96 protein-coding genes and 1 pseudogene (1 of these 97 cut by a window edge) are annotated in these 115343 nt (G+C 60.6%); 22 read left to right on the forward strand and 75 right to left on the reverse strand.

Annotation, left to right across the window (positions count from 1 at the left end; translation table 11 throughout):
- Both AC07UB_RS14750 and AC07UB_RS14755 read right to left on the reverse strand, forming a co-directional pair.
- Positions 1-867 carry the 5' portion of a flagellin N-terminal helical domain-containing protein gene (locus AC07UB_RS14750; protein ID WP_492790220.1) on the reverse strand. It extends 699 nt beyond the left edge of the window, so the window shows 867 of its 1566 coding nt (coding positions 1-867); it begins with the start codon at positions 865-867; its stop codon lies beyond the left edge, outside the window.
- A gap of 272 nt (positions 868-1139) precedes the next feature.
- Positions 1140-2693 carry a flagellin N-terminal helical domain-containing protein gene (locus AC07UB_RS14755; RefSeq protein ID WP_492790221.1) on the reverse strand — a complete coding sequence of 518 codons (1554 nt, stop codon included), beginning with the start codon at positions 2691-2693 and terminating at the stop codon, positions 1140-1142.
- Positions 2694-3002: 309 nt separating this feature from the next.
- Here AC07UB_RS14755 and flbT point away from each other — a divergent pair, with 309 nt between their 5' ends.
- On the forward strand, positions 3003-3437 hold the full coding sequence (flbT, locus tag AC07UB_RS14760; RefSeq protein ID WP_492790222.1) for a flagellar biosynthesis repressor FlbT: 435 nt from the start codon (positions 3003-3005) through the stop codon (positions 3435-3437).
- A gap of 78 nt (positions 3438-3515) precedes the next feature.
- On the opposite strand, the gene AC07UB_RS14765 is transcribed toward flbT, so the two are convergent.
- The 5 genes from AC07UB_RS14765 to AC07UB_RS14785 form a co-directional block, all read right to left on the reverse strand.
- A complete protein-coding gene (locus tag AC07UB_RS14765; protein WP_492790223.1) occupies positions 3516-5027 on the reverse strand; it encodes a flagellar biosynthesis protein FlgL in 1512 nt (503 codons plus the stop codon).
- A 7-nt stretch (positions 5028-5034) separates the two neighbouring features.
- Positions 5035-6930 (reverse strand): flagellar hook-associated protein FlgK, encoded by a 1896-nt coding sequence (gene flgK / locus AC07UB_RS14770; protein ID WP_492790224.1) that lies wholly within the window; start codon positions 6928-6930, stop codon positions 5035-5037.
- A 61-nt stretch (positions 6931-6991) separates the two neighbouring features.
- Positions 6992-8812: a flagellar hook protein FlgE gene (locus AC07UB_RS14775; protein ID WP_492790225.1), complete on the reverse strand. Its 1821-nt coding sequence runs from the start codon at positions 8810-8812 to the stop codon at positions 6992-6994.
- A gap of 184 nt (positions 8813-8996) precedes the next feature.
- The gene (gene msrB / locus AC07UB_RS14780) at positions 8997-9515 is read right to left on the reverse strand and encodes a peptide-methionine (R)-S-oxide reductase MsrB (protein ID WP_492790226.1); all 519 of its coding nucleotides are present in this window, start codon (positions 9513-9515) and stop codon (positions 8997-8999) included.
- Between the two features lie 181 nt (positions 9516-9696).
- Positions 9697-11118 carry an NAD(P)/FAD-dependent oxidoreductase gene (locus AC07UB_RS14785; protein ID WP_494655100.1) on the reverse strand — a complete coding sequence of 474 codons (1422 nt, stop codon included), beginning with the start codon at positions 11116-11118 and terminating at the stop codon, positions 9697-9699.
- Positions 11119-11252: 134 nt separating this feature from the next.
- Here AC07UB_RS14785 and AC07UB_RS14790 point away from each other — a divergent pair, with 134 nt between their 5' ends.
- Together AC07UB_RS14790 and AC07UB_RS14795 are read left to right on the forward strand one after the other, a co-directional pair.
- The gene (locus AC07UB_RS14790) at positions 11253-11783 is read left to right on the forward strand and encodes a SixA phosphatase family protein (RefSeq protein ID WP_494655098.1); all 531 of its coding nucleotides are present in this window, start codon (positions 11253-11255) and stop codon (positions 11781-11783) included.
- Positions 11784-11926: 143 nt separating this feature from the next.
- Entirely contained in the window at positions 11927-12352 is a 426-nt protein-coding gene (locus tag AC07UB_RS14795; protein WP_492790229.1) for a universal stress protein, read from the forward strand.
- Positions 12353-12516: 164 nt separating this feature from the next.
- Here the strand turns inward: AC07UB_RS14795 and AC07UB_RS14800 are convergent.
- A pseudogene (locus tag AC07UB_RS14800) lies at positions 12517-12777 on the reverse strand (IS5/IS1182 family transposase); the annotation flags it as partial.
- A gap of 363 nt (positions 12778-13140) precedes the next feature.
- Between AC07UB_RS14800 and AC07UB_RS14805 the strand changes: the two are divergent.
- A complete protein-coding gene (locus tag AC07UB_RS14805; protein WP_494655096.1) occupies positions 13141-16155 on the forward strand; it encodes an autotransporter family protein in 3015 nt (1004 codons plus the stop codon).
- A gap of 75 nt (positions 16156-16230) precedes the next feature.
- Here the strand turns inward: AC07UB_RS14805 and AC07UB_RS14810 are convergent, their stop codons facing one another.
- Positions 16231-16869, reverse strand: coding sequence for a hypothetical protein (locus tag AC07UB_RS14810; RefSeq protein WP_494655094.1), 639 nt, complete (start codon positions 16867-16869; stop codon positions 16231-16233).
- Between the two features lie 123 nt (positions 16870-16992).
- Between AC07UB_RS14810 and AC07UB_RS14815 the strand changes: the two genes are divergently transcribed.
- Complete coding sequence (locus AC07UB_RS14815; RefSeq protein WP_494655092.1) at positions 16993-17427, forward strand: hypothetical protein; 435 nt, start codon at positions 16993-16995, stop codon at positions 17425-17427.
- Positions 17428-17526: 99 nt separating this feature from the next.
- Here the strand turns inward: AC07UB_RS14815 and AC07UB_RS14820 are convergent, their stop codons facing one another.
- Complete coding sequence (locus AC07UB_RS14820) at positions 17527-18033, reverse strand: YciE/YciF ferroxidase family protein (protein ID WP_494655090.1); 507 nt, start codon at positions 18031-18033, stop codon at positions 17527-17529.
- 396 nt (positions 18034-18429) lie between these two features.
- Between AC07UB_RS14820 and AC07UB_RS14825 the strand changes: the two genes are divergently transcribed.
- Positions 18430-19491 carry a lysylphosphatidylglycerol synthase transmembrane domain-containing protein gene (locus AC07UB_RS14825; protein WP_494655089.1) on the forward strand — a complete coding sequence of 354 codons (1062 nt, stop codon included), beginning with the start codon at positions 18430-18432 and terminating at the stop codon, positions 19489-19491.
- A gap of 50 nt (positions 19492-19541) precedes the next feature.
- Positions 19542-21563 carry an SGNH/GDSL hydrolase family protein gene (locus AC07UB_RS14830; protein ID WP_494655087.1) on the forward strand — a complete coding sequence of 674 codons (2022 nt, stop codon included), beginning with the start codon at positions 19542-19544 and terminating at the stop codon, positions 21561-21563.
- Between the two features lie 57 nt (positions 21564-21620).
- Here the strand turns inward: AC07UB_RS14830 and AC07UB_RS14835 are convergent, their stop codons facing one another.
- Positions 21621-22649: an NAD(P)/FAD-dependent oxidoreductase gene (locus AC07UB_RS14835; RefSeq protein ID WP_494655085.1), complete on the reverse strand. Its 1029-nt coding sequence runs from the start codon at positions 22647-22649 to the stop codon at positions 21621-21623.
- 187 nt (positions 22650-22836) lie between these two features.
- Here AC07UB_RS14835 and AC07UB_RS14840 point away from each other — a divergent pair, with 187 nt between their 5' ends.
- From AC07UB_RS14840 to AC07UB_RS14855, 4 genes are all read left to right on the forward strand, one after another.
- Positions 22837-23280 carry an acyl-CoA thioesterase gene (locus tag AC07UB_RS14840; RefSeq protein WP_492790237.1) on the forward strand — a complete coding sequence of 148 codons (444 nt, stop codon included), beginning with the start codon at positions 22837-22839 and terminating at the stop codon, positions 23278-23280.
- A 135-nt stretch (positions 23281-23415) separates the two neighbouring features.
- The gene (locus tag AC07UB_RS14845) at positions 23416-24378 is read left to right on the forward strand and encodes a helix-turn-helix transcriptional regulator (RefSeq protein WP_494655082.1); all 963 of its coding nucleotides are present in this window, start codon (positions 23416-23418) and stop codon (positions 24376-24378) included.
- A gap of 136 nt (positions 24379-24514) precedes the next feature.
- Positions 24515-26554 carry an autotransporter domain-containing protein gene (locus tag AC07UB_RS14850; RefSeq protein WP_494655081.1) on the forward strand — a complete coding sequence of 680 codons (2040 nt, stop codon included), beginning with the start codon at positions 24515-24517 and terminating at the stop codon, positions 26552-26554.
- A 440-nt stretch (positions 26555-26994) separates the two neighbouring features.
- Positions 26995-28974: an autotransporter domain-containing protein gene (locus tag AC07UB_RS14855; protein WP_494655079.1), complete on the forward strand. Its 1980-nt coding sequence runs from the start codon at positions 26995-26997 to the stop codon at positions 28972-28974.
- Between the two features lie 403 nt (positions 28975-29377).
- Here AC07UB_RS14855 and AC07UB_RS14860 read toward each other — a convergent pair whose 3' ends face one another.
- Together AC07UB_RS14860 and AC07UB_RS14865 are read right to left on the reverse strand one after the other, a co-directional pair.
- Positions 29378-29698: a 2Fe-2S iron-sulfur cluster-binding protein gene (locus AC07UB_RS14860; protein ID WP_492790240.1), complete on the reverse strand. Its 321-nt coding sequence runs from the start codon at positions 29696-29698 to the stop codon at positions 29378-29380.
- Positions 29699-29801: 103 nt separating this feature from the next.
- Positions 29802-30149 (reverse strand): Hpt domain-containing protein, encoded by a 348-nt coding sequence (locus AC07UB_RS14865; protein WP_494655078.1) that lies wholly within the window; start codon positions 30147-30149, stop codon positions 29802-29804.
- Positions 30150-30579: 430 nt separating this feature from the next.
- On the opposite strand from AC07UB_RS14865, the gene AC07UB_RS14870 reads away from it, so the two are divergent.
- Positions 30580-35541, forward strand: coding sequence for an apolipoprotein A-IV repeat region-like domain-containing protein (locus AC07UB_RS14870; protein WP_494655077.1), 4962 nt, complete (start codon positions 30580-30582; stop codon positions 35539-35541).
- A 698-nt stretch (positions 35542-36239) separates the two neighbouring features.
- On the opposite strand, the gene AC07UB_RS14875 is transcribed toward AC07UB_RS14870, so the two are convergent.
- The 3 genes from AC07UB_RS14875 to AC07UB_RS14885 are packed head-to-tail and all read right to left on the reverse strand — an operon-like array spanning position 36240 to position 39016.
- Positions 36240-37052, reverse strand: coding sequence for an MlaD family protein (locus tag AC07UB_RS14875; protein ID WP_492790243.1), 813 nt, complete (start codon positions 37050-37052; stop codon positions 36240-36242).
- Between the two features lie 49 nt (positions 37053-37101).
- A complete protein-coding gene (locus AC07UB_RS14880) occupies positions 37102-37872 on the reverse strand; it encodes an ABC transporter ATP-binding protein (RefSeq protein ID WP_492790244.1) in 771 nt (256 codons plus the stop codon).
- A 10-nt stretch (positions 37873-37882) separates the two neighbouring features.
- Positions 37883-39016 (reverse strand): ABC transporter permease, encoded by a 1134-nt coding sequence (locus AC07UB_RS14885; protein ID WP_492790245.1) that lies wholly within the window; start codon positions 39014-39016, stop codon positions 37883-37885.
- A gap of 122 nt (positions 39017-39138) precedes the next feature.
- On the opposite strand from AC07UB_RS14885, the gene dgcA reads away from it, so the two are divergent.
- Entirely contained in the window at positions 39139-40146 is a 1008-nt protein-coding gene (gene dgcA / locus AC07UB_RS14890) for an N-acetyl-D-Glu racemase DgcA (protein ID WP_494654750.1), read from the forward strand.
- On the opposite strand, the gene AC07UB_RS14895 is transcribed toward dgcA, so the two are convergent.
- Positions 40143-41225 carry an MFS transporter gene (locus AC07UB_RS14895; RefSeq protein WP_494654749.1) on the reverse strand — a complete coding sequence of 361 codons (1083 nt, stop codon included), beginning with the start codon at positions 41223-41225 and terminating at the stop codon, positions 40143-40145. The genes dgcA and AC07UB_RS14895 overlap by 4 nt on opposite strands.
- A gap of 209 nt (positions 41226-41434) precedes the next feature.
- On the opposite strand from AC07UB_RS14895, the gene AC07UB_RS14900 reads away from it, so the two are divergent.
- Positions 41435-42478 (forward strand): hypothetical protein, encoded by a 1044-nt coding sequence (locus AC07UB_RS14900; RefSeq protein WP_494654747.1) that lies wholly within the window; start codon positions 41435-41437, stop codon positions 42476-42478.
- A 48-nt stretch (positions 42479-42526) separates the two neighbouring features.
- Here the strand turns inward: AC07UB_RS14900 and AC07UB_RS14905 are convergent, their stop codons facing one another.
- From AC07UB_RS14905 to thiD, 5 genes are all read right to left on the reverse strand, one after another.
- Positions 42527-43507 (reverse strand): threonine ammonia-lyase, encoded by a 981-nt coding sequence (locus AC07UB_RS14905; RefSeq protein WP_492790249.1) that lies wholly within the window; start codon positions 43505-43507, stop codon positions 42527-42529.
- A 63-nt stretch (positions 43508-43570) separates the two neighbouring features.
- Positions 43571-44644: a glycosyltransferase family 4 protein gene (locus AC07UB_RS14910; RefSeq protein ID WP_492792659.1), complete on the reverse strand. Its 1074-nt coding sequence runs from the start codon at positions 44642-44644 to the stop codon at positions 43571-43573.
- Entirely contained in the window at positions 44644-45441 is a 798-nt protein-coding gene (locus AC07UB_RS14915) for a UDP-2,3-diacylglucosamine diphosphatase (RefSeq protein ID WP_492790250.1), read from the reverse strand. Before AC07UB_RS14915 ends, AC07UB_RS14910 begins: the two co-directional genes overlap by 1 nt.
- A gap of 57 nt (positions 45442-45498) precedes the next feature.
- Positions 45499-46158 (reverse strand): class I SAM-dependent methyltransferase, encoded by a 660-nt coding sequence (locus AC07UB_RS14920; protein WP_492790251.1) that lies wholly within the window; start codon positions 46156-46158, stop codon positions 45499-45501.
- 115 nt (positions 46159-46273) lie between these two features.
- On the reverse strand, positions 46274-47074 hold the full coding sequence (gene thiD / locus AC07UB_RS14925; RefSeq protein WP_492790252.1) for a bifunctional hydroxymethylpyrimidine kinase/phosphomethylpyrimidine kinase: 801 nt from the start codon (positions 47072-47074) through the stop codon (positions 46274-46276).
- 158 nt (positions 47075-47232) lie between these two features.
- Here thiD and AC07UB_RS14930 point away from each other — a divergent pair, with 158 nt between their 5' ends.
- Positions 47233-47475 carry an Lrp/AsnC ligand binding domain-containing protein gene (locus tag AC07UB_RS14930; RefSeq protein WP_492790253.1) on the forward strand — a complete coding sequence of 81 codons (243 nt, stop codon included), beginning with the start codon at positions 47233-47235 and terminating at the stop codon, positions 47473-47475.
- A gap of 356 nt (positions 47476-47831) precedes the next feature.
- Here AC07UB_RS14930 and AC07UB_RS14935 read toward each other — a convergent pair whose 3' ends face one another.
- The 3 genes from AC07UB_RS14935 to AC07UB_RS14945 all read right to left on the reverse strand — a co-directional run bounded on the left by AC07UB_RS14935 (position 47832) and on the right by AC07UB_RS14945 (position 51889).
- Positions 47832-49616: an adenylate/guanylate cyclase domain-containing protein gene (locus AC07UB_RS14935; protein WP_492792660.1), complete on the reverse strand. Its 1785-nt coding sequence runs from the start codon at positions 49614-49616 to the stop codon at positions 47832-47834.
- 222 nt (positions 49617-49838) lie between these two features.
- Complete coding sequence (locus AC07UB_RS14940; RefSeq protein WP_492790254.1) at positions 49839-50816, reverse strand: DMT family transporter; 978 nt, start codon at positions 50814-50816, stop codon at positions 49839-49841.
- A 155-nt stretch (positions 50817-50971) separates the two neighbouring features.
- Positions 50972-51889, reverse strand: a complete 918-nt coding sequence (locus AC07UB_RS14945) for a c-type cytochrome (RefSeq protein WP_494654744.1) — start codon at positions 51887-51889, stop codon at positions 50972-50974.
- 88 nt (positions 51890-51977) lie between these two features.
- Here AC07UB_RS14945 and AC07UB_RS14950 point away from each other — a divergent pair, with 88 nt between their 5' ends.
- Entirely contained in the window at positions 51978-52397 is a 420-nt protein-coding gene (locus AC07UB_RS14950; protein WP_492790256.1) for a CHRD domain-containing protein, read from the forward strand.
- A gap of 79 nt (positions 52398-52476) precedes the next feature.
- Here the strand turns inward: AC07UB_RS14950 and AC07UB_RS14955 are convergent, their stop codons facing one another.
- The 5 genes from AC07UB_RS14955 to AC07UB_RS14975 form a co-directional block, all read right to left on the reverse strand.
- Complete coding sequence (locus AC07UB_RS14955; RefSeq protein WP_494654742.1) at positions 52477-52926, reverse strand: c-type cytochrome; 450 nt, start codon at positions 52924-52926, stop codon at positions 52477-52479.
- A 114-nt stretch (positions 52927-53040) separates the two neighbouring features.
- Positions 53041-55344: a xanthine dehydrogenase family protein molybdopterin-binding subunit gene (locus AC07UB_RS14960; protein ID WP_494654740.1), complete on the reverse strand. Its 2304-nt coding sequence runs from the start codon at positions 55342-55344 to the stop codon at positions 53041-53043.
- A gap of 73 nt (positions 55345-55417) precedes the next feature.
- The gene (gene murJ / locus AC07UB_RS14965) at positions 55418-56944 is read right to left on the reverse strand and encodes a murein biosynthesis integral membrane protein MurJ (protein ID WP_494654738.1); all 1527 of its coding nucleotides are present in this window, start codon (positions 56942-56944) and stop codon (positions 55418-55420) included.
- Between the two features lie 46 nt (positions 56945-56990).
- Positions 56991-58136, reverse strand: a complete 1146-nt coding sequence (locus AC07UB_RS14970; protein WP_492790260.1) for a DegT/DnrJ/EryC1/StrS family aminotransferase — start codon at positions 58134-58136, stop codon at positions 56991-56993.
- A 43-nt stretch (positions 58137-58179) separates the two neighbouring features.
- Positions 58180-59193 (reverse strand): Gfo/Idh/MocA family oxidoreductase, encoded by a 1014-nt coding sequence (locus AC07UB_RS14975; RefSeq protein ID WP_492790261.1) that lies wholly within the window; start codon positions 59191-59193, stop codon positions 58180-58182.
- Positions 59194-59706: 513 nt separating this feature from the next.
- On the opposite strand from AC07UB_RS14975, the gene AC07UB_RS14980 reads away from it, so the two are divergent.
- Complete coding sequence (locus tag AC07UB_RS14980; RefSeq protein ID WP_494654735.1) at positions 59707-60528, forward strand: YqaJ viral recombinase family protein; 822 nt, start codon at positions 59707-59709, stop codon at positions 60526-60528.
- On the forward strand, positions 60512-61642 hold the full coding sequence (locus AC07UB_RS14985; protein WP_494654734.1) for an ERF family protein: 1131 nt from the start codon (positions 60512-60514) through the stop codon (positions 61640-61642). Before AC07UB_RS14980 ends, AC07UB_RS14985 begins: the two co-directional genes overlap by 17 nt.
- 42 nt (positions 61643-61684) lie before the next feature.
- On the opposite strand, the gene AC07UB_RS14990 is transcribed toward AC07UB_RS14985, so the two are convergent.
- The 3 genes from AC07UB_RS14990 to AC07UB_RS15000 are packed head-to-tail and all read right to left on the reverse strand — an operon-like array spanning position 61685 to position 65421.
- Positions 61685-63097 (reverse strand): mannose-1-phosphate guanylyltransferase/mannose-6-phosphate isomerase, encoded by a 1413-nt coding sequence (locus tag AC07UB_RS14990; protein ID WP_494654732.1) that lies wholly within the window; start codon positions 63095-63097, stop codon positions 61685-61687.
- A 22-nt stretch (positions 63098-63119) separates the two neighbouring features.
- A complete protein-coding gene (locus AC07UB_RS14995; protein ID WP_494654730.1) occupies positions 63120-64118 on the reverse strand; it encodes an NAD-dependent epimerase in 999 nt (332 codons plus the stop codon).
- 19 nt (positions 64119-64137) lie between these two features.
- Positions 64138-65421: a nucleotide sugar dehydrogenase gene (locus AC07UB_RS15000; RefSeq protein WP_494654729.1), complete on the reverse strand. Its 1284-nt coding sequence runs from the start codon at positions 65419-65421 to the stop codon at positions 64138-64140.
- Positions 65422-65635: 214 nt separating this feature from the next.
- Between AC07UB_RS15000 and AC07UB_RS15005 the strand changes: the two genes are divergently transcribed.
- Positions 65636-66607 carry a lysylphosphatidylglycerol synthase transmembrane domain-containing protein gene (locus tag AC07UB_RS15005; RefSeq protein WP_492790265.1) on the forward strand — a complete coding sequence of 324 codons (972 nt, stop codon included), beginning with the start codon at positions 65636-65638 and terminating at the stop codon, positions 66605-66607.
- Here AC07UB_RS15005 and AC07UB_RS15010 read toward each other — a convergent pair.
- Positions 66604-68268 (reverse strand): hypothetical protein, encoded by a 1665-nt coding sequence (locus AC07UB_RS15010; protein ID WP_494654727.1) that lies wholly within the window; start codon positions 68266-68268, stop codon positions 66604-66606. The genes AC07UB_RS15005 and AC07UB_RS15010 overlap by 4 nt on opposite strands.
- Before the next feature lie 106 nt (positions 68269-68374).
- Between AC07UB_RS15010 and AC07UB_RS15015 the strand changes: the two genes are divergently transcribed.
- Entirely contained in the window at positions 68375-69217 is an 843-nt protein-coding gene (locus AC07UB_RS15015; protein WP_494654725.1) for an FkbM family methyltransferase, read from the forward strand.
- Between the two features lie 6 nt (positions 69218-69223).
- Here AC07UB_RS15015 and AC07UB_RS15020 read toward each other — a convergent pair whose 3' ends face one another.
- Positions 69224-70660 (reverse strand): glycosyltransferase, encoded by a 1437-nt coding sequence (locus AC07UB_RS15020; protein ID WP_494654723.1) that lies wholly within the window; start codon positions 70658-70660, stop codon positions 69224-69226.
- Between the two features lie 261 nt (positions 70661-70921).
- Here AC07UB_RS15020 and asnB point away from each other — a divergent pair, with 261 nt between their 5' ends.
- Positions 70922-72853: an asparagine synthase (glutamine-hydrolyzing) gene (gene asnB, locus AC07UB_RS15025; protein WP_494654721.1), complete on the forward strand. Its 1932-nt coding sequence runs from the start codon at positions 70922-70924 to the stop codon at positions 72851-72853.
- 13 nt (positions 72854-72866) lie between these two features.
- On the opposite strand, the gene AC07UB_RS15030 is transcribed toward asnB, so the two are convergent.
- From AC07UB_RS15030 to AC07UB_RS15205, 36 genes are all read right to left on the reverse strand, one after another.
- Entirely contained in the window at positions 72867-74048 is a 1182-nt protein-coding gene (locus tag AC07UB_RS15030; RefSeq protein WP_494654719.1) for a glycosyltransferase, read from the reverse strand.
- A gap of 3 nt (positions 74049-74051) precedes the next feature.
- A complete protein-coding gene (locus AC07UB_RS15035; RefSeq protein WP_494654717.1) occupies positions 74052-74468 on the reverse strand; it encodes a hypothetical protein in 417 nt (138 codons plus the stop codon).
- A 98-nt stretch (positions 74469-74566) separates the two neighbouring features.
- Positions 74567-75676, reverse strand: coding sequence for a glycosyltransferase family 4 protein (locus AC07UB_RS15040; RefSeq protein ID WP_494654715.1), 1110 nt, complete (start codon positions 75674-75676; stop codon positions 74567-74569).
- Between the two features lie 29 nt (positions 75677-75705).
- A complete protein-coding gene (gene neuC, locus AC07UB_RS15045; RefSeq protein WP_494654714.1) occupies positions 75706-76929 on the reverse strand; it encodes a UDP-N-acetylglucosamine 2-epimerase in 1224 nt (407 codons plus the stop codon).
- Entirely contained in the window at positions 76926-77774 is an 849-nt protein-coding gene (locus AC07UB_RS15050; protein WP_494654713.1) for an NAD-dependent epimerase/dehydratase family protein, read from the reverse strand. Before AC07UB_RS15050 ends, neuC (AC07UB_RS15045) begins: the two co-directional genes overlap by 4 nt.
- A complete protein-coding gene (locus AC07UB_RS15055) occupies positions 77771-78808 on the reverse strand; it encodes an N-acetylneuraminate synthase family protein (protein WP_494654711.1) in 1038 nt (345 codons plus the stop codon). Before AC07UB_RS15055 ends, AC07UB_RS15050 begins: the two co-directional genes overlap by 4 nt.
- A complete protein-coding gene (locus AC07UB_RS15060; RefSeq protein WP_494654709.1) occupies positions 78801-80561 on the reverse strand; it encodes a glycosyltransferase family protein in 1761 nt (586 codons plus the stop codon). The genes AC07UB_RS15055 and AC07UB_RS15060 overlap by 8 nt, the downstream gene beginning before the upstream one ends.
- 83 nt (positions 80562-80644) lie before the next feature.
- On the reverse strand, positions 80645-82378 hold the full coding sequence (locus tag AC07UB_RS15065; RefSeq protein ID WP_494654707.1) for an ABC transporter ATP-binding protein: 1734 nt from the start codon (positions 82376-82378) through the stop codon (positions 80645-80647).
- A 94-nt stretch (positions 82379-82472) separates the two neighbouring features.
- Positions 82473-83240 carry a class I SAM-dependent methyltransferase gene (locus tag AC07UB_RS15070; RefSeq protein WP_494654705.1) on the reverse strand — a complete coding sequence of 256 codons (768 nt, stop codon included), beginning with the start codon at positions 83238-83240 and terminating at the stop codon, positions 82473-82475.
- 2 nt (positions 83241-83242) lie between these two features.
- Positions 83243-84049 (reverse strand): SDR family oxidoreductase, encoded by an 807-nt coding sequence (locus AC07UB_RS15075; protein WP_494654703.1) that lies wholly within the window; start codon positions 84047-84049, stop codon positions 83243-83245.
- The gene (locus tag AC07UB_RS15080) at positions 84046-84756 is read right to left on the reverse strand and encodes an acylneuraminate cytidylyltransferase family protein (RefSeq protein WP_494654701.1); all 711 of its coding nucleotides are present in this window, start codon (positions 84754-84756) and stop codon (positions 84046-84048) included. Before AC07UB_RS15080 ends, AC07UB_RS15075 begins: the two co-directional genes overlap by 4 nt.
- Positions 84753-85691 (reverse strand): Gfo/Idh/MocA family protein, encoded by a 939-nt coding sequence (locus AC07UB_RS15085; protein ID WP_494654699.1) that lies wholly within the window; start codon positions 85689-85691, stop codon positions 84753-84755. Before AC07UB_RS15085 ends, AC07UB_RS15080 begins: the two co-directional genes overlap by 4 nt.
- An 8-nt stretch (positions 85692-85699) precedes the next feature.
- Positions 85700-86746 (reverse strand): nucleotidyltransferase family protein, encoded by a 1047-nt coding sequence (locus AC07UB_RS15090; RefSeq protein ID WP_494654697.1) that lies wholly within the window; start codon positions 86744-86746, stop codon positions 85700-85702.
- The gene (locus tag AC07UB_RS15095; RefSeq protein WP_494654695.1) at positions 86739-87353 is read right to left on the reverse strand and encodes a NeuD/PglB/VioB family sugar acetyltransferase; all 615 of its coding nucleotides are present in this window, start codon (positions 87351-87353) and stop codon (positions 86739-86741) included. The genes AC07UB_RS15090 and AC07UB_RS15095 overlap by 8 nt, the downstream gene beginning before the upstream one ends.
- On the reverse strand, positions 87319-88380 hold the full coding sequence (gene neuB, locus AC07UB_RS15100; RefSeq protein ID WP_494654693.1) for an N-acetylneuraminate synthase: 1062 nt from the start codon (positions 88378-88380) through the stop codon (positions 87319-87321). Before neuB ends, AC07UB_RS15095 begins: the two co-directional genes overlap by 35 nt.
- Before the next feature lie 23 nt (positions 88381-88403).
- A complete protein-coding gene (neuC, locus tag AC07UB_RS15105) occupies positions 88404-89603 on the reverse strand; it encodes a UDP-N-acetylglucosamine 2-epimerase (protein ID WP_494654691.1) in 1200 nt (399 codons plus the stop codon).
- A complete protein-coding gene (locus AC07UB_RS15110; RefSeq protein WP_494654689.1) occupies positions 89600-90778 on the reverse strand; it encodes a LegC family aminotransferase in 1179 nt (392 codons plus the stop codon). Before AC07UB_RS15110 ends, neuC (AC07UB_RS15105) begins: the two co-directional genes overlap by 4 nt.
- A gap of 27 nt (positions 90779-90805) precedes the next feature.
- On the reverse strand, positions 90806-91834 hold the full coding sequence (locus AC07UB_RS15115; protein WP_494654688.1) for an NAD-dependent 4,6-dehydratase LegB: 1029 nt from the start codon (positions 91832-91834) through the stop codon (positions 90806-90808).
- 9 nt (positions 91835-91843) lie between these two features.
- Positions 91844-92977, reverse strand: coding sequence for a TIGR00180 family glycosyltransferase (locus AC07UB_RS15120; RefSeq protein WP_494654686.1), 1134 nt, complete (start codon positions 92975-92977; stop codon positions 91844-91846).
- A gap of 10 nt (positions 92978-92987) precedes the next feature.
- Positions 92988-94145, reverse strand: coding sequence for a DegT/DnrJ/EryC1/StrS family aminotransferase (locus AC07UB_RS15125; protein ID WP_494654684.1), 1158 nt, complete (start codon positions 94143-94145; stop codon positions 92988-92990).
- Entirely contained in the window at positions 94109-95326 is a 1218-nt protein-coding gene (locus tag AC07UB_RS15130) for a methyltransferase domain-containing protein (protein ID WP_494654682.1), read from the reverse strand. Before AC07UB_RS15130 ends, AC07UB_RS15125 begins: the two co-directional genes overlap by 37 nt.
- A 41-nt stretch (positions 95327-95367) precedes the next feature.
- Positions 95368-95925, reverse strand: a complete 558-nt coding sequence (gene rfbC / locus AC07UB_RS15135) for a dTDP-4-dehydrorhamnose 3,5-epimerase (RefSeq protein ID WP_494654681.1) — start codon at positions 95923-95925, stop codon at positions 95368-95370.
- On the reverse strand, positions 95925-96815 hold the full coding sequence (gene rfbA, locus AC07UB_RS15140) for a glucose-1-phosphate thymidylyltransferase RfbA (protein WP_494654679.1): 891 nt from the start codon (positions 96813-96815) through the stop codon (positions 95925-95927). Before rfbA ends, rfbC begins: the two co-directional genes overlap by 1 nt.
- Entirely contained in the window at positions 96812-97906 is a 1095-nt protein-coding gene (gene rfbB / locus AC07UB_RS15145; RefSeq protein ID WP_494654677.1) for a dTDP-glucose 4,6-dehydratase, read from the reverse strand. The genes rfbA and rfbB overlap by 4 nt, the downstream gene beginning before the upstream one ends.
- Entirely contained in the window at positions 97903-98856 is a 954-nt protein-coding gene (locus AC07UB_RS15150; protein WP_494654676.1) for an NAD-dependent epimerase/dehydratase family protein, read from the reverse strand. Before AC07UB_RS15150 ends, rfbB begins: the two co-directional genes overlap by 4 nt.
- A 15-nt stretch (positions 98857-98871) precedes the next feature.
- Entirely contained in the window at positions 98872-99297 is a 426-nt protein-coding gene (locus AC07UB_RS15155; protein WP_494654675.1) for a sugar 3,4-ketoisomerase, read from the reverse strand.
- Between the two features lies 1 nt (position 99298).
- On the reverse strand, positions 99299-100285 hold the full coding sequence (locus AC07UB_RS15160; RefSeq protein WP_494654674.1) for an NAD-dependent epimerase/dehydratase family protein: 987 nt from the start codon (positions 100283-100285) through the stop codon (positions 99299-99301).
- Positions 100285-101184, reverse strand: coding sequence for a putative sugar O-methyltransferase (locus AC07UB_RS15165; protein ID WP_494654673.1), 900 nt, complete (start codon positions 101182-101184; stop codon positions 100285-100287). Before AC07UB_RS15165 ends, AC07UB_RS15160 begins: the two co-directional genes overlap by 1 nt.
- 166 nt (positions 101185-101350) lie before the next feature.
- The gene (locus tag AC07UB_RS15170; protein WP_494654671.1) at positions 101351-102082 is read right to left on the reverse strand and encodes a cephalosporin hydroxylase family protein; all 732 of its coding nucleotides are present in this window, start codon (positions 102080-102082) and stop codon (positions 101351-101353) included.
- 32 nt (positions 102083-102114) lie between these two features.
- The gene (locus AC07UB_RS15175) at positions 102115-103071 is read right to left on the reverse strand and encodes a Gfo/Idh/MocA family protein (RefSeq protein ID WP_494654669.1); all 957 of its coding nucleotides are present in this window, start codon (positions 103069-103071) and stop codon (positions 102115-102117) included.
- Positions 103072-103082: 11 nt separating this feature from the next.
- Positions 103083-104042 (reverse strand): Gfo/Idh/MocA family oxidoreductase, encoded by a 960-nt coding sequence (locus AC07UB_RS15180; RefSeq protein ID WP_494654667.1) that lies wholly within the window; start codon positions 104040-104042, stop codon positions 103083-103085.
- Positions 104043-104050: 8 nt separating this feature from the next.
- Entirely contained in the window at positions 104051-105616 is a 1566-nt protein-coding gene (locus AC07UB_RS15185) for a hypothetical protein (protein WP_494654665.1), read from the reverse strand.
- Between the two features lie 64 nt (positions 105617-105680).
- Positions 105681-106373, reverse strand: a complete 693-nt coding sequence (locus tag AC07UB_RS15190) for an acylneuraminate cytidylyltransferase family protein (protein WP_494654663.1) — start codon at positions 106371-106373, stop codon at positions 105681-105683.
- Position 106374: 1 nt separating this feature from the next.
- Entirely contained in the window at positions 106375-107250 is an 876-nt protein-coding gene (locus AC07UB_RS15195; RefSeq protein WP_494654661.1) for an SDR family oxidoreductase, read from the reverse strand.
- A gap of 15 nt (positions 107251-107265) precedes the next feature.
- Positions 107266-108252 (reverse strand): UDP-N-acetylglucosamine 4,6-dehydratase (inverting), encoded by a 987-nt coding sequence (gene pseB / locus AC07UB_RS15200; RefSeq protein WP_494654659.1) that lies wholly within the window; start codon positions 108250-108252, stop codon positions 107266-107268.
- A 39-nt stretch (positions 108253-108291) separates the two neighbouring features.
- The gene (locus AC07UB_RS15205) at positions 108292-109182 is read right to left on the reverse strand and encodes a glycosyltransferase family 2 protein (RefSeq protein WP_494654657.1); all 891 of its coding nucleotides are present in this window, start codon (positions 109180-109182) and stop codon (positions 108292-108294) included.
- Between the two features lie 95 nt (positions 109183-109277).
- Between AC07UB_RS15205 and AC07UB_RS15210 the strand changes: the two genes are divergently transcribed.
- Entirely contained in the window at positions 109278-110078 is an 801-nt protein-coding gene (locus AC07UB_RS15210) for a class I SAM-dependent methyltransferase (protein ID WP_494654655.1), read from the forward strand.
- Between the two features lie 86 nt (positions 110079-110164).
- Here the strand turns inward: AC07UB_RS15210 and nusG are convergent, their stop codons facing one another.
- The 4 genes from nusG to AC07UB_RS15230 all read right to left on the reverse strand — a co-directional run bounded on the left by nusG (position 110165) and on the right by AC07UB_RS15230 (position 115276).
- Complete coding sequence (gene nusG, locus AC07UB_RS15215) at positions 110165-110680, reverse strand: transcription termination/antitermination protein NusG (RefSeq protein ID WP_494654653.1); 516 nt, start codon at positions 110678-110680, stop codon at positions 110165-110167.
- Positions 110677-111321 (reverse strand): winged helix-turn-helix transcriptional regulator, encoded by a 645-nt coding sequence (locus tag AC07UB_RS15220; protein WP_494654651.1) that lies wholly within the window; start codon positions 111319-111321, stop codon positions 110677-110679. The genes nusG and AC07UB_RS15220 overlap by 4 nt, the downstream gene beginning before the upstream one ends.
- A gap of 228 nt (positions 111322-111549) precedes the next feature.
- A complete protein-coding gene (locus AC07UB_RS15225; RefSeq protein WP_494654649.1) occupies positions 111550-113517 on the reverse strand; it encodes an acyltransferase family protein in 1968 nt (655 codons plus the stop codon).
- A 256-nt stretch (positions 113518-113773) separates the two neighbouring features.
- Complete coding sequence (locus AC07UB_RS15230) at positions 113774-115276, reverse strand: porin (RefSeq protein ID WP_494654647.1); 1503 nt, start codon at positions 115274-115276, stop codon at positions 113774-113776.
- Positions 115277-115343: the final 67 nt, after the last annotated feature.

Genomic DNA, 115343 nt, shown 5'->3' on the forward strand with positions numbered 1-115343 from the left:
GTTGATGGTCGAGACCTGCCCGACGCCAGTACCGAAGACAATGTTGGTTGCCGGACCGCCTGTGGTCGAGGTGATGGTCAGCGTCTTGCCGGAGAATGTGGAAGTCGGCGGCGTGGTGCCGGTGGTGAGGCCGAGCTTGGACAGGACGCTGCTGGTGCCGCCAAACGCGATGCTGTTGCCCAAATCGGCGGCGGCATTGCTGACTGTGAGCTGGTTGCCAGCGGAGATGCTCGACGTGCCGCCGGTGATGCTGTTGATTGCGCTGAGAACGGTCGCGACGGTGTTGCCCGTGCTGGCGAGGCTGATCGACACGTTGCCGGTGACTGGATCGGTTGTGGACGCCGGGTCGGCCGGCAAGCCGGTCACGAACGAAATCGTCTTGCCGTTTACGGTGAACGTGTTGCCGTTGGCGAAGCCCGCCGCAGCCAGGGTGGAAGCAGCCGTCAGGCCGGCGACAACGGTGCCCGTCACGGTAGCCGCAGTGTCGGGCAATCCGAGCAGGTTGGAGCCGGACGCGCCCGCATTCGGGCCGGTCGTCAGGCTCGACTTGGTGTAGCCGACGTTGGTCTGGAGCGCCTGGTTGGCGATCGACTTGGCGCTGTCGATCAGCTTCTGCAGCGAGGTGATGCCGGTGTTCGCAGCCTGCAGGACCTGCACACCGTTACCGATACCGTCGAGAAGGTTGTTGATGTCGCTGGCGCGGGCATCGAGCCCGGCGGCCGTGAAGAAGTTGGTCGGATTGTCGAGGGCCGAATTGACCTTCTTGCCGGTGGCAAGGCGATTCTGCGTGGTGGCCAGCAAGTCCGCGGTCGATTGCAGCGACAGCAGATTCTGGCGAACTGACGCCGTGAGAACAATATCGGACATGTGAGTACCTTCCTTACATAGACAAAATGCCGGCCACCGAATCGGCGAGCTGCAATCTGAGAGCGGCGTCTTGCCCGTTTTTATAGGAGGTACGGTTTAAATTATGGTTAAGGCCGACTTAAATTGTTCCCTTAACAAAGAGTTAATCACCCGGCGGCGAGCTTGCGATGGCGGCCGCGCAGCCTTGCATAGCGGTGCATCTCCCGAAAATCAGCACATAAAAAACGGCGGGGTTTCCCCCGCCGTTCTGATCGTCTGTGGCGTTTGCGAGATCAGCGCAGGAGCTGAAGCACGCTCTGCTGCGACTGGTTGGCCAGCGCGAGCGCGGAGACCGCGATCGACTGACGGGTCGCCAGCGCCTGGCTGTTCGCCGCTTCCTCGTTGGTGTCGGCGAGCGTCAGGTTGGACGAGCCGGTCTGCAGCACGTTGATCAGGCTCTTCGAGAAGTCCTGACGGATCTGCACGACCGACAGGTTCGAACCGAGAGCCGAAGCCTGCGAGCGCAGCGTGGTGCTGGCGTCGTTGAGCGACGACAGAACCTTGTTGGTCGCAGCGTTGTCGACGAAGTCCGTGCCGGCGGTCAGCGTGGCCAGACCGAGGCCAGCCGGGTTGAAGTTGACGCCAGTGATGTTGAGCGTCGACTTGCCGGTTTCGTTGAACACCAGCTTGAGCTGGTCACCGTTGAGCAGGTTAACGCCGTTGAACGACGCGTCCTGAGCAGTGGTGCGGATCTGGTCGATGACGTTGTTGTACTGATTGACCAGGCTGGCGCGAGTGGCCTGCGAGTTCGGATCAATAACGGCCTGAGACGCTGTCGCACCGGCAAATGCAGCCGCCGTGCCACCGATCGTTCCGATGTTCGCAGAAGCGGCATCGTTGGAGGTGGTGATGGAGATCTTGCCAGTGGTGTCGATCGACGCCTGCAGGTTGTTGGACAACAGAGCTGCATTGAGTTCGTTCAGGGTCGAAACCTGACCAGCACCCGTACCGAAGGTGATGTTGGTCGCGGTGCCGCCACCCGTCGAAGCAATGGTCAGCGTCTTGCCGGTCACTGTCGAGGTCGGCGCCGTCGAGCCGGCCGTCAGACCGACCTTGGCCAGCGCACTGCCGCCAAGTGTGATGCTGCCCGAGGTGTTGCCAGCCGTAATCGTCAGCTGGTTGGTGGCGATCGACGCAGCAGCGCTACCGCCGCCGAGAGCCGCCTTGATCGCATTGGTCAGGTCCGTCGTGGTCGCAGCAACCGTCGCAGTCGTGTTCAGGTTGATGGTGCCATCCGGATCGGTGGTGCTGGCAGCAGTACCCACGCCGGCAGCCGTGACCTTGATCGTGGTGCCGTTGACGATGATGGTGTCGCCAGCAACGAAGCTGCCGCCCGTCGCGCCGGTGAGAGCCGCAGCAGACGCGAGGGTACCAGTTGCAGTACCGGTGCGCGTCGCAGCTGTATCAGGCGATCCGAGCAGGTTGGCAGCGGTTGCGCCGGTCGTCGCGAGCGAAGTGACGTTCGACTTGGTGTAACCGACAGGGGTCTGCAGCGCCTGATTGGCGATCGACTTCGCGGTATCGACCAGCTTCTGCAGCGAGGTGATGCCGGTGTTGGCGGCCTGGATGACCTGCACGCCGTTGCCGATGCCGTCGAGAAGATTGTTGATGTCGCTGGCGCGGGCATCGAGGCCGGCGGCAGTGAAGAAGTTGGTCGGATTGTCGAGAGCCGAGTTAACCTTCTTGCCGGTGGCAAGGCGGGTCTGGGTGGTGGAGAGGAGGTCGGCGGTCGACTGCAGCGAGAGCAGGTTCTGGCGAACCGAGGATGAGAGGACGATGGAAGACATGATACGCAACCTTTCTGGTGTGAACGCAAACGCAACGTGTACAAGCGTGCCGCTGGTAGCTTCGACCAGCGAGCCGAGGCACCTTGAATTCAACAATCTAAAAAGGTGTGAAGCGAATCCGCGCAACTGTCGGGATCGGCGCGTGGCGCGTGCTGCACGGAAATTGACGATTGTGCTGATTTAACGGGCTTATTCCGCAAACACCGCCATCGCGCATCGGCTTTCCTGTTTACCCCGCGTTAACCATGATGGGAAAGGATCACGGCAACTGCCGGTCAGAGTGAAACCGGCCCGCACGGGAGACATGTCATGGCTTTGAAAGTCGAACTCAAGCCGCACGAGAAGATCATCGTCGGATCGTGCGTGATCACGAATACCGACCAGCGGGCGAAGCTGCTCATCGAAGGCGACCGTCTTCCGGTGCTGCGCGAGAAAGACATCCTGACGCCCGACACGGCCGATACGCCCTCGAAGCTGATCTATCTGGCGGTCCAGCTGATGTACATTTCGCACGATCCGCAGGAGCACCACGCAGTGTACTTCGACCTGATGCGGGATGTGCTGAGCGCGATGCCGAGCGCCGCAGACCCGATTCAGGAGATCAATAACCACATCTTAAACGGCGACTATTATAGAGCGCTGAAGGAATCCAAGAAGCTGATCGCTTACGAGCACCAGCTCCTCGAACTCGCGAGGAACCAGGCCGCCGGAGCGGGCGAAGCCAGTCTTTCCAGCGCCGCTTAACGCCACACGCAGACGAATGGACGAACGGGCTTCCAGAAAGGAAGCCCTTTTCGTTTCGGGCTGGGAGCGTAAGGCGGCCTACAGGAATTTCAGCAGGCTCATCTGGTAGAGCGAGGCCGTCGTCTGATACGAGGCCTGAAGGCTGGTCTGCAGCGCGAGAATCTTCGTCGCGACTTCATCGTCCGAAATACCCTGAATCGAATCCAGCATCGACTGGGCGATCGATCCGGTCTGGGTCTGGCGATCTTTTGCAATCTTGATCGCAGACTGCGCCCCGGCGAAATCGGCCTGGATGTCCTGAATCGATTGCGTGCCTGGATGCACGGCGAGGTTATCGACCATCCGCGAGTTCAGCGCCGTCAATTGCCCGTTCGCGTTCGGGTTGCTCGCATTGGTCGATACCGCGGCATAGACCGCGATGTTCTTCAGCTGCGTAACGAACGCACTTTCATTGGCGCGCGCGCCATACTGCACGCTGATCGATTGATCGATGCCGGCGACCGCCGTTCCGCGCGCGGGATCGGTCCCGCTCTCGCCGATGTACCAGGAAACCGTATTGGCCGGCGTGCCGTTCACAAGCTGAGTGGCGGTGTTGAACGGAGGACCATCGACACGCAGCGGCGGCGACGAACTGAAGAAATTGTCGGACGCCGTGATAGCCGAGGCGGCGACCAGAGCCGTATTCGCGAGGGTGCCTACCGCAATATTGAGCGCCGCATTGAGACTGGCCGCCGTCGCCGTCGAATCCACGCCGATGGGAAAGCTTCCCGCCGGTGTCGGCGTTGTGGTCGAGGCGGTCAGCTCGATCGTCTCGGACGTGCCGTCCGGAAGGCTGAACGTGAACCTGAACTTGTCGCCATCGCTCGGATTTGTGAGGCCCAGATCCACGGACATTTCCGAAGGCGCGCCCGGAGGCGCTGCCGGAGGCGCCGGTCCCGTCACGGTTGCGCCGGCGGCTGTGGACGTAATCGCGCTTAGCTTCAAGCCGAACGGAGATCCGGCCACGTCTTCGCCGATCGTCACCGATGTCGGTGTCGGCGACGTGATCACCGTGCGGCCGAGACCGGTGGTGCCGTCCGCCTGACCACGTTCGTCGATCAGTTGATTCAATCCAGCCTGGGTGCCGCTGCCGTTCAGAATGACATCAGCCGGTTGTGTCGCCGGCGAGTCGGTGGCGCGGCCGGAAAACATGTAGCGTCCGCCGACCTCCGTATTCAGGAGCGCGATGACCTGCGTGAATGACGCCATCGCGGTTTTCTGTCCGGCGGTCTTTCCGTTGCTGTCGAGCGTCAGCGTCGCGCCTGCGGCTGCGGCCTTGACCTGGCTGCCGGCATCGCTGATTCCCTGCAACGACAAATTCGCGACATTGATACGCGTGTTGAGGACAGTCCCGGTGTCCTTGTAGCCGGCGATCGATGAAATCTGCGCGCGCAGTCCCGTCGCCGTGCCCGAGTCGACTCCAAGGCCGGCATAGGTCGTCGATTTCTTTCCCGACGCAAGCTGCTCCGTCAGCGCGTCGAGCTGGCTCTTGATGCCGAGAATCGACGAGCCGAGATACGAAGTCCTGCCGCTAACGCCATCGATTGCCATCAGACCCTCACAATACCTGCAACAATGACTGGAACATCGAATTCACCGTGGACATTACGCGAGCATTGGCCGAGTAGGCGTTTTGCAGCGCCAGCAGGTTCGCCATCTCCTCGTCGATGTCGACGCCTGACGTCGAGTCCATTTTATTCTGCAGCGTGTTGAGCACCACGTCCTGACCAGCGGACAACTGCTGTGCCGAACTTGCGGCGTTGGCCTGCAAGTTGGTGAACTGCTGGGTGAAGCCGAGCAGCGTCCCCTTATATGGCGTAGCGCTCGAGCCGACGCCGGTTGATGCCGAATAGCTGTAGGTGCTGGATGTCAGCTGCGTCAGGATGAAATCCGAACGCGTTGTGTCACCGGCCGGTGTCGCTGGACTCGTGCTGTAGACGATCAGGCGCGACGAATCCGCCAGCAGCCCCGTATTGACGGTGATCCGTCCCGCCAGTCCGGTTTGCTGGGAACCGTTCGCAGTAATCGCTCCCGTGTAAGCGGTTCCGCCGTCCGTGAATAATGCGATCTGCGGTCCGCCGCCGGTCAGCGACGTCGCCGTCGTCGTCACCGATGCGGCGTTGACGTCAGAGAGACCACCTGCGCCGTCATCCACAACGCGCAGCGTTGAGCCGGCGGGATTCGAGAACTGGATATTGGCTCCGCCCAGCGCGGCATTGAGTTGCGATACGACCGACGACATGCCGCCGGAGAAATTGACCCCGATCACTTTGTCGTTCGGATCGATCGTTGCCGTATCTTTCAGCGGCAAAGCACTCGGATCATCGACGCGGATGATCGAAACGTTATGCTGAACGCCGGTGATGCTGTCGGTATACGTCAGATGGACGACGTTGCCGGCCTGCATACCCGAAAGATCGAGATCGAATCCGGCCGGCGTACCGGGCGGCGGAACGGGCGTGGCGGGCGGGTATGCCGTGCCGCCTGTTGTCTTGTCGGACAGCGCGCTCGCCATCGCGGCCGCAAGCTGATCGACCTGATCCTGCGCCTGCACCAAGGTCTTGTCGCGCAGTTCGAGATAAGCCGCGATCGATCCGGAACGGATTGCTCCGCTTGCAACCAGATCGATGCTTCCGCCATTCGGATAGGAAATGGAGATCGTGCCGAGCGCGCTCTTCGACGGATCGGCATTCCACTGCGCCTGCGGGGTGACCAGGCCTTGCGTATTGAAAGACAGTTGCGCGGCATCGGAACCGCCGACGAGTTGCACACCCGAGGTCGTGTAAACGGAAACCTGATTGCCGTCGCCTTTGACGACGCGCACATCCATCAATCCCGACAACTGCGTGATGAATTGATCGCGCTGATCCATCAATGCAGCTGTCGCTGCATCCTGATTGGAATAGCCCTGCAATTGCCGGTTGATCTTCGCGATCTGGGTCAGCGCGGCGTTGGCCGTCGATACGGAGTTGGTCAATCCCGTTTCAGCGCTGTTGCGCAGAGCCTGAATACCTTGCGAGGTGGTGTTCAGCTGCTGCGCGAGCGCCTGCGCGGCATTCAGCACACCTGTTCGCGCCGATTGCGAATCCGGGCTTGTTGAAAGCGCCTGAAGCGCGGTCGTGAGCGAATTGAAAGCGGACTCGATCGTCGCGGACGAAGCCGGATCGCCGTAGACGCCCTGCAAATTGCTCAGGAAGTTCGCGCGCGTCCGCGTATAAGACGCGCCGGACGTTTCCGTCCGCAGCTGGCTCTGAATGTAATCGTCGAGAACGCGATTGACGCCGATGGTTTCGACACCGGCGCCGTTTCCGACCGCGGTCTGCACCTGATTGGTCGTCTTGCGGACGTAACCCGGCGTTTCCGCATTCGCCACGTTTGACGAAACCAGCGACAACGCCGCTTGGTTTGCCCGCAAGCCGGACATCGCGGTTGAAAGAGCTTGGCTCAGACCCATGACATACTGTCCATCTCAGATCGCATCACGCGACCACGCGTTCGCGATTATCGCAGCACACTTACCGAAGCACGTTCAGCAAATCCTGCGCCATCTGGTTCGCCGTCGTGATGACCTTGGTGTTTGCCGAGTAGGCCTGCTGCGTGACGATCAGCTTCGTGAACTCGTCCGCGATATCGCTGTTCGATCCCTCGAGCGCCGAACCCGTGATCGTGCCGCCCTTTCCATAAATCGCTCCACCGGACTGGTCGGTCTCCTCAAACGCGCCGCCGTCGAGGCGCTTCAGGAAGTTTGCGCCGTTGAAGGTTGCCAGCGTGATCTGCGCGAGATCGATGTTGCGGCCGTTGGAGTAATTGCCGACCACGCGGCCGTTGTCGCCGATCGAAACCGTCTGCAACGAGCCCGCCGGGAAACCGTCCTGGTGAATGTCGTTGACCTGGGCGTTGCCGTTGGCATCCGCGAACGAGGTCAGGCCGCTGACGCCGAAGTTCACGGTAACGTTGTTCAGCGTGATGCCGCTGATAGTCGGGGTGGTGAGCGTAACGGAGGCCACCGGCGGCGTGAGCTGACCGCTTGCGCTGAAGGTGAAATCGGTGCCGACGTTCAGCCATGCCGTCGCGGCGCCGGTCGCATTCGGATCCGTCTGATAAAACAGATTCCACTTGTCGGTATGGCCAGGGCCGAGCGTCGATGAATCCATCTTCGCCCAACGGAACTGAATGCTCACCGGCGAGCCGGAGATGTCGTAGCCGGTTGTCGCACCACCCGCGATCGATTCCGAAACGAATGTCGCAGCGTCGGAGCCGATCACGGTCCCGACACCCGCTGTGCCGCCGCCCAGCCGGTTCACGGTGACCGTCCCGGAGAAACCGAGCGCGGCAAACGCCGTTGCATTGCTTGAGGTGAGAACAAGATTGTTCGCCAGACCCGTATGCAACTGAACCGAGCCGTTGTTGACAGTCGAGGACAGCGCCGAGTTGCCGTTCAAGGCGTCGATTTTGTCGAGGAGATGGTCGATCGTGCTGCCGATCGGAATATGGGTCGCGTCATCCTGGTTCGGCGGAACGCTGGATGCATCGGTGAATATGATCGGCGTTCCGTTCACCGTGATCGTGTCGCCAGCGGCAAAGCCGGCTGATAGCGCGTTGACGTTGACGCCACCGGCCAGAGTGGTCGCACCATTGATCTTGGTTGGCGTGGTCAGAGCGCTGTTCATCGACGCGCCGCTTCCGACGTTGTCGAGATAAGGCAGCGGCGGCGTGCCGACTGTGCTCGGATTGACCGTAAAGTCGCCGACGTTGAGCAACTCCGAACCCGGAACGGACTTGTCGCTCTTCGTGGTCAGCGGATACGACGCCAGGTTGGCGCGATAGGTCACGGTGGTGGTCGGCTGAGCCGGAAGGAAGTCACTGCCGAATTTCAGAACCTGAGGGTTGCTGCCGGTGACGTTGCCCGTCGTGGGGTCGATCGGAATGCCTTCGAGATAGTAACCGGCGCCGTTGACGAGATAACCATTCTTGTCGAGCGTGAAGTCGCCGCGGCGCGTGTAGTTATTGACGCCGTTGAAGACCGGGCTGTTGTCGGTGAAGCTGCCGGGCTTCTGCACCACGAAGAAGCCGTCGCCGCTGATCGCCATGTAGGTCGAAACGGCGGCCTTCTGAACGTCGCCCTGCACCGTGTTGGTTTCGCGCGATGCGGTCGCGACGCTGCCGGCGAGCTGGTTGTTGGTGCCGGTCTCGGGAATCAAATCGAGGAAGCTCGTATCGATGCGTTTGAACGCCGTCGTCTGCGAGTTCGCGATGTTGCCGGAGATATTTTCCAGCGCATAGGACTGAGCACGAAGACCCGCGACGGATGTGGTGAGTGCGCCAAAGAGACCCATTACATTATCTCCAACTTCGATCCGGGCGGCCTATCCGGTGCCCATAGTCATGGCCGCATTCGAAGAAAGAGGTCGCAAGCAACGTGCCAACAAAATTAATGAAGCAAAATCAATCGCTTAAATAAAATGCCCCGGCCGATTGACCGGGGCACAATTGCCTAGCGGGCAAGAATTGCCGCTCAACTCAGGTTGTGGAGCCGTCCGCCGGTTTGAACGACAGCGCGAGGCCGTTCATGCAGTAGCGCAGCCCTGTGGGTTTCGGGCCGTCGTCGAAAACATGGCCCAGATGGCCACCGCAGCGCCTGCACAGCGTCTCGGTCCGCACCATCATCATGGTGCGATCGGATTTCTCGAGGATGGCGTTGGGCAACGCCTGATAGAAACTCGGCCAGCCGGTGCCGCTCTCGAATTTCGTGTCGGACGAGAACAGCGGCAGGTCGCAGCCGCCGCAGGCGAAGGTTCCCTTGCGCTTCTCATTGTTCAGTGGACTGGAGTACGGCCGTTCGGTGCCGGCCTCGCGCAGCACATTATACTGAGCCGGCGAGAGCTGCTTCTTCCATTCCTCCGGCGTCTTTTCGATCTCGAATTTCCCCGCTCCGGCCTTTTCGGCCGCATTGGCAGCACCGCCGAGCCCAAGCCAGCGGAATGCCGAGAACGCGGCAAGACTCATGGCGGATCCAAGCAAAAGTCGGCGGTCGATCATGGTCAATGCTCCCTGCAAATCAGAAAATGGGCTGTCCATCACGATCTACGATCCATTTCGCGAAAAGTTACAGGAACATCCCGGCGGCCGGCTCACTTTCCCGCGAGGCTGACCGCCACGGCCATGCCGGCCGTGCATGTTCCAATAACCCCGCCGCCCGACAGTTATTCGCCGATGTTATTTAGTGAGTGCCCGCCGGACCACCGCGATCCTCGTTTCGTGGCGTCGCGGAGGAGCCCTGCCGTCCGGCGGTCCTCGCTTGTGCCCTCGCCGCTGTCATCCGTGTTTCACGCGCGCTCTCGCGCGCCTGTTCGCGGCCGCGCGCACGTTCGCGGTAGCGCGACAGCGCGCCCGCCGCCGCCGAATGCCCACGCGACCACGCTCCGACCACCTGCCCTGCGACACGTCCGGCCGAACCGCCGGCCCACACCAGTTCGAACGGCGAGAACAGCCGCCAGCGGTCGTCGCCGTGGACGATGCCTCGCGCCACAATCTGACCGCCCATGGCCGTGGTGTTCAATCCCTGACGGCCAAAGCCGCTCAGCACCCAGAGTCCGGGTTGCAGTTCGCCGATCTGCGGCATCCCGTGCACCGTCTGCCCGAACATACCGCTCCAGGCGTCGGCGATCTTGACCGCTCCGAGTTGTGGGAAGATCGCCGCGATCCGTTTCTGGATGCGTACCGCGTAGCGCCGCGGATCGCCCTGCCATGTCGTCTCCGGGCTTGACCACAGCAGCCGGTCACCATCGACCACACGGAAATGATCGATGTCATGGGTATCGCTCACCGAACCCTTGAAGGTGATCGCGCTTGCCAGCCGCTCGCCGAGCGGCTCCGTCAACGCCGCGTATCGCCATGTCGGCAGCAGCGTTGCCGTGAGGCGCGGCCCGGGCGCGCCGAGATGCGCATTGCCCGCCATCACGATATGAGAGCAGCGCAATTTCGCGGACGGCGTCACCACGCGCTTGCGGATACCGCCGGGATCGATGCTGACCACCGGCGTGTCCTCGAAGATTCGCACACCGGCGCTTTCCGCAAGCGCGGCGAGGCCGTGGATGTATGTCTTCCCGTCGATCTGAAACGCCTTGGGGAAGTGGATCGCATGGAAATAGCGATCCGTCTTCAACGCTTCGCGCACGCGATCGATCTGCCAGCCCTCGATATCGGCGCCGAAATCTTCTCCGAGCGTCTGCAAGCGGCTGATGAGTTCTTCGCCGGCATCGACCTTGGAAACTTCGAGCGCGCCTTCGGTCAAAGTCATGCCGGGCATGGCGCCGCCGGTCACAGCGCTTCGGACATAGTCGGCGCCTTCCTGCGCCAGCGACCAAAGGTCACGCGCATTGTCGAAGCCGACGCGATCAATCAAATCCGAAACGGCGACACCGTAACCGGGCATGACGGCGCCGAGATTGTGGCCGGATGCATTCCAGCCGACATTGCGGCCTTCAAGAAGCGCGACGGTTGCGCCCATCCTGGCTGCTTCACGCGCGGCGGTCAGGCCGGCGAGCCCTCCCCCGATCACGCAAACGTCCACATCGAGATCGAACGTCAGCCGCGGACGGACAGGCATATCCGCCGAAGAATTTGCCGAAGACTCGTTCATGCGCTGTTCCGCAAACCGTCTCTTTTAATGACCATATTTTTGGGGTGTAACAGTGCTCGTGGCTGTAACATTGCCCGCGTGAACTTGTACACTATTTCGGCTCGTGCCCTAATCCCACCGAACGAGATCGCGACATGCGCCGTCTGATCCTGCTGCGTCACGCCAAAACCGAACGGGACGCCCCGTCGGGAAAGGATCAGGACCGCCGCCTCGACGAACGCGGCAGGCAGGATGGCGCCGAGATCAGCGGATGGCTGGCGCTTTATGATTATCTCCCCGATCTCGCGCTCGTGTCGACGGCGACAAGAACTCAGGAAACCTGGCAACTGCTTCATGCCGCCATGCCGTCGGTGCGGGCAAAGCATTTGCCTGCGTTGTACGGCGCCGATCCGTCGGAGCTTCTGAAAATGATTCACGGGACGGCAGCCGATCTGAAGTGCCTGCTGATCCTCGCGCACAATCCCGGCCTGCACGAACTGGCGCTCGGCCTGATTTCCGGCGGCGATGCGGCCGGCCGGCGTTCACTCGCCGCCAATCTGCCGACGTCGGGCGTCGCCGTGATCGATTTCGCGACCGACGATTGGGGTGACGTGAGCTTCCGCCGCGGGCGGCTCGAACGTTTCGCCAGCCCGAAACTCCTCAGGGAATGGTCCGACAGCGACTAAAGGGCACGATCCCGAGAAAGTCATGCCCAAACCGGAAAAATAAACGGCGCCGACCAGCGCCGTCGTTTGCCGCAAAGCGGCTTGCATCTTGCTGCCAACGAATTCATCGTCAGCGGATCAATGGCTTCCGAGCGGAGAGACCGATGTTTCAGTCCATCCTCGTGCCCATCGACCTTGCCGACACCGATCTTGCAAGGCCGGCCATCGAAACCGCGGCATCCTTGTCGAAATCGTCCGGCGGTGTCGTTCGGCTGGTCAACGTGATGCCGATCACGCCGGTGATGCTGGCGGAGTATGTTCCGCCCGATTTCGAACTCCAGCAGCGCCAGTCGTCGGAGGAAGCGCTGGCTATCGTGGCGCGCGAATCCGGAATCGAAAGCAGGCGCATCTCGGTCACCGTCCGGCAAGGCGGCATCTATCACGAAGTGCTGGAGGAAGCCGCCGACATCGGCGCAGACCTGATCGTCATGACGTCGCACCGGCCCTCGATGCAAAGCTACTTTCTCGGCTCCAATGCCGGTCATGTCGTGCGCTATGCAAAATGTTCGGTGCTGGTGGTGCGGCATTAATGGCTGCGTCAAGAGCGATGATCGCGGTCACAACCGTCTTCCGTTCGACACTCTCTTTGGCTAGTGTTGCGTGCCGCCGGGAGGTGATCCCCATCATCGGGCGGCTGAGGTTTGGCCGGGCCGGCCAACGAAGCCCGGCCGAGCTGACCTTCACAAGCCTTCACTTAGGGCGTGGACTCATTGGCGCGTAGCCAAATCCGGATTGATGCGAGCTTGGTGAACGCCAGATAGTTGGCTGCGAGTTTGTCGTACCGGGTCGCGACACGCCGACATTGCTTGATCTTGTTGAAGAACCGCTCGATCAAGTTTCGCGCACGATACAGATACGGCCTGAAGCAGATCGCATCTTTGCGATTTCGTTTTGGTGAAATGTTCGCCCATGCTCGTTGCTGGCGGGTAAACTCCATGATCCAGTCCGCGTCGAACTTCGCGCGTCAGTGGTACTCCAGTCATCCGCGAAGTGAGGCCGAAAAAATGACTCGCGTGGCAATGTCAAATCGTCTCGCCTCCTGTGATATTTAGGGCGCAGTCCTTCCGAATACGAAGCGTCGGCTTAGTCGATAAACGACATTGCCGAGACTCTGTCTGGCCCCGCCGTTAGATCATTCAACTGAATACCGCTTAACTGGTCCAAGCCGGACCGGCGCCGCAAAGGCACATGGAATTTTCAAACGTCGCTATTTGGGCGGCGGGAGTTTGGTTTGTATTATTTTTGTAGCGTCTCAAGCCTCGCGGGAAATCGTCGGAGCCGGTTGTGTGGTCAATCGCGTGCGTAACGAAATCCGCGCATGAGGCTCGATCGTCTGGCGGCTGTTCTGCTGCGTGAAACTTGCTTGTCGACGCTAGGCTCACGCGAGCCGCTGGCCGCGCTGGTGACTGCGGGGATACTTTTCCTCGCCTTGCCGGCATATGCCGCAACCATAAACGTCGGAACTGCACAGCAACTTTCTGACGCTATCAGCAGCGCCCAGAACGGCGACGTCATCAAGCTTACAGGGAATATCACCCTCGATAGGGCTTTGCCGCTCGTGCAGGCCGACGTGACGTTCAATGGCGGCAACTTTACGCTTTCCGGTAACAGCCAGTATCGCGGTCTGTTCGTTCAGTCAGGCACTGTCGCAATCAGCGACCTCGTGATCGTCAATGTCATTGCCCAGGGCGGCAAGGGTGGTGATGGGGTAACGGCCTCTGGCAGTGGTGGTGGCGGCGGAGGCGGTGCCGGATTGGGGGGAGCGCTGTTTGTCGCCAGCGGTGCCAATGTCACGGTGAGCAACGTCAGTCTCCAGGGTAACTCCGCGCGCGGCGGCAACGGTGGCGGTAGTCCGCGAAATGATGGTGTTCTGGTCACTATAGTTGCTGGCGGTGGCGGAGGCATGTTCGGCGACGGAGGGAACGCCCATGGCATGTCGAATGGTGCTGGGGGTGCCGGCGGCGGCGGCGGCGGTCGGGCCGGCGATCCGGGTGCTAGTCCAGCTGGCTTTGGCGGAGGCGGCGGCGGCTCTGTCGTTGAATCTGCTGGAAGCGGCGGCTTTGGCGGCGGCGGCGGTGGCGCTGGCGCACTTTTGAAGCATGGACGGGGCAATGCCGCGCCCGGTGGCTTCGGCGGCGGTGCAGGCTCCCGAGAGGATTACAACATCGGTGGCTCCGGTGGGGGCGGCGCCGGTATGGGCGGTGCAATCTTCGTTCAGGAGGGCGGCACACTGGTTCTGGCCGGCGCGTTCAGCATCTCCGGAAGCTCCGTTGAGGGCGGCATGGGCGCTAATAATGGCCAAGCTTTCGGAAATGGCATTTTTCTGCAGGGAAACGGCTCATTCTCCGTCAACCCAGGTGGCGGACAAACGCAAGTGATCAGCGACGCGATTGCCGACCAGACCGGAGTGTCGGGCGGCGGCGGCAGCTGGTCGCTGGTCAAGAACGGCTCCGGCACCACCATCCTCACTGGCGCCAATGCGTATTCCGGCGGCACTTTCGTTAATGCGGGCGTCCTGCAAGGCAACGCCTCAGGTCTCCAGGGCAACATCGCCAACAATGCCTCGGTGATTTTCGACCAGACCGGCTATGGCGTCTATGCCGGCGTCATGTCAGGTACCGGCACTCTGACCAAGACCGGCACAGGCAAGCTGTCGATCAGCGGCACCCAGACCTATACCGGGGCAACCACCGTCGATGCCGGCAATCTGAATGTGAATGGCTCGCTCGCAAGTTCGTCGGTGGTCGACGTCAATACCGGCAGCACGCTGTCCGGCAACGGCACGTTCGGCAACGTCAATAACAATGGCGGCAAGGTGTCGCCGGGCAATTCGATCGGCACCATCGTAATCAACGGCAACCTCAATATGGGGGCCGGCTCGGAATATCATGTCGAGATCAATGGCACGAAGAGCGACCTCATTCAGGTCTCCGGGACTGCGAACATTCTGAGTTCGACTTTCAGCATCGGGCACGACACCGATACGACATCTCCGCCGGTGCTGCCGGGCAAGACCTATACGATCCTCACCACCGTTGGGGGGCTCACAGGAACGTCGCCGAGCGTGGGACTTGCCGACTTCCCGTTCCTGAACTTTGCTCTCAGCAATGACGGCTTCAACGCTTACCTGACCACGTCGCGCGGCGCAGGCGCATTCGCCGAACTGGCGACGACGCGCAACGAAAAGATGGTCGCCAATGTGCTGGATGCGGCGGGCGCAGCCAATCCGCTGTGGCAGCAGATCGTCGGCGCCAGCGAAGCGCAGGCGCGCGCGGCGTTCAGCAGTCTTGCCTCCGCGTCGTTCCACGCCAACGTAACCGGCGCGCTGTCAGGGCAGTCGCAGCATTTGCGCGACGCGGTGACCGATCGCTTGCGACAGGACTTTGCCTACGGCACATCGCTGGCGCCGGCGAGCAACGCGCTGGCCTATGCGCCGGATGCGTCCGCCGCCCGCAACGCCTATGCCGCCGATCGCAACGCGCCATTCACCAAGGCGCCGCCGGTCGCCGCGCTAACGCCTGCACAGGTCTATGCCGTATGGGCGCAGGCGCTCGGCAGCTGGGCCTCGCTGAAGGGTGACGGCAACGCGGCGAAAACGGATCATTCGCTCGGCGGTTTGCTGTCCGGCCTCGACGTCACTTTCAATGGCCAGTGGCGCGTCGGCGTGGCCGGCGGCTACAGCCAGTCGACCTTCAGGTCGCCGGATATCGCGGCGTCCGGCTCAAGCCACAACTACCATATCGCGCTCTATGCCGGCGGGCAGCTCGGCGCCTGGGGCTTGCGCGGCGGCGCGAGCTTCTCGTCGAGCGATATCACGACGTCGCGGCAGGGCGGCGTGGTCAGCCTGCGCGGCCCGCAGAACGGCGGCTATTCGGCGGAGACGACCCAGGTGTTCGGCGAGGTCGGCTACAACACGAGGTTCGGCGTTGTTGCGCTCGAGCCGTTCGCCAAAATCGCTTATGTGCTCGTTGACAGCGGGATCAACGAAACCGGCACAGCGGCGGTGGCAGGGTCATCAAAGCTCGACACCACCTACACCACGCTGGGGCTGCGCGGCGCGACGGCGCTGACGAGCACGCTGACGGCGCGCGGTATGCTGGGCTGGCGGCATGCGCTCGGCGACGTGACCCCGGTTGCAACACTCGCGTTCCAATCCGGCGGAGCAGCCTTCACCTTGGCGGGCTCCCCTATCGCCCGCAACGCGCTGGTGGCGGAAGCTGGTGTCGATGTTGCCGTCGCAGCCAACGCCACGCTTGGCGTGTCCTGGACCGGTCAATATGCCGACCAGAGCCATGACAATGCCGTCAAAGGCAATTTCCGCTGGAGTTTCTAAGTTCTGCAAATGTCGGTTCGTGGCACATCGCGTCATTTCGCTGTGCTGCGGATTTGGTCGTTATCACTTCCTCCATCAGGGCAGAACATCTTCAGGCAGGGCGTCCAGCGTGTAGCCGCGCGGCTTGTTACGTCGCATGAACCCGCCGATCTGCCAGCCGAACAGCGCCGCGAAGCCGACCAGAAAAAGCGCGCCGGCGAATTCACCCGTGAACAGTGCGCGGATCAGCAGCCCCAAAATGGCGACGCCGACCAATCCCACCAGTACAAGCCCCGCCAGATAGATGTTCGGATTGATGCCGACGACCAGCACGGCCTTGCTTTTGATCTCCGCGAGGCGGCGATGCAATTCCACGATGAACGCGCGATAGCCGTTATCCTGCGGCGACATCAGTGCAACTGTGTGCCAAGTGGTCGAGTACAATGTGACGCGCTCGCCGCGCGTATCCTCGATGTCGGCCCGAAACCGACGCGACTGCATCGACACCGGACGGTACGAGAGGCGAATGGCCGCGATCTTGTCGAGCGGCCACACGCCCTTCTTTCCCCGTGACTGCCACGACAATCCATCGCCGGTGAGATCGAACTGCGAGGCGGAACCCACGAGTGACGGCTTGAAAACATATTGCATGCCGTCGCTGGCCGTTTCCGATCCGGCAGCCTTGCCGCCAGTTGCCTTGGAGCGCAGGCCGGCGTTGAACATTTGCGAGAGCATGGCGATCCTTGGTGATCCTTGGGCGACACCGACGGTCCGGGGCTGTCTGGTTCTGTCTTGCGCGCCAGCCAGCCTCCATTCTACAAGTCATAGCAGCCCGCCGCGCCCGGACGAAACAGCCTGATGGCCAAGCCAGCCTATTTCTCGCAACCGATCATTCTCGCCGGATCGATTCTGTTCGGCGTGCTGCTTGCGCTCGGCATCCACATCATCATCCAGCGCTTCAATCTGAATGTCGGCGATTTGTGGCGACCGGACGTGCCTGAATTGATCCCCGCGCGGGCGGCGGTGGCATGGTGGCTGATCGCAGGGGTGGCGTTCCTGGCGGGCTTCATCACCGCGTCGCTGATGAACAGCGCGGTCTCAGGCCAGCTTCCGCTGCGGCTGCGGCAATTCCTGATCGCGGTCGGCGTCATCATGCTCGCAGCCGCCGGTCAGGCGGCCGCGGCGCCAAGCCCGATTCCGACCCTGTCCGGCGTACTCGCGGGGCTCGCGGCGCTCGGCCTTGGAGCGCTGATGGCATTCTGCGGCGCGAAGTTTGCGCTGCGCCGTGCCTGACGGCAGCCGTACCTACCTCATGAGAAAAGCCGCGCGGCGTTGCACCGGCGCGGCTTTTTGCCTCATTCAAGGCGCGACGAACGAACGGACAACCACGCGCTAACTTGCGGCCTTCAGGTTGATCCCGCCTTCGGCCAATTGCGTCAGCTTCTGGTCGGTCGCCTTTTCCTCATCGAGCGTTTTTTGCAGCATGGAGGCGCAATCATTGCGGCCGAGCCGCTTCGCCCACGTCACCAGCGTGCCGTAGCGCGTGATCTCGTAATGCTCCACGGCTTGCGCCGCGTTGATCAGCGCGGCATCGAGCACCTGCTTGTCCTCGACTTCGCCCATCACTTCGTCGGCTTCCTTGATGATGCCGTCGATCGCCGGACAAGTCACCGCCTTCGGCTCGACGCCGTGCATCTGAAACACCTGCTCGAGACGAGTCACGTGGTCCTTGGTCTGTTCGAGATGCCCGAGAAAGCCTTGCTTTAGCTGATTGTCATTGGCTTTTTCCGCCATTTTCGGAATCGCTTTCACCAATTGCTTCTCGGCATAGTAGATGTCCCGAAGCTGGTGAACGAACAGATCGTCCATGGTCTTGATGTCTTTTGTGAACAGTCCCATCGCTTGATCCTTTTTTTATTGCCGAATTTCGGCAACGCGATGACCCACCGCGAAACGTGCGGCCGATCGTGCGCTTCCGTGCCTGATTTGCGTGGGTGTAACGGCGAAGGCTGAACGATGTTCCTGAAAAAGAAACGAGTGGAATGGAACGCGTCTGCCCTTTGAACGATGGCTTCATACCCCATATCAGAGGGCGACACTGACGCACGCCGCCGGGGCCAATATGAAGCCTGGATGACGCCTGCCGGTGTCGATTTCCGCTTCATGGCGGACATTCGCGCTGCACAACGGCCTATTTTCCAAGCCCGGGATTTCGCGTATGACTACCGCCGCAGCCGCTTGCTCACTGTCGCCTCAATCGGCTTTTATAGGTTTCGCGCCCTGCCGGGAGGACGAATGCAACAGGTGTTGAGCACGCTAGGGCGTGTCTTCAGAGACAAAATCGGCTGGAAACGGCTGGGGATCGCGGCGAGCATTCTGATCGTCTCTATCGCGGTCATGCATCTGTTTCGCACCCTGAAGGGCGTGGATACGGCCATCGTTTTGTCGGCGCTCGCCGAAAAATCGCAGGGCCAGATCGCGATGGCCGCGCTGTGCGTGCTTTGCGCCTTCTTCACGCTGACCTTCTACGATCTGTTCGCATTGCGAACCATCGGCAAGACGCATGTGCCCTACCGCATTGCCGCGCTGTCGAGCTTCACCAGCTACACCATCGGCCACAACATCGGCGCCACGGTTTTCACCGGCGGCGCGATCCGTTTCCGGATCTATTCCGACTGGGGGCTATCCGCGATCGACGTCGCGAAAATCTGCTTCATCTCCGGCCTGACGTTCTGGCTCGGCAACACGTTCGTCCTCGGCATCGGAATGATCTGGCATCCCGCCGCAGCGTCCTCGATCGATCTGCTGCCGGAAAGCATCAACCAGCTGATCGGCGTAGGACTACTTGCGGGTATCGCGGCCTATCTCACATGGATCGCGACCGGCCATGGCCGCCGCCAGCTCGGCAAGGACGGCTGGAAGGTCTACCTGCCGTCCGCGCCGCTCACCGCGCTACAGATCCTGATCGGCGTGATCGATCTCGGTTTTTGCGCGCTGGCGATGTACCTGCTGGCGCCGTCGAGTCCCGACCTCGATTTCGTCACCCTGTCGGTGGTCTTTATTCTCGCAACGCTGCTCGGATTTGCGAGCCACGCGCCGGGCAGTCTCGGCGTGTTCGATGCGGCCATGCTGATCGGGCTGCCGATGCTCGGCAAGGAACAGTTGCTGGCCTCCCTGCTGGTGTTCCGCATCCTCTACTTCCTGATCCCCTTCGCCATGTCGATCACGATCATGGGCATCCGGGAATTGTGGCTCAGCGTGATTCAGCCGTGGCAGCAAGGCCGGAAACTCCGGCCCGCAACCGCCGTGGCAAAGTCGCAGCCCCAGCAGGTGAAGCCAAAGCAGGCGGCCGAGTAATCCACTCACCCCACATTTTGGCCTCATCCGTCGGCTTCAAATCAAACAGCATGATCCAGTCGCGCGCCATCCGCCTGTCGCTCAGAGCTTGCCTCTTGATCGGGGCGCTTTGCGGTGTGACGGCAAGTCCCGTCGCCGCGCAAACACCGCCGGTCGCCGAGCCATCCGCGGCACCGCCATCGGTCGCGCCGCCGCCGGTCGTGCAATCAACGGCGATGCAGATTTCATGGGAAGTCCGCAACCGCTTCCGCCTCTTCCGTGAAGAGCGCGATTTCAATCTCCATGCCGCCTCGCTCCGAGGCCAAAGCATTCTTGCAGCCGAGCAGGCGCTGGCGGTCCAGAGTGACGGACGCGGCTGGGCGCGCAATGCGGTCGGACGGCTCTGCATCGATGCGGCGGGTCGCGTCAGCGAGCCCTGCACGCGGGACAACGTCAAGGAAAGCTATCTCACCCCGGTCGATCATCCCGTCGTCGTGCGTCTGACCGGCGAAGTGCCGGTGGGCGCGACATGCGCGTGGACCTTCGCCGACGGCGATCCGCCGCGCCAGTCGACGCTCGACTGCGCCGAGCCGATCAATCTGCGTGTGCGCTATGGCCGCGCCACGCCGGTCACCGTCGATGTCTCCAGCGGATCCGATGCGGTGCAGCGCGTCACCACCGAAATCGCAGTGCGCGACATCTTCATCGCAGGCCTCGGCGATTCCATCGCATCGGGCGAAGGCAATCCGGACAAGGCCGTGGCGCTGTCCGACGAAGGCTTCTGCTTCCGGTCCTATCTCGGCGGTCCGGCCGGCATGTATTTCCGTCCCGGCCGCGCCGGGTTCAAGGGCGCGCGCGCCTGCGATACGTCCGACGGCACCAGCCTGCAGAACTGGCAGCGCGCCGGCGCCCAGTGGTTCAATCCGGCCTGTCACCGTTCGCTCTACAGCTACCAGACCCGCATGGCGATCGCGCTGGCGGTCCAGAATCCGCAGATCGCGGTGACGTATCTGCCGCTGGCCTGCACCGGCGCCACCATCGCGGAAGGCCTGTTCGGATCGCAGCGCGCCCGCGAATGCGTGGTCGGCCGCAACAGCGTGAACTGTCAGGGCACCGTCAACGCGCAGATCTCGGAATTGCGCGAAGCGCTGACTGCGGCCACGCAACGCCAGCCGGGCCGGCAACTCGACCTCGTGCTGCTGTCGATCGGCGCCAACGATGTCGACTTCTCGGGTCTGGTCGCGGACGTCATCGTCGAACGGCAGACCGAGCGCGCGCTGTCGCGGCGCTCAGGCGTCCTCACCTCCGTCGACGAGGCGCGAGGCATTTTACAGACCGATCTGCCGCGCGGGTTCAGCAAGCTGCGTCAGGCGCTGAAGCCGCTTGTCGGCGGCGACCTGTCGCGCGTGGTGTACGTTTCCTATGCCAACCCGTCGCTGCTGAACGGCGCGCCCTGCCCCGGCGGACGCGCGGGCTTCGACATTCATCCGGCCTTCAACGCCGATCCGCAGCGGCTCGCCGACGTGACGGAGTTCGTGCAGAGCGAGTTTCTGCCCGCGCTGAAGAAACTCGCGCTGTGCACCGGCGGCGTGTTGTGCAGCGACCGCAACCGCGACCGCATGACGTTTGTCGATCAGCATCAGGCGGCGTTCGCCAATCACGGCTTCTGCGCGCGTGCGGAAACCGATCCGCCGTTCGACCGCGAATGCTTTGCCGCCAACGGCGAAAGCTTCGTCGCCGATATTACGACAGCGCCGAACAATCCCCTGGTCTGCGGTGCGGCGGCGAGCGACTTCCGCGCTTACGCGCCCCGCGCGCGCTGGATCCGCGACGCCAATGACAGTTACTTCACGGCGATGACCTATCCGCAGGCGCAAAAAGCGCCGACCAACCAGCCCGGCGACATTCACGACGCGACATGGGGCGTGCTGTCCGCGGTCTATGGCGGCGCGATCCATCCGACCGCGGAAGGCCACGCGGCCATGGCGGATGCCGCACTTCCGGCCGCGGCATCGGTGCTCGGCCTCGGCGGCCCGGAAGCGGTGGTCACAAGCGAGCCGATCGCGCCGGTGACACAGCCCGGTCAACAATAAACCGCCATTCCGGGATGCGCGCCTTCGCGCGAACCCGGAATGATAAATCTATACCGCTCAGTTCACCCCGAGCTTCTTCTGCAGGCTCGACGATGACGTTGTGTACTGGAACACCAGCCGCTTCTCCGGATAAACGTAGCGATGCGCCTTCTGCGCCATCAGCGCGCCTTCGTGGAAGCCCGAGAGAATGAGCTTCAGCTTGCCGGGATAGGTGTTGATATCGCCGATGGCGAAGATGCCCGGCACGTTGGTTTCGAACGCTTCGGTATCGACCGGCACCAGATTGTTCTCGAGCTTGACGCCCCAGTTCGCCACCGGACCGAGTTTCATCGTCAGTCCGAAGAACGGCAGAATAGTATCGCACTCAACTTTCGAGATTTCGTTATCGTTGCCCTTGACCTGAGCAGCGGACAGCTTGCCGTCCGCGCCTTCGAGTCCGGTGACCTGACCGATCTTCAGATCCATTTTTCCCGATGCAACAAGCGCGCGCATCTGGTCGACGCTGTGAGGTGCTGCGCGAAAATCGTCGCGACGATGCAGCAAGGTCACGCGCCGGGCGAGCGGTTGCAGGTTGAGAACCCAGTCGAGCGCCGAGTCGCCACCGCCGACGATCAGCAAGTTCTTGTCGCGGAACTGCTCCATCTTGCGCACGGCGTAAAACACCGAGGTGCCTTCGTAGGCCTCGATGCCCGGCACCGGCGGCCGCTTCGGCTGGAACGATCCGCCGCCCGCCGAGATCACCACGACCTTGGTCTCGAACACCTGGCCGGCGTCAGTGGTGACGCGAAACAGCGGATCGCCGATCTTCTCGATGGTCTCGACCATCTCGTTGAGATGGAAGGTCGGATTGAACGGCTTGATCTGCTCCATCAGCGCGTCGGTGAGGCCCTGCCCCGTGACCATCGGAATCGCCGGAATGTCGTAGATCGGCTTCTCCGGATAAAGCTCGGCACATTGGCCGCCCAGCTTGTCGAGAATGTCGACCAGATGCACTTTCATATCGAGCAGGCCCAGTTCGAACACAGCGAACAGGCCACAGGGGCCAGCGCCGATAATCAGGACGTCGGTTTTGATCGTGTCGGTCATGCGCGTTCCGGCTTTGATGGGTGGGGATCAGCGAACGGGGACAGAAAAGTGCGGCTTTTGTCTAGCCAAGACAGCCGTTTGGGGGAAGCGCTATTCGGGGGTCGGGCCCGCCGTCCCAGCGCCTGCCGGTCCCTTGTGAGGCAGCAACATTTCCCGCTATGCAGGCCTTGAACCGGAGACCGAACACGTGAACGCGCCGATCCGCCAAAATCCCAGCTTCAGCCTGGCTGACTATCCGTTTCGCCTGACCGACAACGTCCGCTACGGCGACCTCGATCCGAACAAGCACGTCAACAACGCCGTGTACGCGACCTATTTCGAAACCAGCCGCGTCACCCTGCTGCGCAGCGGCGACCGCGGCCTGATGCCGAAGGGCCTGAGCTGGATGCTGGTGCATCTGGCGATCGACTTCCGCGCCGAGATGCACTGGCCCGGCAGCTTCGAGCTCGGCATCGGCGTCTCGAAGCTGGGCCGGACCTCTGCGAGATTCGCTCAGGTGGTCTTTGCCGGGGATGTCTGCACGGCATCGGCCGAAGCCGTCACGGTGCTGGTCGATGCGGCCACACGCAAGCCGACGCCGCTGACGCCCGACATCATTGCGCGGTTTCAGCCGTGGATGTTGCAAGGCTAGTCGCGGTCCCCGCGCGATTGGTGTTGCCGTCGCAAAAGTCTGGCTCTAAGTCTCTTGTGGTGTCCTGCACGCCCATCGTGCGGACGTGCAAACCAGCACAAACGCGTATTGCAACCAACCCGGCAGCCCGCCGTCATGCTCAGCTTTTCCACCGACGATCTTCGTCCGCAGGACCGGTTCGACTATTGGTGCGAGGTGCGCGCCCGCAATCTGTTCGGCGTGACGATATCGCTGGAGCGGGACGACCGGCTGAATTTCCGGGGCCGCTTTTCGGCCATGAACGTCGGCGGCGCGACCCTGAGCGAGATGCACGCCTCGCCCTACATGGTATCGCGCACCGAGGCCGACATCTCCCAGGCATCGAGCGACAGCCTCTGCATCTATCAGCAGATCGGCGGCGCAAGCCGGTTCCACACCGAAAGCGGCGGCGAGTTCATGGTGACAGCCGGCCGTCTGGCCATCAGCCACTCGGATCTGCCCTATCTGACAACGCCGACCACACCGCACGGATTTGATCTCCGCGTTCTCAAGATTCCTCTGACCGGGCGCGCCATACTGACGTCGCGGGCGCGCGGTCTTCCGCCGTCGCTTCCGCGCAACGATCCGCGTCTGGAGCGGGTCATTTCGGCCGCATTCAATGCCCTTGCCCGGGATGCCGCGACAGACCCCGGCACCGATCGCCATCACGCCATCGAGCATCTTGCCCAACTGGCATTGCTCGCGCGCGAGCGCGTATCGTCGGGCTCGCAGGAAAGCCGGAGCGCGCTCCGTTTCGGCCTGCTGCAAGCCGTGCGCGACATGTTCCGGCGCGATATGCATCGTTTCGATTTGTCGCCCGCGTCGGTCGCGAACGAATTCGCGATTTCCACGCGGCAAGTGCACCTTCTGTTCGAGCCGACCGGCACCAGCTTTTCACGAACCTTGCTGGCGATGCGGCTCACAGAAGCGAGGCGCTTGCTGCAAGCAATGCCGGCACAGCCGGTTGCGGACATTGCCTATGCGTGCGGCTTCGACAGTATTGCGACATTCTACCGGGTTTTTCGCAGCACCTACGGCATGACGCCGGGCGACGTCCGGGCAGTTTCTCCGAACGCGTAAACCTCGCGATACGCGCGCCCCGGACCGAAACATTTCTGAAGAGATTCTGATTTTTGCACCCGCACGGGCGCGTTTGCGCAGAGTGAGAAGACGGCTGGTTTCCCGCCTGATAACCCTGATTTTTGGGGACAATCGGATGACCGGGACTGGACTACCGACGCGCGGGCTGCGGCGCGCGGCGCTCTTCGCGAGCGCGACGCTCGCTGCGACGCCAATGGCGCAGGCCGCCGACGGGTTTGATGTGTTGTTCCCGCCGCCGGGCTTCACGTCGCCGCTGATCGTCATCAGCGGCAACGGCAAGGTCACCGTCAGGGACAATCGCGTCGGATTCGATCCGGCGCTGCCGCTTTTGGAGACGAACGGAGCCGCGATTACACTGCCGGGCCTTGGAGATCAGGCAACACCCTCCGCGGTGAACATTGACGGCTCCGCGATTGTCGGGACGGCGGTCGCAGCGAGCCAGCATGCCGTCATGTGGACCGCGGGTGGCACCGTCATCACCGATCTCCACAGCGGAGCCGCATTTGCGCCTGGCGGGTCGCTGGATGGCTACACCCTCAGCTTCGGGCGTGGCGTGAGCAGCGATGGATCAGTTGCAGTCGGCTTTGCAATCGGAACTGGGGTTCAGGCTTTCCGCTGGACACAGGCGACCGGTATGGTGGGACTGGGCTTCCTGGCGGGCTACGACGGCAGCAACGCATACGGCGTTTCGGGTGACGGGCAGACGGTCGTCGGAACCGTCATGTCGACGGCGGCTGCGAGCAGCCAAGCTGCGTATTGGACACAAGGCGGCGGTTGGGTCGGTCTCGGCACGTTCGCGGGTGGCACGCAAAGCACAGCCAATGCCATCAGCCGCGACGGCTCCACGATCGTTGGGTTCAGCAACGATAGCTCGGTTACCCGTAGCGTTTTCCGCTGGACCCATAGCGGGGGCATGGAGAACCTCGGCAGCATCGCGGGCGGCAACTATTCCACGCCCAATGCCGTGAATGCCGACGGTTCGGTGATCGTGGGTGAAGCCAATACCACCACGAACGGTATGAACGTCGCGATGCGCTGGACCCGTACCGGCGGCATGCAGGCACTCAGCAGCTTGCTGGGCGCCAGTGGCATCCAGACCGGCGGCATGACCTTGCGGGCCGCGACTGGCGTTTCCGACAATGGAAAAATCATCGTCGGCTACGGGTATGATGCGTCCAACACAAACCAGTATTTTATCGCCCGCTGCGAATCGGCCCTCTGCCAGGGACTGGTGACTGTGGACGACGTTATGCGATCATTTGCCGGACAGTCCGCCGTCGGCCAGACGGCAAACGCTGCAATCGGCGGTACGCTCGGCACAATGCAGGAATACGCCACACAGGCGATGCGATCGCAGGGCAGCCGCAGCACGCCCTACTCCGTCTTCAGTTATGGTGCCTATGACAGCGACCCGATTGCATCGGGCACGCTCGGCCTCACCGCCGATCTGCCGTTCGGTCTCGTCGCCGGATTTTCCGCTTCGGCAAATTATGTGAAGACCGACATGATCTACAACGGCAACGCCAAGATGTCCGGCGGCGCAGTCGGCGCGTTCGTCGCGCGCGTGCCGGATAGTGGTTTTCAATGGCTTGTCGGCGGCAGCTTGATCAACCTCAAGGGCGACATCACCCGTGGCTATCTCAACGGCATCACGCCTACAACATCGAGCGGATCAACGTCGGGCAACGGCTACGGCGCGACGGCACGCATCGGCTGGGGTTTCGCGGTGATGCCGCAGGTGACCGTGACGCCGTTCGCCTCCTACACATTCGCCGAGACGCGATTTCACGGCTATTCCGAAACCAGCGGCGTTTTCGCGGCGAACTTCGACGATTTCATCTCGACCTCGCACACGTCGCGTGTCGGCGGTGACGCGCGTTACACCTTCACGCCGAACGGTTGGGTGTGGGGCACGTTCGCGTGGGGGTATCGCCTCGACGGCGGCAAGGGCGCGAATATCACCGGAGCGCTGGTCGATGCATTTGCCTTGACCGCGCCAGGTCTCTCGTTCGCGAAGGACTGGGCCGAGGTCGGCGGCGGCGTGCGTCTGCCCGCGTGGACTGGCGGTGCTGTCACCGCGTCTGTCATGGCATCGATCGCACCGGACCAGACGACGACCTATGTCTCGCGTGTCGGCATCAGCCAGGTGTTTTGAACAGGTCCGTGAGCGATCGGGGTACGCGCCGCCCCACAGACCTCAAAAATTTCTGAAGAGATTCTGATCTTCTTGCTTCGAGGCGGATATTGCGCGCGATGAGACGACAGCCCGTTCCCCATTTGATAGCCGTGATCATTGGGGGACCATTAATGGCTGGGACTGGACTTTTAACGCGCGCACGATTGCGCGCCGGGCATCGCATCGGCACTGGATTGAGCCGAGGTCGGCGGCGGCGTTCGTCTGCCGGTGTGGAACAATGGCGCGATCACAGCCTCGATGACAACGTCGCTCGTCCCGCAACAGCAGACGACCTACGTCTCGCGGCTTGGTGTTACGCAGGCATTCTAGGTGGCAGAAATGCTGTGTCTTCGGGAGATACAGAATCTGTCTCCGTGTGCAATGAGCGTTTTTCGCACGGAATGCGGTGTACGGCGCGGTTGGCGTCAACAGCGCTGGTTGCGGTGCTTGCCTCGCTAACCGCATCCGCAGCCGCAGAGCCCGATGCGTTTACGGGCCTCGGCACGCTCGGCGGCAACCACAGCTATGCGAACGGTATGTCCGCCGACGGCGCGATCGTGGTGGGGTCCGCCGACACAGGCGGCGCCGAGCAGCATGCGTTCCGCTGGAGCGGCGGCACGATGACCGATCTCGGCACGCTCGGCGGGACCCACAGCGTCGCCAAGGCTGTGTCCGCCGACGGCGCGGTCGTGGTGGGGTCCGCCTACACGGCCGGCAACGCCGCACAGCATGCGTTCCGCTGGAGCGGCGGCACGATGACCGATCTCGGCACGCTCGGCGGGACCAACAGCGCCGCCAGGGCCGTGTCCGCTGACGGCGCGGTCGTGGTGGGGTCCGCCGCCACGGCCGGCGACGCCGCGCAGCGTGCGTTCCGCTGGAGCGGAGGCACGATGACCGACCTCGGCACGCTCGGCGGGACCTACAGCGCCGCCAGGGCCGTATCCGCCGACGGCGCGGTCGTGGTGGGGTCCGCCGCCATGGCCGGCGACGCCGAACAGCATGCGTTCCGCTGGAGCGGCGGCACGATGACCGACCTCGGCACGCTCGGCGGCTGGTACAGCTATGCGAATGGCGTATCCGCCGACGGCGCGGTCGTGGTGGGAAGCGCCCTGCGCGGCGATGGCGCGCAGCATGCGTTCCGCTGGAGCGGAGGCACGATGACCGACCTCGGCACGCTCGGCGGGACCCACAGCACCGCCAATGCCGTATCCGCCGACGGCTCCGTCGCGGTTGGATCCTCGTACTTGCCCGGGAATACCGTCCAGGCGCCCTTCCGCTGGAAGGCGAGCACCGGCATGCAATCCATCCCGGCTTTGCTGATGGCGTCCGGCGTCAACCTGACCGGTTGGCAGCTCTCCGATGCAACCGGCGTTTCCGCGGACGGTACGGTCATCGTCGGCGACGGGACCAATCCGTCGGGCTTTAATGAAGCGTGGCTCGCGCGTTTCTCCGCCCAGTTCGGCAACGGCGTCATCACGCCCGGCGTGGTCGCGCGATCCTTCGCCGGCCAATCGGCGCTGGGCCAGACCGCCAATGCGGCGCTCGGCGGCACACTCGGCACGATGAACGAATACGCGACGCAGGCGCAGCAGACGCAAGGCAACCGCAGCACGCCGTTCTCGGTGTTCGGCTATGCCGCCTATGATTCCGATCCGGTCGCCTCGGGCACGCTCGGCATGACCATGGATCTGTCGCGTGACATTGTCGTCGGTGCGACCATCGGCGCGAACTATCTCAAGACCGACATGGTGTTCAACGGTTCTTCCAGGATGTCCGGCGGCAGCGCCGGCGCATTCATCGCGCGGGTGCCGGATGCGGGGCTGCAATGGCTGACCGGCATCGGCGGCACGACGATGAAGGGCGACGTGACGCGCGGCTATCTCAACGGCAGCGGCCCCGCGTCGTCGACCGGCAACACCAGCGCGCGCGGTGTCGGCGCCACGGCGCGGCTCGGCTGGACCTTCAACGATCGCGTGACGAAGACGCAACTGACGCCGTTCGTGTCCTACACGGTCGCGACCACCAGCTTCGACGGCTACACCGAAACCGGCGGCCCTTTCCCGGCGCGGTTCGAGGGCTTCACATCGACCGCGCAGACATCGCGCGTCGGCGCCGACGCGCGCTACACCTTCAAGCCGGGCACATGGGTGTGGGGCACGGCGGCCTGGGCGCATCGCCTCGACGGCGGCAAGAACCCCGATATCTCCGGCACTCTCATCGGATTGTTCGCGATGACCGCGCCCGGCGTTGCCTCGGCACCGGACTGGGCCGAGGTCGGCGGCGGCGTTCGCCTGCCGGTGTGGAACAACGGCGCGATCACCGCATCGGTCACAGCGTCGCTCACGCCGAACCAGACGACGACCTATGTCTCGCGCCTCGGCATTAGCCAGGTGTTTTGAACGCATCGACAGCGCGACGCGGTCGCCGCGCGACGCCCGACATTACCGCGCGGTTTCAGCCGTGGCCGCTGGCCACGTTCAACCGCCGGGGTACGAGAAACAGCATCATCGGCTTCTCCATCGACGACCCTCGCCCGCAGGACCTGAAAAATTCTGAAGGGATTCTGATTTTTTGCATCCGGATCGGATATTTGCGCGCAACGAGAAGACGGCCTTTCATCGATCTGCCACACATACCGCGATGTCCCGGCGGCGCATGGTGTGCCCAAGAATCAAAAAACCCCGCGAACAGGCGGGGCTTTGCGTCGGCTTTCATCACGTAAGAATTTGTCGCGTTCGTATTTTCCCGCGCTTCTATTTCATCACGTAATAATTTCTCAGCGGCGGCGGATCACGCAGGCGCTTAAGCTTGCCGCTCCGGCGTCGAGAGCGTGAGACCTTCGAGGTCGTCGGTCACCTTGATCTGGCACGACAGCCGGGAATTCGGCCGCACGTCGTAACCGAAATCGAGCATGTCCTCTTCCATAGGCGTCGGCGAGCCGACCTTCTCGCGCCAGGCTTCATCGACATAGACATGGCAGGTCGCGCACGCACATGCGCCGCCGCACTCCGCCTCAATGCCGGGAATGGCATTGCGAATCGCGCCTTCCATCACCGTCGCACCCGCCTCGACGTCGACGGTGCGGGTTGTTCCTGAGTGATCGGTGAAGTTGATCTTGACCATGATTGTCGTGCTGCCCGAAGTGTTCAGATGGACCAGTCCTATAACGGGTCAATCCGGGAGATACCAGCACTGCCGGGGATAAAGCGGGCCGGAAAAAAGCCTGTCAGGACCGGTTCAACATCCGGTCGATCGTGGCGCTGGCTTCATCGACGGCGCGTTTCAGCAATGCAACCGCGCCTGTGACGTCGCCGCTGTTCTTCATGGCGGCTTCAAGCGCGAAAGCGGCGTCGGCGACACGAAACGCGCCGATGGCCCGCGCGGAGCCCTTCAATGTGTGCGCCAGCGCCGCGGCGTCAGCCGGGATTGCTGCGAGGCGGTTGATGAGATCGCGGCTCTGGGCCGCGAACAGGGCGAGAACTTCGATTTCGAGGGCGGCTTCGCCGAGCGTCATGCGGCCGAGATGCTGCATATCGATGGCGGAGTCTTCTGGAATGAGCGGGGGCGACGGCATCCAGTTCAAGTGCTCCATAAAGGGGTGCATGGCATTCCAGACTGCTGACGGCGCCGGATCGATTCCGGCCGGAAAACACCCTCAAGCAATCACACCAATGGTTAACGGAATGTATGCGGTTCCCGCCGCGATTTAGCCATTTTTTTGCCGTGCCGCCGCCGCGAAGTACCGAAGTGCTTTCTAAAACCGCTGATTTCTTAAAGTGTTAACCGTGCACAAATTAACGATGATTAAAAATCTATTAACCGGTCCCATTTCATTCGACCGGCCGAGCCAATAGGATGTTTCCGGAAGTGCGGGACAACCGGCGGGAATTCGGCGACTTCAACTTCGTGTCGATCGAAAATATTGGGGCGACATCCGGGGCGCGCAGCCAGCCGTCAGCTTGGCTAATTCCGGATGCGTAAAAAAGTAAAGGCGTATGGGACACATGGCGAAAAATCCAAAGGTCAAGGACCCCACAGAAGACGCTCTTTCGGCGATCCAGGAAGCTCTGAACATCGGCGATCTGCCTGCGTCCGACAGTGGCCGGGATAATCGCAATGAACCGTCGCTGCGCGGGGCCAGCCGCGGAGACGATCTCCGGCAGCCCGCTGACGACATCGACATGACGAATTTCGGCCGCCCGCCGGCCAACGACGACCGCGAGACCATCGGCGCCATCCTGCAGACCATTCAGAAGGGCCGTCCGCGCCGCAACGCCTACACCATCGCGACACTCTTCGCCGGCCTGTGGATCGCAGGCGTCGGCTTTCTGGCATTCGCCTTCATGCCGGCCCTCGAAGCCGTCATCGGTCAGGGCAGCGCCGGTATTCTCGCACTGATCGGCCTTCTGGCCGTCATCGTCGCCCCCCTCGTCCTGTTCTATGCGCTCGCGAGCATCGCCTGGCGCAGCCAGGAAATGAGCATGATCGCGCAGTCCATGGCGCAGATGGCCGTCCGCTTCTCCGAACCCGAGCACGTCGCCAACGGCGCGATTGTCACCGTGGGTCAGGCGATCCGCCGTGAAGTCGCGGCGATGGGCGACGGCGTCGAACGCGCCATTGCCCGCGCCGGCGAACTCGAGGCGCTCGTCGCCAACGAAGTGTCGTCGCTCGAACGTGCCTATAGCGACAACGAAGTGCGCATCCGCGCCCTGCTCCAGGACATCGCCGTTCAGCGCGACAACCTCGTCGGTCAGGCCGAACAGGTCCGCAACGCCATTTCCGGCGTCCAGATCGATCTGCGTCAGGACATCGCCCTGATCAGCGACGCGATTGCATCGCGCGTCGACGAAGTCGCCAGCAGCATCACCGGCGCGCTCGAAGAGCGCAGCGAGCACATCACGCGGGCGCTCTCCAGCGCCGGCGACAACATGATCATCGCGCTCGGCGAGCGCGGCGGCGACCTGCTCGACCGCCTCGAGGAAGCGAGCACCCAGACCGCCGCCAGCGTGCTCGACGCCAGCGAGAAGCTGACCGCCAGCCTCAATTTCAAGACCGGCCACGTCCACGAGGAATTCGCGGACCTCGCCGACCGCGTCCACGACGCGCTCAACGACCGCCTCGACAAGATGACGGGCAATTTCGCCGAACGCTCGACGACCATCGTCGACGGCATCGCGGCCCGCTCCGAGGAAATCGTCTCGAGCGTGGTCGAACGCACCGAAAAGATCTTCGAGTCCATGAAGAACTCGAGCGAATCGATGCTTCTGGAACTCGACGTCCGCGGCGCGGACCTGACCGACAAGATCGACGAGGCCGGCAACCGGCTGGCGGACCGCGTTCTGTCCAGCGGCGACAAGGCCGGCGAGGCCCTCGACGTCACCATCAACACGCTGGTCTCCAAGATCGTCAGCCAGACCGAGACCGCACATGAGACGCTGAGCAACCAGATCGGCCTGTTCGACAGCATCGTCAAGGAACAGGGAACCGAGCTGGCCGAGAAGTTCGCGCGCGACAGCGGCACACTCGGCGCGCTGATCACCCGTCACATCGCAGAATTCGATCGGACCGTGAAGACCTATGGCGGCGAGATCGTCGAACGCATGGGCCAGCACACCCAGGGCCTTACGGACAATCTCAAGACCTATGTCGACAGCTTCGACGGCCGCGTGACCTCGCATGGCGACCAGTTGCACGCCAAGCTCGACCAGAGCCTCTCCGGCTTCAAGACCGCCATCGAAACGCGTGTCGAGGACCTCGACACGTCGCTTCTCGGCAAGATCAACTCGCTGGACGGCACCATCATCGCCCGCATGAAGGCGATCGAGGAATCGTTCGACGCACGCGCCGCCTCGTTCAGCGACGCGGTCAGCGGCCGGGCCGCCTCCTTCACCTCGGTGATCGACGCACGCACCGGCTCCTTCATGGAGGCCATCGACGGCCGCGCCGTATCGTTCACCGAAGTCATCGGCACGCACACCGATAACCTCAAGAACGCCATCGACAAGGGCGCCTCGGCGATCGCCGAACTGGTCGCCGAACAAACCACCGCGTTCACCGAGGCCGTCGCCAATCAGACCGCCTCGTTCACCGACACCATCGACGGCCGCACCACCGCTTTCACCGACACGATCGACAGCCGCACCACGGCGTTCGCCGATCTGGTCGATGCACGCACGGCGGCGGTGACCGAACGGATCAACACCGGGGCGGAAGCTTTCGCCACCGTGGTCGATGCCCGCACCGCAGCCATCGCGGACGCCTTCGACAGCCGTACCGCGACGTTCGCGGACATCGTCGATACCCGCACCGCAGCCGTCGTGCAGACGTTCGACAGCCGCGCCGCGGCCTTCGCCTCGATCGTCGAAAGCCGCACGGCCTCGATCGCCGACAGCATGGAGGCCCGCGGTGCGCAGGTGCTGAGCGCCATGACGACCGGCGTCGATGACATGGCGAATGCCGTGACCGCGCGCGTCAAGGACATCCAGAACAACCTGGAGTTCAACGTCTCCTCCCTCGCCTCCGACATCAGCGCGCGGGTCTCGCAGTTCGAGAACCTGCTCGATACCCGTGTCGAGGCCGCCGCCAACCGCGTCACCATCAGCGGCCAGCACGCCGCCGAGGCGATCGGCTCCCGCGCGGACGAAATGTCGAACGCGATCAAGTCGCGCGTCGAAGAGGCCGAGCGTATGCTCACCGGCCTGATGGCCGACACCACCGCGACGGTTCAGGGCAGCGCCCGCACCGCCCAGCAGTCGCTGCTCGCGCTCTCCGGCGAAGTCAGCTCGCAGCTCAAGAACGTGTCCAGCGAGGTCAGCGTCGAGTTGAAGGGCGTTTCCAGCGAAGTGGGATCGCAGCTTCGCGGCATCACCGGCGAAGTCGGCAGCCAGCTCCGGGATATTTCCGGCGAAGTGGGCACGCAGCTCCGCGGCGTCTCCAGCGACGTCGGCACCAACCTCAAGGCGATGTCCGGCGAAGTCGAACGCAGCATCCAGATGGCCGCGCGCGAAGCCGAAAGCACGATCACCGTCGCGTCCACCAATGCAACGACGCAGGTGAAGTCGGCATCCGCCGAAATCGAACGCACCATCGCGGTGTCGACCGACCGCTTCGGCTCGACCCTCACCGGCAAGGTGGAGGCGATCACCGACGGCGTTCGCGAACAGACCGAACAGTTGTCGCAGCTCGTCGACAGCCGCCGCGGTTCGCTGGTGGAAGCGCTCGGCAGCAAGGCCGCCGAAATCTCCCTCACCATCGGCAGCGCCGCGGATTCCGCGCTGAAGTCGATCGAAAATCACGGCGGCGCATTCACCGTCGCGATGATGAACAACTCCTCCGATCTGGCGCGCCAGATCAACACGGCGAGCGAAATCGCCATCGGCGCTGTCAGCAAGTCGCTCAAGGACATCGACCAGACCTCCCGCGCGGCGATCGACCAGTCGCGTCAGGTCGCGACCTCGACCATCAGCGAGTTGCAGGAAACCAGCAAGATCCTCCGCACCGACACGCTCGCCCTGTTCGAGCGGCTGCGCGAAGGCAACATCCTGCTCCAGGAAGTCCTCACCGGCGCTCACGACAACCTCAACTCGCTCGAGCGGACGCTCGTCACGCGGGTTGCGGAATTCGTCTCGACGATGAACGACGTCACCTCGCGCAACGGCGAGTCCACGGGCGCGCTCGAACAGCAGCTCGGGCTGTTCACGTCCAAGACCTCCGGCGCGCTGGAAAACCTCAACGCCCTCTCGGCGCAATTCGAGAACCACGGCCGCGCGCTGGCGGAAGCCGCCGCCATGGTGGAGAAGAGCAACGACCGCGCCAGCGACTCCATTACGGACCGCAGCGCCATGCTCGAATCGCTGGTCTCGACCATCGATCTGCGGACGCACGATCTCGACGAGCGGCTCTCGCGCTTCACGTCGCTGCTCGACGACTCCCTCGCCGCGGCCGAAACGCGGGCGCGCGACATCGCGCAGATCGTGGCGCAGACCGCCGGCTCAAGCTCGGCCGAGGTCAGCCGCCAGTTCGAAGCCGTCCGCGCGGCGGTCGAGGACGAGCGCCGCCAGACCTCCGAGGCGATGTCCGAACTGTACGACCAGGGCACACGCGAAGCTGACAGCATGTTCCGTCAGGCGGCCGACAAGTTCGCCACCATCGTGCACGGCATGAAGCAGATGGCGTCGGAGCTGCACAGCGAACTCGACGCCACCCGCGCCGAGCTGCGCCGCGGCGTCCTCGAAGTGCCACAGGAAGCGGCCGAGAGCACGGCACAGATGCGCAAGGTCATTGTCGACCAGATCGAAGCACTGGCCGAGTTGAACCGGATCGTCGCCCGCCACGGCAAGGGCCTCGATGTCGCCGCCCCCAATCGCGTCAGCTATCGCGAGGAAGAGATGGCCACAGCCGGCGGCCGCGCCGAGACCGTATCGCGCCCCGCGCCGCGTCAGCGCGACGTCGCAAGCGCTTCCAGCCTGCCGCCTCCGGATCTCGGAGCGCCTGCTGCTCCGCCGCGCCGCACCGAAGCGCCGTCGGTCAGCCCCGCAAGCGCGGACCGTGACGGATGGCTGTCCGACCTGCTGAACCGTTCCGACTCGGAGGAAGGCCCGCGCGGCCGTGGCGCTTCGCGTCAGGCCGGCAACCCGCTCGAGGCGCTGTCGCTCGACATCGCCCGGCTGCTCGACCGCGACCTCGCGGCCGAGATGTGGGATCGCTATCAGCGCGGCGAGCGCAAGGCGTTCTCCAAGCGGCTCTACACGCCGGCTGGCCAGAAAGCGTTCGACGAAGTGTCGCGGAAGTATCGCGCCGACCGCAGCTTCAAGCAGACGGTGGACCGTTACATCAACGAGTTCGAGCGGCTGCTTGACGAAGTCTCGCGCGACGAGCGTGGACCGGCAGCGCTGCGCAACCATCTCGTCTCGGAAACCGGGCTGGTCTACACCCTGCTCGCTCACGCCGCGGGACGGCTGGGATAAGCGCAGGCTTGATCCAAATCAGATACGAAAAGCGGAGGCGCGAGCCTCCGCTTTTTTGTTTGTGCGCTGGATGAAGCGGAGTGATTTCCCACCCGTCATTCCGGGATGCGCCTCTTGGCGCAGGCCCGGAATCCACGGCTGCGGTCCTCGCAGAAATATTTCGTGATGGGGACACAAATCCCCGCGCTCCGGACCTCTCTTATGTTCAGCACGTCCTGTTCGTGAGGGGCGCTTCTCGAGGGCGCTTTGAAGCGGAGCAGGATGCGGCGCCTGCACGTGTGTTTCGCAAACACACGCTCGGGAGGCTGGGGTCACCGTCCGGGCCAACTACGTGGCTCTGCCGTTCGCGGCTGGACGCGGACAGGATGAAGGCGGAGAAATCCCGCCGGATAAAGGACGCACCGCGTCCGTCCTGTCCCGGAAGTACGGTCCTCTCGCCCAAAATCGCCGCAGTGGAGCGCCGTGAGGCGATGCGCTTCCGGAGACACGCCGCTTCGCACGCGGTGCCGGAAGCGAAACAAACACAAGATGCGCTTTACGGCGCTCCATGCCCCTCGCTGTTTGAGGGGAGATTAGCGGACACAACTCGCGCGTGACGCGAGAACGAACGCGCGCGCGTGGAATGACCGTGGCTGTTTGAAAATTGAATCTGGAGGTCCGCTCTTTCACCTCGCCCCGTTTACGGGGAGAGGTTGAGCTTACCGCTGCCGCGCGCGGGCGTCGGCGGGATTAGGCGCCGGTGCTGCATCCTTCTGCCCTGCGCCGAACAGCACGCGGGTCGGGTTGCGGTCGAAGTTGTTCACCGCGCGGCTGATGTCCGCGAGCGTGCGGCGGCCGTCGATGATCAGGCCGGCGGAGCGCTTGTCGAGGTTCTCGGCCAGCTCGCGGAAGGACTTCGCAGCCCCCTGCAACTCGCCCTTCTCGCCCATCAGCCCATCAACACCGGCCATGATGCTGTCGATGCGCGTGGAGTTGGCAGCGAGACTCTTGGAGAACACCTCGATGTTGGCCATGCTGCTCTTCAGCGCTTCCTGGTTGTCGAGAACGAGCTTGTTGACGTTCTGCAGCACGCCACGAACCGCTTCGCCGATATCCTGAATGGCGTTGGGATCGGCGGTCAGCGTCGGAACGCCGTCCTCTGCCGTCGGCACGTCGCCCGCTTCGAGCGAACCGCCCTTGAGCGAGATCGACGACACGCCGGTGAGGCCGGCGAACTCAAGACCGACCAGCGAGTCCTTGCGGATCGGCGCGGACTTGTCGACGGCGGTGATGACGACGACGCGCTTCGGATCGTCGAGCTTGATCGAGGTGACTTCGCCGATCTTGATACCGTTGAAGTTGACGTTGCCGCCGGTGCGCAGGCCGGACGCAGCCCCCTCGAACACGATGCGAAGCGGAATGCGCTGCGCGGCCGCCCCGAGGTTCTGAAACCAGAACACAAAGCCAAAGGCCGCGGCTACCACCGCCAGCGTGAACGTCCCGATCAGGACGTAATTTGCCTTTGTTTCCATAAACTTAACTCCAAATACCTACGCAATAGAACACAAGACTGAACGCAGACTAGGCGACAACGGCACGGGCGCGCTTGCCATGAAAATAGGCCCGCAGCCATGGATGCTGCGAGGCCAGCATGTCGTCCATCGTGCCTACCAAGAGAACCTTGCGATCCCCCAACACTGCGATGCGATTGCAGGCCGTTTTAAGGCTGTCGAGATCATGGGTTACCATAAAAACGGTCAGCCCTAAAGTACGCTGCAACGTCATCACCAGCTGGTCGAAGTCGCCGGCGCTGATGGGATCGAGGCCGGACGTCGGCTCGTCGAGAAACACGATTTCGGGGTCGAGCGCGAGGGCCCGCGCCAGCGCGACGCGCTTGATCATGCCGCCCGACAGTTCGGACGGAAAACGGTCGGCGACCTCCGGCTTGAGGCCCACCATGGCGAGCTTGGCGATGGCGATTTCGTCGAGCAGCCGCTCCGACACGTTCATGAACTCGCGCACCGGGAACTGGATGTTCTGCCGCACGTTCAGCGACGAGAACAGCGCGCCGTGCTGGAACAAGACGCCCCAGCGGCGCTCGACCGCGCGGCGCTGGTCCTCGCTCGCTTCGCCCATATTGACGCCGAACACCTCGATGTTGCCGCTGAGCTTCGGCATCAGGCCGATGATGGTGCGGGTCAGCACCGACTTGCCCGCGCCCGATGCGCCGACGAAGCCGAGGATTTCTCCGCGTTTCACGTCGAGATCGAGATGGTTGAGGATCAGGTTGTCGCCGAAACCGACCGTGAGGTCGCGCACCCGGATGATCGCATCGTCGGAATAGGCCGCCATCGTCCTCGCCTCAAATATTGATCGTCGCGAAGAAGATCGCGAACAGACCGTCCATGACGATGACGAAGAAGATCGATTTCACCACCGACGCCGTGGTGTGCTGGCCGAGCGACTCCGCGCTGCCTTTCACGGCCGCACCTTCCACACAGGCGACCACGCCGATCACCAGCGCCATGAAGGGCGCCTTGACCATGCCGACCGTGAAATGATTGATCGAAATCGCTTCCTTCAGCCGCGCCAGAAACGCATCGGGCTGCACGCCGCCGTAACCCCACGCGACAAGCCCGCCGCCATAAAGCGCGGCCATGGCGCCGAGAAACGCGAGAATGGGCATGGCGATGATAAGCGCCACGATCCGCGGCAGGATCAGCACCTCGGTCGGATCGAACCCCATGGTCCGCAACGCGTCGACTTCCTCGCGCATCCGCATCGAACCGAGTTCGGCGGTGTAGGCGCTGCCCGAACGGCCCGCGACCATGATCGCCACCAGCAGCACGCCGAGTTCGCGCAGCACCAGCACGCCGAGCATGTCGACCACGAACACGTCCGCGCCGAACTTGCGGAAATGGAAAATGCCCTGCTGGGCGATGATGCAGCCGATCAGGAAGGTGATGAGCACCACGATCGGAACGGCGCGCCAGCACACCTGCTCCAGATGATGGACCATGGAGGTGAAACGGAAACTGGTCGGATGGCGCACGACGCGGAACATCGCATTGAGGATCGCGCCCATCATGCCGATCAGGCCGACCAGCGTACCGCCGACCTCGACGACGCTGCGGCCGACGCCTTCGAGCATCCCGGTCAGGGATTGCCGGTGCCGCTGATGGACGACCCCGGCCTTCACCTGCCGGACTTCATTGACGAGGCTCGCGTAGTTCTCGGACAGGCCGGCGACCCGGGGCTCGACGCCGCCTTGGGTCAGGCTGCGGCGCAGCCGTTCGATCAGCCAGGCCCCGAACGTGTCGAGGCTGGAGACCTGCGAGACGTCGATCACGATATTGGCGGAGCCGCCGTTTCGCTTCTCGGTGTCCTCAACGATCTTTTCAAGATCGGGCGCGTGATGGACCGTCCATTGGCCAGCCGCACGCAGCGCGACGCCCGCGCCGACGGTAACCTGCTCCAATGTCGGATTGCCGTTCAAGCCCAGCTCCTGCGGTTGATCAAACAACCTACCACGATGCCAACAATCTGTACGGGGATGCTGCTAAGAGCCATAATTGCCGCGCCCGGGCAAGCCCGCCCTCACGAAAATCGATTTCACAAATGACGCCATCGCTCAACCTTGCCGCCCGGATCGAGCGCTGGCCGATCGCCGGCAGCTTCACCATCAGCCGGGGCGCGAAAACAGAAGCCGTGGTCATTGTGGCCGAGGTAAGTCGCCAAGGCCTTAATGGTGAGGTCATTCTCGGGCGCGGCGAATGCGTTCCCTATGCCCGTTATGGCGAGACGCCTGAAACCACGCTGGCAGCGGTCCTGGCCATGCAGGAGGCGCTTCGCGGCGGGCTGGACCGGCAGCAGGCGCTCCAGCAGCGGATGCAACCGGGAGCCGCCCGCAACGCGCTGGACTGCGCGCTCTGGGACCTGGAGGCCAAGGTAGCGAATAAGCGGATCTGGGACCTGCTAGGACAGCCCGCGCCGCGGCCGCTGACCACGGCCTACACCGTCTCGCTGGGAACGCCGCAGGCCATGGCCGAAGCGACTGCGAAGGCCGCCCATCGGCCGCTGCTCAAGGTCAAGCTTGGAGGCGACGGTGACGAAGCCCGGATCGCAGCGGTCCGGAAGGCGGCCCCCGATGCGGAACTGATCGTGGACGCCAACGAGGCGTGGACCAACGGCAACCTGGAACGGCATCTGGCGGCCTGCGCATCGGCCGGGGTGACCATGGTCGAACAGCCCCTGCCTGCCGGACAGGACGCGGTGCTGGCCCGTATCAAGCGGCCCGTCGCCGTCTGCGCCGATGAGAGCGTGCATGACCGCGCCTCGCTCGACGGATTGCGCGAGCGCTACGACGCCATCAACATCAAGCTCGACAAGACAGGCGGGCTCACGGAAGCGCTGGCGATGGCCGAGGCGGCACGGGCGCTGGGATTTGACCTGATGGTCGGCTGCATGGTGGCCACATCGCTGGCCATGGCCCCGGCCATGATGATCGCGCAGGGTGCGCGGGTGGTTGACCTTGATGGCCCGCTATTGCTGGCCCAGGACCGCGACAACGGCCTGCGCTACGACGGCAGCACGGTGCATCCGCCCGCCGCCGGCCTTTGGGGTTAGTCCGTCAAGGTGTGGTGCGCATCAAGCCGCCGGCGCGCTATCGCCATCACGATACCGCCCGCGAGCGCCATCGCCGCCATCGCGTAGTAGACGCCCTCGCCGACCCGCGCATAAATCAGACCGGACAGCATCATGGTCAGGCTGGTCACGGCCCCCTGCAACGCCACCATGTAGCCCTGCGCGCTGGCGAGCATGTGATGCGACACGCTGCGGACCATCAAGGCGACGGTGCCGACCTGCGTGATCCCGAAGGTCAGGCCGTGCGTCAATTGCACCGCCACGAGAACCTCGAACGGCGGATCCTGCGCGGTGATCACCCAGCGCAACACACCGCTCACCGCGCCGATCATCACAAGAACGGCGGGCGACAATGTAAAACGCGGCGAGATCGCGAACACCACGATCTCCGCGATCACGCCGAGCGACCAGAGTGCGGCAATGGTGAAGCCGCCGAAACCGGCGTTTTGCCAGGTGATGGAGGAAAAAGCGTAATAGGCGGCGTGGCTGCCCTGGATCAGCGCCGACGCTCCGATGATGGCGAGGAACGGCGGCTTCCGGAGCAGCGCGCTCGCCCGTCCTTGCGGCGGCGAGCCGGTCGCAGGTGCGTCCAGCGGGACGATGCCGAGACCGACGAACGCGCTGATGGCCGCGACAGCCACGATGATCCAGATCAGGTGCTGCGGGTCGATCACCTGCAACAACAGCCCCGCCAGCAGCGCGAACACCACGAAAGACGCAGAGCCCCACAACCGCATCCGCCCATAGTCGAGAGCATGGCGCGCTACGCCTTTCAGCGCGTAGCCGTCGGTCAGCGGACTGAGCGGGGTCCACAGGCACGCGATCAGCGCATAGACAACCAGGATCGTCAGCGGATCGCGAAGCTGTCCCAGCACGGCAAATCCCGTGGCGGTCGCGAACGCCAGCGCGATCATCGTTCCGCGCATGATCTGGCGACGTTCGGCTGATGCCGTCACGAACGGTAATATCGTGAAACGGGAGAGCGACGGCGCTGCGGTGATGATTCCGATCCAGGAGACATCGATGCCGATGGTCTTCAGCCAGACCGGGAAAAACGGCATATGCACCCCGATGATGCCGAAGGTCGAAGCGTAAAACAGACTGATGCGGCGAGCAAATCGGTCAGCGACGGATTGCCCGGTCGGGTGCTTTTGTGATTCGCTGGCAGACACGGGAATTGCGATTCGCTGCGGTTCGTGTTGATCGTATCTAGCGCGTGTTCGGCGCTTATGGACACCGCTTTCCGCTTTGGGTTTCCAGTCAGGTTCTTATGGCCAACGAAGCCTTCGCCTTGTCACCTATTTCGGCCCGCGCCGCTTCACCCAGCGACGCGGACTTCGAAGCTATCCGCGAGGCGTTTCTGGAAACCGCGCGTGGCCGCTGGTTTCTGGACGAATACACGAAGCGCAACCGCAACGCCGATACGGCGATGGTGCTGGAAGCCGTCGCGCGCATCGAACAGTCGCTTGCCGCCCAGAAGGAAGAGGCGGGCCCGCTAGTTTCAAACGACCCGGCTCCCAATGAAGTGCCTTCCAGCGAACTGCCGGAGGCGATGGCGGCCGTAAAACTTATCGTGGCCGCGGCGCGCGAAAGCGCCGCAATGGCAATGGCCGGCCCGATCCTTGAGGAAGCCCTCGCTCCGTCGCGCAAATGCGCGCGCGTAATCCGCGAGATCGCATGGGGACTGCGCGAATCCGGCGCGGACGGCCGCATCTGTTCCCTGCTGGAGTCGCAGGTCGATGCGATCAACGCCGCCTGCGACAATGTCGTGGCAAGCGGTCTTCGCGATGAGATTCTGCAAGCCTTCGATCAGGCGGCGCAGCAGATTGACGGCATCGGCCCGGCAGCATCGCTGCTGGATGAGCCTGTTGCGGCGGTCCATTCCGTCGATTTCGGCCACGCGCCGGCTGAGCCGCCCGAAGACGCTCCGGACATCGCGATCCAAGACATCGCCATCGATGACAGTTTGTTTGAGCTGGCGGCAGCCGCTCCGGAGGCTGCAGCGCCGGACACGATGGCCGAGGCCGCTCCGCCGGTTGACGTAAGCCCGGCGGTGGAAACGGTCCCGGCTTCCGTTGAGATGGACGTTACGCCAGAGCCCCGCAGGACGGTGCATCTGGAGATCGTCCCCGACGCAAGGGTCGAGCCCGTTGCAGCAATCGTGCCGCAGCCTGTCGCCTCGGCGGTGTTGTCGACGCTGGGTGAAAGCCTGATCGCAAACGGCATCATCGCGAAACCTGCGTCGTCGCGCAGCGATCCGCTGGCCCCGATCCGGCGTATGAGCCAGGCCGAGAAAATCGCGTTTTTCAGCTAAAGGCGAAATGGCGGCGAACTTCGCCGCAAAGGGCGAAACTGTGACGCCTTACTGAATCAGCCTCGCGAACAAATCCGCATCGACATTGCCGCCGGACAGCACGATGGCGACGATCTTGCCCTTGGCGTCGATATACCCTGCGAGAAGCGCGGCAAGCGCAACCGCTCCGCCCGGCTCGACCACCAGCTTCAGTTCTCGAAACGCGAACGCCACCGCCTTCGCCACCTCATCGTCGGTAACCGTGACGCCCTTCACGCCGAGCTTCTGGTTGACGGCGAATGTGATCTCACCGGGGATCGAGGCCATCAGCGCGTCGCAGATGGTGCGGCCGACAGCCCGATGCGGTTCGCGGTGGCCCGCGCTGAACGACCGGGCGTGATCGTCGAAGCCATGAGGCTCGACGGTGACCAGCCCGACACCGGGAAACTTCGCTTTTGTCGCGAGCGCGATACCGGCCATCAAGCCGCCGCCGGATGCGGGCGCGGACACGACGTCGGGTGCGATGCCCAGGGCCGCAAGATCCTCCGCGATCTCGCGGCCGACCGTGCCCTGCCCCGCGATGACCCATGGATCGTCATAGGGCGGAACCACCGTCGCACCGCGCTTGCTTGCGAGATCGCGCGCGATGGCATCGCGATCCTCCCTGTCGCGATCGTAGGGAACGACCTCCGCGCCATAGCCTTTGGTCCGCTCGATCTTGGAGACCGGCGCGTCCGACGGCATCACGATCGCCGCCGGCATGTTCAGCAGTTGCGCGGCCGCCGCCACGCCCTGCGCGTGGTTGCCTGACGAGAACGCCACGACCCCCGCTTTTCGCGCGGCTTCCGGGATGGAGGATAATTTGTTGTAGGCGCCGCGAAACTTGAAAGAACCTGTTCGCTGCAACACTTCAGGCTTGAGAAACACCCGACCGCCCACAAGCGCATCGAGCGCGGGCGACGTCACAAGGCGGGTTCTGACGGCGACGGGCGCAAGCACCCGCGCGGCGGAATCGATATCGGCGATGGTGGGAAGGACAAGTTCGGTCATGGCGCATGTATAGCGCGCCGATTCATCCGGGCAAGATCGCCAGCGAGAAACGGCTATGCGCGATCAGACGTTCGGAATGGATTCCGACGTCAACCGGAGCCTGCGGGCCAGCCGACGACGCCAGCGGCGCTTGACCTGCGGGGGCCGTTCGCGCGTCACGTTGTCGATAAAGGTCTGAGCGCATGCGCCCCAGCTTCGGGCGACCGCGAACTCGCGGCAGGTCTCGCGGCAGATATCCAGCGCCGCCAGACATGCCGCGCGCAAATCGTTGTTCAGGACACCGACCGGCGCATCGCCGATCACATCGAGCGGGCCGGAGACAGGCAGCGCCGCGACAGGCACGCCGCTGGCGAGCGCCTCAAGTAGGACAAGGCCGAAGGTGTCGGTCTTGCTCGGGAACACAAAGACGTCGGCGGCGGCATAAGTCTCCGCCAGCTTCTCGCCCTGCATGGTGCCAAGAAACACGGCGTCGGGGAATTTGCGTTCCAGCTCGACGCGGGCTGGGCCGTCGCCGACCACGATCTTGGTGCCGGGCAAATCCAGTTCCAGAAACGCTTCGAGGTTTTTTTCGACCGCGACGCGGCCCACCGACAGAAAAATCGGACGAGGCAACCCGAGATCGAACTCGCGCGGCCGGAACGTCGTCGCGTCGACGCCGCGCGACCACAACACGACATTACGGAATCCGCGCCCGCGCAACTCGTCCGCAAGCGCTGGCGTCGCCGCCATCACCGCGTCGCTGGTGCTGTGGAAATAGCGCAACGCCGCCCAGACCCAGCTTTCGGGAATCGGGAAACGCGCGGAAATGTATTCGGGAAAGCGGGTATGGAAGCTCGTGGTGAACGGCACCTTGTTCTTCTGGCAATACCGCCGCACCAGAATCCCGATCGGGCCTTCGGTCGCGATGTGAACGTAATCGGGCTGCGCTTCCTCGATCATCCGCGCGATCTTGCCCGGCCGGGGCAACGCCACATGCAGATCGGCGTAGCTCGGCAAGGAGACCGTGCGAAACGATTGCGGCGTCAGGAATTCGACATCGACGCCCATCGACGTGGCGGCCTCAGCCATCTTGGTGAGGGTCCGCACCACGCCGTTGACTTGCGGATGCCAGGCGTCCGTTGCGATGAGAATGCGCATCAGGCGGCCTGCGCCGTCACGCGCGGAACGGACTGCGTCCGGCGCAACGGGTCGGTCCATGTCAGGATTTCAAAGCGGCCGTCTTCGTGCTCGACCAGCGCGGTGCAGCTTTCGACCCAGTCTCCGCAGTTCATGTAGCGGATGCCGTTCTCGTCGCGGATCGTGGCGTAGTGAATGTGGCCGCAGATCACGCCGTCCGCGCCGTGCCGTTTGGCTTCTCCGGCCAGCGTCTGTTCGAACGCGCCGATATAGTTGACGGCGTTCTTCACCTTCAGCTTGGCCCATTGCGACAGCGACCAGTACGGCACGCCGAACAGTTTCCGGAATGCGTTGACAAGACGGTTCATCTGGATCGCGAAATCGTAAGCCTTGTCGCCGAGATGCGCGAGCCACCGCGCGTTCTGCACCACGAGATCGAAGATGTCGCCATGGATGACGAGATAGCGCTTGCCGTCCGCGCCTTCGTGAATCGCGTTCTCGACGACTTCGATGCCGCCGAAATGCGTGCCGTAGTAGGAGCGCAGGAACTCGTCGTGATTGCCGGGGATATAGATCACCCGCGCGCCCTTGCGGACCCTGCGCAGCATCTTCTGCACGAAGTCGTTGTGGGACTGCGGCCAGTACCAGTTGGATTTCAGCGCCCAGCCATCGATGATGTCACCGACGAGATAGATGGTGTCGGCGTCGTGACAGCGGAGAAAATCGAGGAGACGGTCGGCTTGCGAGCCGCGGGCTCCGAGGTGGACATCGGAGATAAACAAAGTGCGAAAGAGCCGATCTGGACTGCCGTCGCTCATAACCTGTCTTTCCATAGGCGAGCGCTTATCAGAATCGCATGACAGCCCGATGACGGATCAGGCGGCCTGCGACGTGAGAGTTCGCTCGAAACAAACCAGCGTGTAGATGCCAAACGGCGCAACTTTGCGACGCTCGATGAGGGTGGTGCTTGCGTTTGATTGCGCCCACGCCTGAAGCCGCGCGAACGGAAATTCCGGGCGAAGACCGAGCGCGCGGGTTTTCTGCGCAGCCCAGCGCTCGACGGCGGCGGCAACGCCGACCTCCGAATAGAGATGATTGACGAGGATGATGCGCCCGCCCGGCTTCACCACGCGGTGGCATTCGGACAGCACCTGCTCGGGATTGGCGACCAGCGTGATGACAAACTGCGCTACCACACAATCGAATGTCGCGTCGTCGAACGTCATATGGTGCGCGTCCATCTGGTGGACCGCCTTGACGAACGGATACTTTCCGCTCGCCATTTTCATGCGCGCCTTCTCGAGCATCGGCGCGCTCATGTCGATGCCGGTGATCTCGGTGCTGCGGTCGTAGTCGTCGAACGAAAGACCAGTGCCGACGCCAACTTCGAGTATCTTGCCGCCGATGGAGCGGGCGGCGGCGGCGGCGGCGCGCCGGCCCTTCACCATGACGGGGCCGCACACCGCGTCGTAGATCGGCGCCCAGCGGGCGTAGGCGGTTTCAACGATGGACTTGTCGAGATCGGTGCTCGTCATTTTTGATCCAGTAAGCGGCCTGACAGGAATCAGACACATCGTTTGCTTGACTGGCGAATAACAGCGGAGTGCGACAAACAGGCGACAGACGCGGCGGGTTGTCGCGTTGGTTTCGTTAATCGAAGGCGTGGAAGTGATGGATCGGTCCGTGACCATGGCCAACACTGAGGCGGTCCGCCGCGGCGATGGCGGCGCTGACATAGGCCTTGGCATCGCGGACCGCAGCTTCCAGGCTGCCGCCTTTCGCAAGCCCCGCTGCGATGGCCGAGGACAGCGAGCAGCCGGTGCCATGGGTGTTGTTGGTGGCGATGCGCGGCGCCGCCAGCCGGATCACTGAACTGCCGTCGACCAGATAATCGATGCTCTCGGGGCCGTGGGCGTGACCGCCCTTGATCAGCACCGCCGGGCATCCGAGCGCCAGCAGCCGCCTGCCCTGACGTTCGATGTCCGTCTCGTTGTCGGCGATAGCTTCATCGAGCAGCGCGGCGGCTTCCGGCAGGTTCGGCGTGATCAGGCTTGCCCGCGGGAAAAGCTTTTTGCGCAAGGCATCGATCGCGTCGGGCGACAGCAGCCGTGCTCCCGACGTTGCCACCATCACGGGATCGACGACGACATGCTTCGGCGACCAGCGAGTGAGCCCCGCGACAATGGCCTCGATGGCTTCGCTCCGGGCTACCATACCGATCTTGACCGCCTTCACATCAAGGTCGGTGAACACGGCATCGAGCTGCGCGGTGATGAAGTCCGCCGGCACGTCGTGGATGCCGGTGACGCCTTTGGTGTTCTGCGCCGTCAACGCGGTGATCGCCGACGCGCCGTAGACGCCGCAGGCCGCGAACGTCTTGAGGTCAGCCTGGATGCCCGCGCCTCCGCTCGAATCGGAGCCCGCAATCGTCAGCGCAATCGGTATGGTCATGGCGTTCTCATCGGGCGTTTCGCCTGCCGAAACCCCTTATTTGTATGATTTAACGCGCCGGAGTCCCCCCAGCAAGGCGGGTTGCCACGGTGGCCGGATTTGGCTCTATTGCGCTTCAGCACGATGCCCCACGATACGATTTGCCGGGAGAAACAGCGATGGTCCCCTTCTTTATCCAGATCAAATGCAAGCTGGGCCAGTCCTACACTGTCGCCAATGCGCTCGCGGAAGCCGAGATCGCCTCTGAAATCTACTCGACCGCGGGGGACTACGATCTGCTGGTCAAATTCTACGTCGACAGCAGCACCGACATCGGCCATTTCGTCAACGAGAAGGTCCAGGTCATTCCCGGCATCCAGGAAACCTACACCATCATCACCTTCAAGGCCTTCGGGGCTTAGGGCGTGGACTCATTAGCACGCAGCCAGATTCGGATTGATGCAAGCTTGATGAACGCCAGATAGTTCGCCGCGAGTTTGTCGTATGCACGCGACGGTCATTTACACGCCGAACGCCGCGCGTCTTGTTCGGCAGCATCGGCTTGATGGCGGTCCATTCAAAGTCGCTGAGTTCGTAGCGCATGATTCGAGGCTCCGGTTTCGGAGCTTGAATCACGTCCGTCGCGGAGCCGCTAATACTCCGAATTGACTTCCGCTTTCGGCGGCATAGCGGACATGGCCGGACTTACTGCTGGCTCGACCCGGTCGCGAATGACCCAAGCCGGACCTGTCAGATGTTCAGCGCAATCTTTGGCCGCTCAACCTTCGGGAACGCCGGCCATGCGCAAGCCCTCATAGCAGCGCTCGCGCCCAGCGAGGTAAGTTGGCTCGTCAGTCGCTGTGCCGGCGCGGAAACGCCGTATGGTGAAGCCTGGATCGAGAGCGAGGCCCGTTTGAACTGCTGTGCGCGCCTGGTCGAGCTCACCGACAAGCGCCAGCTCAGCCGCGAGATGGAAATGCGCGGCAGAAAAATTTCGGTTCGCTTCAAGCGCCCGGCGCATCCACCCGACGGCTTCAGTGCCGGCATTGAGCTGCGCCTTGCCGAGGCCGGCCCACAGCATCCATACATTCGCAAGTGTGTCGCGCGGAGAAAGGCGAAATGCCTCGTTGATGTGGTGTTCCGTTTCTCCGCCGCGACCGAGCAGATACTTGGCGTAGCCAATGAGACCATAAGCACCCGCCGAATTACGATCCAGTGCCAATGCCTGCTCGCACTCTGCGATGCCTTGGGCTGGGCGCTTCGTTAACATGAGGACTAGACCCAGATGCAAGTGGGCCATTGGATGATTCGGTGCGAGGGACAACACGCTGGTTAAGGTGGTTTCGGCGTTCGCAAATCGCGCCAGCCTGTCGTCGGTCATATCCGCAGCCCCAACTGACGCATCGACCATCGCCAAACCATGCATCGCATCGAGGTTTCCGGGGTCAAGCGTCAGAGCTCGTTGAAAGAAAATTTGCGCTTGTGTCATCAATTCAGGAGTTAGCCCCTTGTTAAACCAAGCCCTGCCTTGAAAGAATAAATCCATCGAACTGGGATTTGGAGATCGTTCGGCTCGCCGTGCTTCGGCTGCAACAAGCTGCGCGCCCAGCGTGTTTGCAAGCCTCGATACGATTTCGTCCTGCATGTCGAACAGATCGGCGACGGGCTTGTCAAAACGTTCGGCCCAGAGGTGATTGCCGGTTCCGGCATCGATCAACTGCACATTCACGCGAAGGCGGTTGCCGCTACGCTGCACCGATCCTTCGAGAACGTACCGGACGTTCAACTCGGACCCAAGCCGCTTCACATCAACGGCGTTGCCCTTGTATGTAAAGGCCGTGTTACGAGCGATAACAAATGAGCCGCTGATACGGGACAGATCTGTCGTAAGACTTTCGGTCACGCCATCGGCGAAATAGTCTTGCTCGGGATCGCCACCAATGTTGGCGAAGGGCAGCACCACGATTGAAAGACGAGGGGTCGAATGCTGGCTCGACATTGCGTGATCAGCTTGCATGTCCGGGTTAAGTCGATCCTGGACAACGGCATAAGCCCGCACTGGACGCGCGATGTTCTTGAGGCTCTGCTCGCCCAAATCAGTGAACTCAACCGCGACCTTTTCGCGAACTTGATCGTAGGCGGAGCCCGAGATGCAAATGCCCCCGGGCTCGGCGATACCTTCAAGTCGTGCCGCGACGTTGACGCCGTCACCGAGAATGTCATCGCCCTCGATCAGGATGTCGCCGAGGTTGATCCCGATCCGAAACAGCATGCGCCGATCCTGTGGCACACCGACGTTACGCTCGGCCATGACCGCCTGTACTGCTACCGCGCATTCCACCGCATCGACGACCGAGGCAAACTCCAGCAACAAGCCATCACCCGTGGTCTTCACAATACGGCCGCCATGCCTGGCGATCAGCGCATCGGATATGACCCGGTGTTCACGCAGGTTTCGGGCGGTGCCTACCTCATCGATCCCCATGAGGCGCGAATAGCCGGCCACGTCGGCGGCCAATATTGCTGACAGCCGTCGTTCGACCCTTATCCGGTCTTGCCCCATACCCCGCGCGGCCCCTTCCAGGCTCTTTGGTACGACAAATCGGGTCGCCGCGCCAACATCAACACCTAACGCGCCGAGCGTCACGGGACGGGCTCATGTCGGTTGTTGGCACATCGCGTCATTTCGCTGCTGCGCAGCAACTGCGTCGCTTGAGGAGCAAAGCGGACATCGACCTCGTTGCGCCACGCGACCGGGTTTATGGGTACACGGCCTAGGAGGTCTTCAGGCTGCCTTCGCCGTGCCTGTGACCGGCGCGTCGGGATCTTCCTCGTCGTCGGCGGTGGTTGCGATGGCCGCAACCGGCATGTCGCGCAGCCGCTTCAGGCCGAGATAGCGCTCGCGCAGGATCACGAAAATCCCAGCACCGGCAACCACCACTGCGCCGACGACGACATAGAGCGTCGGGACTTCGCCGAAGAACCAGTAGCCGAGCATGAACGCCCACAGCATCGCGGTGTAGTCGAACGGCGCGAGAAACGACGCCGGCGCGTAGCGATAACTGTCGGTGAAGAAGATCTGCCCGAGCCCGCCGGCGATGCCGATCCCGGCGAGGATCGCAAGCTCCTCCCAGGTCGACGGAATGCGCCAACCGAACGGCGCCGTCAGCAGCGACACGACCAGCACCAGCAGCGTCATGAAAATCACGATGGACGACGTCGTCTCGGTCGCGGTCAGGCGGCGGATCTGAATCGACGCGCCGCCCGAGGTGAATGCATTGGTCAGCGCGAAGAACACGCCCGCCGCCATCGAGGCCGTCAACACTGTGTGGTCGCGTGCATAAGGCGTCAGCATCAAGATCACGCCGCCGAAGCCGAACACCACCGCCGACCAGCGGTAGGCATGAACGTGCTCCTTGAGGAACACAGCCGCGAAGATCACGGTGATCAGCGGCGCAAGGAATGCGATGGCGGTGAAATCCGCCAGCGGAATGCGGGCAAGCGCCGCGAAGGTCGCGAAGGTGCCGACCACGCTGAAGACACCACGCAGCAGATGATCGGCTGGCCGCTTGGTGTAGAGCGCGCCACGCAGTTGCCCGCGCCAGGCAAACACGATCAGGATCGGGACAAGCGCAAACACGGACCGAAAGAACGCAACCTGCCCTTCCGGATAGGCTCCACCCAGATAGCGCACCTGGGCGCCCATGGCCGCAAACATCAGCGTGCTGGCAGCCTTGAACGATACGGCTTTGACGATATTCATTTGAGGAAAGCGGGAATCCGGGGGCAATTCAGCCCGACAAAGCATGTAGGGAGGCTCCGGAAAACCCCGGTCTCAACATGGCTTTCCGCCGGGCTATGCGGGCAGACCTACGCCGACAGGCCCGCGGCTAGGGTCTTCTGCGCAGGTCTTTTTGCTCAGGTCTTTTTCTTGGGCCGCGCCGGACCATCGACCGCCGGAAGCGACTTCAGATAGGCCGCCATGGCCGCGCGGTCCGCGTCGCTCAGCTCAGACGTATTCTTGATGACGCGTACCATCGAACCGCCCGCAGTGTCGCCTGACGGCGTCTCGCCGGTCTTGAGGAACCATGCGAGCTCCTTTTCCGACCAGTCCTTGAGACCCTTCTGGGTGATGTTCGGCACCCAGCCCTCGCCTTCGGGATTCGGTCCGCCGGCGAACTTCTGCGAAGAGACGATGCCGCCGAGGAAATTGCGCGGGCTGTGGCACTCGGCGCAGTGACCGAGGCCGTTCACGAGATAAGCGCCGCGATTCCATGCCGCCGATTGTTTCGGATCAGGCGCAAACGGTTTGTCGTCGAGGAACAGGAATTTCCAGCCGCCCACCAGATACCGCACGTTGAATGGAAAGTTCACGGCATGATCGCGGATGCGCCCCGACAGCGGCGGCAGCGTCTTGATGTAGGCGAACAGGTCGCGGATGTCGTTGTCGGTCGCGTGCTGATAGGAGCCGTAGGGAAACGCAGGAAAATAGTGCGTCCCAGCAGGCGACGTTCCCTTCTTCATCGCGGTGACGAAATTCGCCTCGGTCCAGCCGCCGATGCCGTTCTGCTTGTGCGGCGAAATGTTCGGTGCGTAGAACGTGCCGAATGGCGATGGAATGGCGAGCCCACCGCCGAGCATGGTGCGCGGCTCACCGGTCACCGCATGGCATGACGCACAGCCGCCGGCATCGAATACGGTCTTGCCGTTGGCGAGGTTCGGCGAATAGGCGGGCAACGCTTCGGCAGACACTACCGCCGGCACGGTGACGAACCAGAAAACTCCCAGGCCGGCGACAAGGGCGACGATCGCCAGCAGGAAAAGCTTCCGAAACATTATCGCCCCCGGAGAAATCGACAGGAACTAAAAGACCAAGGCCAGTGTTCAATCGATATTGGAAGTACCAAAACTAGGGGAGAAAACCATGAACGGCAAAACATTTACGGTCGCGGCCCTGGCGTGCATCGCACTCAGCGGACCGGCATTCGCCGAGAAGATGACCATGAAGGTCAATCTGACCAGCGCAGCCGAAGTACCTGCCAATACCAGCCCCGGAAAGGGCACCGCGGACGTCACATATGATACGGCAACCAAAATGCTGACATGGAAGGTGACCTATTCCGGCCTTACCGGCCCGGCCACCATGGCGCATTTCCACGGTCCCGCCGAAGCCGGCAAGAACGCGCCGGTAGCCGTTCCGTTCAAGGATGCTGCCAGCGGGGCCCAGGGCAGCGCCACCCTCACCGACGCTCAGGCCGCCGACCTGATGGCCGGAAAGATGTACATCAACATCCATACCGAGGCGAACAAGGGCGGCGAGATCCGCGGACAGGTCACCAAGTAAGCCTCCTCGATCAGGCCGACCAAAACAAAGGGCGGGCGCCAGGCACCCGCCCTTGAACGTGACCTCGTCGGTGACGGTCTTAGCTGTTCTTCACGCGGAAGGTTTCGTGACAACCCGAGCAAGACTTGCCGATGGTCGGAAGCGTCGCTTTCAAGCTGTCCGCGTCCTTGATCTTGCCTTTCGCCTCGGTCACCGCCTTGCCGAAATTTGCGATCGCGGCGTCGAAGCCCGACCTGTCCTCCCAGATCTTGGGTGACGGCGTATATTCGCTGGTCTGCTTCACATCCTTGACGCTCGTGGGGTAGAGCGACGGAAGCTTCTTGGCCGTTTCGTCAAGCTGCACCAGCGCCGCATCGATCGCGGCCTGATCGTAAGGCTTGTCGCCTCTTGCCATCGGGCTCAGCACGCCACCCAGATTCTTGCCATTGGCTTTCATCAGCGCGTGGCTTTGTTCGATCAAATCCTGCTGGGCAGCGACGGCGCCGACGCCGAGCAACATGACGGCGGCCACGAGAACGGAACGCTTCATTCGATATGTCCTTCCTTGAGTTTCAAAGTAACATCGTCACGCGAAATGTCCCCAAATCGACCATTCAGGCAGCCTTCTGACAAGACCGAGAATTTTTTCAGGGGCGGGGAATTTTCACAATCGGTGCTCGCGACGACTCTGCGTGATCGCCGTCCAGACCCGCTCGGCGGTGGCCGGCATATCGATGTGATCGATTCCGTACTCGCGCCAGAGGCCCTCGATGATTGCGTTCACCACCGCGGGACATGAACCGATCGCGCCCGCTTCGCCGGCGCCCTTGACGCCGAGCGGGTTGGTCATGCACGGCACATTGCGAGTCTCGAACTTGATCGAAGGCCCATCCGCCGCGCGCGGCAGCGCGTAGTCCATGAACGTGCCCGTCACAAGCTGGCCGTCCACGCTGTCGTAGACCGCCTGCTCCATCAGGGCCTGTCCGATGCCCTGGATGGTGCCGCCGTGCACCTGTCCCGCCAGCAGCAACGGATTGAGCGTGACGCCGAAGTCATCGACGATGACATAGTTCACGACATGGATCGCGCCCGTGGCCGGGTCGATTTCAACTTCGGCAAGGTGCGTGCCGTTCGGATAGGTGCCGTCCGCGCTGGTGAACGTCTCGCTCGCGCTCAGCTTCGACGGATCGCCCGCGCGCTTCGCAAGATCGGCGAATGAAATCGACCGGTCGGTGCCGGCGACGCGGATCGAACCGTTGCTGAATTCGAGATCGCCCGCGCCTGTTTCAAGCGCATTGGCCGCGATGTCTTTCAAATTCGCACCGAGCTTGCGGGTGGCCCGCTCCACGCTCACACCGCCGGACGGAATGGAGCTCGATCCACCGGTGCCGAGACCTGTGGGGATCTGGTCGGTGTCGCCCTGAAAGATATGAACGCGCTCGGGTGCGATCCCGAACTGTTCCGCGACAAGTTGCGCATAGGCGGTCTGATGTCCCTGCCCGGTCGACTGCGTGCCGATCAGGATCGAAACATCGCCGGTCGGATCGAGCCGCACCTGCGCGGTTTCCTCGCCCATGGTGCCGCAGACCTCGACATAGGTGCCGAGGCCGATACCGCGCACCAGACCCTGCTTCTTCGCGGCCTTGGCGCGCCTGGGGAAATCCTTCCACTCCGCGACCTCCATCGCGCGCTTCATGTGCGCGGCGAAGTCGCCGGAATCGTAGATCTTGCCGGTGGCCGTCGTGTACGGCATCGCGCGCGGCTGAATGAAGTTCTTGCGCCGGATCGCATCGGGCGTCATGCCGAGTTTGCGCGCGGCGGCATCGACCAGACGCTCGACCACATAGGCGGCTTCCGGGCGTCCAGCACCGCGATAGGCATCCACCGGCACGGTGTTGGTGAACACCGTACGGACGCGGCAATGAAACGCGTCGATGTCGTAGAGGCCCGGCAGCATTCCCGCGCCGCCGTGCGGGATGTAGGGGCCGAAGGTCGAGAGATAGGCGCCCATGTCGCCCATCAGATCGACGTCCATGCCGAGAAACTTGCCGTCCTCGGCGAGCGCCATGCGCGCGGTGGTGAGATTGTCGCGTCCCTGCGCATCTCCGACAAAGTGATCGGCCCGCTCGGCGGTCCATTTCACCGTTTTATTCAGCTTACGCGCGGCAACCGCAGCCAGCGCGTATTCGCGATAGGGAAACAGCTTGGTGCCGAAACCGCCGCCCACATCGGGGCAGATCACGCGCATTTTCTCGACGGGGATGTTGAGAACGTTCTGACAGAGAATGTCGCGCAGCCGATGGCTGCCCTGGCTGCCGATCGTCAGCGTCAGGTGATCGCGCTTGGCATCGTACTCACAAACCACCGCGCGGGTTTCCATGTAGTTGGTCACGACGCGCGGATTGACGATGGTGATTTCAGCCACCGCGTGGGCTTTCGCAAAGGCCGCTTCTGTCGCTTTTTTGTCGCCCAGCGCCGTATCGAACAGCACATTGCCTGCATGTTCCGGCCAGACCTGCGGCGCGCCTTTCTTCACCGCGTTGACCAGACCGATGACGGCCGGCAGCGGCGTCCATTCGACCTCGATCGCTTCAATCGCGTCGCGCGCCTGCTCCACCGTATCCGCCACGACGAATGCGACCGCATCGCCGACATGCCGTACGACATCGCGCGCGAGGATCGCATATGGCGGCCCGGTGAAAGGCTCGTCCGGAAGATTGAACAGACACGGAAGACCGCCTAGGTCTTTCACATCGTCGGCTGTCAGAACAGCGGCGACGCCAGGCAGGCCGCGGGCGCGCGATGCATCGATCTTGAACTTCGCGTGGGCGTGAGGAGAACGCAGCACCAGCGCATGAAGCGCGGACGACGGCGCGTAATCGTCCGTGTAGCGCCCCCTGCCGCGAATAAGAGCATCGTCTTCCTTGCGCAGGACACTTTGCCCGACGCCGAACTTGACTGGAGCCATGCGATCTCCGACTGCAAAACTGGAACGTTTCTAACGTCCATCATGCAGGGGAATGAGCGGAAGTGCAATTGCCCTAAGGGCGCACCAGGGCACCCAGCCAGCGCCGTCCGAACAGCAGCAACACGGACCCGCCATAAACGATCGCGCCCGCCGCGATCAAAATTCCGAGAGCGGTTTCATCGCGCAGCGAGGTCATGCCGGCCAGCACGGAGTACACCCATCGCGACGTCAGCCAAAGCGCCGCAGCAAGCACAACACCTGCCACTGCGAACTTTCCGAGCGACGTCAGGAAAACGCGATCGAATACGAGGTATTTGCGGCGCACGGCAAACAGCACCACCAGCAGCAAATTGACCCATGCGCCGACGGCGGTGGCGAGCGCCAGGCCTATTTGCGCCAGCGAACCCACCAGCGCGATTTTCAATGCGACATTGACCGCAACCCCGGTGAGCGCGGCCTTGACCGGTGTCGCGGTGTCCTTGCGGGCATAGAAGGTGGCGATCGCGCTCCTGATCAGAACGAAGGGGATCAACCCGATCGCATAGGCCGCAAGCGTCGCTCCGGCTGCGGCAGCATCGGCCTTCGAGAATGCGCCGCGCGCGAACATAGCGCGCATGATGACATCAGGCACCGTGAGGAAAGCCGCGACAAACGGGATCGAGAACAGCAATGTGAAGTCGAACGCGCGGCGTTGCGAGGCCATGGCGCCTGCATGATCGCCTGCGGTGATTCGCCGGGACATTTCCGGCAGCAACACCGTGCCGATGGCGATGCCGATGACGCCGATGGGCAACTGATTGAGCCGGTCGGCATAGTAAAGCGCGGACAACGCGCCCGCGGCCAGGAAGGTCGCAATGATCGTGTCGGCGAACAGCGCGATCTGCGTGCCCATCGAGCCGACCGTCGCAGGGCCAAGCGCGCGGAAGAACGCGCGTACATCATTGTCGAGCTTGAACGCGGAAAACTTCGGCAGAATGCCGTTGCGCCCGGCGTCTCCGGCCAGCAGGAAGAACTCCAGAAATCCCGCGATCAGAACGCCCCACGCGGCTGCGTAGCCGGCATTCGGGAAGAACGCAGCCAGCGCCAGCGTGAGCATCATCGACAGGTTGAGGAATATGGGCGCCGCCGCCGCCGTCGCGAAGCGATGCATGACATTCAGCATCCCGCCGTACAGCGTGACCAGCGTGATCAGCAGCAGGTACGGAAAGGTGATGCGGGACAACGAGACCGCAAGCTCACCGCGCACCGGGTCGCTGGTAAACCCCGGCGCGAGAACAGCGATGACCTGCGGCATGAACAGCCAGGCGATTACCAGCAGGATAGCCTGCACGCTGAACAGTAGCGTGAAGATGCGGTCGGCGAACAGCTTCGCGGACGGCTGGCTCTGGTTATAGAGATGCGAGTAGGCAGGGACGAAGGCGGCGTTGAACGCGCCTTCCGCGAAGATCGCCCGGAAATGATTGGGAAGCCGCAGCGCCACGAAAAAGGCGTCGGCCAACGGACCGGCGCCGAGGATCGCCGCGAGCATGATGTCGCGCGCGAAGCCCGTGACCCGCGAGAGAAGGGTATAGCCGCCGACGGTGAAAATTCGCCCGAGCATCCGCTGCTTCTATATCATGAGACAGCGGCGCAAAATGCTCAAATCGTTATGAAAGCGCGTCGCGCACAGCCTTGATCACGCGATCCTGCGAAGCCTGATCGAGATAGGCGTGCATCGGCAGGCTGATAACGTCCTGCGACAGCTTCTCGCTGACCGGCAGCCCGCCCTCAGCCGAGGGATAGTGCTTGTAGGCTGTCTGCTGGTGCATCGACTTCGGATAATAGATCGCGGTCGGAATGCCTTGCGCCTTGAGTGCGTCGGCGAAGGCGTCCCGGCCACCATTCGGCAGCCGGATAGTGTACTGCGCCCAGGTCGACACATTGCCCTCCGCGACGCGCGGCGCGATCACGATGTTATGGAGGGCGTCGAAATAGCGGCCCGCGACCTTGTTGCGCGCCTCGATTTCGTCGTCGAAAATCTTCAGCTTCTCGATCAGGATCGCAGCCTGCATGGTATCGAGGCGCGCGGTCAGGCCGATGCGGACGTTGTCGTATTTCTCGCGGCCCTGCCCGTGCACGCGCACGCTGCGCAGCCGTTCTGCAAGGCCGGCGTCATCGGTAAAGATCGCTCCGCCGTCGCCGAAGCAGCCCAGCGGCTTGGCGGGAAAGAAGCTGGTGGCCGTGGCAAGCCCGAACGTGCCGAGCCGGCGGCCCTTGTAACTCGCGCCGAACGATTGCGCGGCATCGTCCAGCACAAACAGCCCTTCGCTTTTCGCCACATCGGCGATGCCATCGTGGTCCGCGCTCTGGCCGAACAGATCGACCGGGATCACGGCCTTCGGCTTGAGGCCAAGCTTTTTGGCGGTCGCAATCGCCTTCTTCAGCGAACCGATGTTCAAATTGAAAGTCGCTTCGTCGACATCGGCGAACACCGGCGTCGCGCCGGTCAGCGCGACGACTTCGCCGGTTGCGCAGAACGTGAACGACGGACAGATCACCGCATCGCCGGGGCCGATGCCTTCAGCCATCAGCACCATCAGCAAGGCGTCGGTGCCGCTGGCGCAGGCGACCACATGCTTGGCGCCGCAGAACGCAGCGAGGTCCGCTTCAAGCTGGGCGACTTCGGGACCGTTGATGAACTGGCAGTGCGTGAGAACGCGCGTAACAGCGTCGTCGATCTTCGTGCCGAGACGCTGGCGCTGCGCGACAATGTCGATGAAAGCCACGGGTTCTGATCGCAGATGCTGGTTCATGATGCGTGCCGGATTGATGTGAAAATAATAATGAAGTCTGCCGTCAGCTTGCGACCGCGCGCGGTCCCTTGCGCAGCGGTGTGGCGATGGAGCCGGCGGGAACGTCGAGACACCTGATTGCAATCTCGAGGCTGGCGACGCCTTCGTCGCCCGTCACGGCCGGAGCATTGCCGGTCCGCACTGCATCGAGGAAGGCGACCAGTTCAGCGCGCAGCGGCTCGTCGTGACCGACGGAGAGATGACGCATGGAATAGCTGCCGTCGCGCTGGAAGCCGAAGCACTCGGTCACCTGCCGGGTCAGCAGATCGCCCTGAATGTATTTGCCGCGCGTCGCCACGGTGACGCTGCGCGCCTTGAAGGGCGTCAGCCAGTTGGTGTTGATATGGGCGAGCACGCCAGAGGCGGTGCGGAACTGAAGCAACGCGATGTCTTCGCGCTCGGCCACGGCGCTCGCGAGTTGCGGCTGCACGTCGACGATGTCGGATTCGGTGAACCAGCGAATGAGATCGATGTCGTGAACCGCAAGGTCGATGACGACGCCGACATTCGACATCCGCGGCGGGAAAGGTCCGACGCGGGTGATCGCAATCGACAGGATTTCCTCATCCTTGATCGCCTGCTTGATCGCAGCCACCGCCGGATTGAAACGCTCGACATGGCCGACCATCAAGGTCACGCCGGCAGCGCGCGCGGCGGCGACGATTTCATTGCCCTCCTCGACCGAGGACGCGATTGGCTTTTCGACAAGGACGTGAATCTTGCGCGCGATGCAAGCGAGCGAAACTTCGCGATGAAGATGCGTCGGCGCCGCGATGGTCACGGCATCGAGACCCGCATCAAGCATTTCATCCAGCGTCGTGAACGTCGGGCAGTTCAGCATTTGCTCGGCACGCGTGCGATGCGCGGACAGCGGATCGACAATGCCGATCAGCTTGACGCCGGGCAGACCGGCCAGCACGCGCGCATGGTTGGTGCCCATAACACCTGCGCCGACAACACCGACCCGCAGCAACCGTGTATCGTCCGCAGAACTTTTAGCCGACACCGTCGAACTCATATTTGAAACCTTTGAATCCTGTGCGCGAGTCGCCTCGCCGTTCGCCTGCGATGTCCTAGCATGGCGTCACATATGTGGCGAACGCTGCTGCCGGGATGTCCTACACGTTTTCGTTCAAAGAATTACATGCGCGTGGTGTGCCGAAATCAAGCAGCGGTGGCGGTACTTAATCATGGAGTCTTATGACTTCCCGGATTAGCTAGCCTTACTCCGGCCCCTCCGCCGTTTTCGTCGATGAACTCAACCCCAGCCTCTTCGAGAGCGTGGCGAATGGCTAGGTCGTTAGAAACAGTCAACGCCGTGACGTTTGCAGTTAATTCAGCACGCCGAATTGTGGCGATGCTAACGTTAGAATGGGTCGCAAGATCTGCTGCGCTCCATCGAATGAGCGCACGCGCCGCGCGAATTTGAGCACTATTCAGCAATCTTCCAACCATCTTGACAAAATAATATCATATGATATGATTTATATCATATGCACGAATCCTCGTGCACTATAGCTCGGAGCGCGACATGAAAAAACAGGGGATTGAAGGGGATCGACGCACCTTCATTGGGGGCTCAGACGCACGCGTCATCATGGGTACGGATGACAATCGGCTCCTGCGTCTATGGCGCGAGAAACGTGGCGAGGAGGAATCGGAAGACCTTTCGAACAACTTGGTTGTCCAGCTCGGCAGCACAACGGAAGACCTTAATCGGCGCTGGTATGAACGAAACACAGGACACACCGTCAAAAATGTTCAGCAGCACGTTCGACATCCCGTACTCGGATGGATGGGGGCTACCCTTGACGGCCTTGTTGAACCCTCAGGGGCCGTGTTCGAGGCAAAGTTCATGTTGCCATGGACCTTCTCGGAGGAAGCGGCGGCCGAGAAGCATATGGCCCAGCTTCAGCACAACATGTGGGTTGCGGATCGTCGATCAGCTGTTCTGTCGATTGTCACCGGCGGAGGTAAATGGGTTGAGATGACCATCCACGCCGACCCTCTTTATCAGCATCTGCTCCTAACAGCTGAAAAGAAATTCTGGCGTTGCGTACTAAGCGGCGAAGCACCGCAAGTGTTTGGGGTCGAAGCACCGCGGCCGCGCCTTGAAGCCGTTCGGGTGGTTGATATGAACTCGTCCAATAGCTGGGCTGAATTCGCATCTATCTACCAGCAAACCCGTGATGCGCATCAAAAACACGAGGGTGCAAAAGCGGATCTTAAAAGACTAATACCTGAGGACGCCAAGGAAGCAATCGGGCACGGCCTGCGCGCCAAGCGCTCGAAGAATGGTGCGGTCAGCTTTGACCTTCTTGATGTGGAGATGCCACATGCATCGATCCAGTGAATCGATCGGTACGATCGCAGCTGCACTCGCAAAAGCTCAATCCGAGCTTAGCAACCCGGAAAAATCGCTGGTCGCGACCATTCGATCGCCCTTTCCGCGCGAGGCTGATCAAACGTTTCGTTACGCCTCACTGGCAAGCGGTCTCGACATCGTTCGCAAAAGTTTGGGTCAACACGAGATCGCAACAGTGCAGACTACCGCAATTGATGACGCAACCGGTCAAATCAGGTTGACGACCCTCCTTGCGCATTCATCCGGCGAATGGATTTCATCGGACTGGCCAGTATGTGCTGTCAGCGACACCGCAGCACCTCACCGCATGGGAGCAGCGCTCACCTACGCTCGGCGATACGCTCTTTTCGCGCTCGTCGGTATCGCCGGTGAAGACGATCTCGACGCTCCGAACACTTTGATCGAGCCATCGTCTCCAGTTTCACACCATGAGAAGCCAACAAACTACACTGCCAAAACATCGCACAACGGCACCTGGCACCGATCGCCGCTATTGAACGAGGAAATGTCAGCGCAACTGAAGGACGAACTCATTGCCGAAATTGGCGGTTTGAAGAACGGAGACGATCTAGCGACTTGGGCTCACCGGAGATTATCTGCCAAGAACAAACTTACCAAAGACGACTCCCGCGCTGTCGAGAGAGCATATCAAAGCATTCTGGAGCAATCTTCGCACAAAGAACTAGATCAGCGCGCGGTGACTTCGGACAGTCTTGAGGAAGCCGTGTCCGACTCGCCTGTTGAGTGCAATCGTTCGCAACAGACAATGCCATCAAAAGTCTCGCCCATTACCAAAACGGTGCGACGACGCAGCAAGGCCCATCTCAGGTTTGTAGGAGCGCAGCCATGCCTCGTATGCGCGCAGATACCGTGCGATGCACACCATCTGAAATTCGCACAGACCAAAGCGATGGGCCGAAAAGTCAGCGACGAATTTGTAGTGCCTTTGTGTCGCAAGCACCATCACGACTTGCACCAGCACGGCAATGAGATGGCGTGGTGGGCAAATCTCAAAATCACGCCGATTCAAATTGCGAAAGAACTTTGGGAAACCAATCCCGTGAACAAGGCTCTGTTAAGTCAGGGGGGCGGACAAGGGTAGACGCGGGCACGCCTGATCAAACAGACACGTCGCACTCCGACGTTACTGGCGACGGTAATCGTCCTCGATCCGGATGATGTCGTCCTCACCCAGGTAACTGCCGGTCTGGACCTCGATAAGCTCCAGCGGAATCTTGCCGGGATTTTCCATGCGGTGGATGGCGCCGATCGGAATGTAGATCGACTCGTTTTCGTGAACCATCTTCTGCAGGTCGTTGACCGTGACCAATGCAGTGCCGCGCACCACGATCCAGTGTTCGGATCGATGGTGATGTTTCTGCAATGAAAGCCGGCCGCCGGCCTTGACGATGATCCGTTTCACCTGATGGCGCTCGCCGGTATCGAGCGACTGGTACGATCCCCATGGCCGATGAACCTTGAGATGATCCTCGGTCACCTGCGGAGCCACGGTTCTAAGCTTGCCGACCAGTCGCTTCAATCCATTCGGATCGCTCTGGCGCGAGACCAGGATCGCATCCTGCGTCGCCACCACGACCAGATCGTCGACGCCTTCCAGCGCGACCAGCGCCTTGTCGGTGGAGACGTTGCAGTTGCGCGAGTCCTCGAACACCGTGAGCCCCTGCGCCACGTTGCCGTGCTCGTCCTTGTCCGACAGTTCCCAAACAGCGTGCCACGAGCCAACATCGGACCAGCCGCAGGCGACGGGAATGACCGCGGCCTGCGTGGTTTTCTCCATCACGGCGTAATCGATGGAGATGGCTTTCGCCTTGCCGAACGACTCCAGCGGAAGCGTAATGAAGTCGAGGTCGCGCCCGGCGTTGTTCACGGCCTCCGTCAATGTGCTGACACTGGCGGAATCGACGGCGCGATATTCGTCGAGCAACATCTGCGCGCGAAACATGAAGTTACCGCAGTTCCACAAGTAGCCTTCCTCGACGTAGCGGGTTGCGGTTGCTGGATCCGGCTTTTCGACAAAGGTCGCGACCGCGCGCACGTCGCCGGACACAACATCACCCGGCCGGATGTAGCCGTATTCAGTGGCAGGCCGCTCCGGAAGCACACCGAAGGTCACAATACGCCCCGCGCTGGCGACACTTAATGCCTTGCGGCAGGCCTCAATGAAAGCATCAGGATCACGCACCACATGATCGGCGGCCAACGCCAGCACGACCGCATCCGCATCGCGCGTCAGCGCGAAGGCGGCGCCGGTAGCAATCGCCGGTCCGGAATCGCGCCGCGCAGGTTCAAGAAGAATATCCGCATCGAGGCCGATCTCGTTCAGTTGCTCGAGCACCATGAAGCGATACGCCGCATTGGTGATGACGATCGGACGCCCGAACAAGGTCGGCTCGCTTACGCGCAGCATGGTATCCTGAAACGTCGATCGCTCGCCGAACAGCCGGAGGAATTGTTTCGGGCGCCCCTCGCGCGAGGCCGGCCACAGGCGCGTCCCCGCGCCGCCGCACATGATCAATGGAATAATTCGTTCGCTCATGCGCCCTCAAAATCCACAGATTTCACAGCCGATGATAGTCGCGATACCATCTGGCAAATCGCGCGATGCCGTCCTCGATCGAGGTCGACGGGCGAAACCCGACTTCCCGCATCAGATCGTCAACGTCTGCGTAGGTAGCCGGAACATCGCCCGGCTGCATCGGAAGCATTTCCTTCGCCGCCGTGCGCCCGAATTCCTTTTCGAGAATCGCCACAACCTTCGATAGCTCTTCCGGCTGGTTATTTCCCACGTTGAATATCCGCCACGGAGCCGAGCTGGTCCCGGACGTCTGAGACTTTCCAACGGGGGCGTGGTCGATCAGCCGCACAATCGCTTCAGTGACATCATCGACGTAAGTAAAGTCGCGGCGCATATCGCCATGATTGAAGAGCTTGATAGGCTGTCCTTCAATGATCGCCTTTGCGAATAGAAACATCGCCATATCGGGGCGACCCCATGGGCCATACACCGTGAAGAAACGAAGACCGGTCGAGGGAATCCGGTAAAGATGGCTGTAGGAATGCGCCATCAATTCGTTGGCCTTCTTGGAGGCCGCGTACAGGCTGATGGGATGATCGACGCTGTCGTTCACGGAGAACGGCAGCTTGGTGTTTGCCCCATACACCGATGACGACGACGCATACAAAAGGTGGCGGCATTCGTTGTGCCGGCACCCCTCCAGCACATTGACGAAACCCTCGAGGTTTGCGTCGGCATACGCATGAGGGTTTTCGATCGAGTAACGCACGCCCGCCTGTGCTGCGAGATGGATGACAACGGGGAATTTGTGCTCGGCAAAAAGAGCCGCCATCCCGGCACGATCGGCGAGATCAAGTTTGATGAAACTAAACTTCGGATTGTTTTTCAGAATGCTGAGCCGGGCATCCTTCAGTTTCGGATCGTAGTAGCTGTTCAGGTTGTCCAGGCCCACGACATTGCGCCCCGCCTGCAACAATGCCTGCGCGACATGAAAGCCGATAAAGCCCGCCGCACCTGTCACCAGTACCGTCTGATCCGACATTCTTTCTCCAAACGAACGACTAGAGGCGCCACAACTCAACACCAGCGGGCAGCTTGCTGCGATCAAGCTTCGCCTTGATGTCGAGAACAAGGCCTCCGCCGCCAACAAGCAATTTCTGGATCATCGGCCAGCCGGCATCGATATAATTTTTATGTGCGACAGCAACAATCACGGCGTCCGCAGGCTGCAATGCGCCGAAATCGGTCAGTGTGACACCATATTCATGCTTCGCGTCAGCCGGATCCGCCATCGGATCGCAGACCTGCACCTTGAGACCGAACGATTCCAGTTCACGTATCACATCGACCACACGCGAATTGCGCGTGTCCGGAACATCTTCCTTGAAGGTCAGGCCGAGCACGGTGACGACGCCGCCGCTGCCCTTCCGGCGCAACAAGCCGCGGATGCACTCACGCGCGATGCGCTGTCCCATGCCGTCATTGATCCGGCGTCCCGCAAGAATAACTTCGGGATGGTAGCCCGCCTTCTCCGCGCGATAGGTGAGATAGTACGGATCGACGCCGATACAGTGTCCCCCGACAAGCCCTGGCTGGAACGGCATGAAGTTCCATTTGGTCCGCGCGGCAGCCAGCACATCGCCGGTATCGATGTCGAGCGCCTGGAAAATCAGCGACAACTCGTTCATGAACGCGATATTGAGATCACGTTGTGTGTTTTCGATGACCTTCGCGGCCTCCGCCACCTTGATGGTGGGAGCCCGATGGATCCCGGCCGTGACGACCGACCCATAGACATCGGCGACGATATCGAGCGTGGCGGCGTCCTGCGCCGAGACCACTTTCATGATGGTCTCGAACCTGTGCTGCTTGTCGCCGGGATTGATCCGCTCCGGCGAATAGCCGACCTTGAAATCCGATCCCGCCTTGAGTCCGGAAGCCTTCTCAAGAATGGGGATGCAATCTTCCTCGACGGCTCCCGGATAGACCGTCGATTCATAGACGACGATGTCGCCTTTCTTCAACACACTGCCCACGGTACGCGACGCCGCGAACATCGCGCCGAGATCGGGCTGACGGGCCGCATCGATCGGTGTCGGCACGGTGACAATGTAGAAGTCCGAGGACGCGAGCGTTGTCGTGTCATGGGTGAACGACAGTGACGGATGATGCAGATCCGCAGGCTCGACCTCATGAGTGCGATCATGCCCCTCACGCAATTCGCCGATACGCCTTTGGTCGATGTCAAACCCAACAACTGAAACGCCGGCCCGCGCGAATGCCACCGCAACCGGCAATCCGACATACCCCAGACCGATAACCGCAATCTTGCGTCCGTGTGCCACGCGTGGCTGTCCTCGTACTTGAAAAGGCGCTGTTTGCGCCAGTTTCGATCGCTTTGCTCTCTTTACCCGGCGCGCCGCAACCGCCGCAATAGGCGAGAGCTTTACTATTGCCAGAGCGGCCCCAAAGCCATACCAAGACGGTGAAAATCGCCTGGCAGCCACCGTATTGGGGCCTTTTGCCAGACCCTCCAGAAGTTAACCATCGCGGTCCGGAATGCGCGGATTTCTCCTTCTTGCCGCTCGAATACTGGTTTCGGCGGCGCTCCTCTATTTTGCGTTTCGCGGCATCAATTTTGCGGCCATTCAGTCACGTCTGAGCCAGATTAACGTGGGCTGGGTTTCGCTCGCCGTGCTGGCAACCGTATTCCAGATTCTTCTGGGCGCGCTGCGCTGGCGTGAAATCAGTGCAAGCTGCGCAGCGCCGCTCGGTGCCGGGCAGGCCTTTCGCTACAATATGATCGGCATGTTCTTCAACCAGACACTCCCTTCCACCATCGGCGGCGACGCGATGCGGCTGTGGCTGGTAAAGCAAACCGGTGCAGGCTGGCGCGCGGCGACCTATTCGGTTCTGGTCGATCGGGCGATCGGCCTGATCGCACTGGCGATCATCGTGGTCGCAAGCCTGCCGTGGAGCTACGATCTGATAGCCAGTCCGCGCGGGCGCATCGCTCTGCTGCTGATCGACGTCGCTGCGATTTCCGCAGGGCTCGGATTTCTGTTGCTGGGTCACCTGCCCTGGAAATGGCTGACGACGTTCTGGCCGACCAAACATGTTCACGCCTGTTCGGTGATCGCAAACCGGGTCCTCTTCAGCGCCGGCACCGGGCCGAAGGTCGCGGTGTTATCCCTGCTCATTCACATCATGGCCGTCGTGATCGCCTGGTGCGCCGTGCGTTCCATCGCGGCATCGGCAGGCTTCGAGCAGCTCTTCATGCTGATCCCGCCGATCATGCTGATCACGATGCTGCCGATTTCCATTGCCGGCTGGGGCGTGCGCGAGGCGACGATGATGGTGGCGTTCGGCTATGCAGGGCTGGCGCAGACCGACGGCACCGTGGTGTCGCTGCTGTTCGGCGCGTCGTCATTCGTGGTGGGGGCCATCGGCGGGCTTGTCTGGATCCTGAGCGCCGAGAAAGCCGCAGCCCCTGACGACCTTGAACGGGCCGCCGAACTGACCGACGGCTAGGACGGCTTGGCCGGAACGGCGCACCAAGGCACCGGAAGCTGCGGCAGATACAACTCGTTCCACTCACAGATGCCTTGCGGCCCGGCGCGGCGGGTCATCGACTTGATGGCCTCGGCCTGGCTGATGCTGACATGAAGAACGATCAGCACCGCGCCGACCGCATAGGCCCATCTGTGAAATCTGAATTCGCTCAGACGGTCGAGCAGGATCATGCCCGCAATGATGATCAGCGGATCAGTAAGTATGAAATACTCGGCCTTCAGCCCGCGGCGGACGCCAAGCGCGTCGATGCCGATCGCCGACAGCATGAGAAAGGCCGCCTGCAACGCAACCTGCCGTTCGCCCCGCCGCCACGCATAGACGATGCCCGGCAAGATGAGCCATGTCAGGAAGACGGTCGGGCGCGGCGACGTAAACAAGAAGAATGTGTAGCGCTGCAGAACGCTCAGCGCACCGGACAGCAACAGGCCAATAGCCGCGAATGGCCCGCTCGCACCCGCCGCCGAGACCGCCTGCGGATCCGCGAACGTGAGCATTTCCTCAAGCGGGTTTAAAACAACGGCGACATTGCTGGTGTCGAAATGAATGAATAAAGCCAGCAGACCGAGCGCCGCGCCAGCCGCGACGGCGAACATCGCCGCAAGGGTTTCCGTCAACCGCACATGCCAGATTTTGGCGAATGCAATCATGCATGCGAAAATCCATCCGAGCAGTGCCGCCTGATAGACGCCGAACCTGCCAAAGAATAGCGGCTTCTCAAAAAGAATAATTTTCAACGACAGGGAGTCAGCAGCCGGCGGGTTGAGTCCAAGCGCAATCAGGGGCCGCGCCAGATAAAGCGTCAATACAGCGACCGCTGCCACAACCATGACGGCGAGCCATGCACGCGTCGTGTTATTCCAGAAGGCGCTGCTTGCGCCGGACGACGACCCGAACGGAAGGATCAGTGCCGGAAGTAGCGCAATCAGCAGGATTGCATGAATCTTGTTCTCCAGAGCCAGCATACAAAGCATCGCGGCAAAACCCATCGCCAGCGGCCGCCAGTTGGTCCCGCGCCGCGCAACCGCGATCAGGATCATCAGTGCAAACGCAAAGAAACAGCCCGCGATCATTTCGCTGCGCAGAATGCGCAGATGAACCGCGACGCCGCCGGAGAACGCAAACGCAAAGGTTGCGAGCAGCGCGACCCGCCAATCGCGAACAAGACGCCGCGCGAGACCAGCGAAAGCCAGAACAAACACCAGCGCGGTGAGAAGCGCGTACACCCTGCCCGCCCGGACCGCCGCGGTCATTGCCGCGTCGAAGGCCGGCACATTCGCCGCGGACGGGATCGCTGAAAGCGACGAGGCATCGAGAAGGCCGATCTGGTGGAGGAACTGAAACCAGCGGTTGAGCGAAGTAATTGTCAAATAGGCCGGATGCTCATGGAATACATATCGACCATCATTTAGCGACAGCGCCCTATATACGACCATCAGATCCATGTCGGCATTGCGCCAATAGATAATGAAATACCCTGCCAGCACAAAGGAACCGGCCAGCAGCAGCACAGTGACCAAGAGGCCGCCGCGCCATCCGAACGGCGTCAGACGCGCCAGAGCGTCGGGCCGGCCGTGGGCCTCGTCCGATGGGGATTGAGACGGTTCAACTGATCGGGACATGAGGCACTTCTGAATGATGAAGGGTATTTTGCTTGTGAAATAAACCGGTCAAAAGAACGGGCAATTCCTGCCCTCCGCACCGCATTTTCCATCAATAGAGAAACGAATGAAGACCGTCCACAAACTCGCTTTGGCGCGCCTTGCCTACCGCGGCGTTCACATGGCGCGTGCACTGGCCGGGCTCTCGGATCGGTCCGTGGTGACACGAAATGGCGTGACATACGATCTTGACCTGTCGCAGGGCATCGATCTCGCGATCTTTCTCGGCAACATGTTCGAGCGGGGAACGCAGAATGCATTGCGGAAATGGGTCAAGCCGTCGTCGCTCGTGCTCGACATCGGCGCAAACATCGGCGCGCATTCCCTCCCGCTCGCCCAGCTCGTCGGCCCGTTAGGGCGCGTGCTCTCCTTCGAGCCGACGGATTACGCCTACAAGAAACTGCTTCGCAACCTCGAACTCAACCCCGATCTTGCGGCGCGCGTGACACCATTCAACTGCTTTCTTGCGGCGAAGGACGAAGCGAAAGTGCCGTCCTCAATCTATTCGAACTGGCCGCTGACGCCGAGCGAATATCTGCATGCCAAGCATCTCGGTCAGGCGATGCCGACCGAGAAAGCCAACGCCCGCAGCATCGACGGCGTTCTCGCAGAGATGGGCAATCCGGCCGTGCAGCTTGTCAAACTCGACGTCGACGGGTTTGAAACCGAGGTCCTCCGTGGCGCGACGGCGCTGTTGCGCGACAGCCGCCCTGTGTTTCTGATGGAATTGTCGCCGTATGTGCTCGACGAACGCGGCTCGTCGCTGGAAGAGCTGCTCGCCTGCTTCGCCCCGCACGGGTATCGCTTCTATCACGAACGAACCGAGCGTCTTCTCCCCACGGCACCTGAAGACCTGCGTCGGTTGGTCGGCGACGGCGCAAGCATCAACGTGATCGCCCGCACCGGCTAACGCGAATCAGATCGCCTTGATCTTGAAGAACGCGAAGACCACCATTTTCAGCAACATCACGCCGTGACGAAACCGCGAGATCTGCGTCTCGCCGTAGGAACGAGCGGCATAGCGAATGGGAAGATCGATGGCCTTGAGGTTGAGTTTCGAGGCGCCGAAAATCAGGTCGAAATCGCCGAACGGATCGAAGTCACCGAAATAGGCTTTCCCATCACGCAGGCGATAGTAATCGGTCCTGCGCATCACCTTGGTACCGCAAAGCGTATCGGTGTAGCGCTCGTTCAGCAGCCACGAAAACAGATATGAGAATATCTTGTTGGCGATCAGGTTGAGAAACCGCATCGCATCTTCCTCAAGCGGATAAACAAGGCGTGAGCCGTTGATGAACTCTCCCTTCCCCGACTTGATGGCGTCCCAGAATTTCGGCAACTGTTCCGGCGGCATCGTGAGGTCCGCATCCAGGATCATCAGCACGTCGCCGCGCGCGACGTCGTAAGCCGTGAACACGGCATCGGCCTTGCCCTTGCCGGGCTGGCGCATCGCCTTGATGTCTTTCTCCGGGTACGCGGCCCTGACACGCTCGATTTCCTCGAAGGTGCCGTCCTTGCTGTGGCCCTCGATGAAAATGATCTCGATATCGTCGCAAAACTGCGGCAACCGCTGCACCGCGGGCTCGATATTGCCGCGTTCGTTGCGCGCGGGGATCACGACTGTTGCGGACTTCAGTTCATCTCCCGCCGCGCGCAGCGACCGGCACACGACATAATGTCGAAGCGCAAGCAGCCGGATTCCCGGAAGCACGCTGATAAAGCGATTGATGAGACGCCCGATCCCCAGCAGCGACACCGGCATCAGCAACCGCCGCTCCGCCTTGACCGGGTCCATGTCGGCCAGATCGGCAAGCGCCGCAACGTCATCGGGGGACAGGATGTTCTGCTCCGGATAAGGCATCCGCTGGCCGATGGCTTCGGCGAAACGCAGAACAGGCTGCCACAGATGCGAGAAATGCCCGATGACGATGCGCGTATGACGCGCGCACAATGGATGCAGCTGCGCCAGAAACTTCTGGCAATCGTCGAGCGATCCGATCGTGTCCTGCACCAGAATAAAATCGAACGGCCCTTCCAGCGCCTCGATCGTCGCAGCGTCTTCCGCGTCGCCGACTTTAAACGTCAGCTCTTGGTGCAGCCTTTGAGCCTGTGCGATCATGCCGGGGCTGAAATCGACACCAACGCCGTATGACGGGGCGAGCGCCGCGAGCGTATCGCCGGTGCCACAACCGATCTCCAGAACCCGCGCGCCCGCAGGAATCAGGAAGCGCAGATACTTTTCATCCTCGCGATGAAAGAACGACGATTTCCCGCGCCACTCCCTCCGGGAAGCTGCGTGCTTCTCCGAATGGGCAAGCAACATCTGTTTGCGAGAGGAAACTGGTTCTGTCATTTCGGGTAAATCAATGGTTGATGGGCAAACGGACGGTTACTTAAGACGAGCCGACTTACTCTGCCGGTCAAATTTTCACAAGCATTGTATGGCAGTTGGCCTGTTTCAACAGCATTCTCGTTTGCGCCAAACTGCCATATTTGGCTATAAGGAGGCCGCAAGCGACGCCTGTTCAAGTCACGCATCGCCTCGGGATGCAATTCGTTTGATCTAAGGGTGCATGCTGATGCATACCCGATCACCTAGGAACTGATTGTATAAATGTGCGGCATCGCGGGCATCGTCCAATTATCAAGATCGTCGTCAGCCGATGAGCTTGGGAACATCGCAAGATCGATGGATCTTTGCCTCGAGCATCGCGGGCCGGATGGACACGATGTATGGATCGATGCATCGGTCGGTATCGCGCTGGTCCATCGGCGGCTGGCCATCGTCGACCTGTCCCCCGCCGGCCACCAGCCGATGCACTCCGCCGATGGACGTTACGTCATCAGCTACAACGGCGAGGTCTACAGCCACCACGAACTACGCGCGGAAATGGAAGCCGCAGGCCACGTTTTTCGCGGCCACTCGGATACGGAAATTATTCTGGAATCGATCGCAGAACGCGGCATCGTCCCGACAGTTTCCCGTCTGATCGGAATGTTCGCGATCGCGGTGTGGGATAAAAAAGACCGCACGCTTTCGCTTGTCCGGGACAGACTTGGCATCAAGCCGATCTATTGGGCCAGGTTCGATGGACTTTTCATCTTCGGGTCGGAACTGAAGGCATTGCGCCAGCATCCCGGCTGGACCCCACGCATCAAGACCCAAGCGGTGGCCTCATTTATGCGGCACAACTACGTGCCCGCGCCCCATACGATCTATCACGACGTCTATAAGCTGGAGCCGGGAACGATCCTGACGCTTCCATGGCGCGGCGAGCCGAAACTAGAGAAATTCTGGGACGCAAGGCAGGTTGCGCTCACCGGCATCCAGAACCCGCTCGACGAAAGCGATGCTGCGCTCACCGATCGCCTCGAAACCCTACTGATCGATGCGATCGGCAAGCGGATGATGGCGGACGTGCCGCTCGGCGCGTTCCTGTCCGGCGGAATCGATTCATCGACGGTGGTCGCCCTGATGAAGGCCGCGAATTCCGGCCCGGTCAAGACGTTCTCGATCGGGTTTGAGCAGGCGGGATTTAACGAAGCGCCGTATGCCGCAGCAATCGCGCGGCATCTCGGCACCGATCACACCGAACTCATGGTAACGCCCCGCGAGGCGCTCGACGTCGTTCCGAAACTTGCCGAGATGTTCGACGAGCCGTTCGCCGACTCGTCCCAGATCCCGACCTATCTTGTCTCCGCCATGACCCGCAAGCACGTCACTGTCGCACTCTCCGGCGATGGCGGCGACGAGCTGTTCGCGGGCTATAACAGGTATCAAATGACATCTCGGTCCTGGCGGATGCTCTCGATGATGCCCGCGCCTCTGCGAAAAGCCGCCGCTTCTGCTGTCACGATGCTCAGTGCGGACCGATGGGACCGGCTGCTAAGCGATTTGCCGCGGAAACTGCTTCCGCCGCAGCCCGGCGATAAAATTCACAAGGCGGCATCCGTTCTGGGACTCAAAGACGGCAACGCCGTCTATCGGCGGCTCATCAGTCACTGGGATCCCGCCAGCCTGATGCCTGGCGTTCAAGAGACTCGCGGAGCGCTCTGGGATCAATCGGTAACCGAAGCGTTTCCGAACCTGCTCGACCGGATGCAGTATCTCGATCTCGTGACATATCTGCCGGACGACATCCTGACCAAGGTTGACCGCACCAGCATGGCGGTTGGGCTGGAAGCGCGGGTGCCGTTACTTGATCACCGCGTGGTCGAACTCGCCTGGCGTCTGCCGCAATCCGTCAAAATCCGCGACGGCGTAACCAAGTGGCTGCTCCGTCAAGTCCTCTATCGTCATGTGCCGAAAGAGCTTGTCGAACGCCCCAAAATGGGATTTGGCGTTCCCCTCGGAGAATGGCTGCGCGGACCGCTCCGGGACTGGGCGGAAAACCTGCTTTCCGAAAAGTCCCTTCAGGACAGCGGCTGTTTCAACGTCGCGCTGGTTCGCAGGTACTGGAGTGAGCATCTGTCGGAACAACGCAACTGGCAGTATTTGCTTTGGGACGTCCTGATGTTCGAGGCATGGCGTGCGCGCTGGGGCTAAGCCGATCAAACGATCAGACACGCACCCCGGGGATGTCGCGAGGCAACCGGCCCGCGAGAAGCCCGCGATACAGACCTTCGTATCGTTCAATGCAGGCATCCAAGGAGAAATGCTCTTCGATACGCTTCCTGCCCGCTGCGCCCAGCCGCGCGCGCAACGCCGGATCGTGCGCAAGACGCACGATGGCTTCCGCAAGCGCCGCCGGATCGCGTGAAGGAACGACGAAGCCATTCTCGCCTTCCAGCACGGCTTCCGCATTTCCCCCGACATCTGTCACGACCATCGGAAGTCCCGCCGCCATTCCTTCCAGAATGGCGTTCGAGAATCCCTCTTCGTGAGAACAAAGCAATCCAATATCCGATGCTGACAACAAATCCGCGACGTCGGTACGTTGCCCTAGCATCGATACGTGGCCATCGATGCGCAATTCACTGGCCGCCGCCTCGATATCAGCCCCCGGGCCATCGTCGCGGCCAACGATCAGAACCTGCCAAGGCCCGCCTATTTTTTCATGCGCGATTCCGAGGGCTGCGATCAGATCGAGATGGCCCTTGTAGCCGATGAGGTTGGCAACAATGGTAAGGACCAGCGTCCCGTCATCGATCCCCAGCGAGGCGCGCACCTTTGCTCTGTCCGTCTTGCCCGCCGCCGGCATATCAATGCCATTGTAGATAAGGCCCAACTTGTCGAGAGGAACCTTTTCGTCATCCCGCAGCTGATGGACCACCGCCCGTGAATTTCCGAGGATCGCATTCATCCTGCGGTGAAAGATCATCTCCATCCGCCGCACGCCGGGATATGCCTTCTGATAGAAGCTGAGACTGCGGCGGCTCATGATCTTGACCTTCACACAGGCGAGCGTCGCCGCAGTTGCGCCGATCAGATAAGCCGCGGGCAGGAAAAAATGACCGATCCGCGGGCGGACGCGAAGCATCATGTAAGTTAGGTGCACTCCGACGAGCACGAGACGCAGGGCCCTTACCGGAAGAACATTCGCGACCGCAGTCCGATCAACCGGCGGAAGGAGGACCTTTACGCCCGCCGCCTCCAGATCCTGCCGCATCGGGCCATCGCCGGCGAGACTGTAGATCGAGACGCCCCACCCCTTTCGTTTCAGTGCACGCGCGACGTTTGACAGATGTCTTTCCGTCCCGCCAATACCGAGTTCACCGATGACAAAGAAAATATCCTGCAACGTTTACATTCTCACGAATTCGACGAGGACAACGGAAGGCCCACGATAAGTCACACGCTCCCTGAAACTCAGGAAGCAACACCATTGGAAGCGTCGGCGCCTTTTCGCGGAACGAGAAATCCCATCCTGAATTCCCTCGAAATCTATCCCGACAATCGCCGAAAAGGCAGCTTCCGGCAATCGATAGGAAGACTTGATGATCTGGCGAAGGCGGCCGGAACTGGAGAATTTATCCGAGGGGAATACGTCGCATCCGTATGAGTCGTATCCGAGATCAGGAAGGGCAGCCGTCAGTTTGTCCTCACCGCATCCGAAATCCAGCGTCTTGACGGGCTGCCTGTTCGAGAGCTTCGCAATGTCGGCGATGGCCCGATCGACAAACGCCGCCGTCAGTTTCAGGTCTTCAGAATGCGACCACATGCAATGTCCTTTGCGCAATATCAGGCGCGCGGCCTGTCAAACCATGAAGTATCACGCCTGCACGCCCGACTGATGCGAAAAAGAAAGTCCGAAAAATCCTATTGCCTGACGATTTCGCGGAAAAGATCGATCCACTGCGCGGATATTTGATCGACGCTGTTGGCGGCGACCGCCTGAGGTGCGGACATGCCGAGTGTCGTGAGCCGTTCGCTGTCCGCGAGCGTTTTCGAAAGCGCCCCGGCGAGCGAGCGAGGATTCTCAGGTTCGCACAATACGCCGTATTCGCCATCTCCAAGAAGTTCGCGGATCGATTCCTCGGAATTGGCTGCGATCACAGGCAAGCCGGACGCCAAAGCCTCCAGAATGACATTGGGATAACCCTCATAGCGAGCGGGATGAACAAATGCATCCGCCGAACGATAGACCGCAACGATGTCACTCACCGACGCCATGAGAAAGACGCGGTCTTTCAAGCCGTAGGCCGCAATCTTGTTCTCGAGTTCGACCTTCATCGGACCGTCTCCGTAGATCGACAGATCCCACTCCGGGATAGCGGCTGCGGCGAGAGCGAACGCTTCAATCAGAATATCGAATCCCTTTTGCGGCGTAAGTCGGCCGACAGCCAGAAGCTGCTTTCTCTGTCCAAGAATCTTTGCCGTTCTCGCGCCGGGATGGAACCTTGCAAGATCGACGGGGTTTGCAATGACCCGTGACGCTACGCCAACGCGTTCTGTCATCCATTGCGCAATGTCACCGCTCTGGACGACAACTGCGGCAGCCTTTCCGTAGGTCAATTGACGCAGGCGCGCCCATAGTTGCGCAAGTGGATGATGCGCCGGATGAACGCGTTCGGACACGACGATCGGCTGCCTGGTGCCCAGCCCCGCCAAGATCGCGAGCACATTCGTCTCCGTCACGAATGAAACAGTCACATCCGGCCGAAGCTCGCGCAGACATCGGCGCAGCGACCGGATACGGGTCAAATTGTTACCGAGCGCACTTGCAAAACCGCCGCTCGCGGCGGTCAGATCGAGCGGAATGAGGTCGACGGCCGGGAGAAGCGGATAGGCCGGAGCGACGCCGGGCTTCTCGAGCGTGATGACTGAAACAGCATGCCCCTGACGACTCCAGGCATTGGCCAGCAGAACGGCAACCCGCTCTGCCCCACCGAAGCGCAGCGAAGCGATGACAAACGAAATCCTTAGCAAGGCTCTATCCAGGCAAGGTCGGTATCAAGCTAGCGATACCATCCGTCCCGCTCTTCCCCGAGAGTGGGAGTTTTCTTGCGCAACAGACTGGGGCCGAGATCGACGGTCATGAGAATATCTGTGATCTTCTGACCGACGTTTCCGCTGCCGTAAGGATTGACGACATGACGGCAGAGATCGCGGAAGCTCTCATCGAACAGCGATTTTTTCATAGCCGCAAGAATTTCCGAGAAATCATAGCCGGTGTTGATCGCATTCTCTGCCCGCAGACGTCCATCCTGCCGCGTTCCGACATTGACCCCCGGACAACCAAAGGCCGGGGTTTCCTTGATACCGGAAGATGAATTTCCGACGCACACCACGCGATATTTCGCGTCACGCGATAGCCCGAGCAGCCCGTGATAATTCGGCTGTCCAAGCGACGGGTAGATCTGAATGTCCTTCGGAAGGCCGGCCTTCTTCCATTTTTCGATGGCGCCGATGATGGCGCGGCCGCCCGCATCGTTGTTCGGATAGGTGACGATCACCTGCGCCCCGAGAACAGCAATCTCCTCAAGCGCGCGCAGCGACGGTTCGATCTGCGCGACGGCATGCTCCGCGTCAAGCGCGACGGAATGCTGCGTGAAAACGACAATGGGTCGGGTCAAATCGAGGTTGTAACGCTTCGCAAGTTCGGCGGCGGATGTGATGCGGCCAAGCTCAATCAGGTCGAGATCGACAAAACCCACCGTGTGGACGCGCCAGCGCTCCTCACCCATCGCAAGGATACGATTTGAGGCCATCGCGTTGGTCGTGAAGTGCAAATGTGACAGCTTGGTCATGGCATGCCGGACGGAATCATCGAGAGCGCCGCCTTCGGTTACGTCGCCGCCTTCGATATGCGCCACGGGAATTCCCATCTGGCTGCCGGCGACAACAGCGGCGAAGCCTTCAAAGCGGTCGGCATAGACAACCAGAATATCCGGACGAATTTTCGCGAGCGTATCGACCATCGCCAACACGCCGCTTCCGATCGCATTGGCTGTTGCGGTCAGATTGTCCTCAGCCATGTTGATCACGATTTCGCTCGCAACCTTGAAGCCATCGCGTTCGATTTCGGAAAGGGTACCCCCGAAATTGCGGTCGAGGTGCGCGCCGGAGACCAGCAGATGGAAATCGACATCCTCACGATCGTTCAGAATTTTGATCAAGGGATACAGGAGGCCATATTCGGCGCGATTTCCCGTAAAAACTGCAATACGTCGCTTTGTCATTTCCAACCTGAGTTCAAGAGCATCTGTATTCCGGCTTCGAGTGTTGTTTGCGACGACCATCCGAAATCACGGACGGTCGATGAAATGTCAAGAAGGAGCACGGACTCTCGCGGCGGCATACGCCCAATAACTTCCCTACCCGGTTGGCCGTCGAGGCGAAGTATCAGCTTCGCGAGGCTTTCACAGGATATTCCGCGCCCGCTGGCTAGATTGTAAATGCCTGTCGCGGTCCCGCACGCCATAGCCCCCAGCGCCTCAGCCGCATCTTCAACCCACAAGTAATCCCGCACGGGCGTCATTTCGCGGATGGCAATTGGGTCCGATCCGCCGAGTTGCGATAGAATGTCGCTAAATATCGTGCCCGATGACATCCCGCGCCCAAAAATATTGGTCGCCCGGGCGACAACGCCATTCCGTTCGAGAAAAAGAGCTTCGACGGCGAGTTTCGCTTGCCCGTAGACTTTCTCGACCTCGCTCGAGGTTTCATCAGGACGCCTCGGCAGATTCTTGCGATCGCCGTACACAGCTGCCGAAGACACGTATATAGCGCGCTCATATGCATGTTCGAGGAGCGCCGTGGCCTGCATTTCCATGCGAGAAATATGCCTATCGCCCTCGATATCGACAGACGCGATATGAGGCGGCTCGGCAAGATGAACGAGCACGGCGCCGGACGGCGGTTGAAAATCGGAATAATCGGAAACCCGCTGGACTTCAAAACCAATGCTGCTGGCCACAGCCCGTCGGGAAAGCGCGATCACAGAGACATCCTGTGTGGTCAGATAGGCAGTCAGATGACGTCCGATGAAGCCGGACGCCCCTGTTACGACGACAGGCCGCTTCACGCGCTGAAGTCCTCCCAGGACAACTGAGCACCTTCCGGCAAATCACGACTTGCTTTCCGCCCGATGCATTCCTCGAATTGCCGGGCATGAATCGGTCCCGTGCCTGGCCGTTTTACCCACAAATTTTCCCGGGTCAGCGTCTCACCCGCTTTGACCGAGGCAACAGTGACGACGGATGCATAGGCGAAGTCGATCACTGGTTTTTCTTCAGCGAGAATCGTCTTTCCACCGCCCCTGGCCAGCCAGATCGCCTTGGATCCCTCGACGAGATCGTTCAGTTCAGAAGGCTCGATCGAAATGCTGATGTCCGGTCCGGGCCACGTTCGCGAGATCGTGAAATGCTTCTCCAATATGCTTGCCCCAAGGGCGACGGCACCAAAGCATGTGTAATTGCCGTGTGAATGGTCGGAGAGACCAACCGGAACACCGGGGAATACGTTCATGAGATCGGCAATGCCGCCGAGCCTGACTTTCTCGTAAGGCGTCGGATACATGCTGGTGCAGTGCAGAAGCGCAAACGGCGTATTGTGCTTGCGCATCACCGCGACCGTTTCTTTGACGGATGCCAGATCGTTCATGCCGGTCGAAACGATCATCGGTCGCCCCATACGGGCAATATGATCGATCAGGGGGAGATTGTTGCATTCCCCCGAGCCGATCTTGAAGCCCGGCACATCCATATCGAGAAGGCGATCAGCCGCTTCGCGCGAAAACGGCGTGGAAAGATAAATCAAACCCCTTTCGCGGCAGCGTGCCTGCACCCTGCGCTCTTCATCGGCATTCAATTCGCAACGCTTGATGATGCCCCAAAGCGATTCATCGCTGATGTCGCCGGGCTTCATGTCGGTGACAATCATCTCTTTTTCGGTGATATGGCACTGAAATTTGATGAGCTCGGCACCGGCCTCGGCGGCAGCATCCACCAGGGCCAGCGCCTTGTTGACATCGCCTTCGTGGTTGATGCCGACTTCGGCAATCACCAGCGGAGGATGGTCAAGACCGATTTTTCGGCCGGATATTTCAAATTCACCCATTGCGAAACTCCACCTCGCCGGCACCTGAAAGAATAGGTGACGATGTTGAAAATAGCTGCGCCAAAGCCTTTTCGCAGCTGTCTACCGATAGATCGTAGTACTGTCGCACGTATTCGCGCGCGTCCTTCGCCCATGCTTGCCGTGCTGGGAGAGTTTGGGCACGAAGTTGCGACAGCACGCTTGCAAAATCGTCCGGATCGCTGACGCTGATCGACAGACCGCCAGCGTCAAACAGTGCATCGTCGCTGGCAATGCCACCGTCACCGACGTGAATAACCGGTACCCCCGCAGCCAATGCCGCGAAACACGCAGTCGTCCCCTTGTAAAGAAGAACGTCCGCTTCGCCGAGCGCCAAGTCCATGGTGCTATGGGGCGACAGTACAAACCGCCGGTCGGAAAGATCAATCCCGGCTGCCGCCAACACCGGCCGATGATCAAAGGACGGATGAGGCTTTATGACGATTGTCAGGCTCTCGACCGCGCTCGTCGCCGACTTCACCCAATCCAGAAACCGGCCGTTGTCGAACGCTCCGCCCAGCACCACCAGCAAACGCAGATGCGCACTTGGAGCCCGAACTGGGAGCGAGAGACATTTTTCGATATTCGGGTTGCGAAACGCATACTGCCGGGACGAGAGAATTGGCGCCCAATCGCCGAGACGCAGGAGCGCGCTTCGCATCGCGCTCCCCAGTGTGATGGTCAGATCGAAGTTCGGCCGGCGTTGCAGCACATCAGCGCGCGTTCGATATCGTTGAGCGGAAGGTATCACCGGGCAATGGAAGAAACCAACTGTCCGCGGTTTGGGACTTGTTTCATTGGCCGCCGTTTCGACCGCGAATTCCCAGTTGCTGTTTTCCTGCATGCAAACGATCTGACGCGGAGCGACGGTGCGGAGAAGATTCCGCATGGCGCGCTCAACGACAAACCAATCCGCCAGCGCGCGAACATGACCGTAGGATTCGATCAGGGCAGCACGCGCCAGCGGATCGCGCGTCGCTCCGGAGTGGAGACGAAAACGCCAGGCACGCCGGAGACAGTGCCAGACATCGCCGAGAGAGAGAAACTCAAATATGAACGCGACGGGAAATCCTTTGAAGTCGTCAGCAGCTTTGACCTGCTCGGCGGGGTCGCCACCGTTTCGCAGCATCAGCGCCACTGAACCTGTTCGCTTCAGGCCTTCCGCCGGCAACGGTCCAAGATAGGCATCGCGCCAAACGCCATCCGACGGGGGTAAAAATCCAGCTTCGATCCGGCTGACGAACAGCGTATGGACATGGCCCGGAATCGGTGGGGCCCTTCGGATCCGCCGAACGCTTCGAACATGCCTCACGTTTTCGATCAGCCAGACCAGGGCGTTCAGCAACCGAAGGATGGCCGCCTTCGCGCGCCGCAAAGCCCAATGGAGCTGCGACTTGCGGTCAGAAATGATCGCAACAGCTGCATGCGCGCCAAATCTTTCCTTCAGATAAGTCGCCGTCACCTGTGAAGACACCGTCAACACAAACCGCCCCCGCGCTTTACGGCCGAGCGTTTCCAGACGTGCTGCCAGTTCCAGCGCGGCGGGCAATTCCGACATGTTCGGCTGCCACTCCGCAACCGGCAAATACCACCAGGCCTTGCTGGCATTGCGGTCGGCAAGACTCCGATGAAGATCGAAAATCGACTCGATGGCCAATTCCGCGACGTCACCATCGACGCGCGGCAATTCGACGGCATCAACCGTAACAGCCGCCACTTCGAGCGGTTGCAGCAAGCGAACTTCTCCGGGACGCAACGCTCCGGCGCTGGCTTCCAGCCGCACGACGACACGCGGCGAATGAGATGCAGCCTGCGGCGTCATTGAATATCGGTCGGCGGCGTCAAGTTGGAAAGCTCCACCAGGCGCATAAAGCGGGGCTCTTGCGCCGAGAGCCGTTCGAACTCATCGACGGCGATCATCTTCCCGGCATCGAACAGCGCGATGCGATCGCAGCTTCGGATTGTGCGCAACCGATGGGCAACAATCAGCGTCGTGCAAACGCCGCGCAGATTTTGCAGCAGCTTGATGAAGCGGTCTTCGGTTTCGACATCGAGCGCCGAGGTCGCTTCGTCAAGCACCAGCAGACTGGCATTCTGATAGAGTGCGCGGGCAATACCCAAACGCTGCCGCTCTCCGCCGGAGAGCAGTTTTCCAGCCTCGCCAATAGGAGAAAGCATCCCAAGCGGCAAACGCGAAACCAGCGACGTCAGCTGCGCCATTTCCAGCACCGAAGCGACCCGGGCATCGTCGATTTCATCGTCGCGCAGGCCAAGCGCCACGTTCGACCGTATTGTTCCGGACACAAAGCCTATTTGCTGCGGCACATACGCTACCATCCGCCGCCATGAGATCAGATCGTCGTAGATGTTGCGGCCGTTCGCCAGTATCCGGCCGGAGGTCGGCGTGATGACGCCGAGGACCAGATCCGAAAACGTCGTCTTGCCCGATCCGGACGATCCGACGATGCCCAACGACGATCCGTACGGAATCTCCAGATTGATACCCGAGACGGCTTCTTCTTTTGTATTCTGATATTGAAAGCTGAGGCCTTCAAGGCGAAGTAGCACGGGTTCGCGGGTTGTTCCAGGAATCGGCGCATCAATCGAGGCCGGCGCTTCGAGTTGCCAATCATCCAGATGATCAAGCTCTTCACGCGCCAAATCGATCGGTGCCTCCAGCGTACGAAGTGACTGCATCGCTGCCAGGATGCGCGACACCGAAGGAAGAATGCGCAAAGTCGAAGCGCCAAACAGGCTGATCAAACCGATCGACGCTGCTGCGTCGCGGCCGGTCAAAGTGACCCCGACGAACAAGGCGATAGCCGCCAGCATCGCAATCTCGACGAGATAGCGCGTGCTTGTAGCATAGAGCATCTGGCTCGCCTGATTGTGAGCGAGCAGCGCCGTTTCCACCTCGTACTTCTCAAGGAACCGCTTGCCACGGCCGAGGACCCGGATTTCCTTGAGGTTTCCGAACGTTTCATTGACGAGACGCAAGGTACGCTCCGCAGCGATGCGGCTCTCGGCGCTGATACGGCTCAAGTATCGCGCCGTGAACAGATAGATGGCGAGCCCGGCAGCCAAAAGAATTCCAAGTGCGGAGAGCGCTGCAGCCGGATTTGCATAGAGCAGCACCGCAAAAAGCAGCGCCACCGTCATCGCTTCCGATACGATCAATATGACTTGATAAACAAATGTGGAGGAAACCTGGCTCCCCAGAGAGTTCACGACATACGCAAAAAAACTGGTGTCGCGTTTCAGCGATTCCAGATACGGCATGCGAAGATACTGCTCGAACAGCCGGTTGGCGAAATCCGCCGAGGCGCGCTGCATGGTTTGGAACTGCCAGCGGAAGATGGCGATGCTGATCAAGTTCTTCATCACCAGCGCAACGATCATCAAGACAACCAGCAAGATGAGGAAGTCGCGTGGGGTGCTGAACCCAAGAAATCGGTAGACGTCGCCGATGATCGGCCGCGTCGCTACCGTTTCGGGTGAGACCAGGAGCAGAATGACCGGCAAGACCATCGAGATGCCGAGCGTTTCGAGCACCGAGAGCCAAATAACCGACGCAAGCATCCACGGTATCCGCCGCTTCAGCGATTGATCGAGGACGCGCCAGCCTCGCGTAAGAATTCGCAACACGCTATTGCGGCCCTTTGCGGCGGGCCGTCATACCGACATTGGCGTAATAAACGCCTGTCCGGTCGAGAGCATCGATGATTCGCGCAGCACCATTAACCAGCGCACAGAATGGAATCCAAACCGGCAACAGCAGCCCCTTCACGATTCTTGTCGTGCGATTGGCGTTCATCGACGTATCGATGAAGGTGAGCAGCATGTTGCCGATCACAGCGCCTGCGCGACCGAGCTGCACGGTCTCTACCGCTTCATACTCGGGTTCGAAAAGACAACGAACGCCATCGGTCGTAAATCGCGCATAGTCGTGCGGCAGCCCGTGCGCCATGAATATAAAAGGAACAGTCAGGAGAATCTGGCCGCCGGGGCGCAACACGCGGGCCATTTCGGACAAAAGATGCGTCCGGTCCGAGACATGTTCCAGCACCTGTGTAAAGACGATGGAGTCGACCGAAGCATCCTCCAGCGGCCAGCGATCTTTTGGACCGACCAGAATATCAACGCCCGGCCCCGGCGCGAGATCGAGGCCAGTGTATTTCGTCACGCCTTCCCGGCCCTCGCTCGTCCATGCTTCGTAAGGCCGCCGGCCGCAACCGACATCAAGAACGTGCCCCTGCAACTCGCGCGTCTTCACTTTCTGCCAAGCGTGGGTCTCGGCAAGAAAGAGATACTGAAAATGCCAGAACCGATAGTCCGGATGCTTTCCGCAAAGCATCCCGTAGACGCGATCATACAAAGCGCCCAGAGCCGAAGCATTCGAACGTGCGTCCGGCATCGTCACCACGCCGTCAACCCGCCGTCGACCGCAAGGACTTGACCCGTGACATAAGCGGAAGCGTCGGATGTCAGAAAAATCAGCGCCCCGACAAGATCCTGCGCTTCCGCCATGCGCCCTAAAGGCACCCGCGCCGAGTATTTTGCGTTGAATACATCGTTCTGGCCTGACTGCACGCCGCCGGGCACCAGGCAATTTACACGCACACCACCTGCCCCCCATTTTGATGCCATGTGCCGCATCAAACCAATCACGCCCGCCTTCGACGCCGAATAGACCGCCGGCGAACCGATCTGATGTCCCTGATAGGATGAGCCTTCATAGATACGCTGATCAGGCGCGACAATGCCATAGATAGAGCCGGTAAGTACGATGCTGCCACCACCCCGCTTCACCATGCCCGGTGCGACCAGACGTGACAGGAAAAACATAGCATCAAGATTGACCGTCATGATTTCGCGCCAAAGCGCAACGTCGAAGTCTTCATCAGCTCTGAAGAATTCCGCGAGATCGGGGCCCTTGGTTGCAGCGTTATTGTGCAGGATATCAATCGGCCCCAGATCCCGCTCGACGGCGGCAACGAGCCGCGCAAAAGTTTCGGGCTTTCGAAGATCACATGAATAGGCAACCGACGGTTGGCTGAATCGGGTACACAGATCGGCTGCGAGCTTCGCCGGCGCCTCTATATCGATCAGCGCCACGCGCGCACCGGCTCCCGCCAGCGCTTCCGCGAACGTGTGGCCGAGAATCCCTGCCGCACCCGTGACCAAGGCTGTCTTGCCTTGCAGTGAAAACAATTCACGGATCACAGCGAAACTCCCTGCTGTCGCGACATCAAGAATTCGACGAACGTCCAATCTAGCTCACTATCAATGTCGATGCTCCGCTCGGGCGGCATCACGTAAAGGCGGGTATTTCCCGTGAACACTTTAGGGCCAGCCAGCATGGATGCGCGCGTCCAGGCATAGATAGAAGCGTTCATGTCAAAGCAAGATGGCGCGTCCTGACGTCGCGCGATGGCCGACGGCTTCGACAAGACGACAGCTCCATCCGGCAATCGCTCTACCAGGTTGAAGTAGGGCGATCGCCGCGCCGGAGTTCCGGTAATGACATTGTCAGCCCCGCTGTTCGTCAACAGATCGACCGCGCCGCGAATATCATCCGGGTGGCGGAGCGGAGCCGTCGCGTCGAGGTCGACGAAGATGCTGAAACCGCGTCCGGTCACTCGTTCCGCCTCATCAACACAGTGGCGGATCGCTGGCGGCTTTGCCGCGGTATCGCTCGCCATTTCGTCCGGGCGCTTCACCAGAATATCGGCACCGCCGCGGCCAGCCACCTCAAGAATGGCGGGATCGTCGCTGCTGACCGCAATGTGTGCGAACAATCCGGAATCGGCCGCCTGACGAATAGAATGCACGATAAGCGGGATTCCTGCGAGCAATCGCACATTTTTGCCAACCACGCCTTTCGATCCGCCGCGTGCGCAGATGGTGCAGAGTCTGATGTCAGCTGTCATTTTTCCGCCAGAGCTATCCAGCGCCGATCCAAGCTCGCCGTCTCTATGGCGGCAAGCAACTGGATGATCGCCGCCCCTTCCTTCCAGTCACAGAGCGCTCCATCGTTCTCGCCAAGAACGGCCTGCCACATTCGACGATAACTTTCGTTTGCCGCGGTCTTGAAGTCGTAATGTTTGCCGTCACAAGTAAGGCTTCCGTCGATAAGGTCTGCGCGATAGCGCCGAGTTGCCGTCGTAATCGCGATAAACCTGGAGGGCTCGGGGTCAATTCCATTAAGCGTGAGCGTCACTTGCGGGCATCGGTCACAGGCAGCCAGAATAGACCACGCATCGTCGCTGTCCACGGTCTGCGTCGTGTAACGCCCGCCGATTGCGGCCACCTGCGTCACCTCTCCAAACAACATCACGGCAAGGTCGAGTTCATGTGAAAGATCACGAAGGATACCACCGCCCATACTGCTATGTGCCGAGTAGATCGACGCAGGCGCGCGGCCGGGACGCCAGCTATCGTATCGCTGTCCAACATGAATTTGCGCAGCGATACATGGCTCGGAAGCTGCTTTCAGCCTATTTAGCAATTCCATAACAACAGGCAGAAATCTCAGGTTGTATCCGACGAAGATCGGGCCTTTCGGCCGCGCCGTCGCAAGATCCTCAACTCGCGCCACCAGGGGCTTGTCAACCAGAACACGGCCCTCGAAATCCAACCGTGCGAGCTCAGACAAATCGTCCGCATGCCGCGCTGTCTCGGTTGCGATGACCGCTACATCGGCGCGATATGCTGCCAGCGCCGCGGCGATTGAGGCAAACTGCCCAACATCCGCGCGCCGGCTGACCGTCACCGGATGATGCCCTAGAGATTGCACGATATCTCGATGCCGCTTGCCGATGGAGCCTTGCCCCACAACAAGCACATCCCTTCTCGTTGCGGTCATTTGCGCGGTCAAATTGCGGTCTGAATTTGCTGGCGCGCCAGATCGAGATCCTGCGGCACGCCTATATCGATCCAGTAGCGGCGGATCATATAGGTCGAAATCGGCATCGATTTCTTGACCATCACCGCCAGGAGATCGGTCATATCGAAAAACTCACCCTTCGGGATTTCGGCGATGATGGAGGGATCAAGCACGTAGATTCCCGCGTTGATCAGCCACGTATGCTCGGGCTTCTCCGATATTCGCATCAACTGCGTGCCGGCAAGATCGATGACCCCGTAGGGCACCTGGTAGCTGAACTCACGAACGCCGACGGTCGCTGCGGCTCCGTGATTGAGATGGTATTCGAGCATATCCTGAAAACTTGTCGTGGTCAGGACATCGCAGTTCGTCACAATGAACGGTGTGGTCGGCAGAGACGACATGAGGCTCAGCGCACCCGCGGTGCCAAGCCGCTTTGGTTCGCGCAAATATTCAATCTTGACGTTCCAGCGGCTTCCGTCACCGAAATAATCTTCAATCATCTCGCCCATATGATTGATGGCGAACGTGAAGTTCTGGAATCCCTGCGTCACCATGCGCTCGAGGATGTGTTCGAGAATAGGTTTGTCGCCAACCGACACCAGCGCCTTCGGTATTGTCTCGGTAATCGGATGAAGCCGCTTGCCACGACCACCCGCCATGATGACAACAGGATAATCGATCTTGATCCCGGTACGCGCAGGGTTGATCGACTCGATTCCGACGACGCAACCTCTCTCGTCAACCAGGGGGATTTGGTCGATACCTTTCTCGCGCATCAACGCAACCGCCTGGCTGCGCCCGCTGCTCGCAGGCGCCGAGGTCGGATGAGGATTGTAAAAGCTCCGTATAGAATCCTCCAGCGTCGCGCCGCTAAGCAAGGCGCGGCGCAAATCACCGTCGGTGAAGGTTCCGATCAACCGTCTGCCCTCATCTACAATCAGAATGATCTGCCGCCCGCTTTCATCGAGAAGCTCCGTCGCCCTGCGCAGCGCAACGTCCGGTAGAACGCAGATCTTGTTGATATCAAGCATGACTGACTACTTCTCCGGCACGAACGAAGCCCTTGTACGGCACACTACAGTTTTGAATGAGCACGGCTCCGGGGCCCACATGCGCACACTCGCCGACGGTCACACCACCGCAGAGAATCGCGCCAGGCGCGATGTGAGCGTGGGCACCGACGACGCTGTCGTGATCGATCGACGCTCGCGTATTGATAATGACGTTGTCGGCGATCACCACGTTGGTTTGAAGGATGCACCCCGCCATCACCTGCACGCCGCGTCCAATTTTCGCTGATCCGGCGATAGTGGCGCTTGGATGAATAACGGTGGCGAACCTATAGCCGCGTTCAATGAAAGTTCTATAGAGATCACCGCGCTGCTGCGTCGGAGCAATCGATCCGATACCAATTACGAGGTCAATCTGCGCCGGCGCATAGCGGCTTCCGAGACCCGTGTCATGTCCAAGATAGGGTCCAATATTCCGTTGGCTGGCCTCAGGTGCAGTGTAGCCGGCAATCGCAAACCCGGCCGCCCGCGCCGTCTCCGCCAGTACTGCGGCGTGACCGCCGCCGCCTATGATTACGAGAGGTCGCATCGCGTCACGGATCCAGCGGTTCAAACCGGCGATAGACACGCTTGACCGGCCTGCCGATTCTGTCCCACAACGCCATCGGCGACAGCGCCGTCTCCGGGCGCAGCAAGACGATGTCCCCTTCCGTCAACGTCTCTCCGGCCGCGATATCGCGCGCTGCATAAATGCCGCGGCGCGCCAGAGCAATATTTTCCAGCTCTGAGGGCTGCGGACCCTTCGCACCTGCTCCCAACGCGTTTTCGACAGTACGAATATCGGCGATCAAACGTGTCAGTTCGACAACGTCGAGAGAGGCACCGTGATCGGGGCCGGACAGCGTCTTATCGAGCGTAAAGTGCTTTTCGATAACTGTTGCGCCTCGTCCCACCGCCGCTACTGCAATCGCCGTGCCCAACGAATGATCGGAAAAGCCGACTGGAAGCCCGAACCGCTGAGCAAAGGTGTCCATTACCCGTAGATTGATATCGTCCACCGGCGCCGGATAAGCAGTGGTGCATTGGAGGATGCAAACGTATTGCCGCAACGCCAGCTTTTGCCTCTGCCATGCCGGATCAAGAGCTGCGCGACCCAGCGTCTCGCCTTTGGCATCGACAGCAAACGCAATAAGACCAAGCGCGACTTCGACCTCTTCGATGGAAGCCATCCCTGTAGAAAGCAGGATGGGAAGACCGCTGCCCCCCGCTGCGAGCAACAACTGCGGATTGGTGATTTCGCCGGATGGAATCTTGATACGCTTGATGCCGACTTCATCGATCAGAAACGCAAGACTTTCAGCATCAAATGCAGTCGACATAAACTCGATGCTGGCATCGGCACAGGCTCGCGCCAGAACGCGATGCGCCGCCTCGTCGAGTTCGAGCGCCTTGAGCATCTCATGCTGAGAACCTTCGGCACCAATGGCTTGCTTCTGGTATGGCGTCTTGGTCGCGTCTTGCGTCACCAGCTTGTCGGCGCGGAAGGTCTGGAATTTGACCGCATCGGCACCAGCTTCAGCGGCAGCCGCCACCATGTGCAGTGCGCGCGGGAGCGAGCCGTTGTGATTGACCCCACCTTCGGCGATGACGAACACGCGGTCACTCGCCACACGATTACTCACCATGGCGCGTCCACCTTCACAGCTCGAACAGGGCTATTCGAAGGCTCAGAATAAAACGCCTTCTGCAACAATCGATCCAGCGGGAATCCACATAAGACATCGACGATCTTCGAGGCGGCATGTCCATCGCCATATGGATTCGCACGGATTTTTGCGCGCTCGAGGAATTGCGGCGAAAGCGCCGTTTCCAAAGCACGCTCAATAGCCGCTTCCTCGCTAACGCAGTCAATCACCGACGGCGCACGTAGCCTGCCCTTTTGCCGATCGCCGATATTGACGACCGCGACACCCAATGACGGAGCCTCGATGATGCCACTCGATGAATTTCCCATAACGACGTCAGCGGCGGCCATCGCGCTGAGATAGCCGCGCTGACCGAAACTGGCTATCGCGACAACATGAGAATGGCTGCGCGCGAACTCTTCAATCTCCGCGATCATCGCCCGCCCTCCGAAGTCCGCGTTCGGATACGTCATGACGACGGTGTAGTCGTGCCGCCGGGTGAGCACATTAAGAAGCGGCCGGATTTGCTGCTGCGGACTGCGGAGCGACAACGTTTCGGGATGCAGCGTTGCCAGAATGATGCGGCGGCCGGCCGGCAACTTGAATTCAGCCTCAAGCTCGTGCCGCGACATCGGCTCCAGAGCACGCACCGTATCAAGGCCGATCGCACCCACATTGAATACGCGGTCCGGCTGTTCGCCCATCTGGATCACGCGCCGGGCATATTCCTCGGCGGCGGTAAAATGCAGGTGCGACATCTTTGTAATGGCATGACGCATCGAATCGTCAACAGCACCCTCGGTTAATTCGCCGCCATGGAGGTGCGCGACGGGTATGCGCAACAGCAATGCCGTTTGCACGGCCGCCAAAATCTCGAAGCGGTCTCCGAGGACAACGAGTACATCGGGTGCGAGCCGCTCGAATGCATCGGCAAAACCAATACACCCAAGGCCCAGCGATTTTGCCATCGCTGCGGGACTATCGCCTGCGACCAGCATCTCGACTTCCGCATCAATCCGGTAGCCATCGGCCACAATCGCATTTTTTGTCGAGCCGAATTCACTCGCCAGATGCGCCGCGCAAACGATCAATTGCAGCTCGATGCCGGGCATTTCCGCAAGACGCCGCAATAGCGGCGCCAGCAGTCCATATTCGGCTCGCCCCCCGGTCACGACGGCGATGCGACGCTTCACTTCAAGGATACTCCGAGAGATTCCGAACTCGGTAAATTGACCGTGCGCTCGACCAACCACTTCGCATTCGGAAGCGGCGCCGAAACGCAATCGGCAAAATAAGGCAATGTCGGCAGCAAATCCCAAACCGGGCGCATTAACAGGCCGTCGGCATGAGCAGCCGCCAGCAGGACATCGATGGAAGACTCTGGCTCGCCGATGATGATCGTATTCAGCCAGTGGTTCGGCTGCGTGCCAGCTCGAGCGCCCAACAACCGCACGCCGTCAACAGCTTCGAAGGCCCTCGCGTAGTAGTCATGCAAGCGGGTCTTGCGTGCGACAATAGTGTCCAGGCGCTCTAACTGGGCAATGCCGAGCGCGGCGTTCAAGCTCGGCATCCGGTAGTTGTAGCCTAGCATATCGTGATGAAAGCGCCACGGATGCGACACCTTCGCGTTAGTCGTGATATGGCGCGCACGTGCCGCCAGTTGCTTGTCGTTAGTAACGACGGCGCCGCCGCCGCCAGTCGTAACGATCTTGTTGCCGTTGAAACTTAAGGCACCCACCATGCCGAAAGAACCCGCCGAGCGTGCGCCGACGCGACTACCGATCGCTTCTGCTGCATCTTCGACCAATGTCAGCCCGTATTTTGCCGCAACGTCTGTTAGTCTATCGATCTTGCAGATGTATCCAAAGCAATGCATCGGCAGAAGGCACGATATCGGACGGTCGGTCGCGCGGTTGTACAGCCGGCCGTCGCGGCGGTGGGAGAATTCTGCAAGGTATTTGTCCAGATCATCGGGGTCTACGCCGAAGTCGTCCGGACTGACATCGACGAACAGTGGCCATGCCCCGCAGTATTTTACGGCGTTGGCCGTCGCGGCGAATGACACCGCTGGGACGATCACCTCGTCGCCGGGCTGTACACCGGCCAGCATCAGGGCGACATGAAGCGCCGACGATCCGTTGACGCAGGCCACGACGTGGGCCACGCCGAGCTTTTCCGCCAGCAGACCCTCGAAGTCGGTTACTTGCCGTCCCGCAGTCGAGGTCCAACCCGAAGCCACACAAGCAGCAACCGCGTCCTGCTCGCGCTTGCCGAACAAAGGTTCATGCAACGGCAACGCAGATACCTGCGCGCTCCTCGGGCCAACCACCTGCCGAATAGCGCCAAGAATAGAGCTAATCTGGCTCATTGCAGAATGACCAACAGCGCGCGAGCACTAAACATTGAATTTATCATCCGCGTAGTGAACGAGATTAGCGGGATCCGAAAACCACGCTGCGGTCTTCTCGATGCCCTTCTGGAATCCGTCGATGCCACCGTGCGCGGGCGCCCAATTGAACAGGCGGCGCGCCTTGTCGACTCCGGCAAACAAGCGATCCACCTCGCTCTTGGCTGGCCGCAGACGCTTGTCGCTCTGCTTGACGACGATGTTTTTACCCATCGTTCGCCCGATCAGATTTGTCAGGTCGCCGATCGAGATTTCGAAACCGCTGCCGATGTTGACCACTTCGCCAAGACAGTCATCGCAACTCGCTGCTTGAATGAAGCCTTCGGCCGTATCTGTCGCGAGTGTGAAATCGCGGGTCGCGGTGAGATTCCCGAGTTCGATTTCCGTACGGCCGGACACGATCTGGAGAATGATTGACGGGATCACTGCGCGTGTCGATTGGCGCGGGCCATATGTATTGAACGGCCGCAACACCGTCACCGGCGTATCGAACGAGCGAAAGTACGACAGAGCTAACTGGTCCGAGCCTATTTTTGTCGCCGCGTAAGGCGACTGGCCCTGGAGTGGATGATCTTCTGTGATCGGCACGAACTGGGCGGAGCCGTAGACCTCGCTGGTCGAGGTCTGCACCACACGTGACACGGAGAGATCACGCGCAGCTTCCAGCACGTTAAGCGTTCCGGAAATGTTGGTTTCAACGTAACTCTGCGGCGCCACGTAGGAATAAGGAATCGAGATCAGCGCCGCCAGATGCAGGACGACGTCGCAACCTTTCATCGCATTGCGAACGCTCGTACGGTCGCGGATGTCTCCGGCAACGACGTCCAGTTCGCTGCGCGACCTCGCCGGCAACGAATCGAGCCAGCCCCACGAGCCGATAGAATTGTATTGCACGAAAGCGCGCGTCGCGACGCCGCGCGAGATCAACAACTCAGTCAGATGTGAGCCGATGAATCCATCGGCGCCGGTAACCAGGACGCGCGCTCGACTCAGTTTATCCGTACCTGCACTTGTCATCCAGATTCCTCAGCGGTCTCGCGGCAGAGCCGCATTGGGGACAGTCTCGGGGCCACGATGGCCGGCGCAACGCCACGCCAATTCCAGTTCGTCTTGTAATTCGGAAATCGATGAATCGGTGGCGCCATTCGCACGCATGTCACCGAAAACCTTGCGCTTTTCGAAGTGAGAAAACAATGGGCGCAATCCCGGCACTTTCGCCCGGAGTGTGTGAAGATAGCGGCCAATGAAGCGATCGAGACGCAGGCCGAACGAAACCCGGGGCCTCATCCACTTCTTGCGATAACCCCTGATGGCTGCGCGAATCCGCTTTGCCGTGTCGTCATTCGTCTTGCCCCCGATGACCGCAACAAGTGAAGCTGCCATGGCATCGATGTCGCGCTCAACCGATGGAGAGAGAGGGTCGGCCAAAAGGCCACCGGAAGCGCCGCTGCCTTGCGACGAATTGAGTTGACGCAAATAGCTCGCATAACTGAAGTCAATTTTTTGCCGGCCGATAGCAGCAAGTTCAGCGGCAACCAGCAGTTCCATCACCGTAACATCGGAGATTTTTCGGTCCACAAGGTCGGAAAATGCCTTGAGCAACGCATCGCGTCGATGCACCGCGTACCACGTTGGGGTGTAGTCATACAGCAGACCTATGGTGCGCGCTTCAGCATCCGTCTCGTTCGAGACGGGAATATTATAGATCGAACGCAGTTTGTACGGCACACCGCCAAAAATCCGGTCTTTCTCCGCGAAATCGGAATCCGTGATGTACACTCCCAGGATCGCGCCGCTGCAACTCACATAATCCGGATTCGCGTCAAGAAACCGAATGCTGCGTGAAACGCCGGACGGCAGGACAAAATCGTCATTGTCCGACAACATGACGTAGGGCGTCGGTACCGCAGCCACGAGATCGTAAAGCTTGCGATAGAAGGACATCAGATCACTGTCCGCGTATCGCCGGTAATTTGCTCTCAGCTGCGGCACCTGCTTGAACAGAGCTTCGTTCGCGTCAGACGGGGCACCGTCGCCGACGATCACAGGCCAAGGCAACCCGGCGCGGTTATGATAGTCGAGCCAGCGCGGCGTATAGTCCTCACGCCCCTTTAATGTGAGGATAATCGTGAGATCGTCACGCGGCGCGGCAACGGTCATGGTCGCTGCTCTAGCGGCGCCCATAATCTCGAACCACATCCACCACGCGATCCGCTTCGGCGTCGGACAATTCCGGATAGATCGGCAGCGACAGAATGCGGCGCGACAGCCGTTCAGTAACAGGCAAGCCCGCCGCCGCATACGACTTGAACACCGGGTGCAAGTGGTTAGGAACCTGATAGTGAATGCCGGCGATAATGCCGTGATTCTTCAGATGGGCCTGCATCTCGTCGCGCGCGTCGAGCGCGATGACGTAGAGATGATAGACGTGCGCACCATTGGCGGTCGCCTGTGGCAGATCAAGGGCAAGATCACGAAGGCCGCTGTTGTAGCGATCGGCAATCGCGCGACGGCGCGCATTGTCCCTGTCGAGAAACGGCAGCTTGACGCCAAGGATAGCCGCCTGCAATTCATCAAGACGACTATTCATGCCGTCGACCTGACAAAGCCGGTCCTTGTCCCAGCCGTAAGTCCGCAGGGCGCGGAGCTTGCCGGCAATCGCGGGATCCTGGGTGGTGACCATGCCGCCATCACCGATCGCGCCGAGATTTTTGGTGGGAAAAAAGCTAAAGGTGCCGACGTGGCCGATCGCGCCGACACGCTGCTCCCGGCAGACCGCTCCGGTGGCCTGAGCACAATCCTCAACAAGGAATATGCCGCGCATGTCGCACAGTTTGCGCATCGCATGCGCATCCGCCGGGTTGCCGTAGAGATGCACCAGCACCACGGCTTTTACTTCCGACGTCAGCGCCCCCTCGACAATGGACGGAGTCATCAGCGCGGTCGCCTGATCGACATCAACAAAAACTGGCGTGGCGCCCGTCAGCCGTATGGCAGAAATAGTCGCTGATGCGGTATGCGCAGGCGCAACCACCTTGTCGCCGTGACCCACACCGCCCGCGCGCAGTGCAAGAACGAGCGCGTCTGTGCCATTGCCGCAGCCGACAGCATCCTTAACGCCGATATAGGCAGCGAACGCCTGCTCGAACGCGTCATGAGCCCTCCCCTGAATGTAATGGCCGCTCTCGAACACGGCGGCTATCGCCGCATCAATGGCGGCGCGATGCGCCGAAAGTTGCGCGGCGGGATTGGCGAAAGCAAGTTGTTGCATGTGTGGAGTCTTGTCCGGGGCTATTCGACGGCAACGTCGGGAACGAACCGAATCCATTTGCCGCCGCGGGTCATGTAACCGGTTTCCTTCGCCATGATCTCGTTGCGGTGATTCCAGGCGAACAATACAGCGTAGTCCGGCGGGCCGGCTTCAAATTCCTTATAAGCCACGACTGGAATGTGCATGCCCGGCGACACCTTGCCCTGCTTCTCGGGCGTCGTGTCGCTGATGAAGGCGATCAGGTCCGGCCCGATCTTGCAGTAATTGAGAACGGTCGTACTTTTCGAAGTCGCCGCATAGCCGGCGACTCTATGGCCCTTGGCCTTCAAATCCTTCAGCAGCGCAACCAGGTCGCCGCGTGACTTTTCGCATGCGCGCGCGAATGCAGCATAAGCCTCCGGCTTGCCGAGACCTTGCCTCTCTTCCTTGACTATCCACTGCGTCACCGACGCCGATACCGGGCGCTCACCTTTGCGCGCGAGTACATAGCGCATCGAGCCGCCATGCGTCGGCTGGGGAATACAATCGATAAGTTCAAAACCGTGGGACGCAAAAGCATTGCGAACCGACATCGCCGAGAACAGGAATACGTGCTCGTCGTAAATCTGGTCGTATGAAGTTTTTTCCAGCACGTCACCGAGATAAGGATCCTCGAAAATCAGAACGCCGTTCGGCTTGAGCAAGGCTGCGGCGCCACGTGCCACGCCGTTCAGATCCGGAATATGGCACATCACGTTCGCGGCCAGAATCGCATCGGCTTTGCCATTTTTCGCGGCAATCTCGGCAGCCGTGTCCGGCCCGAAGAAAACGCTGATCGTATTGACGCCGGCTTCACGCGCCCGCGCAGCGACATTGCCGGATGGCTCAACCCCCAAATGACGTATGCCCGCGCGCATGAAATGGCGCAGCATGATGCCATCATTGGACCCCATCTCCACGACGAAGGGATCGTCGCCCTCAAGGTAGCGCTCTTTCACAAAATTCGCATAGGCCTCGAAGTGAACCTGCATGCCTTTGGAAGACTGCGAGAAGAACGTGTAATTCTCGTGAAACATCATATCCGGCGCGGGCTGTTCGATCAGCTGGAACAGCGTGCATTTCGGGCAGACACCTACGTCCATCTGGAAGAAATATTCCGACTTGGTTTTGTCCTTTGGAATAAAGCGATTGGCGATCGGCTGCTGTCCAAAGGACATGAAGCTTTCCACCGGCTCGCCGCAAGCGCGGCACTGGATCATCGGATACTCCTGTATTGATCGAGGCGAGAGACGCTCAAATGTCACATCTGTGGCAGATCGGACGGGACAATTTCGCGCAAATATGGATAGGCGGCGTCGCGCGGCGACAAAACAGGCGATGCGATCGGCCATTCGATTCGAAGGTCCGGATCGTCCCATCGCACGCCGCATTCGGTCGCAGCGTTGTAATACTTCGTGCATTTGTAGTGCAGGATCGCGGTCTCGCTCAACACGCAGAAGCCGTGCGCCACGCCGGCGGGCATGTAAAGCTGGCGCGGCGCCGTTGCATCCAGCACGAATGCCTCGTGCTTTCCAAACGTCGGCGATCCCTGGCGAAAATCGACGATCACGTCGAAAACGCGTCCCGCAATCAGAGTGACGATCTGTCCTTGCGCGTCGGTCGCCTGATAATGCAAGCCGCGCAGCACATTCTTCTGCGAGAAAGACACATTGTCCTGCACGAACGGCTCGCTCACACCCGCCGCGGCATAGTCATTCTCGCGCCAGCTCTCGATGAACCACCCGCGATCATCACCGAAGCGGCGCGGCTCGGCGACGAAGGCCCCGCCGATCGCGAGTTTCGTGAAAATAGCCGCCATCAGCCGCCAAACCCGCCGACAGCTTCAAGGTAGCTGCGGTATTCGCCCTGCGGCAAACTCCAGATGATCTCGTGAAATCGCGCATCGTCGATAAAGCCAGATCGCCATGCAACCTCTTCCGGGCAAGCAATACCAAGCGTCTGGCGGTTTTGAATGATCTCGACATAAGTGGACGCGTTCAACAATGCGCTCGGAGTGCCGGTGTCGAACCAGGTATAGCCACGCTCGAGTATGTGAACTTTGGCGGCGCCGTCCTCGATATAGCGCCGGTTGACATCGGTAATTTCCAACTCGCCGCGCGCGGACTTCGTTATCGACTTGGCGATGCGGGTGACGTTCTCGTCGTAAAAATAGAGACCAGTCACTGCCAGCGAAGATCGCGGCTTGACGGGCTTTTCCTCTATCCCAACCGGGTTTCCCGCCGCATTCAGCTCGACCACGCCGAACCGTTCCGGATCCTTGACACGGACCGCGAACAGATGAGCGCCGGCTGTATCATTCGCCGCCACCTGCAATAACTCGGACAGACCGCGGCCATGAAAAATGTTGTCACCCAGCGCAAGCGCGACCGGATCGCCATCAACAAACTTCTCGCCGACGATAAAGGCATCTGCCAGGCCGCGCGGCTCATCCTGCACCGCATAGGAAATCCTGATTCCCCACTGGGAGCCGTCACCCAGCAGTTCATCGAATAGCCGCACCTGTCCCGGGCTGGTGATGATAAGGATGTTGTCGATCGCGGCCAGCATCAACGTCGTCAACGGGTAATAGATCATCGGCTTGTCGAATACCGGCAGCAGATGTTTGTTGGTGACGCGCGTCATCGGGTACAGCCTGCTGCCCGCCCCTCCTGCCAGGATGATGGCTTTGCGGCACCGCTTCATCGTCATGATCCTGTCCCAACCGTCTGGCGCGATGCCGCAGCGGCAAGGCCGCGGCGCTCAGTGGTATCGCCGGCGCTTTCCCGGATCGACTTCAGCCAAGGTTCGTTGTCAAGATACCAGCGCACCGTCATCTCCAGCGCAGTCGCGAAATTATGACGTGGCCGCCAGCCCAATGCCTTGGTGATCTTCGTGCTGTCGATGGAATATCTAAAGTCATGGCCGGGGCGATCGGTCACATATGTAATGAGCTCATGATGCGGCTTGCCGGTACGGGGGCGAACATTGTCCAGCAGGCCGCACAAGTGCTTGATCGTGTCGATGTTCGGCATCTCCGTTCCGCCGCCGATGCAGAAGCTTTCGCCGGCGGAGGCGCCGGCGGCCACAGCGATCAAGGCATCGACATGATCTTCGACAAAAAGCCAATCGCGTATCTGTTCGCCCTTGCCGTAAATCGGTAGCGGCTGACCGTTCAAAGCGCGCACCAGACACAACGGAATGAGCTTTTCCGGAAACTGGCGCGGCCCGAAATTATTGGAACAGTTGGTGACGATGACCGGCAGCGCATACGTGCGGAAATAGGCTCGCGCGATCATATCGGACGCGGCCTTGCTCGCGGCATAAGGCGAATTCGGCGCATAGGGTGAGAGCTCGCTGAACGCGCCCTGCTCACCCAAGGATCCGAATACCTCGTCGGTGGAAACATGCACGAACCGAAATGCGGACCGTTCCGCATCATCCAGCGAGCGATAATACTCGAGGGTCGCGGACAGCAAGCGCTCGGTGCCTTCCACGTTGGTTCGGATGAAAAGGCCGCCGTCCTCGATTGAGCGGTCGACATGCGACTCTGCGGCGAGGTGGAACACAACGTTCGGCCGCGCCTCGGAGAGAACCTCGCGAAACCGATGTCCGTCGAGAATGTCGGCTTTGACAAACCGATAACCGGGATTCTGTGCGACGGATTCGAGATTCTCCGGGCGGCCTGCATAAGTCAGTTTGTCATAGACCGTCACTTTTGCACCAGACGCGCGCAGCAAGGTTTGCACGAGCGCAGAGCCGATGAAACCCGCGCCGCCGGTGACGACAGCGTTCATGGTCATGCGGCACCCATGCGCAGCGTTCTCGCGCCGCCAATCAGGCGAATGCTCGAAGCGACGCCTTCGGGCAGCTTGCCTTTCGGCGCGAACCCCGCCGCAAGCAGCTTGGTATTCAGCACCTTGTAAGACAGCTGGTTCATGATCTTGCTGTCGACGAAATTGACTTCGGTATCCGGAATGTGTGCGCGGATACATTCGACGACATCGCGAACCGTATGGTTGTCGCTTACGACATTGACCACGTTGGGAGAGAAAAACCTGGTGTCGAGGATGAACTGGATCGCACGCACCGCATCTTCCAGCGCCAGATAAGGCCTGTACTGCTCATAGGCCGTTCTCCAAACCGTCAGCGGCACACCGTTGACGGCCTGCCAGCAAAACTTGTTCACGGCCGTGTGAAATCGCATGCCTGGCGATGTGCCATAGATCGTCCCGAAACGGCAGATGGCGGCGCGCACCGCGTTCTGGCGCACCAGCCCGGAGATCAGGGCCTCCTCGCGCAGCTTGGTCTCGGCGTATGGACTTTGCGGCTTGAGCTGATCGATCGGACAATCTTCATCGACCTCACCGTCCTGCACGCCATAGACGCTGGTGGAAGACGGAAAAATCACCGCCGCATCGGCGCTGGCGCAAGCCGCCGCCACCGCTTGCGTACTTTCAAAATTGTTCTGCTCGACGCGTTCGGCATTGCCAAAGGAATTTGCAGCATCGGTAATCGCCGCGAGGTGAATCACGGCATAAGCGCCCTTGAAAAGCGTCTCCAGATCGAGCTTGCGGACATCGCCCTCGATGAGCCGGTAGCGCCCGGCGGCCGGCAAATCGAATACCGAGCAATAACGCTGCGCTGACATATCGTCGATCAACACGATTTCAGAACCGGGATAGACGATCGGCAGATGGCGGATGAGCGCGGAGCCAATGTGACCGAGAGCGCCGGTGACGACGAATTTCATGGAAGCTGCCAATTGTTACTCGGTGATTTCACGGTAGCGTCGAAATTGCGCATATTCGCGGATATAGTCATCTTCTTCATACACGCGGTCGCACGCCACCATCAGAACAGATTGCGGCGCGCGATAGATTTCTGACGCCCATATTGACGCCGGGACGAGAACACCCTTGTTCATTGCATCCAGAACGACAGTGCGTTTGTTCCCGCCGTCGTCACAAGTCACCTCGATAGCACCATGGACGCACATCATGAACTGGTTGCAGAGCTTATGAGCGTGCTGACCGCGTATCGCATTCACCGCAGCGCGGACAAAGAACAGCCGTGCGACAGCAAACGGAAGATTAGCCTGCTCTAGAACCGACAGGTCACCGTCGCCGCGGCTGTGGAGCGGCAACTGCACCTCACGAACCTCTGCCACACTCCGCAAGTCCGGCTTTGTCATGTCAACCACCGTTCGCGACCGAGAGAGGCGACGCCATTCCGCCGAGATAGCGACGCACGCCGGATTTGAGATCAACCTCGCGCTTCCATCCGGTGCGAGATTCGAACAGGTGCGAGTTGCCGACAAAACTGCGGCGCTCGCTTTGATGCAGATCGGCAGGCTCTGTCACATGGCGGACATCGACAGCGGCACCGCTCACCGCCTCCGCCTCTCGCGCGACCAGATCGAACGCGCTCTTCAGCGAATACCCCTCGCCGCTGGCGATGATGTACGATACTCCATCCTGTACACGGGAATTTGTCAGAGCAGCAAAGAACGCTGCGACGACATCATCGATGTGAATGAAATCCCGGATGTACTCGCCCGTACCATAGAGCGTGAGCGCCTCGCCTCGAGCAGCACGCGCCATCATGGCATTGAGAATGCCGCGGTTGCTGTTGGTAGAGGATGTTCTCGATACACCCGTGGCCTGGCCATAGACGTTTGCGAGCCGCAACGTACACGCGGACAGAACGCCTTCCGCGGTCGCCTTCCTCAATAGGACTTCGCACGCGAGCTTATGGCGGTCATAAACCGACAACGGGTTATCCGGTGCCGTTTCATCGCAAGGCAATGGCGGATGGTCGCCAACAATCGTTACCGTGCTTGCGAAAATAACGGGAAATTTCTGACCCAGCGCCTGAACCGCATCGATCAAAGCCCGCACGGGCTGCACGTTTATCTCATCGTCCACGATCGCATCGGCCTCGGCTGCGCGCAGATCCGTTCGCGACGCAAGATGGATCACACCATCAGCGCCCGTTAATATTCTGCGCCAATCATCCGGGCGACGAAGATCCGCGACGGCGCTTTCATGCGGCGCGGTCTGGGCTCTACGCACGGTTGATACACCGCGCGCCACATAGCCGCCCGCGCCAAGCCGAGGCACAAGCGCGGTTCCGATATACCCGCTGGCTCCCGTGACAACGACGATTTTACGCTCAGCCATCAAGGCGCGCCATAGAGCACGTGGTGCAGATAACGGAACATGTCGAGCGACTCTTCGGCAAGCGTTCGCCAACCTGGGGCCGGACGATACGCATCGAGGTAGGCCTTGCGCGCAACCGCAAGACTTGCGTCGTCAAAAATATCGACGACCTCTCGACAGTATCCGAGATTGAACACATCATGGAATTTGGCTGGATCATCGACTTTGATACCGATGCTCTCAGGAGCGTACTTGCCGATCGGGTTCTTGATATAAACGTGACGCGCATGCCGGAGAATGCCTGCGCGATAGGCATCGATGGTCTCCGGCGACATTTCCTGAAAGCTGTCGATATTGATTGCGAGATCTGCCTTCAGGCCCTGCCACGCGGACCGATCCGTTGCATCGACAAACGCGATGCGATCGAATTTGTCCGGCATAACTTTTTGCAGCACGCGGCGGCTAAGTCCGAGAACGTTCGGCAGGTCCACGATCGTGTAACGTTCGACCGATGGCGCCAAGGCCAGAAACGCCTGGCAAGTGCGGCCAAACCCCGCGCCTATTTCCACCACTGACGTGACCGCTGATGCGCCGATGGCGCGATCGACAAACATGAACTCCTCGACCGAGAAAAGATGGTCGATATTGATGTCAAGGCCGCGCACTTTCACGGTCACAGGCGAGCCAATCAGTGTGTCGCCGAGCGCTGCGTAGAGGTCGAAAAAGCGGTCGGGCTGTCCTTCGCATGCGTTGAACAGCATGAAGCGGAAATATCGCATCGTGCGATCGAAGGGATCCCACGCGGCCAACCGGCTGTTGGCACCGCCTGGCTTGCGGAACTGCGCGACGAACGTGTCATCGACATTCGCGAACAGCGAGGCTGTCAGCGTGTTCCAAAGATCAGAATTTGCCGAAGACATTTCTCTTATGGCCTTATATGGCTGACGTCATTGATGCGAGGGAGACATCACGCCTCGCAAACAGATAGTGCCAAGCGTAAGTGATGCGTCTTTCTACGGGCAGATTCGACATGGGCAATGATCCGACCTCGCCCAATATCCGTGGAACGCAAGGCGATATCTACGATTACTTGACGCAACGAAGATAGCCGTGCGGCGTGAATGTCGTCAGCAGCTTGCCGTTTATGTATTCGTCTTCGACAAAGCGGTCGGTTTCCTTCATGTAGGCTTCGACGGCGGACATCGGACTGTCGCCGGGGCCCCAAGAACGCTGGCGATGCGGCGGCGGCGGAAGATTTTCAATGATCGTATCCGAGGCCACCAGATACTGCTCTTTCGTCACGAGCGGCGCATAGAGACGTAGTTCGTCGAGGACATGAGCGTGCGAGTGATGGGAATCGAGCAGCACCATGACCGACTGTCCGGCCTTGATGTGCGATTTGATTTTGGAAAATACGTCCGCGTCGGTGGATGAACCCTTGTAAAGCGAAATCCGGTTCGAAAAAGGATAGCCCATCACGCCATCGGTGATGTGGTCGTAGAGATTGAGATCGACCGCGATAACTTCGCCTTTGCCGATTAGCTGCAACAGGGAAGCGTAGAAGACAATCGAACCGCCCCAGGCGATCCCGGTTTCGATAATCACATCCGGCTTGTTCTGCCAGATGATCTCTTGTGTCGCGATGATGTCCGGCGGCAATTGAATGATCGGCTGACCAAGCCAAGTCCACTGATAACCGTAATCGTATGCGTTCGATTTGATGACGAGATCAAGCGCAACTTCCTGAAGTTGCTTGTCTCCGCTCATCTTCTTAGCGTTTGCGATCTTGTTTTCTTCGAATGGTTTGCGATCAAACATATAGCGTTACCCTTGGATGAGACTAGGTTTGGTTACCCGAGTTGACCAGGTTGCGCGTAAAGCCGCGCAACCAACTCGGTCGTGGCGAGCGCCTCGGCAATGTCCGGAACGTGACTCGGCCGGACACCATCACGGACATAGTTTGCGATCTCTTCGGCCTGAAGCCGAAAGCCGGGCTTGAATGCGACGTCGCGCGGGTCGACTGGCAAATCCGCGACATCCCGCGAGCCTGCCTGTTGCATCCGTGACACCTCAACAGGCCGCATTTCCAGGCGGCGCGCTGTCGTCGTCACCGAACAGGACCACGGACCTGGCATATTCCAGACCCCGTGATAAAGCCCGGCGTCGCCGCTCGAGAACGTGAAATATGCGACGACATGCGCCGGCGCTTCACCGCGCCACGGTTCTACGATCTCGATTTTCGTAACGTCACCTCGCCCGAAAACCCGGAAAAGATCAATCATATGGATCGAGTTGGCGAACATCCAGTTGCGCACCACTTCCTCAGGACGGCCAGCGTTGCGGGCGGCAGCGACATCTTCCTGGTCGTGGATTTCGATAAACCGCGAACCGCTATCGGCAGCCAATGAATTCAACGCCCCGCGCGTCGAGCCGTAGCTACGGCGATTAAGTCCGACAAAAACGGGCGAGCCGGTATTTTGCGCCAAATGGAAAACCGTCCGGCAATCCGCCAGATCAACGCCGACTGGTTTCTCCACCAGAATCGCAGCCGACTTACCGATGCAATCTCGCATGACTGCGACCGTCGACGGCTCCGGTACCGCGACAACGAGAATATCCGGTTGTGCTGCGGCTATCATCTCGGAAATATTGTCATAGGTCGCCGCGACGGGAAACTCCCGCGCGAGGTCTTTTGCCCGTTCGATCGTCCGGCTGGCAATTGCCGTCAGTTCAACATCGGCGACATCACCAAAAACGCGGATATGTTCCCGCGCCATACGACCCGCACCGACAACACCGACTTTCAATCGTTTCCCGGTCATGTGATGGGACAAATCTCTGGGTCGGCGAGTTGTCCCGCGCGAGCGAGCGCCGTGAGCAATACCGTAATGAAGGTTTCGTGTAACGCACGCGACTCATCGTATGAGGCAAGGTCGCATTGCCCACTTGCCAAAACGGTCTGCACCGCCGACGCCGTCAGCTGGCTCTGAAAGGGAATTGCCGCTTCAATTTTCGCCTCGCCAGGCCAGAGGACCGTTATGAGGGCCGCATCTTCGACAATCCCGACGAGACCTTGCGCAGTCTCAATTTTGACTGTTTGCGGACCGGAATGAGTCGGCGTTGACGCTACGCTGAACGGAACGCGAGTCGCGCCTTGCATCAGGTGGCCGCTTACAACGCCTTCGATATGCAACATGCCGGCGCGTTTGGCCGGCCGCACATCTCCGAGGTCGATGTCATCGACGGCAAGTTGATCCCCGCCGGTGAGAAAGGCGATCAAGTCGATGAAGTGGATCGCGTTGCAGCCGACATCCCAATCCGTACCGGATATTTCGATGCCTCTGATGGCCACATTTTTCAGGCGATTGCGCAACTGCACATAGACGGGCCACATGCGACGCGCGCAATTGACCCAGCTTGTCGTGCCCGCTTGTGACAGCATGCGTCCGACTGCTGCGTATTCAGCGATCCTCTGGAACAGCACCTTTTCGAGGATCAAAGACGGCACCAGCTTGTCTTCAACAAGAGTGCGAACAACCGACGCGCGAATATCGGCACGCGTCGCCACAATCGCCAGGTCCAGCGTTTGAGGAAGATCCGACACGCTCTTGTGCCATGTCACGGCCGTGCGGCCATCGAGCAGCCCGCTCGTACGCGCCTTATTGTCCTCGTGCGGCTCGACAATATGCAGATGGTATTCGGCCGCCGGCAGCGTCGCACAAGATTGCACATGCCGCTGGCCAATTCCGCCCGCGCCGACGATGGCGATTTCGAGCATCACTGATCCTACGCCTTGAGCGGAATGGAAGCCTCACCGAAACAATCGCTCAACATGGCGCTCAACGCATCAACGCCCGCAGCGACCGGCAGACCACCGGCATACTTCTCTGGTTGTAGAATATTGCCGTAAACGTCGAAGTAAAATGCATGCATATTTTCGCTCGTGGCGAGGTCGCCGACGCTCGTGAAGGGAAGAATCACTGAGGCATTCGTGTGCCTCGTCAGCCGCATCGGGCCAAATTCAGGCGAAAGCGAAATGCAGCGGCCTTCCGCTTCGACCGATTGCAGCAATTGGCGATAACGCCATTCTTGCTGAAGCAGATTGTAGCGTTTCGGCTTGTGAACAATGACAAAATCGAGAACGCGGGCGCAATCGACAATCTTTTCCCAGAAATCGAGGATAACGCGCTCGGTAATCGCCGGAATTATGTAGCCAGCCTGCGACAGTCGCATCTTGCTCGTGGTTGGCTCAATATCAAATATCGCAACCGTACGGGCCGGCAAACGCGGAAGTTCGTCGCCGCGATCGACCATGTCGAATGCGCCGATCACACTGGACCTAACGTCGGACGACAGCAAAGCCGTGATATCGGCGCGGGCTTGCTCGGTTTGAAACCAGCATTCATCCCAAATATTCAGCAGTAGCGAGGGATTACGAATGTCAGCGGGCACTTTCAGACCGTAACCAAACAACTGATAACTGGAAGCATAGAAGACCAGCACTGCGCGAATGCCGCGTTCGGCGACATGGAAAGTCCACAGCGGCCGTCGCGTTTGATCGCCGAGCAGAAACAAGTATGTCCGGGCGAATTTATCGTCCCGGACCCGGCGGGCATAATTCAGTTCGATCAGGTCTTGCAGCAATGCAACGCCCTGCCAAATTCCGAACAGGGCCAACAGCGGCATCAGCGCCAGCAACACACCCCCCCTTAATAGAAAGCCGAAAGAAGCCCCCCCCAACGGCGGCAAGACCTCCGGCACAACATGCAGCCAATCCGGAGTCTCGCCACTCCCTCGGCGATTGGCCACGGCGACCACGTCCCCTTCGCCAACCGCTTCGGCGGGGCCCGTCCGTAACCAGTTCAGAAAGCCTCCGTGAGCCGCGCAGGCGATGACGTCGGGTGCTACAGATATAGCCGCGCAGTAAGGCTTCTCCGGCAACTCCGACACAGAGTGCATATGGCGCGCGAGCTGACGAAAGCGGCGAAACCCAGCCAGCCAGAACGTCGTCAACGTCAGCAAGAAAGAAAGCTTACTGCGAATCCCGTTCACTGACGCCGCCCCTCGGGGCCACGCGGCGCGCGCAGCGGCAGGAACCGGCAACACCGCCCGGTGGCGCGGCGAATGCCAGGCAACGATGGCTTCACGTACCAATTGCGCTTGCGCGGAAGCCAGCACCGCTTGCGCGGCACGCTTTCCTGCAGCGATACGCAAACTGTGCGGCACAAAAGCAGCCAAGACATATGGAAGTTGCAGCGTCACTGCCCGCTGGACATTGTTGACGGTCCGATATGGTTCGAAGGGCTCACTCGACTCATAGAGCGCTTGGGTCGCGCGGGCGAGCGCACGCATGCGCCCGATCCTCATCACACGCCGCGCGCGCAAAACGGCAGCGATCGGCCATACCCCGGCGAGCCTATGCACGCGCGCGCTCCGCAAAAGCAATCTCGGCGACGTTGAAATCGGCCTGCGTGTCAATGTCCAGACTGTCGGCGGTATCCATGATGTACGGCATGGCCGGCGCAACAACGAAGCGGCCATGTTCGCAAAATGACGGCCAGGTGACGACCCAGATTGCGCCATTTTGCCGGTAGGCAGTTGCCAGACTTTGCCGGTTTGCCTGCAAATCCTGCCAGCCCAACAAAGGTTCGAGCTTTCCGTCAGCGATCGTCAATGTTTTCTGCGGTGCATTTTCAACGGCACAGACCGAGACTGCGCTGGCGTAATTACTGCTCTTGAATTGCGTGACGCATTCGGCCACATGCCGTGCCGTCCGCAGCGGCGAGGTCGGCTGCAGCAACGCGAATGCGTCTCCCAGCGGCGCGCCGTTTGCGCTGTTCGTCTCGTAAACGTCCTTGATCACGTCGCTCATTGTCGCCGCGTCCGACGCCAGCGCCGGAGCACGGCGCAGCGGTGTTGCGCCGAGGCTTCGGGCCAATTCCAGGACGGCGTCATCATCGCTGCTGACAAGTATCCGATCGAACAGTCCGGCGGACTGCGCCGCTTCGATGGCGTGCTGGACCAACGGTTTCCCGGCAAGCGAGCGCATATTCTTGCCGGGCAACCCTTTCGAGCCTCGCCGCGCGGGAACAATTGCGACAAGCCGCATATCAATTCAACGGCATCAAGGCAGAGCGGATCGATTGATCCAGATCGGGCACCGGACGGCCCAAGGCCCTCTCGATCTTGGCGGAATTCAGCGACATCTCGTTCGGCCTGGCCGCCGTCAGCTTCGCGTCGGCAACGACGCCTGACTTGATGTTGGCGGGATCGAGACCGGCGGCTGTTGCGAGCGCCACCGCGAATTCATACTTCGAGATACGATCGCGTCCGCCCAGGTGAAACGTGCCGGTCAAACCGGCCTCGGCCATATCAACGATCCATTCGCTCGCCAGCGCCACTGCGATCGGCGTGTAGTACACGTCGGAAAATCCGTTGAAGACCTCGCCGGCACGAAGCCGAGCCAGAATGAGATCCGAGAGCGATGGCCTCCACGCCAGTCCAGCCCCGAAGAAATTCGTGCGTATGATAATATGACGACCGGCGCGCCCAGCCTGCACCTCGCCGTCGGCCTTGGTGCGGCCATAGGCGCTGAATGGGTCTGGCGTCTCGTCTTCGGTGACAAATTTCGGCGGATTGCGCCAAAGCTGATCTGTGGAGACCGATACGAACGTTGCGCCGATCGCATCGCAACCGTCCGCCAGTTCGCCGCACAGATCGGCATTCAGCCGTTGCGCCAGCATCGGCTCTCTGTCGCAGAGATCGACATTCGCCAGAGCCACGCAGTTCAACACTACGGTTGGCCTGATCTCTTCAACCAACCGTACGCCGGAACCGGCAAGGGTTAAATCCGCGCAGACAGTGCCGGTGCCGAGGTGAGAATGGGCCTGCCCGACCGTTTGATAGCCGCGCGCGCGCAGCGTACGGCTGACATACGAGCCGAGAAAGCCGCTCGCACCCGTCACCAGCCAATTCGATTGAGCCATACGGCCGGACACCATTTACTCCGGCGACTCCGGCACCAGATTGCGCAGTTCCTCGACCGTCACCCACTGCGGATTGGTGTGGCTGGAATACTCAAAATCCTCGGCCACGGCCTTGCCGCTCTCGCCTTCATAAACCACCGGATCCATCGGCGTTGCCAGGTTCTGCTCGGCAACGATCGCGTAGAAGTTCGAGAATTCGCGCGTGCGCCTCGCCTCGTCGACAGGCACCATGATCTCGTGCAGCTTCTCGCCGGGACGAATTCCGATAACAACCTGCTCGCATTCCGGTGCGATCGCTGTCGCAAGATCCGTAATCTTCATCGACGGGATTTTTGAGATGAACACCTCCCCGCCATGCATGATCGATAGGCAACGCGACACAAACCTCGCACCCTCATGAAGCGAGATCCAGAATCGCGTCATCCGCACATCGGTGATGGGAAGCTTGCCCGTGGCGCGCCGTTCCCGGAAGAAGGGCACCACGCTTCCGCGCGAGCCGATCACATTTCCGTACCGCACGACCGAAAATCGCGTCTCCGGCGACCGGCGATTGGCGTTGACGAAAAGCTTGTCGGAGCAAAGCTTTGTCGCTCCGTAAAGATTAATCGGATTGACAGCCTTATCGGTGGACAGCGCAACGACACGCTCCACCTTGTTGGCAAGGGCCGCCTCGATGACGTTCTCGGCACCGCCAACATTCGTTCTAATACACTCGGACGGGTTGCGCTCGGAAGCGACCACCTGCTTCATGGCGGCTGCGTGCACCACGAGATCGACGCCGTTCATCGCGGTCGTCAACCGCTCGCGATCGCGAACGTCGCCCAGAATATAGTCGAGCTTGGGGTTGTTAAAGACCGCCGCCTGCTCGAACTGCTTCAGTTCGTCACGAGAATAAATCACGATCCGCTTGACGTTGAAGTCATTAAGAAGGTGCTCGATAAATTTGTTACCGAACGAACCTGTACCGCCGGTGACGAGCAGAGTTTTGTTGTCGATCTTCATTTATCTAACTGATCTAGAGCAGGAATGGACGGCCCACGCTTATGCGCGCTTGCCGATGGACACCAGACCAAGGAGAGCCATGGCGAAGTGAAGGAAATTACCCGGATGCTGCACGGGATTAAACGCGAGATGGAGGAAGCGCGTTTTGACGAATTTAGACCACGGCCCATTGGCGGCAAAGCTGAGCGAAACATAATTGTAGAAGCTCGATTTGATCCTCAAGCGATCGACAGGTCCGAACTTTCGCAGCATCTCGGAGTTCTTGACCTCGAATTTCCTCACCGCATCGGAGACAAGCTCTCCGCCGCGCATGGGGGCCTTGTAATACTTGGCGACGATCTGAGGCAGCATAAGTACTTCATATTTTTCAGTCAGCCGGCAAAGCCAGTCCAGATCGACGAAAAGCCGAAGATCTTCGTCGCAATAGCCGACATCGCGAAAAACGGACGTGCGCACCAGGAAGGTGTTGCCCATGCTTAGACCGCAACCCCTTGCCAGCAGATTGAGGCACGTGATCGGATACTTTTCAGTCCAGTCCCGAACGACGGTTTCCTGACCATCATCATCGACAAGAAGATGACGCCCCGAGACGGCGCCAACATGCGCGGGAGCGGCCCGCAAGGCCGCAATCTGAGTATCAAGCTTTCCGGGCAGCCACTCGTCGTCCGAATCGAGAAACGCGACGAACTCGCCTCGCGCATTCCTGATCCCGGTATTGCGCGCGGCTGCTTCACCCTTGTTCTTTTCATGAGCGATGTACCGCACGCGGCTGTCCTGTTCGCTCAAGCCAACCGCAAGCGATTGGGTATCGTCGGAAGAGCCATCATCCACCAGAATGATTTCGACGAGATCTAAATTTTGCGCCTGCACTGAGGCGACGGCTCGCGGAATCAAATCCGCGCGATTGTAACAAGGAATGACAACGGACACGACTGGAGACGCGGCCGACACCTTTTCTCGCCGCTCCGTCACTGCACACCGCCCGCTACTTGAATTGACGCCCGTTTCCCGATTATCTCGATCACATGCAGAATAAACACCTCACCGACATTGCCTACTGGGACCGCAACTGGTCCGCTCGCCCTGTGGCCGATCCCCTCGATCCTCATGCTCCCGGTCTCAACGGCACGCAGTCGCGAAGCCTGCACCAGTTCTTCGTTCGCACATTCCGCAAGATCGGCGCCCGTCCAGGCGCCTCGATCGTGGAGGCAGGCTGCGGCGGTTCGGCCATCATGCCGTACTTTCGCAGCGAGTTCGGCTTCGAGGCCGAAGGGATAGACAACTCCCCTGTCGGCCTCGAACTCTCGAAAGCAATCGAGCGAAAATCCGGCATTGAGACACCCGTTCAAATCGCGGATGTTTTCGCGCTGCCCGACAGCCTGCGAGGACGGTACGATATTGTCTTTAGCTATGGCCTGGCGGAGCATTTCAAACCAACCACGTCGATACTCGAAGCTCTTGCTGCACTTGCACGTCCCGGCGGCCACGTTCTGACATTAGTGCCTAACATGACTGGCGCTTTGGGCCTGCTTCAGAGGCTGGCCAACCCCGACGTCTACGCTATCCATGTGCCGCTGAATGCCCGGGATTTGAAATCCGCCCATGAACAGTGCGGTCTTCAAATCAAGGAGTCCGGCTACTTGATGACCGCGAACTTCAGCGCAATCAACTTCCAGGGCAGTTCCGCCTTCATCGGCGCGGTCGGCCCGCGTCTGGCGTCCTGGAGCAGCAAGGCGTTCTGGGCCATCGAGAGATTGGGAATGCCCGAGATTCCCAACGGACTGACATCGCCCTACGTCTATACTCTGGCGCAAAAGAAGACCTGATTTTCCAAGCTACCGCAGTCCGGGTGACTCAGGGTCACCAGATTGACGTATCAAAAACGCGCGCGATCAAGTCGCGCTCCGCCAATTCAGGCGGCCGTGATCATATCCGCGTCAATCGAGACGCGGACCTTCCGTCCCAGCAGGTCGAGCAGGATCGCAACACGATCACGATCGCCCAACCCGTCGAACAATCCAAAATTGTCGGCGAAAGCGCCCGCCATCACCCGCACCTTCTCGCCCAGCGAGAACGGCGCACGGCGATCCAGCTTGACGAAACCGCTCTCGTCTTCGCGGGCTTTCAGCATATTCAGCACTTGCTGCGCCACCGGCGCCGGATCAGAGCCGTTCAAGACAAGGCGCGACACGCCAAACGTCGATTGAATCGAGCGCCAGCGCTGCGCGGCCATGTCGATCCGCACAAAAAGATAGCGCGGAAATAACGGTGCGGCGACTTTCTCGATCTTGCGGGCATGGCTGCGGCGCTTGAGATAACGCGGCAAATACGTCTCGAAATCCTGCCGCAAGAGGTTGCGCGCCGCCTTCGCCTCAGCGTTCACCTGAGTCTGAACAACATACCATGTGCCATCTACGACTTCGCTCATGGCTTGTCTTTCCCGGCCTCGGGCACACTCAAGCCGAGCAATTTAGGAGCAAGCACGCGTTGCGCGCCAAGAAGTTTTACGGCATCGTCAAATGACTGCCGCGCGTTCTTCAGATCGGTGATGACGACGGCATCGAAGGGCAGCGTCAGTTTGTCAAAGGACGAGTAGACGCTCCTGCCGAGAAACGGCGAGTCGTCAGCTTCCTCGCTGACAATCGCGACGATCGACACTCCGCTATCGGCAGCCGAGAGAATTGCCACTTCAGCAAGGTCCGACTTTCCGACCAAAACCAGATTCTGGAGATGCCTAGCTTGGGCACTCCTGAAAACATCGGCGCAATCGGATTTCGCCTGCCGGAAAAACGAAAAGGATGAAGACAGATATTCAACCGTCAGGCGGGATTTCTCGGTGAAGCCCTGCGGCGTGAGGTAATAGGCATAACGGCGAGCGGGCGCCGTGCCGACCTTGACCAGCCCCTTTCGGACGCAACGTTTCAGGTAGGCGTTGACCAGACCGAGCGCGATGCCGAGTTCCGCAGCGATATGCCGTTGCGACTGCGATCCGTCATTCTCGACGGAATTGAGCAGGTTCAGGATGATCCTGTCATCGCTTCCCCGTTCGCTCTCCAACGCATTCGACATAAGAGGTCTCCGCCTTCTCTTATAGCGTTCAATTCATGAACGTCAACCTCTTCGTTCAAGTCGTGAACAGTTTAAACCATTGATAAATGGATATTTTCTTTCGGCTTAACGCTGTTTCGATCTAGAGTGCCAAGAGGAAGGTCCGCTAAGGCCACGCATCCAACGCGCCGAGCAATCAGCTCATACCCCATTCGAGACCCGCGAGTGACACCAGGTCGTCCTCCAATGTTACTTCTCCGAGCCGGTCGCAAACACTTGGTCCAAACGCAGAAGTCTGGCCAAATGCGCCCTCGTCGCCTCGGGCAGATTACGCCGGATATGCCCAGAGTCTCTGTACAGAAACTGTCCGTCCAGGGTGACCATACATTGATCTCCCCGGCATATCGCATCGCCCGGAAGAATCGCATGCGATCGCGCGACTTCGGCAATCACGTTTGCCGCCGGACGCTCCTGCTGGTCAAAACGTGCCTTGGACATCGCGAAGTTGGTCGCCTGGCAAGGCCGATGCATCAATGTCGACGCGACGATGCACGGGATCGGATCGGCGGTCATTGCCGGCACGTTCGCGACGACAAAAATCCGGCGATCGGGACGGCTAATGCTGCCAATAACATCGACCAGACCCTTCCTGAAAAGATTGAGACCGATCTCCTCCGGCAACCGTTCTTGCGAGTCGCTGGATGACAAATTCCGCGCGAGTCCGGACCAGGCCGAACTGAGAATCACAAGATTGATCTCCGGATGAGCCGCAAGCATCTGAATCATGTGCTCCCGCGATTTCCCGCAGGTCTTGTTGTATTTCAGGTCTATGTTCACACGGATTGCGGTTTTCCCGTCCAGAATGGCTGGACATCCGGGGTACAGCATGATCGATGTGCCGGTTTCTTTGGCCGCCGCTTCGAGCAGCGGCGCAAGATGCTCCGCATGGCTGTCGCCCCAGAGAACGGCCTTGGTGGAGGCGTTCTCCCACTTCGCACCGAAGATGCAGGTCTTGGGCAAGCCTTCGACCGGATCCGAGAACTCGCAGGGCCACTCCCACATCGCATTCAGGCTACGAAACGCCTGGACTTCCTGCGGGATGCGAGAAGGAACCCCGAGAGTTTTGTTGACGTAAGCACCTCCCAGCAAAACCAAAAGTGAAACCGCCAGACCGGCACAGATCGAGACAAGCACTTTCACCCGCGGTTTGCGAAATGGCTGCTCAATGAATTTGTAGGAAATAACGGAGATCGCGACGGAGGTCGCCGCAAGAGCGGCGGTCTCATTGATCGTCGGCGTCCCATTGTTGATGTAGGTGCGAAAGAACACCCAGACCGGCCAATGCCAGAGATACAGCGAGTAGGAAATCTTGCCGATGGGGCTAAGGAGTCCGAGGGCCGCACCGATACGGGTGTCGCCCGATTTCGGCCATATGACCAGCGCTGAACCGATGCACGGAAATAGCGCTGCGGCTCCCGGAAAATGCTCGGGCGCGACAAGAAAAAAGCCTACCAAGATAATGATGAGCCCGGCTGCTGTTGCTATTCCGCCCACGCGCGGAGGAAGACGTGGAAGAAATACCAGAAGCCCCCCAATCGCGAGCTCCCAGGCGCGCGGGAGCGAAACAAAGAACGCGGCTTTCGGGTTCAAATGAAACCAGACAAGACTCAATACGAAACCAGCGACGACGATGCCAGACAGGATGATCGCAATCGCGCGGCGTGAACGCGATCTGGCGATGAAATAAAGCAGCACCGGCCATACAACGTAAAACTGCTCTTCAACTCCGAGCGACCATGTATGAAGAAGCGGCAACAAATCCGCTGCGCGGTCGAAGTATCCGGTGTGAGATAAAAAGTAGAAGTTAGAGAGACCGAATGCCGCGAACGAAACGCTCGTTCCAACCTCGCGGTAATCGCCCGGCATCAGAAAAAAATAGCCGGCAATAAGCGAGGTTGTCAGCACCGCCATCAGCGCCGGTGCAATGCGCCTAATTCGCCTGTCATAAAAGGCAAGGATCGAAAACTCACCGCTCTCGATTTCGCGCGATAGAATCGATGTGATCAAAAATCCGCTGATAACGAAAAAGACATCTACACCGGTAAATCCGCCAGAGAGAGGATTCGGGGCTCCGGACGGCGTGTAGTGAAAGGCCAGCACAGACAGGACAGCCAAAGCCCGCAATCCATCGATATCATTTCGATAGGGTACGGTCATTGCAGCCTTGCTGAAGGATGATGCAACCCCGGCCGCTCAGCCAAAGGCACTCTCTTGTGAAATGAGCAAAATAAATGGGCTGTCGAGGATCGAATTTCTCAGGCTCCGCTGATCATTGTTTGACAGTATAAGTCGCCGGAAGCTGAATTCCGGCGATTGGGTTATAGATTTCTATCGAACAAAGAAAAACCCCCGGCAGTTTCCTGCCGAGGGTCTTTTTGCAGTTCAGATGGTAATCGCCGTGAGGCGGTTACGATCAGAAGGTGCGGCGAACGCGGAGGCTGCCCGAGAGCGTGCCGAGATCCTTGTAGTCATACTGCGTCGCAGCAGGCTTGAACCCGCCAGGCGTCAGGATCTGGGAACCGGTGTTGCTCTGGTCAAGCGCCGTGTACATGACTTCAGCAGAGAACGTCAGGTTCTGAACCGGGGTCCAGCCGAGACGGGTGCCGATCTGCCAGATTGCGAAGTCCGGGTTGCAGCTGAAGCCGTTGGCTCCAGCACCAACCAGAACCAGGTTCCGGGCGCAATAAGCGGCGGTTGCAGTTGCGTTGTAGTCGACCCGCGAATAAGAGCCGAACACGTCCGATTCCCAATACTGGTTCCAGTTGTGTACGAAGCCGGCGCGAACGCCGAAGGCATCGGTCTTCTGGATGCTGCCGCCGGTCGTGAACACGCCGTCGGCGTTAACAGCAACAGCAACACTCTGATAGCTACCCGGAAGAGTCGAGCCGCCACCGAACAGCGAGTACTGGTTACCAAAGGTGCCGCCGATGATGTAACGGTTTGCGCCGTTCGCATAAGCAACGTCAATGGTCAGCTTGTCGCCGGGGCCGGTCGGAAGGTTCTTCAGTTGAAGACCGCCCTGAACCGCGAAACCCCAGGTATCCGACGGATGACCAGTGGTTTCGTTTGCGCCGTAGTAGTTGGCGTGGATGTTGTGCGCAGCTGCAGACAGCTGTGCGGTGAACGCGGCCTGATCAACGCGGATGTTGCCGACGATGTCAGGAGCAGCGTTGCCGCCGTAAGCAGAAGCGAAGCTGCCGTTTGCGTAGTTCGCAGCGGTAGCATTGGCGAGGTTGATTAGCACGCCGCGATCATAACCTTGGTTGGTCAACGGAACCGCACCGGTCTTTGGCTCTTCGATACCCAACTGGGCCGAAACGCCGTTGCCGAACTGCCAAGTGTAGTTGATGTTGGCAACGCCGGTTGCGTTGTCATGGCCGCCCAACAGCGACGAGGTGTTGTTGTTGGCGCCAGCGGAATGCCACGGCGTCGAATAAGCCGACACCGACTTACCGAAGGTGAAGCCTGCGAACTGAACGAAGCCGTAGTCGACTTCGAGCGAGCCGCCGGCGATGTTGTCCGTATTCGAGGTGAACTGGAACTTCACGTCCCAGTAGGAACGAACAACGCCGTATTCGGTGGCGGTGCGGGTATCAACCGTGAACTGAGTGCGCTGACGGGTGGTGAAGAAGTCCATGTCCCGGCTGCCGAAGGCGCTGAAGCCCGTGGCCGCGCCGCCCTGAATGTAAGGGCTGTTGTAGGTGTTCGAGTTCAGGTTCACGTCGAACTGAACGTAGCCACCGATCTTGATGCAGGTCTCGGTGCCGGGGATGTAGTAGAATCCGGCGCCATAAAGGGAGCAGATCTTCACGTACTGAACGGCTTTCGCCTTCACCGGAAGATCAGCTGCCTGTGCCCCGGCGATCGCGACGAAACCCGCCGCCGAACCCAGGATAAGGCTCTTAATCTTGCTCATAAAACCTCCAAGTTTTGCTCTGTTAGGGAAGGTTCCGGTCCGTCGGTGTAAGCCACACCTAAGGGTA

Source organism: Afipia sp. GW821-FHT04G03, from assembly GCF_059419985.1.

What these genes read in the sequence shown, in the direction of transcription:
- AC07UB_RS14755 (WP_492790221.1), bottom strand. Translation starts at nt 2,693, where the DNA reads ATGTCTTCCATCGTCCTCTCATCCTCGGTTCGCCAGAACCTGCTCTCG.
- flbT (WP_492790222.1), top strand. Translation starts at nt 3,003, where the DNA reads ATGGCTTTGAAAGTCGAACTCAAGCCGCACGAGAAGATCATCGTCGGA.
- AC07UB_RS14765 (WP_492790223.1), bottom strand. Translation starts at nt 5,027, where the DNA reads ATGGCAATCGATGGCGTTAGCGGCAGGACTTCGTATCTCGGCTCGTCG.
- flgK (WP_492790224.1), bottom strand. Translation starts at nt 6,930, where the DNA reads ATGGGTCTGAGCCAAGCTCTTTCAACCGCGATGTCCGGCTTGCGGGCA.
- AC07UB_RS14775 (WP_492790225.1), bottom strand. Translation starts at nt 8,812, where the DNA reads ATGGGTCTCTTTGGCGCACTCACCACATCCGTCGCGGGTCTTCGTGCT.
- msrB (WP_492790226.1), bottom strand. Translation starts at nt 9,515, where the DNA reads ATGATCGACCGCCGACTTTTGCTTGGATCCGCCATGAGTCTTGCCGCG.
- AC07UB_RS14785 (WP_494655100.1), bottom strand. Translation starts at nt 11,118, where the DNA reads ATGAACGAGTCTTCGGCAAATTCTTCGGCGGATATGCCTGTCCGTCCG.
- AC07UB_RS14790 (WP_494655098.1), top strand. Translation starts at nt 11,253, where the DNA reads ATGCGCCGTCTGATCCTGCTGCGTCACGCCAAAACCGAACGGGACGCC.
- AC07UB_RS14795 (WP_492790229.1), top strand. Translation starts at nt 11,927, where the DNA reads ATGTTTCAGTCCATCCTCGTGCCCATCGACCTTGCCGACACCGATCTT.
- AC07UB_RS14805 (WP_494655096.1), top strand. Translation starts at nt 13,141, where the DNA reads ATGAGGCTCGATCGTCTGGCGGCTGTTCTGCTGCGTGAAACTTGCTTG.
- AC07UB_RS14810 (WP_494655094.1), bottom strand. Translation starts at nt 16,869, where the DNA reads ATGCTCTCGCAAATGTTCAACGCCGGCCTGCGCTCCAAGGCAACTGGC.
- AC07UB_RS14815 (WP_494655092.1), top strand. Translation starts at nt 16,993, where the DNA reads ATGGCCAAGCCAGCCTATTTCTCGCAACCGATCATTCTCGCCGGATCG.
- AC07UB_RS14820 (WP_494655090.1), bottom strand. Translation starts at nt 18,033, where the DNA reads ATGGGACTGTTCACAAAAGACATCAAGACCATGGACGATCTGTTCGTT.
- AC07UB_RS14825 (WP_494655089.1), top strand. Translation starts at nt 18,430, where the DNA reads ATGCAACAGGTGTTGAGCACGCTAGGGCGTGTCTTCAGAGACAAAATC.
- AC07UB_RS14830 (WP_494655087.1), top strand. Translation starts at nt 19,542, where the DNA reads ATGATCCAGTCGCGCGCCATCCGCCTGTCGCTCAGAGCTTGCCTCTTG.
- AC07UB_RS14835 (WP_494655085.1), bottom strand. Translation starts at nt 22,649, where the DNA reads ATGACCGACACGATCAAAACCGACGTCCTGATTATCGGCGCTGGCCCC.
- AC07UB_RS14845 (WP_494655082.1), top strand. Translation starts at nt 23,416, where the DNA reads ATGCTCAGCTTTTCCACCGACGATCTTCGTCCGCAGGACCGGTTCGAC.
- AC07UB_RS14850 (WP_494655081.1), top strand. Translation starts at nt 24,515, where the DNA reads ATGACCGGGACTGGACTACCGACGCGCGGGCTGCGGCGCGCGGCGCTC.
- AC07UB_RS14860 (WP_492790240.1), bottom strand. Translation starts at nt 29,698, where the DNA reads ATGGTCAAGATCAACTTCACCGATCACTCAGGAACAACCCGCACCGTC.
- AC07UB_RS14865 (WP_494655078.1), bottom strand. Translation starts at nt 30,149, where the DNA reads ATGCCGTCGCCCCCGCTCATTCCAGAAGACTCCGCCATCGATATGCAG.
- AC07UB_RS14870 (WP_494655077.1), top strand. Translation starts at nt 30,580, where the DNA reads ATGGCGAAAAATCCAAAGGTCAAGGACCCCACAGAAGACGCTCTTTCG.
- AC07UB_RS14875 (WP_492790243.1), bottom strand. Translation starts at nt 37,052, where the DNA reads ATGGAAACAAAGGCAAATTACGTCCTGATCGGGACGTTCACGCTGGCG.
- AC07UB_RS14880 (WP_492790244.1), bottom strand. Translation starts at nt 37,872, where the DNA reads ATGGCGGCCTATTCCGACGATGCGATCATCCGGGTGCGCGACCTCACG.
- dgcA (WP_494654750.1), top strand. Translation starts at nt 39,139, where the DNA reads ATGACGCCATCGCTCAACCTTGCCGCCCGGATCGAGCGCTGGCCGATC.
- AC07UB_RS14895 (WP_494654749.1), bottom strand. Translation starts at nt 41,225, where the DNA reads ATGCCGTTTTTCCCGGTCTGGCTGAAGACCATCGGCATCGATGTCTCC.
- AC07UB_RS14900 (WP_494654747.1), top strand. Translation starts at nt 41,435, where the DNA reads ATGGCCAACGAAGCCTTCGCCTTGTCACCTATTTCGGCCCGCGCCGCT.
- AC07UB_RS14905 (WP_492790249.1), bottom strand. Translation starts at nt 43,507, where the DNA reads ATGACCGAACTTGTCCTTCCCACCATCGCCGATATCGATTCCGCCGCG.
- AC07UB_RS14910 (WP_492792659.1), bottom strand. Translation starts at nt 44,644, where the DNA reads ATGCGCATTCTCATCGCAACGGACGCCTGGCATCCGCAAGTCAACGGC.
- AC07UB_RS14915 (WP_492790250.1), bottom strand. Translation starts at nt 45,441, where the DNA reads ATGAGCGACGGCAGTCCAGATCGGCTCTTTCGCACTTTGTTTATCTCC.
- AC07UB_RS14920 (WP_492790251.1), bottom strand. Translation starts at nt 46,158, where the DNA reads ATGACGAGCACCGATCTCGACAAGTCCATCGTTGAAACCGCCTACGCC.
- thiD (WP_492790252.1), bottom strand. Translation starts at nt 47,074, where the DNA reads ATGACCATACCGATTGCGCTGACGATTGCGGGCTCCGATTCGAGCGGA.
- AC07UB_RS14930 (WP_492790253.1), top strand. Translation starts at nt 47,233, where the DNA reads ATGGTCCCCTTCTTTATCCAGATCAAATGCAAGCTGGGCCAGTCCTAC.
- AC07UB_RS14935 (WP_492792660.1), bottom strand. Translation starts at nt 49,616, where the DNA reads ATGGGGCAAGACCGGATAAGGGTCGAACGACGGCTGTCAGCAATATTG.
- AC07UB_RS14940 (WP_492790254.1), bottom strand. Translation starts at nt 50,816, where the DNA reads ATGAATATCGTCAAAGCCGTATCGTTCAAGGCTGCCAGCACGCTGATG.
- AC07UB_RS14945 (WP_494654744.1), bottom strand. Translation starts at nt 51,889, where the DNA reads ATGTTTCGGAAGCTTTTCCTGCTGGCGATCGTCGCCCTTGTCGCCGGC.
- AC07UB_RS14950 (WP_492790256.1), top strand. Translation starts at nt 51,978, where the DNA reads ATGAACGGCAAAACATTTACGGTCGCGGCCCTGGCGTGCATCGCACTC.
- AC07UB_RS14955 (WP_494654742.1), bottom strand. Translation starts at nt 52,926, where the DNA reads ATGAAGCGTTCCGTTCTCGTGGCCGCCGTCATGTTGCTCGGCGTCGGC.
- AC07UB_RS14960 (WP_494654740.1), bottom strand. Translation starts at nt 55,344, where the DNA reads ATGGCTCCAGTCAAGTTCGGCGTCGGGCAAAGTGTCCTGCGCAAGGAA.
- murJ (WP_494654738.1), bottom strand. Translation starts at nt 56,944, where the DNA reads ATGCTCGGGCGAATTTTCACCGTCGGCGGCTATACCCTTCTCTCGCGG.
- AC07UB_RS14970 (WP_492790260.1), bottom strand. Translation starts at nt 58,136, where the DNA reads ATGAACCAGCATCTGCGATCAGAACCCGTGGCTTTCATCGACATTGTC.
- AC07UB_RS14975 (WP_492790261.1), bottom strand. Translation starts at nt 59,193, where the DNA reads ATGAGTTCGACGGTGTCGGCTAAAAGTTCTGCGGACGATACACGGTTG.
- AC07UB_RS14980 (WP_494654735.1), top strand. Translation starts at nt 59,707, where the DNA reads ATGAAAAAACAGGGGATTGAAGGGGATCGACGCACCTTCATTGGGGGC.
- AC07UB_RS14985 (WP_494654734.1), top strand. Translation starts at nt 60,512, where the DNA reads ATGCATCGATCCAGTGAATCGATCGGTACGATCGCAGCTGCACTCGCA.
- AC07UB_RS14990 (WP_494654732.1), bottom strand. Translation starts at nt 63,097, where the DNA reads ATGAGCGAACGAATTATTCCATTGATCATGTGCGGCGGCGCGGGGACG.
- AC07UB_RS14995 (WP_494654730.1), bottom strand. Translation starts at nt 64,118, where the DNA reads ATGTCGGATCAGACGGTACTGGTGACAGGTGCGGCGGGCTTTATCGGC.
- AC07UB_RS15005 (WP_492790265.1), top strand. Translation starts at nt 65,636, where the DNA reads ATGCGCGGATTTCTCCTTCTTGCCGCTCGAATACTGGTTTCGGCGGCG.
- AC07UB_RS15010 (WP_494654727.1), bottom strand. Translation starts at nt 68,268, where the DNA reads ATGTCCCGATCAGTTGAACCGTCTCAATCCCCATCGGACGAGGCCCAC.
- AC07UB_RS15015 (WP_494654725.1), top strand. Translation starts at nt 68,375, where the DNA reads ATGAAGACCGTCCACAAACTCGCTTTGGCGCGCCTTGCCTACCGCGGC.
- AC07UB_RS15020 (WP_494654723.1), bottom strand. Translation starts at nt 70,660, where the DNA reads ATGACAGAACCAGTTTCCTCTCGCAAACAGATGTTGCTTGCCCATTCG.
- asnB (WP_494654721.1), top strand. Translation starts at nt 70,922, where the DNA reads ATGTGCGGCATCGCGGGCATCGTCCAATTATCAAGATCGTCGTCAGCC.
- AC07UB_RS15035 (WP_494654717.1), bottom strand. Translation starts at nt 74,468, where the DNA reads ATGTGGTCGCATTCTGAAGACCTGAAACTGACGGCGGCGTTTGTCGAT.
- neuC (WP_494654714.1), bottom strand. Translation starts at nt 76,929, where the DNA reads ATGACAAAGCGACGTATTGCAGTTTTTACGGGAAATCGCGCCGAATAT.
- AC07UB_RS15055 (WP_494654711.1), bottom strand. Translation starts at nt 78,808, where the DNA reads ATGGGTGAATTTGAAATATCCGGCCGAAAAATCGGTCTTGACCATCCT.
- AC07UB_RS15070 (WP_494654705.1), bottom strand. Translation starts at nt 83,240, where the DNA reads ATGCCGGACGCACGTTCGAATGCTTCGGCTCTGGGCGCTTTGTATGAT.
- AC07UB_RS15080 (WP_494654701.1), bottom strand. Translation starts at nt 84,756, where the DNA reads ATGACAGCTGACATCAGACTCTGCACCATCTGCGCACGCGGCGGATCG.
- AC07UB_RS15085 (WP_494654699.1), bottom strand. Translation starts at nt 85,691, where the DNA reads ATGACCGCAACGAGAAGGGATGTGCTTGTTGTGGGGCAAGGCTCCATC.
- AC07UB_RS15090 (WP_494654697.1), bottom strand. Translation starts at nt 86,746, where the DNA reads ATGCTTGATATCAACAAGATCTGCGTTCTACCGGACGTTGCGCTGCGC.
- AC07UB_RS15110 (WP_494654689.1), bottom strand. Translation starts at nt 90,778, where the DNA reads ATGAGCCAGATTAGCTCTATTCTTGGCGCTATTCGGCAGGTGGTTGGC.
- AC07UB_RS15115 (WP_494654688.1), bottom strand. Translation starts at nt 91,834, where the DNA reads ATGACAAGTGCAGGTACGGATAAACTGAGTCGAGCGCGCGTCCTGGTT.
- AC07UB_RS15120 (WP_494654686.1), bottom strand. Translation starts at nt 92,977, where the DNA reads ATGACCGTTGCCGCGCCGCGTGACGATCTCACGATTATCCTCACATTA.
- AC07UB_RS15125 (WP_494654684.1), bottom strand. Translation starts at nt 94,145, where the DNA reads ATGGATTCGGTTCGTTCCCGACGTTGCCGTCGAATAGCCCCGGACAAG.
- AC07UB_RS15130 (WP_494654682.1), bottom strand. Translation starts at nt 95,326, where the DNA reads ATGATCCAGTGCCGCGCTTGCGGCGAGCCGGTGGAAAGCTTCATGTCC.
- rfbC (WP_494654681.1), bottom strand. Translation starts at nt 95,925, where the DNA reads ATGGCGGCTATTTTCACGAAACTCGCGATCGGCGGGGCCTTCGTCGCC.
- rfbA (WP_494654679.1), bottom strand. Translation starts at nt 96,815, where the DNA reads ATGACGATGAAGCGGTGCCGCAAAGCCATCATCCTGGCAGGAGGGGCG.
- rfbB (WP_494654677.1), bottom strand. Translation starts at nt 97,906, where the DNA reads ATGACCATGAACGCTGTCGTCACCGGCGGCGCGGGTTTCATCGGCTCT.
- AC07UB_RS15150 (WP_494654676.1), bottom strand. Translation starts at nt 98,856, where the DNA reads ATGAAATTCGTCGTCACCGGCGCTCTCGGTCACATTGGCTCCGCGCTC.
- AC07UB_RS15155 (WP_494654675.1), bottom strand. Translation starts at nt 99,297, where the DNA reads ATGACAAAGCCGGACTTGCGGAGTGTGGCAGAGGTTCGTGAGGTGCAG.
- AC07UB_RS15160 (WP_494654674.1), bottom strand. Translation starts at nt 100,285, where the DNA reads ATGGCTGAGCGTAAAATCGTCGTTGTCACGGGAGCCAGCGGGTATATC.
- AC07UB_RS15165 (WP_494654673.1), bottom strand. Translation starts at nt 101,184, where the DNA reads ATGTCTTCGGCAAATTCTGATCTTTGGAACACGCTGACAGCCTCGCTG.
- AC07UB_RS15170 (WP_494654671.1), bottom strand. Translation starts at nt 102,082, where the DNA reads ATGTTTGATCGCAAACCATTCGAAGAAAACAAGATCGCAAACGCTAAG.
- AC07UB_RS15180 (WP_494654667.1), bottom strand. Translation starts at nt 104,042, where the DNA reads ATGCTCGAAATCGCCATCGTCGGCGCGGGCGGAATTGGCCAGCGGCAT.
- AC07UB_RS15185 (WP_494654665.1), bottom strand. Translation starts at nt 105,616, where the DNA reads ATGCGTGCGCTCGCCCGCGCGACCCAAGCGCTCTATGAGTCGAGTGAG.
- AC07UB_RS15190 (WP_494654663.1), bottom strand. Translation starts at nt 106,373, where the DNA reads ATGCGGCTTGTCGCAATTGTTCCCGCGCGGCGAGGCTCGAAAGGGTTG.
- AC07UB_RS15195 (WP_494654661.1), bottom strand. Translation starts at nt 107,250, where the DNA reads ATGGCTCAATCGAATTGGCTGGTGACGGGTGCGAGCGGCTTTCTCGGC.
- pseB (WP_494654659.1), bottom strand. Translation starts at nt 108,252, where the DNA reads ATGAAGATCGACAACAAAACTCTGCTCGTCACCGGCGGTACAGGTTCG.
- AC07UB_RS15210 (WP_494654655.1), top strand. Translation starts at nt 109,278, where the DNA reads ATGCAGAATAAACACCTCACCGACATTGCCTACTGGGACCGCAACTGG.
- nusG (WP_494654653.1), bottom strand. Translation starts at nt 110,680, where the DNA reads ATGAGCGAAGTCGTAGATGGCACATGGTATGTTGTTCAGACTCAGGTG.
- AC07UB_RS15220 (WP_494654651.1), bottom strand. Translation starts at nt 111,321, where the DNA reads ATGTCGAATGCGTTGGAGAGCGAACGGGGAAGCGATGACAGGATCATC.
- AC07UB_RS15225 (WP_494654649.1), bottom strand. Translation starts at nt 113,517, where the DNA reads ATGACCGTACCCTATCGAAATGATATCGATGGATTGCGGGCTTTGGCT.
- AC07UB_RS15230 (WP_494654647.1), bottom strand. Translation starts at nt 115,276, where the DNA reads ATGAGCAAGATTAAGAGCCTTATCCTGGGTTCGGCGGCGGGTTTCGTC.